General features: G+C 41.7%; 98 protein-coding genes. 50 read left to right on the top strand and 48 right to left on the bottom strand.

The annotated features are described in order from the left end of the window. Window positions 1–12: 12 nt before the first annotated feature. From WFY05_RS15865 to WFY05_RS15850, 4 genes are all read right to left on the bottom strand, one after another. A complete protein-coding gene (locus WFY05_RS15865) occupies window positions 13–3,228 on the bottom strand; it encodes a Kelch repeat-containing protein (protein WP_340113885.1) in 3,216 nt (1,071 codons plus the stop codon). A 208-nt stretch (window positions 3,229–3,436) separates the two neighbouring features. Further along, window positions 3,437–7,510: an ATP-binding protein gene (locus WFY05_RS15860; RefSeq protein ID WP_340113884.1), complete on the bottom strand. Its 4,074-nt coding sequence runs from the start codon at window positions 7,508–7,510 to the stop codon at window positions 3,437–3,439. A 214-nt stretch (window positions 7,511–7,724) separates the two neighbouring features. Next, entirely contained in the window at window positions 7,725–11,012 is a 3,288-nt protein-coding gene (locus WFY05_RS15855; protein WP_340113883.1) for a BspA family leucine-rich repeat surface protein, read from the bottom strand. A gap of 664 nt (window positions 11,013–11,676) precedes the next feature. Next, window positions 11,677–13,086, bottom strand: coding sequence for a Gfo/Idh/MocA family oxidoreductase (locus WFY05_RS15850; protein ID WP_340113882.1), 1,410 nt, complete (start codon window positions 13,084–13,086; stop codon window positions 11,677–11,679). A 289-nt stretch (window positions 13,087–13,375) separates the two neighbouring features. Between WFY05_RS15850 and WFY05_RS15845 the strand changes: the two genes are divergently transcribed. The 10 genes from WFY05_RS15845 to gnd all read left to right on the top strand — a co-directional run bounded on the left by WFY05_RS15845 (window position 13,376) and on the right by gnd (window position 23,076). Continuing rightward, window positions 13,376–14,458 (top strand): LacI family DNA-binding transcriptional regulator, encoded by a 1,083-nt coding sequence (locus WFY05_RS15845; protein WP_340114250.1) that lies wholly within the window; start codon window positions 13,376–13,378, stop codon window positions 14,456–14,458. A 14-nt stretch (window positions 14,459–14,472) separates the two neighbouring features. Further along, window positions 14,473–15,324, top strand: a complete 852-nt coding sequence (locus tag WFY05_RS15840) for an SDR family oxidoreductase (protein ID WP_340113881.1) — start codon at window positions 14,473–14,475, stop codon at window positions 15,322–15,324. A gap of 78 nt (window positions 15,325–15,402) precedes the next feature. Further along, on the top strand, window positions 15,403–16,482 hold the full coding sequence (locus WFY05_RS15835; RefSeq protein WP_340113880.1) for a sugar kinase: 1,080 nt from the start codon (window positions 15,403–15,405) through the stop codon (window positions 16,480–16,482). Between the two features lie 96 nt (window positions 16,483–16,578). Then, entirely contained in the window at window positions 16,579–16,944 is a 366-nt protein-coding gene (locus tag WFY05_RS15830; RefSeq protein ID WP_340113879.1) for a four helix bundle protein, read from the top strand. A 62-nt stretch (window positions 16,945–17,006) separates the two neighbouring features. Continuing rightward, complete coding sequence (locus WFY05_RS15825) at window positions 17,007–18,293, top strand: nickel-dependent putative hexonate epimerase (RefSeq protein WP_340113878.1); 1,287 nt, start codon at window positions 17,007–17,009, stop codon at window positions 18,291–18,293. Between the two features lie 110 nt (window positions 18,294–18,403). Continuing rightward, complete coding sequence (locus WFY05_RS15820) at window positions 18,404–19,411, top strand: Gfo/Idh/MocA family protein (RefSeq protein ID WP_340113877.1); 1,008 nt, start codon at window positions 18,404–18,406, stop codon at window positions 19,409–19,411. A 270-nt stretch (window positions 19,412–19,681) separates the two neighbouring features. After that, window positions 19,682–20,038 (top strand): four helix bundle protein, encoded by a 357-nt coding sequence (locus tag WFY05_RS15815; protein WP_340113876.1) that lies wholly within the window; start codon window positions 19,682–19,684, stop codon window positions 20,036–20,038. Between the two features lie 58 nt (window positions 20,039–20,096). Beyond that, window positions 20,097–21,224, top strand: a complete 1,128-nt coding sequence (gene pdxB / locus WFY05_RS15810) for a 4-phosphoerythronate dehydrogenase PdxB (protein WP_340113875.1) — start codon at window positions 20,097–20,099, stop codon at window positions 21,222–21,224. Between the two features lie 41 nt (window positions 21,225–21,265). Next, the gene (locus WFY05_RS22280; RefSeq protein WP_367575983.1) at window positions 21,266–21,448 is read left to right on the top strand and encodes a GIY-YIG nuclease family protein; all 183 of its coding nucleotides are present in this window, start codon (window positions 21,266–21,268) and stop codon (window positions 21,446–21,448) included. Window positions 21,449–21,621: 173 nt separating this feature from the next. Then, window positions 21,622–23,076: a decarboxylating NADP(+)-dependent phosphogluconate dehydrogenase gene (gene gnd, locus WFY05_RS15805; RefSeq protein WP_340113874.1), complete on the top strand. Its 1,455-nt coding sequence runs from the start codon at window positions 21,622–21,624 to the stop codon at window positions 23,074–23,076. A 71-nt stretch (window positions 23,077–23,147) separates the two neighbouring features. Here the strand turns inward: gnd and WFY05_RS15800 are convergent, their stop codons facing one another. From WFY05_RS15800 to WFY05_RS15775, 6 genes are all read right to left on the bottom strand, one after another. Further along, window positions 23,148–25,595, bottom strand: coding sequence for a DUF5686 and carboxypeptidase-like regulatory domain-containing protein (locus WFY05_RS15800; protein WP_340113873.1), 2,448 nt, complete (start codon window positions 25,593–25,595; stop codon window positions 23,148–23,150). 3 nt (window positions 25,596–25,598) lie between these two features. After that, window positions 25,599–26,204: a CDP-alcohol phosphatidyltransferase family protein gene (locus WFY05_RS15795; RefSeq protein ID WP_340113872.1), complete on the bottom strand. Its 606-nt coding sequence runs from the start codon at window positions 26,202–26,204 to the stop codon at window positions 25,599–25,601. A 47-nt stretch (window positions 26,205–26,251) separates the two neighbouring features. After that, entirely contained in the window at window positions 26,252–27,385 is a 1,134-nt protein-coding gene (locus WFY05_RS15790) for an SDR family oxidoreductase (protein ID WP_340113871.1), read from the bottom strand. An 83-nt stretch (window positions 27,386–27,468) separates the two neighbouring features. Next, window positions 27,469–28,143, bottom strand: coding sequence for a phosphatidate cytidylyltransferase (locus tag WFY05_RS15785; RefSeq protein ID WP_340113870.1), 675 nt, complete (start codon window positions 28,141–28,143; stop codon window positions 27,469–27,471). An 89-nt stretch (window positions 28,144–28,232) separates the two neighbouring features. Beyond that, window positions 28,233–28,955, bottom strand: coding sequence for a phosphatidate cytidylyltransferase (locus tag WFY05_RS15780; RefSeq protein WP_340113869.1), 723 nt, complete (start codon window positions 28,953–28,955; stop codon window positions 28,233–28,235). Window positions 28,956–28,973: 18 nt separating this feature from the next. Continuing rightward, window positions 28,974–29,771, bottom strand: a complete 798-nt coding sequence (locus WFY05_RS15775) for a sulfite exporter TauE/SafE family protein (protein ID WP_340113868.1) — start codon at window positions 29,769–29,771, stop codon at window positions 28,974–28,976. Window positions 29,772–30,079: 308 nt separating this feature from the next. On the opposite strand from WFY05_RS15775, the gene WFY05_RS15770 reads away from it, so the two are divergent. Both WFY05_RS15770 and WFY05_RS15765 read left to right on the top strand, forming a co-directional pair. Further along, entirely contained in the window at window positions 30,080–33,367 is a 3,288-nt protein-coding gene (locus tag WFY05_RS15770) for a S41 family peptidase (RefSeq protein ID WP_340113867.1), read from the top strand. A gap of 236 nt (window positions 33,368–33,603) precedes the next feature. Continuing rightward, complete coding sequence (locus WFY05_RS15765) at window positions 33,604–34,371, top strand: hypothetical protein (RefSeq protein WP_340113866.1); 768 nt, start codon at window positions 33,604–33,606, stop codon at window positions 34,369–34,371. 155 nt (window positions 34,372–34,526) lie between these two features. Here the strand turns inward: WFY05_RS15765 and WFY05_RS15760 are convergent, their stop codons facing one another. The 4 genes from WFY05_RS15760 to WFY05_RS15745 all read right to left on the bottom strand — a co-directional run bounded on the left by WFY05_RS15760 (window position 34,527) and on the right by WFY05_RS15745 (window position 40,221). Then, window positions 34,527–35,843 carry a M20 metallopeptidase family protein gene (locus WFY05_RS15760; RefSeq protein ID WP_340113865.1) on the bottom strand — a complete coding sequence of 439 codons (1,317 nt, stop codon included), beginning with the start codon at window positions 35,841–35,843 and terminating at the stop codon, window positions 34,527–34,529. Between the two features lie 94 nt (window positions 35,844–35,937). Beyond that, on the bottom strand, window positions 35,938–38,214 hold the full coding sequence (locus tag WFY05_RS15755; protein WP_340113864.1) for a TonB-dependent receptor domain-containing protein: 2,277 nt from the start codon (window positions 38,212–38,214) through the stop codon (window positions 35,938–35,940). Window positions 38,215–38,269: 55 nt separating this feature from the next. Beyond that, a complete protein-coding gene (locus WFY05_RS15750) occupies window positions 38,270–38,638 on the bottom strand; it encodes a hypothetical protein (protein WP_340113863.1) in 369 nt (122 codons plus the stop codon). Between the two features lie 38 nt (window positions 38,639–38,676). After that, entirely contained in the window at window positions 38,677–40,221 is a 1,545-nt protein-coding gene (locus tag WFY05_RS15745) for a sulfatase family protein (protein WP_340113862.1), read from the bottom strand. 267 nt (window positions 40,222–40,488) lie between these two features. Between WFY05_RS15745 and WFY05_RS15740 the strand changes: the two genes are divergently transcribed. Both WFY05_RS15740 and WFY05_RS15735 read left to right on the top strand, forming a co-directional pair. Then, the gene (locus WFY05_RS15740; RefSeq protein ID WP_340113861.1) at window positions 40,489–41,817 is read left to right on the top strand and encodes a UDP-glucose dehydrogenase family protein; all 1,329 of its coding nucleotides are present in this window, start codon (window positions 40,489–40,491) and stop codon (window positions 41,815–41,817) included. 53 nt (window positions 41,818–41,870) lie between these two features. Continuing rightward, on the top strand, window positions 41,871–42,821 hold the full coding sequence (locus WFY05_RS15735) for a UDP-glucuronic acid decarboxylase family protein (RefSeq protein ID WP_340113860.1): 951 nt from the start codon (window positions 41,871–41,873) through the stop codon (window positions 42,819–42,821). A 12-nt stretch (window positions 42,822–42,833) separates the two neighbouring features. Here the strand turns inward: WFY05_RS15735 and WFY05_RS15730 are convergent, their stop codons facing one another. Both WFY05_RS15730 and WFY05_RS15725 read right to left on the bottom strand, forming a co-directional pair. Beyond that, window positions 42,834–45,134, bottom strand: a complete 2,301-nt coding sequence (locus tag WFY05_RS15730) for a type IA DNA topoisomerase (protein ID WP_340113859.1) — start codon at window positions 45,132–45,134, stop codon at window positions 42,834–42,836. A gap of 185 nt (window positions 45,135–45,319) precedes the next feature. Beyond that, complete coding sequence (locus WFY05_RS15725; RefSeq protein WP_340113858.1) at window positions 45,320–45,943, bottom strand: thioredoxin family protein; 624 nt, start codon at window positions 45,941–45,943, stop codon at window positions 45,320–45,322. Between the two features lie 75 nt (window positions 45,944–46,018). On the opposite strand from WFY05_RS15725, the gene ligA reads away from it, so the two are divergent. The 5 genes from ligA to WFY05_RS15700 all read left to right on the top strand — a co-directional run bounded on the left by ligA (window position 46,019) and on the right by WFY05_RS15700 (window position 53,506). Beyond that, window positions 46,019–48,022, top strand: a complete 2,004-nt coding sequence (gene ligA, locus WFY05_RS15720) for an NAD-dependent DNA ligase LigA (protein ID WP_340113857.1) — start codon at window positions 46,019–46,021, stop codon at window positions 48,020–48,022. 32 nt (window positions 48,023–48,054) lie between these two features. Next, window positions 48,055–48,573: a DUF6913 domain-containing protein gene (locus tag WFY05_RS15715; RefSeq protein ID WP_340113856.1), complete on the top strand. Its 519-nt coding sequence runs from the start codon at window positions 48,055–48,057 to the stop codon at window positions 48,571–48,573. Beyond that, a complete protein-coding gene (gene dapA, locus WFY05_RS15710; RefSeq protein WP_340113855.1) occupies window positions 48,570–49,448 on the top strand; it encodes a 4-hydroxy-tetrahydrodipicolinate synthase in 879 nt (292 codons plus the stop codon). Before WFY05_RS15715 ends, dapA begins: the two co-directional genes overlap by 4 nt. Window positions 49,449–49,522: 74 nt before the next feature. Further along, complete coding sequence (locus tag WFY05_RS15705; protein ID WP_340113854.1) at window positions 49,523–50,068, top strand: hypothetical protein; 546 nt, start codon at window positions 49,523–49,525, stop codon at window positions 50,066–50,068. A 171-nt stretch (window positions 50,069–50,239) separates the two neighbouring features. After that, on the top strand, window positions 50,240–53,506 hold the full coding sequence (locus WFY05_RS15700) for a UvrD-helicase domain-containing protein (protein ID WP_340113853.1): 3,267 nt from the start codon (window positions 50,240–50,242) through the stop codon (window positions 53,504–53,506). Window positions 53,507–53,554: 48 nt separating this feature from the next. Here the strand turns inward: WFY05_RS15700 and WFY05_RS15695 are convergent, their stop codons facing one another. Both WFY05_RS15695 and WFY05_RS15690 read right to left on the bottom strand, forming a co-directional pair. Continuing rightward, the gene (locus WFY05_RS15695) at window positions 53,555–54,880 is read right to left on the bottom strand and encodes an alpha-L-fucosidase (protein WP_340113852.1); all 1,326 of its coding nucleotides are present in this window, start codon (window positions 54,878–54,880) and stop codon (window positions 53,555–53,557) included. A gap of 63 nt (window positions 54,881–54,943) precedes the next feature. Further along, window positions 54,944–55,210: a cupin domain-containing protein gene (locus WFY05_RS15690; protein ID WP_340113851.1), complete on the bottom strand. Its 267-nt coding sequence runs from the start codon at window positions 55,208–55,210 to the stop codon at window positions 54,944–54,946. Window positions 55,211–55,400: 190 nt separating this feature from the next. Here WFY05_RS15690 and WFY05_RS15685 point away from each other — a divergent pair, with 190 nt between their 5' ends. After that, window positions 55,401–56,315 carry a metallophosphoesterase family protein gene (locus WFY05_RS15685; protein ID WP_340113850.1) on the top strand — a complete coding sequence of 305 codons (915 nt, stop codon included), beginning with the start codon at window positions 55,401–55,403 and terminating at the stop codon, window positions 56,313–56,315. 17 nt (window positions 56,316–56,332) lie between these two features. On the opposite strand, the gene WFY05_RS15680 is transcribed toward WFY05_RS15685, so the two are convergent. Continuing rightward, window positions 56,333–56,743: a secondary thiamine-phosphate synthase enzyme YjbQ gene (locus WFY05_RS15680; RefSeq protein WP_340113849.1), complete on the bottom strand. Its 411-nt coding sequence runs from the start codon at window positions 56,741–56,743 to the stop codon at window positions 56,333–56,335. A 322-nt stretch (window positions 56,744–57,065) separates the two neighbouring features. Between WFY05_RS15680 and WFY05_RS15675 the strand changes: the two genes are divergently transcribed. Next, window positions 57,066–57,434 (top strand): YccF domain-containing protein, encoded by a 369-nt coding sequence (locus WFY05_RS15675; protein ID WP_340113848.1) that lies wholly within the window; start codon window positions 57,066–57,068, stop codon window positions 57,432–57,434. A gap of 179 nt (window positions 57,435–57,613) precedes the next feature. Here the strand turns inward: WFY05_RS15675 and WFY05_RS15670 are convergent, their stop codons facing one another. The 11 genes from WFY05_RS15670 to WFY05_RS15620 form a co-directional block, all read right to left on the bottom strand. Then, the gene (locus tag WFY05_RS15670) at window positions 57,614–58,018 is read right to left on the bottom strand and encodes a YciI family protein (protein ID WP_340113847.1); all 405 of its coding nucleotides are present in this window, start codon (window positions 58,016–58,018) and stop codon (window positions 57,614–57,616) included. 16 nt (window positions 58,019–58,034) lie between these two features. Further along, window positions 58,035–58,631, bottom strand: coding sequence for a peptide-methionine (S)-S-oxide reductase MsrA (gene msrA, locus WFY05_RS15665; RefSeq protein ID WP_340113846.1), 597 nt, complete (start codon window positions 58,629–58,631; stop codon window positions 58,035–58,037). After that, window positions 58,628–58,957 (bottom strand): DUF6787 family protein, encoded by a 330-nt coding sequence (locus WFY05_RS15660; protein ID WP_340113845.1) that lies wholly within the window; start codon window positions 58,955–58,957, stop codon window positions 58,628–58,630. The genes msrA and WFY05_RS15660 overlap by 4 nt, the downstream gene beginning before the upstream one ends. A gap of 56 nt (window positions 58,958–59,013) precedes the next feature. Beyond that, complete coding sequence (locus WFY05_RS15655; protein WP_340113844.1) at window positions 59,014–59,589, bottom strand: VTT domain-containing protein; 576 nt, start codon at window positions 59,587–59,589, stop codon at window positions 59,014–59,016. Between the two features lie 121 nt (window positions 59,590–59,710). After that, window positions 59,711–60,442, bottom strand: coding sequence for a 23S rRNA pseudouridine(2604) synthase RluF (gene rluF / locus WFY05_RS15650; protein ID WP_340113843.1), 732 nt, complete (start codon window positions 60,440–60,442; stop codon window positions 59,711–59,713). 70 nt (window positions 60,443–60,512) lie between these two features. Beyond that, window positions 60,513–61,949: a carbohydrate porin gene (locus WFY05_RS15645; RefSeq protein WP_340113842.1), complete on the bottom strand. Its 1,437-nt coding sequence runs from the start codon at window positions 61,947–61,949 to the stop codon at window positions 60,513–60,515. Between the two features lie 114 nt (window positions 61,950–62,063). Next, window positions 62,064–63,560, bottom strand: a complete 1,497-nt coding sequence (locus WFY05_RS15640) for a serine hydrolase (RefSeq protein ID WP_340113841.1) — start codon at window positions 63,558–63,560, stop codon at window positions 62,064–62,066. A 26-nt stretch (window positions 63,561–63,586) separates the two neighbouring features. Next, window positions 63,587–63,805 carry a PLDc N-terminal domain-containing protein gene (locus tag WFY05_RS15635; protein ID WP_340113840.1) on the bottom strand — a complete coding sequence of 73 codons (219 nt, stop codon included), beginning with the start codon at window positions 63,803–63,805 and terminating at the stop codon, window positions 63,587–63,589. Between the two features lie 124 nt (window positions 63,806–63,929). Then, window positions 63,930–65,231 (bottom strand): pyridoxal phosphate-dependent aminotransferase, encoded by a 1,302-nt coding sequence (locus WFY05_RS15630; RefSeq protein WP_340113839.1) that lies wholly within the window; start codon window positions 65,229–65,231, stop codon window positions 63,930–63,932. 234 nt (window positions 65,232–65,465) lie between these two features. Beyond that, entirely contained in the window at window positions 65,466–66,926 is a 1,461-nt protein-coding gene (locus WFY05_RS15625; protein WP_340113838.1) for a tryptophanase, read from the bottom strand. Window positions 66,927–67,124: 198 nt separating this feature from the next. Further along, a complete protein-coding gene (locus tag WFY05_RS15620) occupies window positions 67,125–67,586 on the bottom strand; it encodes a GAF domain-containing protein (RefSeq protein WP_340113837.1) in 462 nt (153 codons plus the stop codon). Window positions 67,587–67,765: 179 nt separating this feature from the next. On the opposite strand from WFY05_RS15620, the gene hisS reads away from it, so the two are divergent. Together hisS and hutH are read left to right on the top strand one after the other, a co-directional pair. Beyond that, a complete protein-coding gene (gene hisS / locus WFY05_RS15615; RefSeq protein WP_340113836.1) occupies window positions 67,766–69,127 on the top strand; it encodes a histidine--tRNA ligase in 1,362 nt (453 codons plus the stop codon). Between the two features lie 202 nt (window positions 69,128–69,329). Further along, window positions 69,330–70,838, top strand: a complete 1,509-nt coding sequence (hutH, locus tag WFY05_RS15610; protein WP_340113835.1) for a histidine ammonia-lyase — start codon at window positions 69,330–69,332, stop codon at window positions 70,836–70,838. A 78-nt stretch (window positions 70,839–70,916) separates the two neighbouring features. On the opposite strand, the gene WFY05_RS15605 is transcribed toward hutH, so the two are convergent. The 5 genes from WFY05_RS15605 to rfbA form a co-directional block, all read right to left on the bottom strand. Continuing rightward, a complete protein-coding gene (locus tag WFY05_RS15605) occupies window positions 70,917–71,669 on the bottom strand; it encodes a 3-keto-disaccharide hydrolase (RefSeq protein WP_340113834.1) in 753 nt (250 codons plus the stop codon). A 90-nt stretch (window positions 71,670–71,759) separates the two neighbouring features. Beyond that, on the bottom strand, window positions 71,760–73,502 hold the full coding sequence (locus tag WFY05_RS15600) for a phospho-sugar mutase (RefSeq protein WP_340113833.1): 1,743 nt from the start codon (window positions 73,500–73,502) through the stop codon (window positions 71,760–71,762). 2 nt (window positions 73,503–73,504) lie between these two features. Further along, the gene (gene rfbD, locus WFY05_RS15595) at window positions 73,505–74,377 is read right to left on the bottom strand and encodes a dTDP-4-dehydrorhamnose reductase (RefSeq protein WP_340113832.1); all 873 of its coding nucleotides are present in this window, start codon (window positions 74,375–74,377) and stop codon (window positions 73,505–73,507) included. Window position 74,378: 1 nt separating this feature from the next. Then, window positions 74,379–74,933, bottom strand: coding sequence for a dTDP-4-dehydrorhamnose 3,5-epimerase (gene rfbC / locus WFY05_RS15590; protein ID WP_340113831.1), 555 nt, complete (start codon window positions 74,931–74,933; stop codon window positions 74,379–74,381). Between the two features lie 4 nt (window positions 74,934–74,937). Continuing rightward, the gene (rfbA, locus tag WFY05_RS15585) at window positions 74,938–75,819 is read right to left on the bottom strand and encodes a glucose-1-phosphate thymidylyltransferase RfbA (RefSeq protein WP_340113830.1); all 882 of its coding nucleotides are present in this window, start codon (window positions 75,817–75,819) and stop codon (window positions 74,938–74,940) included. 283 nt (window positions 75,820–76,102) lie between these two features. Between rfbA and rpsA the strand changes: the two genes are divergently transcribed. The 3 genes from rpsA to WFY05_RS15570 are packed head-to-tail and all read left to right on the top strand — an operon-like array spanning window position 76,103 to window position 79,524. Next, window positions 76,103–78,211: a 30S ribosomal protein S1 gene (rpsA, locus tag WFY05_RS15580; RefSeq protein ID WP_340113829.1), complete on the top strand. Its 2,109-nt coding sequence runs from the start codon at window positions 76,103–76,105 to the stop codon at window positions 78,209–78,211. Between the two features lie 39 nt (window positions 78,212–78,250). Further along, a complete protein-coding gene (locus WFY05_RS15575; protein ID WP_340113828.1) occupies window positions 78,251–78,604 on the top strand; it encodes an STAS domain-containing protein in 354 nt (117 codons plus the stop codon). An 8-nt stretch (window positions 78,605–78,612) separates the two neighbouring features. Next, entirely contained in the window at window positions 78,613–79,524 is a 912-nt protein-coding gene (locus WFY05_RS15570) for a ribonuclease Z (protein ID WP_340113827.1), read from the top strand. Here the strand turns inward: WFY05_RS15570 and WFY05_RS15565 are convergent, their stop codons facing one another. Then, window positions 79,525–80,958, bottom strand: a complete 1,434-nt coding sequence (locus WFY05_RS15565) for an ATP-dependent DNA helicase (protein ID WP_340113826.1) — start codon at window positions 80,956–80,958, stop codon at window positions 79,525–79,527. 93 nt (window positions 80,959–81,051) lie between these two features. Here WFY05_RS15565 and WFY05_RS15560 point away from each other — a divergent pair, with 93 nt between their 5' ends. From WFY05_RS15560 to rsmD, 3 genes are read left to right on the top strand one after another with little or no spacing between them, the layout of a single operon-like run. Beyond that, window positions 81,052–81,684, top strand: a complete 633-nt coding sequence (locus WFY05_RS15560) for a hypothetical protein (protein ID WP_340113825.1) — start codon at window positions 81,052–81,054, stop codon at window positions 81,682–81,684. 5 nt (window positions 81,685–81,689) lie between these two features. Continuing rightward, window positions 81,690–82,493, top strand: coding sequence for a DUF3822 family protein (locus tag WFY05_RS15555; RefSeq protein ID WP_340113824.1), 804 nt, complete (start codon window positions 81,690–81,692; stop codon window positions 82,491–82,493). 7 nt (window positions 82,494–82,500) lie between these two features. Further along, window positions 82,501–83,037, top strand: coding sequence for a 16S rRNA (guanine(966)-N(2))-methyltransferase RsmD (gene rsmD / locus WFY05_RS15550; RefSeq protein WP_340113823.1), 537 nt, complete (start codon window positions 82,501–82,503; stop codon window positions 83,035–83,037). Between the two features lie 86 nt (window positions 83,038–83,123). On the opposite strand, the gene WFY05_RS15545 is transcribed toward rsmD, so the two are convergent. Then, entirely contained in the window at window positions 83,124–83,732 is a 609-nt protein-coding gene (locus WFY05_RS15545; protein ID WP_340113822.1) for a redoxin domain-containing protein, read from the bottom strand. Window positions 83,733–83,854: 122 nt separating this feature from the next. On the opposite strand from WFY05_RS15545, the gene pdxH reads away from it, so the two are divergent. Further along, window positions 83,855–84,490 carry a pyridoxamine 5'-phosphate oxidase gene (pdxH, locus tag WFY05_RS15540; RefSeq protein ID WP_340113821.1) on the top strand — a complete coding sequence of 212 codons (636 nt, stop codon included), beginning with the start codon at window positions 83,855–83,857 and terminating at the stop codon, window positions 84,488–84,490. On the opposite strand, the gene WFY05_RS15535 is transcribed toward pdxH, so the two are convergent. Continuing rightward, window positions 84,487–86,229, bottom strand: coding sequence for a DNA polymerase III subunit gamma/tau (locus WFY05_RS15535; protein WP_340113820.1), 1,743 nt, complete (start codon window positions 86,227–86,229; stop codon window positions 84,487–84,489). The two genes, pdxH and WFY05_RS15535, sit on opposite strands and share 4 nt — an antisense overlap. A gap of 108 nt (window positions 86,230–86,337) precedes the next feature. On the opposite strand from WFY05_RS15535, the gene WFY05_RS15530 reads away from it, so the two are divergent. Next, on the top strand, window positions 86,338–86,895 hold the full coding sequence (locus WFY05_RS15530; RefSeq protein WP_340113819.1) for a glutathione peroxidase: 558 nt from the start codon (window positions 86,338–86,340) through the stop codon (window positions 86,893–86,895). On the opposite strand, the gene WFY05_RS15525 is transcribed toward WFY05_RS15530, so the two are convergent. Continuing rightward, window positions 86,896–87,210: a hypothetical protein gene (locus tag WFY05_RS15525; protein ID WP_340113818.1), complete on the bottom strand. Its 315-nt coding sequence runs from the start codon at window positions 87,208–87,210 to the stop codon at window positions 86,896–86,898. It lies immediately after the preceding gene. A gap of 10 nt (window positions 87,211–87,220) precedes the next feature. Then, a complete protein-coding gene (locus WFY05_RS15520; RefSeq protein WP_340113817.1) occupies window positions 87,221–87,892 on the bottom strand; it encodes a GOLPH3/VPS74 family protein in 672 nt (223 codons plus the stop codon). Between the two features lie 62 nt (window positions 87,893–87,954). Here WFY05_RS15520 and WFY05_RS15515 point away from each other — a divergent pair, with 62 nt between their 5' ends. From WFY05_RS15515 to yajC, 5 genes are all read left to right on the top strand, one after another. Beyond that, window positions 87,955–88,980: a threonine aldolase family protein gene (locus tag WFY05_RS15515; protein ID WP_340113816.1), complete on the top strand. Its 1,026-nt coding sequence runs from the start codon at window positions 87,955–87,957 to the stop codon at window positions 88,978–88,980. A 68-nt stretch (window positions 88,981–89,048) separates the two neighbouring features. After that, on the top strand, window positions 89,049–89,816 hold the full coding sequence (locus WFY05_RS15510) for a rhomboid family intramembrane serine protease (protein WP_340113815.1): 768 nt from the start codon (window positions 89,049–89,051) through the stop codon (window positions 89,814–89,816). Window positions 89,817–89,937: 121 nt separating this feature from the next. Further along, window positions 89,938–90,885 (top strand): transcription antitermination factor NusB, encoded by a 948-nt coding sequence (nusB, locus tag WFY05_RS15505; RefSeq protein ID WP_340113814.1) that lies wholly within the window; start codon window positions 89,938–89,940, stop codon window positions 90,883–90,885. 35 nt (window positions 90,886–90,920) lie between these two features. Beyond that, a complete protein-coding gene (locus tag WFY05_RS15500) occupies window positions 90,921–91,316 on the top strand; it encodes a DUF1573 domain-containing protein (protein ID WP_340113813.1) in 396 nt (131 codons plus the stop codon). 11 nt (window positions 91,317–91,327) lie between these two features. Continuing rightward, window positions 91,328–91,651 carry a preprotein translocase subunit YajC gene (yajC, locus tag WFY05_RS15495; RefSeq protein WP_340113812.1) on the top strand — a complete coding sequence of 108 codons (324 nt, stop codon included), beginning with the start codon at window positions 91,328–91,330 and terminating at the stop codon, window positions 91,649–91,651. Window positions 91,652–91,726: 75 nt separating this feature from the next. On the opposite strand, the gene WFY05_RS15490 is transcribed toward yajC, so the two are convergent. The 3 genes from WFY05_RS15490 to ychF form a co-directional block, all read right to left on the bottom strand. Then, entirely contained in the window at window positions 91,727–93,364 is a 1,638-nt protein-coding gene (locus tag WFY05_RS15490) for a glycoside hydrolase family protein (protein ID WP_340113811.1), read from the bottom strand. Window positions 93,365–93,422: 58 nt separating this feature from the next. Beyond that, on the bottom strand, window positions 93,423–95,153 hold the full coding sequence (locus WFY05_RS15485) for a family 43 glycosylhydrolase (protein WP_340113810.1): 1,731 nt from the start codon (window positions 95,151–95,153) through the stop codon (window positions 93,423–93,425). Between the two features lie 170 nt (window positions 95,154–95,323). After that, window positions 95,324–96,424: a redox-regulated ATPase YchF gene (ychF, locus tag WFY05_RS15480; RefSeq protein ID WP_340113809.1), complete on the bottom strand. Its 1,101-nt coding sequence runs from the start codon at window positions 96,422–96,424 to the stop codon at window positions 95,324–95,326. A gap of 337 nt (window positions 96,425–96,761) precedes the next feature. Between ychF and WFY05_RS15475 the strand changes: the two genes are divergently transcribed. Genes WFY05_RS15475 through WFY05_RS15460 form a run of 4 tightly spaced genes read left to right on the top strand, consistent with a single transcriptional unit; the run spans window position 96,762 to window position 99,091 of the window. Then, window positions 96,762–97,508 carry an NUDIX hydrolase gene (locus WFY05_RS15475; RefSeq protein ID WP_340113808.1) on the top strand — a complete coding sequence of 249 codons (747 nt, stop codon included), beginning with the start codon at window positions 96,762–96,764 and terminating at the stop codon, window positions 97,506–97,508. 50 nt (window positions 97,509–97,558) lie between these two features. Further along, a complete protein-coding gene (locus tag WFY05_RS15470; protein ID WP_340113807.1) occupies window positions 97,559–98,107 on the top strand; it encodes an RNA polymerase sigma factor in 549 nt (182 codons plus the stop codon). A gap of 56 nt (window positions 98,108–98,163) precedes the next feature. Beyond that, entirely contained in the window at window positions 98,164–98,619 is a 456-nt protein-coding gene (locus WFY05_RS15465; RefSeq protein ID WP_340113806.1) for a hypothetical protein, read from the top strand. Between the two features lie 4 nt (window positions 98,620–98,623). Next, a complete protein-coding gene (locus WFY05_RS15460; protein ID WP_340113805.1) occupies window positions 98,624–99,091 on the top strand; it encodes a hypothetical protein in 468 nt (155 codons plus the stop codon). A gap of 85 nt (window positions 99,092–99,176) precedes the next feature. Here WFY05_RS15460 and WFY05_RS15455 read toward each other — a convergent pair whose 3' ends face one another. The 5 genes from WFY05_RS15455 to WFY05_RS15435 all read right to left on the bottom strand — a co-directional run bounded on the left by WFY05_RS15455 (window position 99,177) and on the right by WFY05_RS15435 (window position 105,527). Then, window positions 99,177–99,467, bottom strand: coding sequence for a hypothetical protein (locus tag WFY05_RS15455; protein ID WP_340113804.1), 291 nt, complete (start codon window positions 99,465–99,467; stop codon window positions 99,177–99,179). 120 nt (window positions 99,468–99,587) lie between these two features. Further along, the gene (locus WFY05_RS15450) at window positions 99,588–101,084 is read right to left on the bottom strand and encodes a sulfatase family protein (RefSeq protein WP_340113803.1); all 1,497 of its coding nucleotides are present in this window, start codon (window positions 101,082–101,084) and stop codon (window positions 99,588–99,590) included. 115 nt (window positions 101,085–101,199) lie between these two features. Next, window positions 101,200–102,621: a sulfatase family protein gene (locus WFY05_RS15445; protein ID WP_340113802.1), complete on the bottom strand. Its 1,422-nt coding sequence runs from the start codon at window positions 102,619–102,621 to the stop codon at window positions 101,200–101,202. A 10-nt stretch (window positions 102,622–102,631) separates the two neighbouring features. Next, window positions 102,632–104,182, bottom strand: coding sequence for an arylsulfatase (locus tag WFY05_RS15440; RefSeq protein WP_340113801.1), 1,551 nt, complete (start codon window positions 104,180–104,182; stop codon window positions 102,632–102,634). Window positions 104,183–104,300: 118 nt separating this feature from the next. Beyond that, entirely contained in the window at window positions 104,301–105,527 is a 1,227-nt protein-coding gene (locus WFY05_RS15435) for a bifunctional 3,4-dihydroxy-2-butanone-4-phosphate synthase/GTP cyclohydrolase II (protein WP_340113800.1), read from the bottom strand. 265 nt (window positions 105,528–105,792) lie between these two features. Between WFY05_RS15435 and WFY05_RS15430 the strand changes: the two genes are divergently transcribed. The 10 genes from WFY05_RS15430 (at window position 105,793) to WFY05_RS15385 (ending at window position 115,120) form a co-directional block, all read left to right on the top strand. Further along, window positions 105,793–106,389, top strand: coding sequence for an NAD(P)H-dependent oxidoreductase (locus tag WFY05_RS15430; protein WP_340113799.1), 597 nt, complete (start codon window positions 105,793–105,795; stop codon window positions 106,387–106,389). After that, window positions 106,382–108,298, top strand: a complete 1,917-nt coding sequence (locus WFY05_RS15425) for a monovalent cation:proton antiporter-2 (CPA2) family protein (protein WP_340113798.1) — start codon at window positions 106,382–106,384, stop codon at window positions 108,296–108,298. The genes WFY05_RS15430 and WFY05_RS15425 overlap by 8 nt, the downstream gene beginning before the upstream one ends. A 108-nt stretch (window positions 108,299–108,406) precedes the next feature. Continuing rightward, complete coding sequence (locus WFY05_RS15420) at window positions 108,407–108,823, top strand: SoxR reducing system RseC family protein (RefSeq protein WP_340113797.1); 417 nt, start codon at window positions 108,407–108,409, stop codon at window positions 108,821–108,823. 3 nt (window positions 108,824–108,826) lie between these two features. After that, window positions 108,827–109,690 carry a Fe-S cluster domain-containing protein gene (locus tag WFY05_RS15415; RefSeq protein ID WP_340113796.1) on the top strand — a complete coding sequence of 288 codons (864 nt, stop codon included), beginning with the start codon at window positions 108,827–108,829 and terminating at the stop codon, window positions 109,688–109,690. Between the two features lie 10 nt (window positions 109,691–109,700). Further along, the gene (rsxC, locus tag WFY05_RS15410; RefSeq protein WP_340113795.1) at window positions 109,701–111,032 is read left to right on the top strand and encodes an electron transport complex subunit RsxC; all 1,332 of its coding nucleotides are present in this window, start codon (window positions 109,701–109,703) and stop codon (window positions 111,030–111,032) included. 15 nt (window positions 111,033–111,047) lie between these two features. Next, window positions 111,048–112,025 (top strand): RnfABCDGE type electron transport complex subunit D, encoded by a 978-nt coding sequence (locus tag WFY05_RS15405; protein WP_340113794.1) that lies wholly within the window; start codon window positions 111,048–111,050, stop codon window positions 112,023–112,025. A gap of 1 nt (window position 112,026) precedes the next feature. Further along, entirely contained in the window at window positions 112,027–112,629 is a 603-nt protein-coding gene (locus tag WFY05_RS15400) for an RnfABCDGE type electron transport complex subunit G (RefSeq protein WP_340113793.1), read from the top strand. 9 nt (window positions 112,630–112,638) lie between these two features. Beyond that, window positions 112,639–113,223, top strand: a complete 585-nt coding sequence (gene rsxE, locus WFY05_RS15395) for an electron transport complex subunit RsxE (protein ID WP_340113792.1) — start codon at window positions 112,639–112,641, stop codon at window positions 113,221–113,223. An 11-nt stretch (window positions 113,224–113,234) separates the two neighbouring features. Then, the gene (gene rsxA, locus WFY05_RS15390; protein WP_340113791.1) at window positions 113,235–113,807 is read left to right on the top strand and encodes an electron transport complex subunit RsxA; all 573 of its coding nucleotides are present in this window, start codon (window positions 113,235–113,237) and stop codon (window positions 113,805–113,807) included. A 131-nt stretch (window positions 113,808–113,938) separates the two neighbouring features. Further along, window positions 113,939–115,120, top strand: coding sequence for an ATP-binding protein (locus tag WFY05_RS15385; RefSeq protein WP_340113790.1), 1,182 nt, complete (start codon window positions 113,939–113,941; stop codon window positions 115,118–115,120). The last annotated feature ends 223 nt before the right edge of the window (window positions 115,121–115,343 follow it).

The raw sequence follows: 115,343 nt of genomic DNA, 5'->3' as shown, positions 1-115,343 counted from the left end.
GAATATCAGCGATTAAAGCTTAATCACTTTCTTTGTCCGTACAGCCTTGTCAGACTTAATAGTGATCAAATAAATTCCTTTCCGGAACTCAGATACATCTATTTCCATCCTGTTTCCTTGTACCTCTTTACTAAGAAGAACCTGGCCGTTCATTGTTGTAATACTGATGTGGCAATTGTTCAAATCGCTTGTCTCAATGGTTAATACACCATTGGTTGGATTAGGATAGATTCTGAAATTCTCAGAAATTTGCCGATTGATCCCTGTACCCGTATCTTCTATTATTAATATTACCGGTTCTGAAATATTTTTGTAGGGATCCCTTGCATACAACCAGTAAGTTCCTACCTCAAGATCTGAAATATTAATTTCAATCGAACTATCCGCAAATGCCTGCATGGTACTTTTTACGCGATTACGTATTATTTCGGAAAGAGAATTTCCGGTACCCTCCGTAACCAGGTAAACAAAACAATCTTCATTACTCGACACTTTAACGATTGAATCCATAATCAGGTCAAATGTATCCTCTTCGAGCGTTAAAACCGGTGGCAGATTTTTATTAACAGTCAGACTTATCGCATCAGAATTGCTTCCGTATTTGAGCTGTGCCGTTATCATAGCCGTTCCATCGCCCACACATTTGATTATTCCGTTTATCGAATCAGTAACAGTAAGCACTGAGTCGTTATCCGATGTCCAAATCATAGCTTTGTTCGCAAAATCTGATGGTAAAATATCTGCATTTAGAGTATATTCATCTCCCACCTTCAGTGCCTTAGATGGTTCCTGGATATTCACTCCTTCACACCATTCTTCCAAATAATTCAGGTTAAAGCGCCTAACCTCATCTAATGGTTGATCCAAATCCCTTCCATTCGGATATCCTCCAATCAGGTATACATAATTATCCACTTTTTCAACTGTCATTGCAGAGCGTGTAAATGGCATAGGTCTCATTAATGTCCACGTATTCGTAGCCGGATCGTACTCTTGAATACAATTTGTACCTACACTACAACTCCAGTTGCAACCGGCATAGATACTTTTAGAACCTCCAAAAACAAGGATCTTATTATTATAAACAACAGTTCGGTGTTGCACCACCGGGACAGGCATCACAGCCAATTCTGTGTAATTGCCCTCATTAGGATCATAAACCTGAGACTTACCTGTTGGACCATAAAAACCTGACTCCAGTGATCCCCCGATGTAGTAGAATTTATTATCTATAAGTTCAACCGAATTTCCATATGCTTGATTATATAACATATTGGGCAGTGAAGTCCATGTTTCTGATGCGGGTTCATAAGTCCATGCTTTATTGGCATCTGAAGGCATATTATTACTTCCGCCGAATAAATAAATGGTACTATCCATGACTTTCGACGACCAGGCTCCTATCGTATATGGGCTATTGTTTTTTTGCACCCATTTATTTCCATCAGGATCATATTCATAAACCGTATTCATACCAATCCCATTTCCGCTTGTGTGAGTCAAACCACCGAGAACATAAATCTTGCTATTCACTTCTTCTACAGCCGGACTAACTACAGCCGTTGGAATGGCTTCCAGGTCCATCCACTGGTTTGTTTTAGTATTAAATACATCAGCAGAATCTAAATTTGTATAGACTGGAGTAGTTTCACCACCAAATATATAGATCAAACTATCGATGGTACAGGATGACAAGTATCCCCTGGCAATATCCATGGAGCTCAACTGTTGCCAGTCCGGTTTGCTGCAATTTACACCAATAGCATCCAGTAAAACATCTGGTTGATAGTAGTGTCCTTGTTTAAAGACCATCTGAACGGTATTTGAATTACGAATGTCTTCCAACGGATTCGCTGCCAATACTACCAAATCGGCAAGTTTTCCTTCTTCTATCGTACCGGTTTCTGATAATACGTCTAAGGCTTCCGCTGCATTTTTTGTTGCGATAAGTAGCACTTCATCGGCTGGTATTCCGGCTTCTACCAACAATTCTAACTCCCTATGCAGTCCATCACCTGGTGTAATCCAGGGCATTACAAAGTCTGATCCGGTAGTAAGTCTGACTCCACCCTCATAGAGCTTACGGGTAATTTCCTGGGTTAAAGGCCATATTTCTTTTCCTGTGGTATAGAAGGGATTACTGGTGATTTTTGGGTTTTTCGTTTGCCATCCTACACCCCATCTATCGGTGATTTCGGCCGGAGTACACTCGGGGTGAAGTTTTGCGAGAATTTCTGTATCATCTCCAAAAAAAAGTGATTGCATGGGTGCCATAGTTGGATCAACGGTCACATTTCCCTGGACTAAAGCATCGATGAGGCTGTCCATTCGATCTCCTTCCAGATTCACATTTTCTGCCCATAGATGGAAGTATTCCTCTGGTTTAATATCGGGATAATAAGGACGCGGTGGATCGTTACTTCTTAGGATATTCCGCACACTATCATTATCTACCAATTCCCAGATAGGACCATCGGAACCACAATGGGTAAGGAAGTCAATGCCAAGATTCGCAGCTTCTGTCCAACTTGTTTTTCTCAAATGACCAAGTACCTTCAATCCAAGAGCATGCGCTTCTTCAACAGCCACACCAAGAAGTTCCGGACTTACATCCCAGTAAAGTTTGATGTAATCCACCCCAATTGCAGCCTGTCTTTGGATCTCTGCCCGCATCTGATCTGCATTGCCTACTTTAACAGTATTATCCGTCCTGCCGGGTTCATCTATGAAATGACCGGCTACAAACAACCTTGGACCATCTAGCCGTCTCTCCTTCACGTCATTTTTTAACTTTACGATAGCTTCCGGATGTATTGTTCCGGCAATACGTATGGAAGTCACACCAGCGGCTAAGTATTTTGCCATGGTTATTCCGTTAGGACTGTAAGCTCCCATGTGAACATGAAAATCGACTAATCCGGGTATAATAAATCTTCCTGACACATCATAAACAGTGGCATCGTCAGGATATTCAAAATCACCTACGCTTCCAATTCGTAGTATCTCCGAATCCTTTATAACAATCTCCGCATTTGATTTGAATGCTTTTTCTTTGCTGTCAAAAACTGACGCTCCCTCAAGAACAACTAAATTTGGAATATCGATTAATTGAGCTTCAACATTGGAAGTGGTTAAGGTGATAAATATGCTGAATAGAAGAAAACTTAGATTTTTTAAATAAATCCTTCGGGGTTTGTTTGAAACAAAACTTGTAATTATACTTTTCATGACCTTATGAATTAATGATTGTTAATTCTATTCCTTTGCTTGAATAGTTTTCAGAAACAAGTTACAACACGCTATATATCAATATCAACTGGTATTGTGCTAAAATAGGTTGGTATTGTACCAAATTGAACCGAGTGTTACAAAACTGGATTTAGCAGAAGAATTTAAGGCTTGTAAATAGCATTGGGGGGCATAAATACAGATTTATTTACTTCAGGGAATTCCTGTATTCAGATGGATTCTGACCAAAGTATTTTTTAAAGGAGTTGGCAAAATGAGAAGTACTTTTGAAACCCACCTCGTACATCACACCAGTAATGTTCGAATTTCCTGCTTTTATAAGTTCTGCAGCTTTTTTCATCCGAAATACCCTGAACAACTCATTGGGAGATTCCCCGGTGAGTGCGTGTACTTTTCTGTAGAACTGTGTCCTGCTCATATGAAGTTCAGCGCTCATATCATCTACATTAAAGTTGAAATCCGAATAATTTTTTTCAAAAAGATCAAATACTTTTCTGATTAACCGATCATTCTGGGAAACGGTAATATCTGTTTTTTTCGGAAGTATAAAATCTTTCCTGAACTTTTGTCTGAGTTTTTTGCGCTGATCTATTAAGTTTTTTGCGCGCGTATGTAATTCTTCGGCATCAAAAGGTTTAATGATGTAATCGTCTGCGCCTGTATTCAGCCCTTCCATTTTACTACCCTTATCTGCTTTGGCTGTTAACATGATCACCGGGATATGGTTGGTGCGCTCATCTTCCTTAATCATCCTGCACAACTCCACTCCGTCCATTACAGGCATCATCAGGTCGCTGATCACAATATCCGGAATTTTTGCTACCGCCATATCATAACCAAGTTTTCCGTTTTCTGCCGTTTGAATCCTGTAATTATTTCCAAGGATACCGGAGATATATGTCCTCAGATCCGAATTGTCCTCTACAATTAAGGCTAAAGGTTTGTCTTTTGAAGTTTGTAGTTTTTTACCGATGAAGTTCTTTGTTTCTTCCTGTTCCTGAAAAGACTCTCTCTCCGATAATGAGTCTTTTTTAGTTACAGGATCAAGCTCATAATCCTGAAACCTAAGCTCGCTAACCGGGAGTTTGAGTTTAAACGTGCTACCTATTCCTTCCTTGCTCTCAGCACTGATTTCTCCACGATAAATCTTCACCAATTCGCGGGTCAGGGCAAGACCAATTCCTGTTCCTTCAGTGTCTCTTTTACTGGAATCGTTTACCTGGTAAAACCGATCAAATATTTTATCGAGCTTATCCTCAGCAATTCCTCTACCGGTATCTTCTACCGAAATGTTAATCAATTCAGGATCTTCAGCTCCTTTCCTGTATTCGTATTCACACCTAATATTAATCTTACCATTTTTAGGCGTGAATTTAAATGCATTAGAAATCAGGTTGATTACTATTTTTTCCAATTTGTCCTCGTCATAAAGAACAAGATGATTCTCCCCGGGAAACTCATAACTGTAATGAATATTTTTACTTTCGGCCAGCGACAGAAATGAAAGGATGATGCTTCGAAGGAATTTTTCAATATCTCCCTTGCGAACCTGCAGTTTCATTTGCCCAGTTTCCATTTTTGAGATATCAAGCAACTGGTTGATCAAGCGCTGGAGTCTCGCCGTATTCCTTTTCATAATCCCAATCAAGTCTTTTTTCACAGGAATATTTTCAGTTTGTTGCTTATCGAGTTCTTCTAAGGGTCCCCGGATAAGGGTAAGGGGGGTACGGAATTCATGAGAAATGTTGGCAAAAAATTTTGATTTCGCCTGATCAATTTCTTTGTATTTTTCTGTTTCCAATTGTTTAAGTTCCCATCGATGCCTAAGACTCTGTCGGTTTAATTCATAACGACGAATAAAATAAAGCGAAATTAAAACAAACAAAACATAGGAAACATAAGCGGTTGTTGTTTTCCACCAGGGAGCAGCAATAAAAATTTGAAGCGAGGCTCCTTCTTCATTCCAAATGCCTTCCTCATTGGCTGCTATAATCCTAAAAGTATAATCACCCGGATCAAGATTTGTAAAATCAACTTTAGTTCTGTTTCCTGCAAAAATCCATTCATCATGATATCCTTCAAGTTTGTATTTATATTGGTTGAGGTCCGGATTAATGTAATTTAGAAGAGCATAGGAAAATGAGAGGTTGTTTTGATTATAAGTAAGCTCGATGGAATCTGTGTATTCAATGGATTTTTCCAACACAGATCCGGGAGATGGTTTAATGGATTCGTTATTAATCTGCAAATCCGTGATTTTAACAGGAGCCGCAAAATCGTTTATGGGCAGGCTGTCTGGATGAAATATTACCAATCCAAAAGTGGCCATCACGACTTCTCCACTTTCCAGTGATGTTGCATCATTAAAAAAGCGGGTAGGCAAACCTTGCCTTTGATAATAATTGGTAAAATTTCCTGTTGCACGATTGAATTTTGATATTCCTGCAGCAGATGCCATCCAGATATTATTGTTGTGGTCCTGAACAAAGGAATGAACAGGTCCATTGATTAAGCCATCTCCAGGAAAGAAATTAATAACTTTTAATAATCGATCTTTTGTTTCTTCGTCTGGTATGATCCTGCTCACGAATTCTGCTCCCGGAAATCCCATCCAGATATCTCCGGAATTATCTAAAAAAGAAAATTCCCCATTCATTTCATGGATTTCTCCAAACTGATTCTTACCATTATACTTAATTATATTTCGGGGCATTACAGTTGAGTCACTTACTTGAATAAAAGGAGGTACAACTTTATAAAATCCGGCTTCCCCCATGACATAAAGATTACCGGAAGAAGATTCGATTATGGTTACTATATTTTTGGGCTCAAAATCATCATCCGCGACAGGATTGCTGGCCAAAAACATGACGCGATCTTTATCCCGGTCAAAGTAACAGGGGCGAGCCCATTCGGATAAGATCCAAACTCGATCCTGACTATCTTCGAAAATCTGTCTGGGCTGGAAGAATCTCCTTTTGTTAATGTCCTGATGCCAGACTGGTTTGAAATGTCTAATGAGCTGACCATCTTTATTCAAAGCAAAAAGGCCATTTGAATGGGTGCCTACCCAAAGTGTGTTGTCGCTATTCAGTAACATCGATCGTACCCAACCCAAATACCCAAAACCTGGAATAACCGAATAATTGGTATAATCTTTAGTCGTACGATCGAACTTAAAAACACCCATACTGTTACCCACCCAAATATGGTCTTTGTCAATGGGTGCCATACATGTGATCTCCCAACCTAAATTGAGGGGGTATTGATTAAAAATCTTCTTTTTGCGAACAATCTGATAGATGCCATCTTCACCAAAATACCATAATGAATGATTGGTATCTTCGTATACGTGGGTGGTATATTCACGCTCCATATAATCACCTTGCTGGAGTACGATGTTGGACTGAAAATTCGGAACATAAAAAATCAAATCCAGATTTTGATTGAAGCAATGAATTCCTTTCTCTGTCCGTATCCATATATTTTGGTCACTATCCGAATAGGAGCTCCATATATCCTTTCCTGACAACTGGTTCTTTCGCAGGCTCTCTTTTGCCGTGCTTAAGTCATCTTCAATAGATCGCCAATTATCCACTTTGTAAATACCCAATGTATCTTGATAAATAGGAAATCCACGAATGTCTCCTACTTTTACGAGAGAATCGTTCCGGGTGAAAATCTTAAATTTTTCTCCTCTGAGATCCTGGATCAATAAGTTACCTTCAGATGTTGATTTAATCTCCATTATCCCCTCTTCAAGTATTACATCTGGATCATCTTTGTGAAAATTTGTAATTTCTCGGGTCTCCTTATCATATTTAGTGATTCCATACACTGAACCCATCCAAATTATTCTCTTGTTGTATTCCTCAAGGCAGATAAAAGTATGAGACATCGAAGTGTTCGCGTTATTAGGAATACGTTGGAAAGAATCAGATTCTGTATAATATCTGCTTATTCCCCTATCTGTAGCCACCCAAATAATCCCTTCAGAATCTTCAAATATTGCATTAACAAAACTATTAGAAAGTGAAGTTGTATCCTGCAAGTCCAATCGGTACACCTTGAAATGAGCACCATCATATCGGTACAGTCCGTCCAAAGATCCAAACCACATAAAGCCTTTTGAATCCTGCAGCATAGCCGTACCCCGGAAGTTACTGAGTTCCCCCTTATGAGGTATTTTATTGAGTTCGTAGTAATATTCCTGTGAGTAACTGTAGAAACTAAAACACATCAAAAGGAATATCAACTTCATTCCTTTCAGAAAAGCTGAATGAAAAGACAATACTTTTCCAGGAGCCTTTAAATGTGTAGCTACATAAAGCATTTAAATGAGGCTTTATGTTTTCAACAAACTAATAAAAAGATAGTTTGGTTAGGGTATAGTTATGATTTAAAGATGCACGATTATTTTTGTATCAGCAAGCACAGGCATGTACCTGTGTTTTCCGATATTTTTGGTATAAGAATTACAATTTAATAAGTTTATCTGTCCTTACAGCACCTTCTGAACTGATTCTAACTATATAGATTCCACTCCCCAAGAAAGAAAGATCAATTTCATCCTTAATTCCTTCCATTTTTTTACTCAATAACAACTGACCATTTAAAGTAGTAATATTAATCAGACAATGTCCTGAAGAACCCGTTTCAATTGTTATTGAACCATTGGTTGGATTGGGATAAACCGATATTACTTCAGCATATTTAATATCTTCGGCACTCACTTTTGTTGAGCACATTCCCCAAACCGGGTAATACTCTACTTGCAACGGACAATCCGTAGCAAAATCCCCGGGTTCGAATGCTATGTTTTCTACACACCAATCCGAGAGATCATGATTGAAAGAATTAGCTGAAGCGAACATTGCATACATATCCATTACACTATCTACATTCCATGAACCTATATCCTGATTAAATTTAGTGGCGTAAGAAAACATCAAACTCATATCTTTTACCTTAATTAAATTCCACGAACCGACGTCCTGGTTAAATTCATACGCATTGTAGAACATTCGGCTCATATTGGTTACATTACTTACGTCCCATGAGCCGATATTTTGATTAAAGGTACTTGCAAAACTGAACATCCCTGACATATCCACTACATTACTGACATCCCAGGAACCAATATCCTGGTTAAATAAAGATGCTCCTTCAAACATGCCACTCATATTCGTCACATTGCCAACCTCCCAGGAACTCAAATCCTGGTTAAAAGAATTTGCAGAGGCAAACATTGCATTCATATCTGTTACGCTGTCTACATGCCATGAACTTATATCATGATTAAAATCATTAGCACTGTAAAACATAGCAGCCATATTTTTCACTTTTCTTACATCCCAATAGCTAATATTTTGATTAAATGAACTGGCTGAATTGAACACCGAAAACATATTCGTGACATTACTTACATCCCAAGTGCTGATATTTTGATTAAAGGTGGTTGCATAACTAAACATCCACGACATGTCCCTTAAATTGCTTACATCCCAGGAACTGATGTCCTGGTTAAAAGAAGTAGCGGAATAAAACATAGCTACCATATCTTCGACATTGCTCACATCCCAGGAACTGATATCCTGATTGAAAGCATATGCCAAACCAAACATTCCATACATATTGGTTACCTTACTAACATCCCAGGAACTTATATCCTGATTAAAAGATTCTGCACCTAAAAACATTAAACTCATATCCGTTATTAATGAAGTACAAACTTTACTTAAATCAACTCCTTCATTAATGCGTTTTCGCAGTAAAGTACTATCTACAGCTTCATAAACTATAGCATTTACAGTTCCGGTATCTCCAGGATGACAGTTCTGGCATATTATGGTTACGTCATTGGTGTCAAGGTAAAAATAAGGCATCTCATCAACCATTTCGATTTTAATCGTATAGGTCTCGGTGATTGTGCTGTCTTCGGCTGTAACAACAATAACTGCTGTTGTATCTCCAGCCATTAAGTCAAAGGCTCCATCACCCTCAACTCCTGCATTTAAACCAAAAGGGATTGCACTTATATTTCCGGTACCTGTACCCTCTAGTACATACCATACGTAAGATTTTGCGGCCGGTGTAAATACTGGGGCGAGCCATCCTGTATCAACTGTCAATTCTGACAGATAAGCATCATTGTACACAATTCCGGAGGGTCCGTTCTCGTATTGGTATGCAACCTGCCCGGCACTAAGAGCCACATTATAGATATTCATTTCTTCAACAGTACCATTCCAGGTTGGATCCCAGGCAAATACCGATTTTCCTATGTATGCTAATTCGTTGCTAACTGAAGAAAGAGCATTGCTACCGGTATAGGCAGTGAATCCGGAAAAATCACCATCAAGATACTGGTAAATACCTTCATTGGTCAGAATCGAAACAACATGGTGTTGCTCAGGATCATCTGTTTCATATGAAGTTACTGCGTTTCCAGTCGCCCATGGTTCAAAATAATCGCCTGTTGAAACACCGGTCAGTGAAGCATTGTCTTCCCTCGCTGGCTGAAAAATAAAGTAATCAACTCCCAAATCAACATAAGTATTCCCAAAAGCGAAAACACAATGGAATCCCGGATTTGTCCAGCCTTCAGGTGTGTACCAGGCTTCAACTGATACAGCATCATACGAAGGAATATCGATTTCTTTGCCCGGTAAAGAAACAAATTCTCCGTCATTCAGTATGAGTGAACCGCCTGATACATCAGAATCGTACATAAGAACACCATGAGCATCACCAATGTAGTCGTTTGCTGTGCCGTCTTCAAAACGGTAGGCATGGGTAAGCGTTTTGTTGCCCGGTGCCACTTTTGTACTGATTTCTATGGTATAAGTCTCTGCGGTTATCCCATCAGATGCAGTAACAGTGAGAACAGCATTGGCAGTTCCCTGTGTAAGTTTAATTGCTCCATCGCCTTTTACTGTTGCACCATCCATTACAGGTGTTGCTGTAATATTTATCGTTTCTGTTCCTTCTGGTACTACAGTAACATACCTTTTATACAAAGTATTGAATGAAGGTTCAAGAGTACCTACATCAAGAGAAATCCCGCTCAATTTCGTATTTGACGACCCCAGGAAAGCATTGGCCTTTGCTACAATTGTATCCGGATCCAGTATACCTTTGTAGATGTTGAATTCATCTAAAATACCGAGCCATGTGGGATCAGCGACATATCCACCGCGGGCTATCCATCCATAATCATTGGATAAGGCCGAAATACTATTGCCCATCGCCGCTAAATTATCTGTTCCGGCCAACTCGCCATCAATATAAAGACTTAACTTAAGGCTATCAATAGTAAGTACAACATGATGTAAACCTGATGCTGTTATTGGATAGGAAGTTACGGCAGTCTCCGTGAGCCATGGAGATGTATAATGACCGGTAGAAATGGCTCCGCGGGTAACAAGGCCATTCCAGTGTTTCGGAGTCACAAACATGCCGTCTGTTCCTAATCCTCCCGTAGAACCTCCTAAATAAAACAGCATTGAATTTGTCGGAGCATTCTCACTTGCTATAACACTGGCTTCCAGGCTTACCGCAGAATAGCTATTAATAGCAATTTCTGACGCAGGAAGCATAATGCAGTCACCATTATAATTAGCAGTATAAACACCATCAGCAATAGTACCACCCAAGACTGTACCATTAGCATCACCGACCATATCACTAGCAGAACCATCTTCAAAAGTGTAGGAATGCATCAAAGTTTGTCCTGTAATCGGAGCTGCAATAATGAAAATCAACAGCACAAGAATTGCAATTATACTGATGAATTTATTAAGTTTCTTAATTAAAATACAGCGGATATTACAGTAGCAAATTATGCCTGACAAGGAAAGGTAAAAAGGTTTCATGTTGATTGATTTTAAGATTAACAAATAACTTTGGGATCAGCTACATATGTGTGTTAATATTCAAGTTACGGCAAAAGGTGGAGTTATCAAACTAAAACATCTCAAAATCAGCTCAAACTGACACCCGTAGCTTATAGAAATAATAAACTTTTATGCCGTTGTTGCAATCCAGATCGTAAAAGATCTTCACTATGAAAGAATATAAAAGCGAAATTGTCTCAAGTTTTCGTATCATGTAATGCATGATAATGTCGCCGGATGCGACACAGGAAAAGAACATTCCAAAAGCAGTAAATCCACCTTTCGCTGAAATTATTTCAAACAACGAAGGCACAATTCACAAAATAATGTATGAAATTATGGTACTAGGCCTATGATGTTTAACTTTAAGTGCTTTCTTATAATGACAATATGGAGTATGCATTTTAAGTGGAAAGATAATTCAAAATACCGTCACCCTGAATTCTTTATAATCAAACAAGGCACACCTTTATAGTAATCGAAACCAAAAATTAGGGACCCGACTTCGAGTCAGATCCCCAATATATTAGATTTATGATTTCACAATTCGTTTTGCTCGCGGTTGTAGTGTAGTTAAGCTGGCTACACTTACCGGCTCACCACTTTCGATGCTGTTACGAGCCGCAGTTCCAATCAATATCGACATGGCGCCGTCGCGGGTACCGGCCATGTGCAGGTACTTATCCTGTTCCTGGTCATTTCGGAAGATCTGGTCGTGCAAACGCACATCGCCACCACCGTGTCCTCCGCGCTGGAAACCAACTTCAATGGTCTCGGGTTTGCTCCATAGTTTATGCAGAATCATTGGTTTATAACGAATATCGGCATTTCCCGATTGGTCCATTTCGGCCGCGTGCAATTCGTCCTGCGACAGTTTTACTTCTTCGAGATAAGGGACATCAAGGAAAGCCTCCAAGCGGCCTTCAGTTCCGTTAAAAGCAACACGCCAGCCTTCCCAGGGCGAATAGGTAGTCAACATGTAATTCAGAATTACATTGTTGGCGTATTTTACATTTACATTCATTTTGTCGTAAATGTTTATCTCGGGGCGGAACAAACAGTTGTCGCGGATATAGCCGTCGTATTGTTCGTTTTTTACATACAGGTTGTAAGCTGTTTTGTCTTTTGTAATGTCCCAGTAAAACGGGCAGGTTGCTTTTTCATCGCAGTTACGGCAGTTCACCCCGCTTTTCTCGGGTCGCCTTCCGTAAAATTCAAGGTCGCCGTAGGCAAACACTTCCGCAGGATCGGAATCGATCCACCAGTTCAGCAGGTCGAAATGGTGCGTAGCCTTATGTATAAGCAGAGTACCACTCCACTCGCGCTGTCCGTGCCACCGGCGGAAATACGATGCCCCGTGACTGGTGTTCAGCATCCAGGTAAAATCAACCGAAACGAGGTCGCCAATGGCTTTATTCATCAGCAGCTCCTTTATTTTTGTGCTGTACGGGCTCCAACGGTAGTTAAATCCAACTATTACTTTACGTTTGGAGAGGCGTTCGGCATCCAGTATTTGCTGGCATTTGTCTTCGTCGGTAGTCAGTGGTTTTTCGGTCAGCACATCAACACCATTTTTCAATCCCTTAATGATATACTCGTGATGAGTTGCATCGGGCGTTGTAACAATGATCAGATCAGGCGAATTCTCGCTGATCATTTCATCAAAATCGGTGTAGGTCTTGCAATCGGGGCCAACGCCAATGTAATCGGCAGCATATTTTACACGGCCCGGGTTAATATCAACCAGTGCAACAAACTCAAGGATATCGCTGTACACATCGACAAGTCGTTTGCCCCAGAAACTGTTTCCGCGGATACCGGTTCCAACCAGTACCACTTTCATTTTCGAATCGGCCAAAACGGAGGCTTTTAAAGGATCGGCAACTACGGCGCCGGCAGCAATGGTGCCAACGAGGGTCAAAAATTCTCTTCGGTTTTGCATGTTGTATTAGTTTAGATTTGAATATTGTTTTGATTTGTTACGATTCAACTTTTTAAACTTAAGAGGAAGTTTACTGATTACAAAATTTTTTTCCCTGAATCGAACATTTTCTGACAGCAAAAATCTGAATTTCCTTTAGCGATAAAAGCAACTAATTACTGCGACTTTACCGTTAATTTTATTGGTTCGTCCTCCATTTCCAAATTTAACTTAAATTTTCCGTGTACGAACACGAAAAACAAATTTTTTCTTTAGATTTGTAAGTATCAAAATTAAACTTATTAACTAAATAACTATAAAACAATCAGTTATCGAATCCAACAAACAAATACGAATAAAAGACATTGCGGTCAGGGCCAAGGTGTCGATCGGAACAGTTGACAGGGTACTACATAACCGTGGCGAGGTAGCTGAATCAACACGAAAAAAGATTCTCAGTATCATCGACGAGTTGAACTACCAACCGAATATTCTGGCCAGTACATTGGCTTCGAAAAAGTCGGCCCTGTTTGCTACACTTCTGCCCGAACCACCTTCGGAAGACGGATACTGGAACAAACCGCTGGTGGGTGTGGAAAAGCGGATTTCAGAACTTCCGCAATACGGACTGCAGATCCAGTCGTTCCAATTTAAACAAAACGACTCGAAAAGTTTTAGTGAAGAATGTGATAAGATTCTGGAATTACAACCCGACGGAGTGGTGCTTGCGCCCTTCTTTAAAAAAGAAGCCTTGCAGTTTATCGATGAGCTGAAAGCACTGAACATTCCTTTCGTTTTTATCGATTCGGAAATTAAAGATGCGGGACAATTGAGTTATATTGGTCAGGATTCGTACCAAAGCGGACTTGTATCGGGAAAACTGCTCGACATGATCCTTCCCGACGGAAATATCATGGTGGTGCATTTTGCCAAAGAAATGGACAACCAAAACCACTTGATCCAACGCGAAAAAGCCTTTTACGACTGGTTTCTTAAAAAAGAATTTACACCGCATCAGTTATTCACCACCGATGTGCCGGATACGGATGACCGGGAGTGGATGAAAAAAATTGAAGTAATCATCGATACAAAGAACATTAAAGGGATTTTTGTAACCAACTCAAAAGTGTTCCATATCGGTAACCTTTTGGAGCAAACGGGACGTAAAGGAATTATGGTGATCGGCCACGATCTTGTTAAAGAAAATGTGGATTTTCTGAAGAAGGACCTGGTCCAGTTTCTGATATGCCAGCGACCCGAAGAACAAGGCTATAATGCGGTCAATAAATTATTCAGGAGTGTGGTTCAGAAGCGTGAAATTGAAATAAAAAATTACACTTCCATCGATATTATAACCAAAGAAAACGTGGACTATTACAAAGAATTTAAATAAACCAATAAAAAATTATGAATCCATTATCATTTGACGATTTACGCGGAAAAGTTTGTGTAATAACCGGGGGCGCCGGTGTTTTGGGAAGTGCCATGGTAAAAGCCATTGCATCTGTAGGAACCAAAATCGCCATTGCCGACATCAACAAAGAAGTGGCCGATAAGGTGGCGGAGGAGATCGCTGCCGAATCGGGTGCTGAGGTAATTGGCGTGGCAGCCAATGTTCTTGATAAAGAATCGCTGGAAGCCGCAAAAGCCGTGATCAACGAAAGACTGGGAGAGATAAATATACTAATTAACGGTGCCGGAGGAAACAGTCCGCAGGCTACAACAAAAGTTGAACAAATACTGGACGAGAACCTCGATGCGCTGGAAGATACATTTTACGGTCTGGAAATGGAAGGTTTCGATAAAGTATTTGCCCTGAATTTTAAAGGAACTTTACTGCCAACTATGGTTTTCACCCGCGACATGCTGAAAAATAAGAAAGGTGTGGTTTTGAATATTTCATCGATGAACTCCTACAAGCCGCTTACCAAGATTCCCGCTTATTCAGCAGCCAAAGCATCCATCAATAATTTTACTGAATGGTTGTCGGTGCACCTGGCAAAAGTTGGAATTCGTGTGAATGCCATTGCTCCGGGATTTTTTATTACCCATCAAAACCGTTTCCTGGTTATGGATGAAAAAACCGGAAAGTATTCGCCGCGCGGTCAAAAAATTGTGGACAACACACCGATGGGAAAATTCGGAGAACCGGAAGATCTGCAGGGAGCAACACTTTTCCTTATTTCGGATGTTTCAAACTTTATTACCGGAATAGTTATTCCTGTTGATGGCGGATACAGTGCATTTGGAGGAGTTTAGCTTCTACCTGAAAAAGAAAATATTAACCTATGAGCCTTTTGAACGTAGTTTTGAAAAGGTGTTTAAAACGAATAGAAAATGAGTATCGAATTAAAGCAAAACTGCAAATATGCCATGTTGGTTCCTACCAGCATGGGAACACGAATAACACCCGATAACGGGCAACCGGTTCATTCCAGTGACAAGTTCACCATGCAAGCCACCAGCGCCGAAACCAATGTGGCCAGCATTCCTTCTTACCTTGGAATGCCGGTTAAAGTGCTGACAACCTTTGTAAAAGGAAGTCCGATTGCACAATTCATTAAAAGTAATCTGCGCGCCCGCCATATGGACTACGAAGGACCGGAAGTTGAACAGGGTAATCCATGGGGTTACCGTCACCAGATTAATATTGCTGATAGTGGCTACGGATTGCGCGGGCCGCGCGTTTTTAACGATCGTGCCGGCGAAGTTGGCCGAACTTTGAATGTGAAGGATTTCGATCTCGAACGAATTTTCGGAGAAGAAGGTGTGCAGATTGTTCACCTGTCCGGATTAATTGGCGCTTTATCGCCCGAAACCACCCAGTTTTGCCTGGAAGTTGCACGTGCAGCTAAAAAACACGGCACGCGTATTTCATTCGATCTGAATCACCGCGCATCATTCTGGAAAGGACGTGAAGAGCAACTCCGCAAAGACTTCACTGAAATTGCTTCTGTTTCTGATATTCTAATAGGAAATGAAGAAGACTTCCAGTTGTGTTTTGGTATTGAAGGACCACCGGCCGGCGGCGAAGGATTAAAAGCTAAAATTGATGGCTTCAAAGGTCTCATCACGAGAGTGAAAGAAACATTCCCGAATGCTTCGGTATTTGCCACAACTTTGCGTGAAGTAATCAGCGTAAACGAACACCTTTGGGGTGCAATTATGTTGGAAGGCGATAACTGGCATGTGGTTGAACCGCGAAAAATAACTGTACTCGACCGGATTGGTGGTGGCGACGGTTATGTAGGCGGCATGCTTTACGGAATACTAAAAGGCTGGGATCCTGAAAAATGGCCTCAGTTTGGCTGGGCAACCGGTGCTATGGCCACCACTTTCCTCACCGATTATGCACAACCTGCCGACGAAGAACAGGTTTGGAGCATCTGGGGCGGAAATGCACGTGTAAAACGTTAAGCAGAGAAGAAGGCTTAGGCACAGGCGAAGGCATAGGCATAGGCGAAGGCAAAGAAAGAAGAAAAAAGTCTGGAGAAAAGATCAGGAAAATTCGAGATGATTAAAAAGTACAATGATTTTAGGGATATGACGGTTTGGCAAAAGGCATTTGCTATTTTGCGAGACGTGTACAAAATCACCCGAACTTTTCCTCCTGAAGAAAAATATGCACTCACTGATGATTTGAGAAGAGCGGCAAATTCCTGTGTTCATAATATAGCCGAAGGATATGGTCGTTTTGAAGCCAGAGATAAAACCCGATTCTATAAAATATCAAGAGGTAGTGCCTACGAAGCCATCAGCCAGATTTTGGTTGCGGAAGCCGAAAACTATACATCGGCTGAAATTGTCGAGAATTTAATTGTACGTTACAAGGATGTAATTGAGGAATTAAATGCTTTAATACATTCACTGGAAAAATAATGCGGAAACCGGCATCGGCGTTTTCTTTGCCTTTGCCTCGGCCTCCGCCTAATTCAAATAACATGATTTTTTACGAAAACGGTTCCACCAAAACATCGCTAACACGAGAAGATCTTAGAAAAGGACTTTTTGAAGCGCTAGACAAAATGGGAGCAAGAAAAAAGGTACTCGCTGTACCACCCGATTATACCCGTCTGCCCTCAAAAGCAGGCGACCTTACCGAATTTGCCTGGGAATATTTTGGTGATAAACTTACCGATGTGTTACCGGCTTTGGGAACGCATACGCCCATGACTCCTGACCAGATCAGCCATATGTTTGGTAAAATGCCAGCCGGTCTCATTCGCGAACACGACTGGCGAAACGACGTGATTACGCTTGGAAATGTTCCTGCCGAATTTATCAAGGAAGTTTCGGGAGGCGCGGTTGATTATCCCTGGCCGGCACAAGTAAATAAATTGCTGGTGGAGGGTAATTTCGACCTTATCCTGTCTATTGGCCAGGTGGTGCCGCACGAAGTAGTGGGAATGGCTAATTACAACAAAAACATTTTTGTAGGTACAGGTGGTTCCGAAGGCATTAACAAAAGCCATTACATTGGTGCAGCCTATGGCATGGAAAAAATGATGGGTCGCGCTGATACTCCGGTGCGTAAAGTATTCAACTATGCATCGGAACATTTTGCGGCACATATGCCCATTGTTTATGTGCAAACCGTGGTTGGCCTGAACAAACAGGGCAAACTGCAGACTTTCGGCTTGTTTATCGGCGACGATTTTGATGTGTTTGATAAGGCAGCCAAATTATCGCTCGAAGTGAATTTCGAGATGCTGGATAAACCGATAAAAAAAGCGGTGGTTTGGCTCGATCCAACCGAATTTAAAAGTACCTGGCTGGGTAACAAAAGTATCTACCGCACCCGTATGGCACTGGCCGACGATGGTGAACTGATCGTTCTGGCTCCGGCACTAAAAGAATTTGGTGAAGATAAACAGATCGACAAGCTCATTCGTAAATATGGTTATTTCGGAACGCCTCACACCTTAAAACTGGTTGATGAGAACGAAGACCTCAGGAGTAACCTGGGAGCGGCAGCTCACCTCATCCATGGTTCATCAGAAGGTCGCTTTAGCATAACCTACTGCCCCGGGAAAGCCGAAGGCAATCTGACGCAGAAAGAAATTGAGAGCGTTGGTTTTATTTATGGTGATTTTGACGAGATGACTGCAAAATATGATCCCACAAAGTTGAAAGACGGCTACAATACCCTGCCTGATGGCGAAGAAGTGTTTTACATTTCCAATCCGGCAATTGGCTTGTGGGCTTTTAGAGATCGGTTTGAATACTAGTCAATTGTCATCGGTCATTTGTCATTAGGAAGAAACCCAGTGACCAATGACAATTGACTATCTTTTATACGGAGGAATAGAAACCATAATATTGGAAGAATAAATAGTTTGTGAAAAACAGTAATCAACATACCATCCGTTGGGGAATAATCGGAGTTGGAAATGTGACCGAAGTAAAAAGCGGGCCTGCATTTTACAAAGTTCCTAATTCAAAACTGGTTGCAGTTATGCGCCGTGATGCTAAAAAAGCTGCGGATTACGCAAAGCGTCATCATATTCCAAAATGGTATTCTGATGCAACAGAACTGATCAACGATCCGGAAGTAGATGCTATTTACATTGCTACCCCACCCGATTCGCATGCCCATTACGCCATTGAAGCCATGAGTGCCGGAAAACCTGTTTATGTTGAAAAGCCAATGGCTCGTCACTACAATGAATGTCAGGAAATGCTGGAAGCGGCAAAACAAACTCAGCAACCACTTTGGGTGGCTTATTATCGCAGAACTTTACCTGCTTTTTTAAAGGTCAAAGAACTGGTTGAAACCGGGATTATTGGAAAGCCGCTCATGGTAAACGTTAAACTATACAAAGAAGCTGCTGAGCGAAATCAAAAGCCGGAAGACATGCACTGGCATGTTTTCCCTGAAATTGCCGGAGCCGGTCATTTTTTCGATCTGGCATCACACCAACTGGATTATCTTGACTTTGTCTTTGGTAAAATCACAGAGGTAAAAGCGACAGCGTTAAATCGGGCCGGGCTCTACCCTGCCGAAGATACGGTAAACGGGACGTGGATACATAAATCGGGAGTTGTAGGAAACGGCAGCTGGTGTTTCGTAGTTGACAAAAATTCAACGGAAGATTACATCCAAATTATTGGTGAAGAGGGTGAAATAAGTTTGCCTTGTTTTTCACACGGAAAAATGGAGGTAAAAACAATAGAAGGGACTGAACAACTTGAGTTTGAGAATCCTGAACATATCTCCCAAAATCTGGTTGAACAGGTGGTAAATGAGCTACTGGGTAAAGGGAAATGTGTAAGCACCGGTGAATCGGCTGCACACACCAGCTGGGTTTTGGATGAAATGGTGAAGAGCTATTACAAGTCAAAGTGATTGATAGTGATTTATTGAGATTGATAGAAATTTATGGTGATTAATTGTGACTAAATGAGATTTGTGGTGACTGATGGTAATTTATAGCGACTGATTGTGATTTATGGAGATTTATTGAATGTGATAATAACAAAAAATGGTGTACACAAATGGTCTGTTAAACGTCCAACCACCAGAGATAACAATAGATTACAACGAATAACCAAATGTTACAATTATGAAATGCACTATGGATTAAAGTAAATTTGTAAAACTAAAATTGATACGACTATGAAACTTGAAGACCTTGAAATTTATCAACTCTCCATGGAAGTTGGCGATGAAGTTTGGGAAACTGTAAGAGAATGGGATAATCTGGCGAAGTACTCAATGGGAGTTCAGGTTATTAAAAGTGCTGACTCCATTGCTGCCAACATTTCAGAAGGTTATGGAAGGTTTCATTTTAAGGATCGAAAAAATTTTATGTTTTATGCCCGAGGCTCTCATTCCGAAACAAAAACCTGGTTAATCAAAGCACGTAACAGAAATATTATTTCAGAAGAATTTTTTAATGCGGAAATAGTGAAACTTGATAAACTGGGAGTTAAAATGAATAATTACATAAAAATACTTGACAAACAATCATGATAAACAACAACAAATCACAATAAATTTCTAAAAATTACAACTAATCACATTCTTTTGAATGAAAATCATAATCGACGATAAAATACCATATATAAAAGGAGCTTTGGAACCTTTTGCCGAAGTGCTTTATTTGCCCGGCAATAAAACCACGGCTGAGGTTGTCAAAGACGTGGATGCCCTGATCACACGCACCCGGACCATTTGTAACCGGCAATTACTTGAGGGCTCGAAAGTAAAATATATTGCCACGGCAACTATTGGCTTTGATCATATAGATACCGCTTATTGCAAGAAGGCCGGAATTGAATGGACAAATGCACCGGGATGTAATGCCGAAAGTGTGAACCAGTACATAGCTTCTGCTTTGTTTTCATGGTCGATGCGTCAGCGAAAAGACTTGGCCGGATTAACGATTGGTATTGTCGGTGTTGGCAACGTGGGATCGAAAATTGCGCGCACTTCTGAAATACTTGGCATGAAAGTTCTTTTGAATGACCCACCCAGGGAAAGACTTGAGGGACCTGAGAATTTTGTTTCACTGGAAACGATTCAACGCGAAGCAGATATTATCACCTTCCACGTTCCGCTAAATTTGGAAGGAGTTGATAAAACTTACTACATGGGCAATGAGTCATTTCTCCAGAATCTGGATAAACAACCGTTGATCATCAATACATGCCGGGGTGAAGTAATTGATACGGAAGCCATTTACGAGGCCATTGAGGCCAACGATGTGAATGCCTTTATTGCAGATTGTTGGGAGAATGAACCCAATATTGATTTGGAACTGCTGAATCAAACAGAATTTGGTACGCCCCACATTGCCGGCTATTCGAAGGATGGAAAAGCCAACGGTACAAAAATGAGCGTACAGGCCTTAAGCCGTTTTTTCAAGCTGGGAATAGATGACTGGGAGCCAACAAATGTTGAGCTTCCGGAGAAAACTACAATTAAAATCGACGGCGATCAACGTCGTGAGTATTCGATTCTGGCAGAAGCCGTATTGTCGACCTACGATATTGAAACAGATGATGATGCATTAAAAGAAAGTCCGAACCTTTTTGAAAAATTAAGAGGTGACTACCCGGTGCGCCGGGAGTTTGACAGCTTTACAATTAAGGTTAAGAATGTAAAAGATAAGACTGTTGAGAAATTAAAGTTACTGGGATTTAATATTTCGGAGTAGCTGTCATTCCCGCGAAAGCGGGAAACTTAAAATTGTAAGCAGTGAGAAGATTTGAATTTTACGTTTACATATTAGCTAGCAAGCGAAACAGCACTCTTTACATTGGAGTAACCAATAACTTGAAAAGAAAAATAGAAGAACACAGAATAAAGAAAAATAAAAGTTTTACAACAAAAGGTATAACATTGAAAAGTTGGTTTATTTTGAACATTACAATTACATAAACCAGGCAATAACAAGGGAAAAAAGACTCAAGAAATGGAAACGAGAATGGAAAAATGAATTAATAAATAAAGTGAATCCGGAATGGAGGGATCTGACAGAAGACCTTCAGCAGATTCCTGCTTTCGCAGGAATGACGATTCAGAATTCTAAAATAATTGTAAAACAAGACAATATGAAAAAGTTAGCAGACATTGGTTTAATCGGGTTGGCCGTAATGGGCGAAAACCTGGTTTTGAACATGGAAAGTCATGGTTACACCGTAGCGGTTTATAACCGTACGGTTGCAAAAGTAGACAAGTTTGTAGATGGCCGCGGTGCGGGTAAGAAATTTATTGGGGCACATTCAATCGAAGAATTGTGTGCTACATTGGAGCGCCCCAGAAAAGTGATGATGCTGGTAAAAGCCGGAGACCCGGTTGATCATTTTATCGATTTGGTACTTCCGCACCTCGAGCCCGGAGACATTATCATCGATGGTGGAAACTCACATTTCCCCGATACCATCCGCCGTACAAAATATGTTGAAAATAAAGGTATGCTCTACATCGGAACGGGTGTTTCGGGTGGCGAAGAAGGTGCACTGAAAGGGCCCTCAATTATGCCGGGTGGTTCGCCGGATGCATGGCCACATGTTAAAGAAATTTTCCAATCCATTGCTGCCAAAGTGGAAAGTGGAGAAGCCTGTTGCGATTGGGTTGGCGAAGGCGGTGCCGGGCACTTTGTAAAAATGGTACACAACGGAATTGAATACGGTGATATGCAGATCATTACTGAAGCTTACCAACTGATGAAAGAACTGCTGGGCATGAGCAACGATGACATGCACGAAGTTTTCAAAAAATGGAATACGGGATTTCTTGACAGCTACCTCATCGAGATCACACGCGATATTTTAGGCTACAAAGATGAAAATGGCGAAGAAACCGTTGATTTCATCCTCGATACTGCCGGACAAAAAGGAACCGGTAAATGGACCGGTATTTCAGCACTCGACCTTGGTATACCCTTAACATTGATCGGCGAATCGGTGTTTGCTCGCTGCCTGTCGGCACAAAAAGATTTAAGGGTAAAAGCGTCTAAAGTAATTTCAGGTCCTCAGGCTGAATTTAAAGGCGACAAACAACAGTTTATCGACGACCTTGAAAGTGCTTTATTAGGTGCAAAAATCATTTCGTACGCCCAGGGATATAACCTGATGATGGAAGCTGCCAGCGAACATGGCTGGAACCTGAATTACGGTGGAATTGCCCTGATGTGGCGTGGAGGCTGTATTATTCGTTCGGTATTCCTGGGCGACATTAAGAAAGCATTCGACAACAATCCGGAATTGCCTAACCTGCTGCTCGATCCATTCTTCAAAGAAAAAGTAGAACAGGCACAAGCCGGCTGGAGACGTGTATGTGCAACAGCTGTTGAAAACGGAATTCCGGTACCGGCAATGACATCGGCTCTGACTTATTTCGACGGATTCCGCAGCGAACGCTTACCGGCCAATTTGCTGCAGGCTCAACGCGATTACTTTGGTGCGCACACCTATGAACGCGTTGATAAGCCGCGCGGCGAATTCTTCCACACCAACTGGACCGGCCGTGGTGGCGATACAGCTTCATCGACTTATAATGCATAACAGATAAAAAAAACTCGGTTTAAACGCCTGGTGGTGAAAACTGCCGGGCGTTTTTTGTGACGCCCTTTAACCTAAAAACTGAACTCCCCTTTTATTCGGATTCCGTGCACATCGGTGAATCCACTATTCTTATATTTATTACCCAGCAAATGAACATATTCAACTCGTCCGACTTTAAAAATATTTGTTACTCCAATTCCAATTTCGGCATAAGGAAATTCTGAAACATTTGAATAATATCCGGGCAGATCGAAAACGCCGTTGTAGGCTTCGGTTAAAGTTCCCACATGCATTTTAAACGACAGTATTTCGCGCAGTTTCAATTTTTTAACTCCCGGAACCTTATTCAGAAATATTCCGCCGCCATTAAAATAAACATGAACGTTGGAATACAGGTTATGCGCAAATGAGGCATGATGAAGCAAGTTGAAACGATAGGCAGCATATCCGAGCGACATGGAACCAACGGGTTGATCAAGCAGGTCGTATGGCGCATCGCCAAAAAGGTAACCGGCATTCACCATGTAATCCATAAAAATGAGTCCTAAATTTTGCCGTCCCTGAATGGAACCATGAATGTGCGAATAATAGCCCGGATTGAAACTGGAATTTCCGGGCAACGACACTTTTCCTAAATCCCAACTTAAATTCACAACCGGCGTCGGTGTCATGTAGTATACCCGGTCAAAAAAGAACTTATCGTAGTGTTGCCCAAAACCGTATTTCATGTGCAAAAACAAGCCATAATTGCTGTATTTCGGATAATTGACTCCATCGCGGATAAATTGCACGTTGGGCGTACTTTTATTGCGCAGATAGTAAGGCACAAACTCGAAATGCATTTCACCCGGCGTGTTGTATTCGAGTTTCGCCTCATATAACTCTTCTTCCTTGAGGTAAGGATTTCGTTCGCGACTGGTAAAAATGGCTACAAAGTTTCCGTTACCGCGATTGTTGGGATTTTTCTTAACATAGCGCAAAAATTTATCCTGCGTAATCAGAATGTAATCGTTATAGTAATTAAAACGCAACAGCAGGACATCTCTTTCAAAAGGTTGAACGGCAAAATTGTATCCATATTTAAAATCCTTGTTTTTTGTGCCATATCCCAGGTAACCTCCAACCGAAAAACGTTGCGACAGTTTTTCACTGGTTCTTAAAGGCAACGAAAAACGGTTCCCTTCAATCAGGTTGGTATAATAAATGTCGAATATCGGTCCGAGGTCAAGCAGCCCAAAATTAAAGAAACTTGTTAAAGCGGCACCTCCTGCGGCATCAAAGGCCTTAATCATGTTTTGCTCCTTTAAACGATACACCATTTCATACACGTCATCGTCGATGGAATGGTGCACAAACTCAGGTTGCCGGCCCCAAATGTTCGGAGCCACCTGATCAAGTCGCGACGAAGTAGAATAGGTAATCGATTTGGTGATCAACCAGTTTCCCCCTTTAATATTATTGACGCGTTGAGAACTGTAACGGTTGGTGGAATCCTTATTGAGAATAAGCGACAAATTCAGTTTTATCCGCTGTTCCTCATAAAACCATTTTCCGTCGGCGTGCTTGGTATACGAAATATTGCTTTCGAAACCATTAACGAAGTTATAGTTGGCTTCCTGTGCGATGTAGGTATTTATCCGGGTAAGCGCGAAAGTACTGTCTTCAACCACAAAATGACCGGAAAATAAGGGATTGTATTTGTTTTTTGGAACAAACGAAAATCTGAAATATTTATTCCCGTCAACCATCATACTGTCGTTGAGGTAAATATGATAATAACTCCGTGCATTATCACTAATGGGTGAAATAAAACCACGTTCGAGAATATAAACCTGATCGCGGTAGAAATCCAGATCAACTTCCATATTGATCAGGATCAGGCTTTTTATGGCCTTGTTCAGGTTCGGAAAAATGCCCTCTTCTTTCGAAAAAAGGGTTGTGTCCTTTTCCAGAGAATATTCTGCGGCTTCCTCTTCGAGATACACCGGCGAAAAACGGAAATTATCATCATCGGTAGGAAAAGTGGTTTGGTCGGCGTCTTTGAATACCCCGCCAATAAGCGATGCTGTGTCGATGGCCAGGTAAGCCGTGGTATTGGTGTAAGTCTTAAAGTCAGAAACCTGTTGAATTTTCCGGTGGTTTTCTTTCTTGTGTTCCTGAATGAGATTCAGCAATTGTGTTGCCCTTGGAATTTGTGGTTTAACGATGACTTCACCGACAAGTTGTATTTTCTCTGAGAGTTCAACGATTAGCGGATCCTCGGTAATGCGGGACACTAAAATTTCTTTTGAATAATATCCAACAGATGAAAAGAAAAGCGTATCATTTTCATTTACAGTAATGCTGAAATGACCGTTTACATCGGCCATTCTGCCTTTGGTCGTGCCTTTGATTATAACATTTGTAAACGGTACGGGTTCGTTGCTTTTGGCATCTCTAACGTATCCTGTTATGTCTTTCGCACTTATATGAATTACTGCAATGACCACCAAAAGTGTCAGTGCGATTTTATATTTCATGCGTTAAAGCCTATTTTCCTTTTGTTTGTTTGTTTTCAGCAGCCAATATAAGCCTTTTACACCAATTCTAATGTCGTTGAGCTGTAGAAGGACCAAACATTTCTCAACATACGCAAGAATTCCCCACCCCACTGACAGGTAAAACAGCCAGGCGTAAAAATCGAAGGCGAACAGAACAAAGAGAAATATTCCCTGCAGGTAGCCCGCAATTACGGCACCGTAGAGATGTAATCCCGGAATTTTCTGAAAACGTATAAAAGCAATAAGATAACTGATAAGAAAAATACCGAGAAAAATGTACAAAAACCAGACATGAGGTTCAATTTCAGTCCATTTAAAAACAAACATCCCATACAATGCTACTGCAATGGTTAAAATATCGGCCAGGTTATCGAGTGCCGCCCCAAAGTTGGTTTGCAACTTAAATATGCGTGCAATGTTGCCATCGAGAATATCGCTGACCAGGCTGATGCAAATTAGAATGACAAACCAGTGTTCGCGATTGGTAATTACCATGAATAAGATTACGGGAAAAACCAACAGCCGGTAAAGGCTTAGTAGGTTAGGAACGTTTAGAATGTTTTCTCCTTTTACAAAAACTTTCAACATAATTTGTCTGGCTTTATTCATCAAATGTACATAATAACTGAGTATGATCAACCCGTTATTTTTGCATTCACGATTCTCCTGTGTTCTAAAAAGTAGTGTAGCATTTTGTGCACTTCATCCACCGTAACATCAGGTTGGGGGTGCTTTACGATCGCGTCCAGGTTTTTAGTTTCGAAATCCGGATTGATGTTAATGTAGGCCCCGGAAAATGACATACCAACCGCCATAATTTTTTCAATTTTATTCATCTCCTCGGGCTTTAATTTCATTTTGGGCACCAGTTTAATCGGAAGTATGTCTTCCAGAATATCAAGAATTGATTGATTCGGGAATGGTTTTTTCGATACAATATTTATGATCTCCGGTACTTCTTTGGCTGCTATAATATCCATAAAATAACTGACTACCGTATCGATGGCTAAAAGGTTTTGCGTGCAGGTTTCATCCACCTGAAGTCGCAATGTTGTATTGGGACTCATATTAGCGATACGTTGAATCCGCTTCGAAAAATCGAAAATGCCATAATCGGTTTTAGTCACACCGGTCGATCTGTTTCCTATAATCTGTGAAATGCGAAGTATAGAGCAGCTTAGTCCATCTTCTTCTATGTATTGTTTTAATCGGTTCTCAGCAAAACGTTTCGATTGTTCGTAATAATTCCGGAAGGCATCTATCTCTTCATTGCCGTAAAACCTTTCTTTAAAAATACCTTTCATTCGCCCGCACGAATAGGCAGTACTGATAAAATAGAACCTTGACCCGGGACCTGAAAACTTTAGAAATGTTTCCACCGAATTTGTTACGCCCTGCATATTGGTTCCAAATATTTCGTCTTTTGATTTAAAGTCGAATTTTAATGAAGCTGCAAAATGATAATAGTGAACTGTTCCTCCAAAAATTTCACTGAGTACGTCATCTGATAAATTGAAATTGGCTTGAAACAGGCTGTAATCATATACTTTAAGCCGCTTTAAATCTACCGAATCACAATCACTCATTTCGTTGAGTGTTTCCCTCATTCGGTCTGAAGCACTCTCATTTTCTTTATTCCTAACCAAAGCAACAACCTCGTATCTCCGTTTTAGCAATTCAACCACAAAATTCGAAGCCACATAACCATTGGCACCATTAATCACAACTTTACCTATTACGTGTTTTCTATTTGTTGTTAGTCCTGCCATATCCCCGATTTAAATGTATTCCTTTTAAAAGTTACGATAATTTTGGTAATTAGGATAATAATTGGAAATGTTAATAAAATAATCTATCGGAAAAGGAGTAAAACAAGAGCCAGAGAGAGAGGAATGCTCAGGTTATCTGAACCCCGCCAACTAACAAGTTCGGCCACTGTACCTACAATCGCAATCAACAAGGCCAACCAAAAAGTTCTGAAGTCGAAAACACTGCGATTAAAATACAGTGCTATCAGGCTAATGACCAAACTCGAAAAGAAAAAGGTTCCGGAGCCAAACAGCGATTTTTTGGTTTTAATGCCAAAGATTTGAATTTTATGATTGTTCTTGCTCAGGCTCATTCCAACAATGGCTGCCATCGGATCGGAGATTCCCAATATTAGCAAGGGCAGAATAAACAAAAATTTATCGTCTTTAAGGTCCGACATCAAAAAAGTGAGGTATATCGAAACCGGAAGCAGGTAACTTCCCATCGATTTCCTTTTAATGTCGTGGATCGACTTAAGCTGTGTTCCGGTTTGCGTGACCAGCAAGGCCATAAAAAATATAAATGCGAGTACCAGAACATACCAATGCGAATCGAAAATATAAGGGAACGGAACCACTGCTATTGTTGCGGTAAAATGGGCGAACTTTCGGGTTATTTCTCCCGACACATTTAATCTTCTGTAATTTAATTCGTTAAATGCCAGCAGAAGAATTATCGCGATTAAATAAACAATTGCAAGTGTTATTGTATTTCCCATATCTGTTTAATTTTTTCATTCTGAATCAGTTGGTAAAATCCAATCAGAATTGACCAGTCACTGTATCTTCTCTTCTTTTTGATTTCTTCCTATAAAAACATTAAAAACAGGGTAACGCCTGCACCTCCGGCTATTAAACTGTCAAAGCGATCTAAAAATCCGCCGTGTCCGGGAATGAGTGTACTGTAATCTTTCACCTCAAACTTTCTTTTGTAAAACGAAGCAGCAATATCGCCGGCAAAAGCAAAAACAATGATCAATGCAGTAAGTATAAAGGTTACTCCAAACTCGTAAATCAGAAGTCGTTGTAAAAAAAACGAACTGATTAAAGCAACACCACCACCACCCAATGTTCCCTCAATGGTTTTGTTCGGACTTATGCGAGGTGCCAGCTTCCGTTTGCCAAAAAGCTGACCACCGATCTGACTGAATGCATCGAAAATTGAAAGCACGATAAAGGTGTAAAGAATTAGATCTTTTCCGGCCCCCGAAAATTTCCAAAAGCCTGCTGCCAGAAGCGCATAAATGAGAATCGATATTCCAAAAAACAGCGTTGACTCGAATCCGCTCTTTTTATACAGCCTAAAAAGTTCTGCAACTCCAACCAGAACAATGCCAACACTCAAAATATGAAATACCACAGGATTAATTACAATACTAAAAAACAGCACATTGATAATGAAAAAGTAAATCCCGAATTTTGTCCAGCTTTTTCGTGCTATTGCCTTTTCTTTTTTCCGGTTGATAAAGTAAAAGCCAACAGCACCTAAAACGAAATAACAAAGAATAAATATGTAGATGATTCGGATCATAAACTTTGCGGCCAATTCTTATTTTAGAATCATTAAAATACCGATAACGATCATTACAAGCGCATAAACGTGCCGGATGTTATTTTCAGCTTTTGCAACCTTTATCCTCGACAACCACCTTGTACCGATTAAAGCTCCCACTACCGAACCTGAGGTTAAGAATCCAACCAGGGTAAGGTCGATGCGACCAACCAGAAAGTGCGCTCCAATGGCGAACATGGCGTTTATCAAAATGATAAGTAGTGATGTGCCTACAACCATCTTAAGCGACAAGCGCATGGAAAACAGGCCGGCCATTACCGGGGCGGTTCCGCTGGTGCCAAAAGTACCTGAAATGGCTCCGGCAAACAATCCAAAAAACGATCCGCGAAAGATTCGGCTAAGTGGACTTAATTCTTTCAGTTCTTCTCCATTCACTTCACACTTCTTTTTTTTCCAGGTTGAAAAACTCATGTTCAGCGCAATAAGAATCGAATACACTCCAAAAGCTATTTTCAGTTGTTTAGATGAGATGTAACCCGTAATTGCTGCCCCTGCAAGTGCCCCAACTATCCCTGCCAACACAAAAACTTTACCTGTTTTAAAGTCTACATTTCCTCTTCTGAAATGACCAATCGTCCCCACAAGGCCAATTGGCAATGTAGCTGTTAATGAAGTAGGTACAGCCACCTGCGCCGGAGCTCCGATAATAAGTGTAAGCACCGGTAAGAAGAAAAACCCGCCGCCGCCACCAAGCATCGTTCCGAACAAACCGAGTAAAAAGCCAATAAGAGGTAAAATGAGGTAAATGGATTGGTACTCCGAATAGAAAATCATAAGCCAGTTTTAGTATGACCAAATATAATCATTCTAAGGCTAAATAAAACAGCTGCAGTAATGCGCCAAAAACTTACTCTCAAAGAACTCTTTTTCAAAACAATACTAACAACTTGCATTTAGAATGACATACTATTCCGAACCATACCGCATGCAAAGTGTTTGTTCATTTTAAATTTTCTGTTCAAATACTGTTACATAATAAAACCGCATAATACTTATTGTTAAAACAATTCATTATATTCAAAACATAATCACGAACGCCGCTTTATTTTACCGCGGTGCCATCACAAGAAAAATTCTGTACTATGAAAAAACTCATTCTCATTTTACTGATTCTTGGCGTTTCAATAACATCCCGGAGTCAGGGGACAAAAATGTTACGTCAACCAACTTTAAGCGACACGCACATTGCATATTCTTATGGCGGTGATCTCTGGATTACAAGCCTTTCGCATATGCAGACCAAACGCCTTACAAGTACGGGCGCGGTGGAAAGCAATCCCCACTTCTCGCCTGATGGAAAAACGATTGCCTTTAGTTCAAACCGTTCGGGCAGCACTGCCGTTTTTACGGTTTCTGTTGAAGGAGGAACACCAACACGTTTAAGCTGGTACCCAAGTGGAGCCAACGTTTGTGGCTGGACACCCGACGGCGAAAATATTTTGTTCAGCTCTACCCGCGAAACTGCACCATCAGGTTACGAGCGATTGTGGCTGGTTTCGAAAGATGGTGGTCCGGAAAAATTATTAACGAAACAGTGGGGACACGATGGTTCGTATTCTCCCGACGGTAAAAAAATCGTTATCGACAGGATCTCGAGGTGGGATGTTGAATGGCGCAATTATCGGGGTGGACAAAATACTCCACTAGTTATCCTGGATTTAAAAAATTTCTCGGAAATTTTATTGCCCAATAACCACGAAACCGACATTCAGCCACTGTGGCTGGATGACAAAATCTATTTTCTGTCGGATCGCGATTTTGTGAGCAACATCTGGAGCTACGATGTAAAGTCTAAAGCGTTGGAACAGCTTACTTCGTTTGAAGGATCGGATGTAAAATGGCTCGCCGGTAAAGGTAACCAGCTTGTTTTTGAGCGGGAAGGTGCGCTTCATTTATATAATCTGAACACCAAAGAAATCACCACACTTTCCATGGAAATAATAGGCGACTTTCCCTGGGCCGAAGTTCAATGGGAAGATGTAAGCAGCCGCGCAAGTTCAGGCTCGCTCTCTCCTACCGGGAAACGTGCTATTTTTGAAGCTCGTGGCGATATTTTTACAGTACCTGAAGAACACGGAGATACGCGAAATATTACAAAGTCATCGGGAGCAGCAGACCGCACACCGATCTGGTCGCCAAATGGCGGACAGGTAGCCTGGTTTTCTGATCAAAGCGGCGAAGGTTATGCGTTGATGATTGCTGATCAGGATGGATTGTCGGAAGCAAAAAGCATTTCAATCGGTGAATCGAAACTCGGTTGGGAACCCACCTGGTCACCCGATGGAAAGTACATTGCGTTTACCGATAACGCTGCTCGGGTTCGCATGGTTGATGTTGAAGCAGAAAGCATAAAAACCATCGATAACGGGGGTAACAACCTCGAACGTGGAAGTATGGGGCTTACCTGGTCACCCGATTCAAAGTGGCTGGCTTATGCAAAAGCAGCTGCCAATAATTTTCGCCAGATTACGGTTTGGTCGGTAGAAGATAACAGCATTAAAAAAGTCACCAACACTTTTGCCGATGCATTCGCTCCCGGCTGGGATCGCGACAAAAAACATTTCTATTTCCTGGCATCTACTGATCTGGCTCTTGGATCGGGCTGGGCAAATACCAGTGCCATGACTGCTAACGCCAACTATAGCGTATATGTAGTCAACCTTCAAAAAGATGAATCATCGCCCTTTAAATTGCGCAGCGATGAAGAGGAAGTAAAAGAAGACAAGGAGAAGGAGGAATCCGGGGATACAGAAAAGGAAGAAGACAAAAAAGAAGAGGACAAGGATAAAAACGGAAAAGACGAGAAAGAGGACAAAGAAAAATCGGATTCAATTTCCATTGATTTTGAAGGAATCGACAGCCGGACTATTGCGCTTCCAATGCCAGCCAGAAAATACCGCCAGCTGGTAGCTGGTCCTGAAGGCACTGTTTTTATAGCTGAATCAGTGCCAAACGAATCGGGTTATACGGTTCAAAAATTTAGTCTAGAAGACCGTGAATCCAAAGAGTTTGTAAGCGGAGCCAGAAGTCTGTCGGTCTCCAACGACGGCAAAAAGATGCTGGCCATAGTGGGCTCGTCGTGGAAAATTATGGACACCGGCAAACCCTCAGGTAAAGATGGCAAAAACCTGAAAGTAAATCTAAAAATGAAACTCGACCGTTCGCAGGAATGGAAACAAATTTTTGAGGAAGCGTGGCGCTACGAAAAAGACTATTTCTATGCTCCAAATTTACACGGAAGAGACTGGGATGTGGTTTACGATCGCTATTCACCATTAATCCCATACGTAAAACACCGCGCTGATCTGACCTACATTTTAGATCAAATGAACGGCGAGCTTTCAGTCGGACACAGTTTTGTTGGTGGCGGCGACTATCCCTCTAACGAAAGCAATCGAGTTGGTCTGCTTGGTTCCGATCTGGTACCCGAAAAAGGTTACTGGAAAATTGAACGTATTTATACTACCGAAAGCTGGAATCCGGGACTGTCTAGCCCACTCGATGAGCCGGGATTAGAGGTAGAAGAAGGCAACTATCTGGTAGGAGTTAATGGCAAAGAATTAACAAGTGACGATAATCCTTACCAATTCCTTGACGGAACTTCGGGTGTTCAAACTGTGCTGCAAATCAGCGATGAAGCCGATTTCGAAAATGCCCGGGAGGTAATCGTTAAACCAATCAGCAGCGAATTTGCATTGCGCCAACGCGCCTGGGTGGAAGATAACCGCCGAAAAGTAGATGAACTGTCCGACGGGAAACTGGCTTATGTTTGGGTACCCAACACTGGAACACCCGGACTGGTTTCCTTTAACCGCTATTTCTTTGCCCAACAGGATAAACTTGGTGCTGTTATCGACGAACGTTTCAACGGCGGTGGTTTGCTCGACGATTATATGGTTGATTTAATGACCAGAAAATTGCGGGCTGCTGTTACCAACGAAGTAGCAAACGGGAAACCATTTCTTCTTCCGGCCGGAATTCTCGGACCGAAAGCACTTTTAATCAACGAAAAAGCAGGCTCGGGTGGCGATTTCTTCCCATGGGTTTTCCGCCAGCAAAAAGCAGGGCCACTTATCGGTGCTACAACCTGGGGCGGACTGGTATCATCGGCGGTTCATTACGCCATGGTTGACGGCGGATACCTGACAGCACCAACAAATGCGGTTTTCGATCCGATCAATAACAAATGGATTGCCGAGAATTACGGAGTTGCGCCGGATATTGCGGTCCGTCAGGATGCAAAAGCACTGGAACAAGGCAAAGATCCTCAACTGGAGCGTGCCGTCCAGGAGGTTTTGAAAATGGTGGAAAAAGAAAATCAATCAGAAATTAAGCATCCGCCTTATTCGACTCCTGCTATCAAAAAATAGAATATTCTAATATATTGTTAATCAAAAGGTCTTGCCATTTTAGGGTAAGACCTTTTCTTTTTGACGTCAATCCCTTTTCAGCATTGCATTCCAAATTTTACACCCCAACATAATCATACCAAAAAGTATTTTTATTTTCATAAAGCATTCATTTTTAATAACTTTTATTGTGGCTATTATTCAAAACCAAGCCACTGTTATTCATTTAATTAATTATTTATTTAAAACTAAGTGTGATGAAAAAATTATTTACCGCTGTTTTATTGTTTAGCTTCGTCTTTCTTTTAAAAACCACTTCAGCGCAAGATGATGCGCCAAAACCCAAATACATTGTTTGGGAAGCTCAAGTTGAAATTGCCCAGAAGGACAAATTATTGAGTGCACTGGATGCCGTCCATAGCTATATGAAAGAACTGGACTACCCTTATCCTGAACTCATTCAACATGCGGAAGGATATATTTGGGCATCGGCTCCAATTGGAAGCATGGCAGATATTGATAAAATGCGGGAAGCTGACGACAAATTTTGGGGAACCGACCCGAAAAAAAGTGAGGAACTCGGCAAAATGTTTGAAGATGCCTACTCTAAAGTGGGAGGAATGGTAATTGAATTGCAGCCTGAACTTTCGATTATGCCGGCTGAACAAAGTACACAGACCACCGGACAGCGCTTTCGTCTTTTTGAAAAGTTTCATGTGAAAAACGGGAAAGGCAGAGAATTCTCTGAATTGGTAAAGAAATACTGCGAACTGCGCAAAAAGCACGGATTTAACCAGCCTTTTTACACTTTCCATCCTATGCTTGCAGGCGATATGTCGGTGGTATATTTTATCTCTGAAATGGGAACCAGCCCGGCAGAAAACTTTACCATAAACGATGAATTCTGGGCAAAAGCAGGCGAAGATGGCATGGAACTATGGAACGACGTAAAGGAAACGGTTTCGACGATGGAACAATATTTTGGGGTAATCGATTTCGACAATTCCTATTTTCCTGAAGAATAACTGCAGAATTCAATAATTTTTGAGAGGCTTTTTCAATTGTCCTTGTTGCGTCATCCTGAACTTGATTCAGGATCTCAAAGTTGCAAAATATCAAAAGCTATAGATTCTGAAATGAATTCAGAATGACGTTGTTACTGGCTTTTGAAACAGTCTCTTTATTTTTTCATTAAACCGATCACATTAGCCGTCATCACTTCGATACCTGTTTTTATGGTGTTCCCGTAATCAGGTGCAAGTGTTGGGGAATGCAAAGGCGACGGACGCTTTCCTTCAGCTTTCAGTTTTTGCATCAGTTCGGGGCTGGTACTTCCGAGCCAGATCAAACAGGTTGGAACATCTTCGGGAGTGAGACCATATTTCCCAAAATCCTCTCCCACCATTTCGGGCTGCGTTTCAATAATATTTGCATCCCCAATTATATCACCGGCAAATCGGACTATCCTCGCGCTCAATTCGTTGTCGTTCAATACCGGCGGTGTTTCTGCCGGATCGACAAACACCATGGGCAATTTATCGTCGGGCATTCCGGCGGTTTTTGAAGCGGAAGCACTAATTCGCTCAATTGCAGCAATTACCTTTTTAATGGTTTCATCAGAAAAATAGCGAAGCGTCAGCTGCATTTTCACCTCATCAGGAATAATATTCGGGCGCGTTCCGCCATGAATGGATCCAACAGTTACTACCGCCGGTTCAGTTGGACTCAGTTCGCGGCTGACTATGGTTTGCAGATCGGTAACAATACGCGATGCAATAACAATTGGATCGATGCATTTTTGAGGGTAAGCACCGTGTCCGCCTACACCATAAACAGTTATTTCCACCGTTTTTACACCGGCAAAAACAGGTCCGCCACGTAACCCGATCTGACCGGTTTCCAGTTCAGGATTAATATGATACGCCAGCGCATAGTCAGGAACAGGAAATTTCGTGAATAATCCGGCTTCAATGGCTTCACCTGCTCCCCCACTGTATTCTTCGGCTTGTTGCGCGATTACCATCAAGGTTCCGCTCCATTCATCTGTTAATTCAACAAGTGTTCTGGTTGTTCCCGTCCACGTGCTCATATGAATATCGTGTCCGCAGGCATGCATCACCGCAACTTCATCACCATCAAGATCGGCCTTTTTTGTGCTGGCAAAATCCAAACCTGTTTTTTCTTCCACGGGCAGCGCATCCATATCAGTTCGAAGCATCACGGTTGGTCCATCGCCATTTCTGAAGATTCCCACCACACTGTTCCCTCCAAAATTACGGGTAACTTCAAAACCGAGTTGTTCCAATTCAGAAGCCATTCTTTTGGAGGTTTCAAATTCCTGAAACGATAATTCAGGATTCTGATGCAAGTGTTTGCACAACTCAAAAGCATACTTTGATTGTTTCGTTGCTTCAGCTTCTATTTTATCGACAGATTGTGCGAATGCACTGATTTGTATGGTCATAAGAAAAAGTGCTGCGTAAAATTTTAATTTCATTTTAATTCTCTAAATGATGAACAAGTCGAAAGTACTGAAAGTTTCAGCAAAAAAAGATTCCATCTCTTCCACAAGATGGAATCTTTACTACGAATTACAAAAAACTTAAAGTCAAGGTCAAATAAAAACTCCGACCGGGTGAATACATAGGCCGGGCATCCGCTCCTCTTACCGATCTCGCAAGATGTTCGTAATAAGCTGTATCAAACAGGTTCTGAATGCCGGCAGTGGTAGTCAGAAATGATTTTGTATGCCACGAAACTTTAGAATCGACCACCATAAAGTCGGGTGTTTTTGTTTCGCCGTACGATGTTGCAATTCGATCCTGTTTTGCGGAATAACGAAACAGAATTTCCGGCTGTAACTTGTCTTTCGCAAAAGTTGCCATTAAGCGATAACGAAAATCCAAAGGAGGAATTTCAGGCAAAGCCTCATCCAGAACCTGGTTCTCGCCATGCGTATAGCTTATGCTTAAATTATGACTTAAAAACGCAGTATACTGCTGAGTCCAGTTTATTTCGAAACCGGTCATCAGCGCTTTTTTAATGTTTACAAACTGACGAACTCCGGGCGATGTGGCCATAGCCGGATCAAGATCTTCCCGAATTTCGGAGGAGATAAAATCGCGCAAAACGGAGGTAAAAACATTGGCACTTATATTTGTATTCGCGGCCTGGTACTGAAAAACAATGTCGAGTTGGTTGTTGATCTCAGGATTCAGATCAGGATTGCCAAGCATCTCGTAAGGATCGAGTCCAACGGGAAACTGATTGATGTAACGTTCCGTAATTCCCGGACTTCTTGTTGCCATGCCCAAATACATTCCCAGCGATACTTTTTCGTTGAACAGCCGGGTTCCGCCAAAACTTACGGACGGATGCACAATCTTGGAGTCCAGATCGTTGTAAATTGCGCTAAAGTTCTCTGACGGATTGTTGGCTTTTGAGGAATTAAAATCGAGTCTCCCCGAAACCACAAACTGAAATCCGTGCTGATGAATGTGCCACTCTCCAAAAATTCCGGTTCGCTGAACCTGTGCATCCTGCCAAACATTGTCGGTTAGTATTTTTCCGGCCATTGGCCCCATCAGCATTTCCCGGGTACGAAAGCCGTCGGCCGTTTCGAAACGATAATCGAGCCCGCCATAAAGATGACTGCTCTCAAAATCGAATCGCAATTCGGAGCGCCCTCCGTAATTTCTGGTATCTGCATTTGTTTCGGCATCAACCATCCGCGGTTCAATCACCTTTTCGTAATTGTCCATTAAATGATCAACCATGGTCGCATAAACACTGGTTTCCCAATTCGAAAGTGCTTTCCCGTAAAATACCGCTGAATGACTGGCATTGATCAGCCAGGTATTGTCTTCGCGCAAGTCCATAGGTAAAGCCGGAAAGTCGACATCTTTCGCCACGTTATTCGACACCAAAATACCAAGCTTTTGCGAATTGCTCAGTTTCAATCCAAGTTTTCCTCCCCAGTTGAGGCGATTAAATTGTGCCGGAATATCCTTGCCATCTCCATCGGTATAGTCTTCGCCGGTAGAGTATGCACCAAACATTCTGAAATCAACCGTTTGGCCGGATACACCTGCTACCCCTTCTGTTCTATAAATATTGCCATTGCTCTCGTAACTGCTTCCGATCCGTCCGAGCGGAGTAGTTTTTGATTTAAACGCCGGGGCTGTACTTTTAAAATTTATGGTGCCGCCAAATACATTTCCATAACGCAAATTGTGGGGCCCTTTTAAAACTTCAGCCTGTACAATCATATTCACCGGAATCTGGCTGGCTGCAGGATCCATGCGGTTTGGACAGGCTGCTGAAGCAGTTTGCACACCATCCAAAACCAGGTTAACCTGATCGTACTTAAATCCCCTCAGCACCGGATCGAAACCGTAGGCTCCGCTTTTCCGGATGCTCGAAACGGAAGGCACCGATTCGAGCAAACTGCCCGCATCGTGTTCCAGTTTGTTTTGCACTGAAAGGTCCATCCTGCTTGGCAAGCCCCCGTCGGGTCGTACTTTTATCAAAGTTACCGGCATAAGGTAATTCTCTGATTCTGTTAACATAACAAATCCTTCTTCCAATGCTTTTTGAACCTGTTCGTCGGTAAACAAAACCTTACCAAAAGAAACGTGCGAAAGATTCAAACTTTCTCCTTGCCTGTAAACAAAACTTATTCTTCCCTGCGCGTCAGAGAATCCGGTGCTTTCGGCATATTTAAAATAAACATCATCAATCGGTTTGTTGTGTTTTTCATCGATTAGTTTTATCGTTTGTTCCTGCGCATACGAATATCCGGCGATCATAAATAAAGCCGCCACCACTATGAATACCCGCACTCCGGAACCCGAAGAATTTATCTTCATTCCAAAATGATTTAAAGGTTACTACTTATTCAGGTTTTGGGGATCAAAAAAAAGCTTATTCGATGCGTGGAGGATGAAAAATCCGGAAAAGAAAAGAGAAGGTATATTCTTCAACACCATAAATCGGAAGCAAGCTTTGCCCGGGGTAATAGTTAATGCGGGGATTTTGCTCGGGAGTATTAAAAGTAATATCTATTTTTCCGGTTTGTACGGGAGGCAGTGCCTCTTTTTGCTGCTCTTGTTCGTCGAGTTTCTTCTTTAGCTGACAACATCCTTTGCAGGTAGATCCTTCCACATTCTTTTCAGCGCAAAGATTCTTTGCAATATAATCCTGGTTAATTTTAAACGACAAGAAAATCAGCAGTTCAGAAAATTGAAAGCTTAGTATCGATAAAATCAATATATGTGCGACCAAATGTTTCAAGCCGACTATGGTTTTGCCAATACTACGCTTTAACCGGACTAATTGTTCATCCAATCCAATTGTCGCCAGGTTTCGGGTCCCGTATTTTTTTGAGGTGCACCACCCGTACTCCTGCCATTTCTGACTATCTCCGAGAGTTTATTTCTGAATTGTTCAACAATTTCAGGGTGTTCCTGCTGAATGTTGTTTTCTTCGGCAATATCAGTTAAAAGATCGTAAAGCTGAACCGGCGGCAGATTTTTCACTTCTTCCGAGTTTGGTCTTGGAAAACTCCAGCCTCCCGATCCGGGGCAAAAAATGGCTTTGTATTCTCCTTCGCGATAAGCAAACGAACCATTTATTGAATGATGCACAATTCCCGGGCGTGGCTCGAGATCGGAATCCAAACCCAAATCCGACATAAAACTGTAACTGTCTTCGGCAGCCTCATCAGGGAAGCCAGTTTTCAGAATATCGGCGAAAGTGGTGTACAGGTCAGTGGTACAGACCAACTGATCCGATTTACCCTTTTTAATCTTTTCAGGCCAGCTTACTACAAACGGCACACGATGGCCGCCCTCAAAAATATCTGCTTTATGTCCGCGAAAAACATAGTTCGGATTATGTCCCTTTGTCGCCAGTTGTTCAAAATCGGCTTGTGGCGAACAACCGTTATCGCTGGTAAAAATGATAATTGTATTTTCCGACACGCCATTTTTTTCCAGTGCTTTACGTACCTTACCTACCACATCGTCAACCATAATAACAAAATCGCCATATGGATTATCGAGGCCACTCTTTCCCTGAAATTCAGCTGTAGGCAAAATAGGTGTATGCGGCGCCGGCAAAGCCATATAAACAAAAAATGGTTGGTCACCGTCAGCACTTCGGTCAATAAATTCTATTGTTTTTGTTGTAACATCAGGCAGAACTCGCTCGTGAACAAAATCATCGCTGGTCAATCCTTTCCGCCACCAGGTTTGTTTCCCGGTATCAACGGTATACTGTGTTGGCACCATGGTCGGCATATCATTTTCAACCCATACATAGGGAGCCATATCCAGCGATCCTGAAAAACCAAAACTATAATTAAATCCTCTGGTATTGGGTCCATTCTGTACCGGTTTTGAGAAATCAACCTGCGGCCGTGCGTTCAGATTTCCGCGTCCCAAAGAATCTTCTTCCATAACCGCCCAATCCCATCCCAAATGCCATTTACCGACAAATGCTGTGTTGTAGCCCTGCTGCTGTAAGAAGGCGGGAAGCGTTAAGCGATCAGGTTCAATTAAGGCTTTGCTAAAACCACTTAAAACACCATTTTTAAGGGTTGACCGCCAGTTGTAGCGCCCCGTTAAAATACTGTACCGGGTAGGCGTACATACTGCCGAACTGGTGTGGGCATCGGTAAAACTTACACCGGCATCTACTAACTGATCGATATTTGGAGTAGTTATTTTCGAGTTCTCATTAAAACCGGATACATCGCCATAACCTAAGTCGTCGGCCAGGATGACAACAATATTCGGACGTTCATCTTCCTGCTTTTGTGTTGAACAACTTCCAAGAAAAATGGCTGCGAGTAAAACAATAAATAGTTGTTTCATGGTAAAGTATGTTGTTTAAATAGTTTTTAATTTTTTTAATAACTACAAAAATACATTTCCTCAAACAGTTCCGAAACATTCTTGCACTATTTTATGAAGAAAAGTTACGAACCTGAAAATTTGCAGGTATTGTTTATATGCAAAGCCTTATATTTACGGCTGAAAAATTTTAAATGCAGTTTTTCATGCGGAATAAAACCAGATTTTAAAATTGGAAACGGGATTTAAATCCTGATTCGCACCAAAATACACAAATAAGTATAAAGTATGAAAATTTCAGTTGTAGGAACAGGATATGTCGGTTTGGTTTCAGGTACTTGTTTTGCCGAAACCGGTATCAATGTCACATGCGTGGATGTTGATGACAAAAAAATTGAAAAATTGAACAACGGCATCATTCCGATTTATGAACCCGGTTTAGAAGATATCTACAAAAAGAACGTAGAAAAAGGACGCCTGGTTTTTACGACCAACCTGGCCGAAAGTCTTGAAAATGCTGATGCACTTTTTATTGCAGTGGGTACTCCTCCCGACGAGGACGGCAGCGCCGATCTTAAATATGTTCTGGGAGTGGCACGCGAAATTGGAAAAAACATCGACCATTACATGGTAATTGCCACCAAAAGTACCGTTCCGGTTGGTACATCAAAAAAAGTTAAGGAAGCTATTCAGGATGAATTGGATAAAAGAGGTGTAAAAGTAGCCTTTGATGTGGCCTCCAATCCTGAGTTTTTAAAAGAAGGTAACGCCGTGCAGGACTTCCTGAAACCCGACCGGATTGTGATCGGGACCGAGTCGAAAAGAGCGCAAAAAGTAATGAAGCGCCTTTACAAACCTTTCCTGCTAAACGGACATCCGATTGTTTTTATGGACATCACTTCATCTGAAATGACAAAATATGCCGCCAACTCGATGCTGGCTACCAAGATCAGTTTTATCAACGAAATTGCCAATCTGTGTGAAATTGTGGGAGCTGATGTAGAGTCGGTTAGAAAAGGAATTGGGTCTGATCCTAGAATTGGAAACAAATTTATTTATGCCGGTACGGGTTATGGTGGCTCCTGTTTCCCAAAGGATGTTCAGGCGCTCATTCGCACCGCCGATGAGCACAAATATTCGCTTGAAATACTGAAAGCCGTTGAGCGCGTGAATAACCGACAGAAATCGGTGTTATTTGATAAAGTTCTCAACTATTTCGATGGTGATTTAAAAGGAAAGAAGTTTGCCATGTGGGGACTATCGTTCAAACCAAAAACCGATGATATGCGTGAAGCTCCCGCTCTGGTAATTATTGAAAAGTTATTGGCTGCCGGGGCCAAAGTTTGTGGCTACGATCCGGTTGCTATGGAAGAAGGCAAGCGTATTCTGGGTGATAAAATCGAGTTTGCCAAAGACGAATACGATGCCACCATCGACGCCGATGCTTTATTGTTAGTTACCGAGTGGCCCGAATTCCGTATCCCGAATTTCAGGGTACTGGAAAAACTTCTGAAAAACAAGGTTATTTTCGACGGAAGAAACATTTACGATCCAGAAGAACTGGCAGAATTGAGCTTTGATTATTTCGCCATCGGACGTAAACCGGTAAAACATTAATGTGAAAACAGTTCTGATTTGTTGGGACGAACTTCATACGCTATATTAACTGCATGAAACGAATTTTAGTAACCGGAGGAGCAGGATTTATTGGTTCACACTTGTGCGAAAAGCTGTTGAATGACGGGCACGAAGTAGCATGTCTCGACAACTTTTTTACCGGGAAAAAACAAAAAATTGTTCATCTGCTCGATAATCCATATTTCGAATTGATCCGTCACGATGTAACCCACCCGTACTATATCGAAGTCGATGAAATTTATAATCTGGCCTGCCCCGCCTCACCGGTTAGCTATCAATATAATCCAATAAAAACAATAAAAACCTCGGTAATGGGAGCTATTAATATGTTGGGCTTAGCCAAACGTGTTAAAGCAAAGATATTACAGGCTTCTACCAGTGAGGTCTACGGCGACCCCATGATAAATCCCCAACACGAAGATTATTGGGGAAATGTAAATCCTATCGGAATCCGTTCCTGTTACGATGAAGGCAAACGCTGTGCTGAATCGTTGTTCGTAAATTACCGCCTTCAAAACGAAGTAAGAATAAAGATCATTCGTATTTTCAATACCTACGGCCCAAACATGGAGCCGGATGACGGCCGTGTTGTTTCTAATTTCGTTATGCAGGCTTTAAAAGGTGAAGATATTACAGTGTACGGTGATGGTACACAAACCAGAAGTTTTCAGTATGTAAGCGATTTGCTGGAAGGGATGGTTCGCATGATGAACACCGGCGATGACTGTGTTGGGCCAATAAACATTGGTAACCCAGGCGAATTTACCATGCTCGAACTGGCCAATGAAATTCTGGATATTACGGGCTCCAAATCAAAAATCATTCATCTGCCACTTCCCGAAGACGACCCGATACAACGCCAACCGGATATTTCGCTTGCGCGTGAGAAACTAAACAACTGGGAACCTAAAGTTCCCTTAAGAGAGGGACTGGAAAAGACGGTAGCTTACTTCGAACAACTTTTAAAAGAAGGGAAAGGTTAAGGCACCTCTGAATTACACAGCTCCGTTCAAAATACTCAAAACCAATTCTTTTGTCAATTTTCGCCCGGCTGCTTTTTCGCGAATGGCATCGAATGAGAATTTAAAGTCACATCCTGTTTTCCAGTTGCTGCAACCGTAAGCTGTTTTTCCTTTAATAATCTTTCCTCCACATTTTGGGCATTTAGGAGCAGTGTCCTCTGCCTTCTTATCAGCCTGTGTTTTATCCACAAACTCCACATTAAAATCAGTAGTTAGCTGCAATATTCCTTCCACCTTTTTTTCTCCCTGTTTGAATCCCTTGATTTTTGTGGTGGCTCCTTTTTTCAGCAATCGCTCAACTTGCTTTTCCGTAAGCTTTTTCCCCATAAAAACAAAAGGCAGCCTGAAATCACAACCTTCTTTCCAACGGTTGCAGCCATAGGCGCTTTTCCCTTTCAGGATGTTTCCATTTTCACATTTTGGACACTTTAGCTCATCGGTTGACGTACTTTGTTTCTTTTTCTTTTTGGTACTACTTTTCCTTTTGCCAGAATCGGGAGCAGCGAGTCGTACCGAAGAACGATCTTTTAACACCTCAACTACCAGGTCGTAAACCATCCGCTTCATTTCGTGAATAAATTTAGCGGCACTGTAATCTCCCTGTTCAATATCGCGCAGACGCTTTTCCCATTGCCCGGTTAATTCGGCCGATTTCAGCAATTCGTTCTGAATAGTGTCGATTAGCTGAACACCCATTGGGGTGGGATGGATCTGCTTTTTCTGCCGTTCAATGTATTTTCGCCGGAACAGGGTTTCGATAATGGCAGCCCGTGTTGAAGGACGCCCAATCCCATTGGCTTTCATCAGGTCGCGGAGTTCTTCATCATCCACATTTTTTCCGGCCGTTTCCATGGCTCTTAACAACGATGCCTCGGTATAATAACGTGGTGGTTTGGTTTCTTTTTCGGTAAACGAAGGTTCGTGCGGACCATGTTCTCCCTTTTCGAAAACCGGCAATATACTTTCGCCGTCTCCACTTTTTACATTTTCATCCTGAAAAACAACACGCCACCCTGCCTGCAAAATTTGTTTTCCGGTGGCTACAAACTGCACGGTTTCAACTTCAGCTTTCACTTGTGTTTTAGCCACTTTACAATCGGGATAAAAAGTGGCTAAAAAACGTCGTGTTATGGCATCATACACTTTTTTTTCGTGGCCCCCCAGCAATTTTTCTTCGCCCGTAGGAATTATAGCATGGTGATCAGTAACCTTTTTATCGTTGAATACTTTTGTCGATTTCCTGATTTTCTTTTCCAAAAGCGGTTCGGCTAGTTGGGTATAAGCTTTTAATCCTTTTAAAATACCCGGGATTTTTGGATACAAATCATTGGGCAGAAAAGTAGTATCGACACGCGGATACGTTACGGCTTTCATCTCGTACAAGCGCTGTACTGTTTTTAAGGTTTCGTCGGCAGTTAGTCCGAAACGGGTATTGCAATGTACCTGTAAACTGGTCAGGTCGAAGAGTTTGGGCGCATACTCCTTGCCGTCTTTTTTTTCAACCTCTGTAATGTACAGATCCTTACCAACAATTTGGTTTAACAGTTTTTCGCCGTCTTCTTTTTTGAAAAACTTCCCTTCCGTATTGCTAAAAACCGTTTCGCGATACGTTGTTTGCAGTTCCCAATAGGGCTGTGGCTTAAAATTTTCAATTTCGTAATGCCTGTTCACCATCATGGCCAGTGTTGGGGTTTGCACCCGCCCGATGGACAGCACCTGTTTGTAGCCACCATATTTCAGCGTAAACAAACGCGTGGCATTCATTCCCAATAGCCAGTCGCCGATAGCCCGCGAACTTCCGGCATAATAAAGCTGATCGAACTCGGAAGCTGGCTTCAGTTTTTTAAAACCCTCTTTAATCGCTTCATTGGTCAGTGACGAAATCCACAAACGTTTAACTTCGCCATTATAACCCGCTTCCTTCATTACCCAGCGCTGAATAAGTTCACCTTCCTGGCCGGCATCGCCGCAGTTAATCACCAGGTCGGCTTTATCGAGAAGACTTTTAATGGTTTTGAATTGTTTGGTAACTCCGCCATCTCCCTTCATTACTTTGGTTTCGAAGTGTTTGGGCAACATAGGCAGTGTTTGCAGGTCCCAGCGTTTCCAATTATCGTTGTAATCTTCGGGCGACCACAAAGTACAGAAATGGCCGAAAGTCCAGGTTACCTGGTAGCCATTTCCCTCGAAATAACCATCATTTCGCGAACGCGCCCCGATTACCTGTGCAATTTCTTTGGCAACACTTGGTTTCTCTGCAATGCAAACAATCATAATTCCTGCAAATATAAAAGTAAAGCTGTGGCTTCAGGAACTGAGTTATTAACAGGCAGAGGAAGATTGAAGGAAATTGTTAAACTGAGAAATTGTACAGTTAAGAAAAATTGAAAACAGGTTGTTGTAATTTGCCAACTGTTAATTGTCTGTTGCCAACTGCAACAGATCACTAAACACTAAACTCACCATACCAGATCACAGGCATCAGCGGGCATCCAGTGTTTGTGTTTACCTTCCCATTTCACATTGCAGCCGATCGGATTAGTCACCGGAACCGAAATGGATTTTCCACCGGTCAGTTCCTCGAGTGCACGGGCCAGGTCGTTAACCGTTATTTTTGAGGGATCGCGCGGACTATCCACTCCCCTTCCGGTGTACACCAACTTTCTGTTCTCATCAAAAACATAAAAATGTGGTGTTCGTAGTGCTCCGTAGGCAAGCGCAATTTCCTGCGATTCGTCGTACAAATATTTCCAAGGGAAATTGTGTTCTTTCATGCGATCAACCATGTGGTCAAAATCATCGTCCTCGTAAGTGTTTTTGCTGTTCGAGTTAATCCCCACAAACTCAACACCAAGCGGTTGAAATCGCTCAGCAGTCTTCCTTGTAACTTCATCGCTGTTAATCACATAAGGACAGTGATTGCAGGTAAAAAACACCACTAGGTATTTCGAATCCTTAAAACTTTGGAGTGAGTATTTTTTCCAGTCGGTAGCCGGAAGATTAAAATCAATTGCCTTTTTTCCTATTTCGAGTGTAAATGCCATAATGTATTGTCGCTTGTTTAAAACTAAAAGGAATTTCACGGGACAATTGTTTAAGTGAAACAAAAATCTTTGTCTATTTTTAGGCACACTGAAGTTTATAAGAACAGTACTACAATGAAGCGAGAAGAAGCACTGGAAAAAATTAAAGCACTGCAAACCGAGCTGGAAGAACACAACTACAAATACTATGTGTTGGCGCAACCCGAGATCAGTGATTTTGATTTCGATATGAAACTGAAAGAACTGGAAAAACTGGAAAAAGAGTTCGGCATTGATGATCCAAACTCGCCAACGCACCGGGTTGGAAGCGATATCAGCAGCGACTTTGAACAGGTAGAGCACAAATACATGATGCTCTCGCTTTCGAATGCTTATTCCGAAGAAGAGATAAAGGATTTTGATACCCGGGTTAAAAAGATCATTGGTACGGAATGCGAATATGTTTGCGAACTGAAATACGATGGTTCGTCGATCAGCCTTACCTACGAAAATGGAGTTTTGACACGTGCCGTTACACGCGGTGATGGTGTTAAGGGCGACGACGTTACCAACAACGTGCGCACCATTCGTTCCATTCCGTTGAAACTGCGTGGAAATGATTATCCTGATAATTTTGAGATCCGTGGCGAGATTTTAATGCCTTTCGAGGTGTTCAACAATTTAAATGCAGAACTGGAAGAAAAAGGTGAGCCTTTGTTGGCCAATCCTCGAAATACTGCCGCCGGAACATTGAAAATGAAAAATTCGTCGATTGTGGCCGCGCGCAAACTGGATGCCTATTTGTACTATATTCTGGGTGAAAATTTACCCGAAGACGGTCATTACCAAATGTTGCAAAAAGCCCGCGAATGGGGTTTTAAAATTTCGGAAGATACAGGCTTGTGCAAAAACGTTGACGAAGTTTTTGAATTTATCCGCAAATGGGATACCGAGCGTTTTAACCTTCCGGTAGCTACCGATGGCGTGGTAATTAAAGTAAATTCGAGGAATCTGCAGGAAAACCTGGGATTCACCGCCAAGTCGCCACGCTGGGCCATTGCTTACAAATTTAAGGCCGAAAGCGCTTCAACAGTGCTAAAATCGGTTTCCTACCAGGTGGGAAGAACAGGTGCTGTTACGCCGGTTGCCAATCTTGAGCCGGTGCCGATTGCAGGAACGATCGTAAAACGCGCTTCACTGCACAATGCCGACATCATCAGCAAGCTCGACCTGCATGTTGGCGATACCGTTTTTGTGGAAAAAGGTGGCGAGATCATTCCAAAAATTACCGGGGTTGATGCTTCAAAGCGACATCCGATGTTTGAAGCCGTCAGCTTCATTGAAAATTGTCCGGAGTGTAGAACTGAACTGATACGAAAAGAAGGCGAAGTTGCACACTATTGTCCCAATGAAGACGGTTGCCCGCCGCAGATTAAAGGCAAAATGGAACACTTCGTCAGCCGAAAAGCCATGGACATTGATGGTATCGGACAGGAAACCGTTGAACTGTTATACAATCAAAATCTGGCAAAAAATATTTCCGAGCTCTATGATTTAAAAAAAGAACAACTGGAAGCCCTGGAGCGCATGGCTGATAAGTCGGCACAACGAATTATCGATGGTTTGGAAGAATCGAAAAAGGTACCTTTCGAACGGGTTTTATTCGCGCTGGGCATTCGTTATGTTGGGGAAACTGTAGCAAAAACACTGGTTAAAAAACTGCATACTATCGAAAATATCCAAAACCAAACCGTTGAACAACTTACTGTAATTGATGAGGTCGGAACACGTATTGCCGAAAGTGTGGTCGATTGGTTCTCGAAACCGGAACACCTTGAATTGATAGAAAAACTAAAAGCCGAAGGACTGCAATTCAAAATAAGTGAAGATCAGCTGGAAGGACAATCCGACCAACTTGCCGGATTGAATATCATCATTTCAGGAACTTTTGAAAAACATTCGCGTGATCAACTCAAAAAAATGATTGAGAAAAATGGCGGTAAAAACGTGAGCTCAATCTCTAAAAAAACCAGTTACTTGCTGGCCGGAGACAATATCGGGCCAAGCAAACTGGGAAAAGTAAAAAAACTCGGAATCCCGATGATCAGTGAAGATGAATTTCTAAAAATGATCGAATAAAAAAGCCTGATTTATTGTTTACTTTGCATTTCATGAACATCAAAGAAAAATACCGCAATTGGAAATTGAAACAGGAACTCGCCAAAATTAGCCGTACTCCGTTTGTTCGAAATATTGAAGAACTCAAAAAAATAGGCGTGATCTGGCAACCTCATCAAAAAGAGGCGATGAATTATTTGCGGAATTATTTCAATAAAAACCACGTTGTATTTCGCACCTATTGTGTGTTTGATGAGTTAAGCAACCCGTCTGCGGCCAACAATACCCTAACCACCAACGACCTGAATTGGTGGGGAATTCCCAAACCCGAAAAGACCCAGGATTTTATGCAGGCTCATTTTGATGTGCTTCTGAACATAGCCATGAAACAAGATTTTGTGCTCGATTACATTACTGCACTCACTCATGCCGATTTTAAAATTGGATGGTCGCCAAACGAACAAAATTACTTCGATTTGAATATTAACATTGGAGAAAATCAGGACGTGATGTTTCTTGTCGAGCAACAAATTTTCTATCTTGCGCAGCTAAATAAAAAGAATAGCAGATGAGCCAGCAATTTACGGGTGCCGGAGTAGCCTTGATTACACCGTTTACCCAGGAAAAACGCGTTGATTACAAAGCACTCGAAACCGTTGTAGAAAATCAAGTAAAGGGAGGTATGGATTACCTGGTTGCTTTGGGCACCACCGCCGAAACAGCCACGTTAACCGCCGAAGAGAAAGCCAACATCGTTGAGCTGGTAAAAGAAAAATCGCAGGGACTACCGGTGATTGCCGGAATGGGAGGCAACGATACCCGCACGATCCTGAAACATATCAATAAGTTCAATTTTAACGGAATCGACGGAATTCTGGTCGTTACTCCGTATTACAATAAACCGTCGCAGGAAGGCATGTACCACCATTACCTGGAAGTGGCCAAAGCGAGCCCTGTACCGATAATCCTGTACAATGTGCCATCGAGAACAGGTGTTAATCTTGAAGCCGAAACCGTTGCACGACTGGCTGCTGCATCACATAATATAGTAGCCGTTAAAGAAGCTTCAGGCGAACATTCGCAAATGACCAAAATACTGAAATATACTCCTGAAGATTTTACACTCATCTCCGGTGACGACCTTTTGGCCTTAACGATTTCGTCGGTAGGCGGTAAAGGTTTGATTTCAGTAATTGGGAATGCATTGCCGGAAAAAGTCAGCAAACTGATGCACCTCACCCTGGAAAACAATTTCGATGATGCCAGAAAAATTCATTTTGAACTCATCGAACTGTTCCAACTCATGTTTAAAGAAGGAAATCCGGGTGGAATAAAAGCTCTGATGAACATTCAGGGAACCATTGAAAACGTATTACGATCGCCACTGTATAAAGTGAGCGACGAACTTTACGAACAAATAAAAGCCACGTACAGCAAAATTTCATAGTTAACGCTTTTTAACCTCAAACCACATCGCCACTGGCTAAACATTCGTACATTTGCAACGTTTTAAACAGTACGATGAAGGCTATTATTACGGCAATATTGGTGATATTTTGTGTCGGAGCAATTGCGCAGCAGGGACCGCAACTCATGATTCCTGATGCGGATTCGCCGGATGTAAAAACGGTTCAACCTTCGCCTTCTTTGTTATTGGATGACAGTGCCATTTCAAATCCTGATTTTTTAATGTACAAACTACAGCCGGTGCCTTTGAACCTTGAGCAAAGTTACCAGACCAGGTACGCAGTAAATGCAAGTGTATTTGAAATGCCCGAAATGAATTTTATTCCACCAGCATCGCTGAATATTGTGTCACCGTTTTATACCAACGCTCAGATTTTTGGTGGCTCGTCAACAAAATTAAACGACAAATTTACGATTGGCGGATTCAGCTACGGTGCCAATTCCATCTTCTCTGCTCCAATGCCCAATCAGCATAACAGTTATTTCGACACCTACGGATCAACCATGTTTATGCAATACAAAGTTTCGAAAAACTTAAAAATCGAAACACGCGTCAGTGTTGGTCAGCAACAAGGCCCTCCCCCGCCTCCGGGATATTGAAGGATAAAAGGATGGAGGTATTGATTGGAGATTCAGTGAAAGTCATGAAAATACTTATTAGCTGAAATGATTTTCTGAATACCGAGACTAATCACTGAATACAGAACACTTCACTACTGACTCCAAATAATCATTATCTTTAAACCTGAACTTTAAACTCGAAACTCATTCATGCTGACTGTTTATAAAGCTTCTGCTGGTTCGGGAAAAACCTTTCGCCTGGTTGTTGAATACCTCAAGCTCATCCTCGATGATCCATACAACTACAAACACATTCTGGCAGTTACATTTACCAATAAGGCCACCAACGAAATGAAGAGCCGTATTCTCGAGCAACTTAATTTAATTGCCAACGGGAAAGATTCGGCAACCATTCAACAACTTCAGGAAGAAACAGAATATACCGAGCAGTTTATACGTTCGAGGGCACAACAGGTCCTTAAAAACATTCTCCACGACTATAACCGCTATTCCATCAATACCATTGATTCGTTCACGCAAAAAGTGATAAAATCGTTTAACCGGGAATTGGGTATTTCTCCAAATTTTACGGTTGAACTGGATACCGAAATGATCCTGGAAGAAGCTGTGCAAAGTATGCTTGCAAGAATTGGCGACGACAAAAACCTGCTCGACTGGCTGCGCGAATACAGCCGCGAACGGATCGAAGAAAATTTTAGCCAGCGCCTGGATGCCGATATAAAAAGACTGGGAACAGAGATTTTCAAAGAACGGTTCCAGGAGTTTTTCCCTGAAGACGGCGAAACCGTTTACACCCGCGAGAACCTGAATACCTTTGTAAAAGATGTACGTAAAGTGAAAGCTAATTTCGAAGCTATACTAAAAAACAAGGGAAATCAGGCGGTTTCGGAAATGGAAAAAGCAGAACTCACACCATCCGATTTTTCGGGTGGAGCTTCGCGGAGCATTGGAAAATACCTGCTAAAAATGGCGGAAGGTGATCAGTTGGAGTTGAATACTACCATGCGAAACTGCAGCGACGATGCTGAAAAATGGGTGGCGCAATCCAAACGGAACCGTGAGGAAATTGTAATGATCGTTGAACAACATTTGCAACCGGTTTTACAGGATATCATTTTTTATTTCGACCAGAATTTCGCCCACTACAATACCGCGCTGGCGGTGCTTAAACAAATCAGAACACTCGGGATTCTTATCGACCTGAAAGAAGAAATAAAGGAATTACTGCACGAAAAAGGAATTCTCCCCCTTTCCGATTCGAACTTATTGTTGAAGAAGATCATCGGTCAAAGCGATTCGCCTTTTGTGTATGAAAAGATCGGAAATTATTTCAGGCATTTTATGCTCGACGAATTTCAGGACACCTCGGGTTTGCAGTGGCAGAATTTTAAGCCACTCGTAATCAACTCGCTGGCCGAAGGACACGACAACCTGATTGTTGGCGATGTAAAGCAATCGATCTACCGCTGGAGAAACAGCGACTGGAACATCCTGGCCGAAAAACTGTATTCCGAATTCACTCAGGGGCAGCTCATTAACGAAACACTACAGTATAATTTCAGAAGTGACAGAAACATAATTGAATTCAACAACGCCATTATTGAGTTTCTTGTGGCTGAGTTTGAGAACCGTCTCTTTAGCGACATCGAAAATAACGACGCGCATCTTCAGCGATTTAAAAATATTTACGATTCATACACACAGCAGCCGGGCAAAAAAGATGCGCCCGAAACCGGATTTATTCAGGCCAATTTTCTCGAGAACGAAGATTTTTCGACAACATCAATCGCGAAACTCATTGAGCAGGTAAAAACCCTGCAGGACCAGGGAATTAGTGCTGAAGAAACTGCGATTCTGATCCGTAAAAACAGCGAAGGAACAAAAATTATAGAAGCTTTTTTGAACGCCGCCAAACAACCCGAAAACAAAGACTATAATTTGTCGGTGCTCTCCAACGAATCATTGTTTCTGAATGCTTCGAAGGGTGTACTTTTTATTGTTCATGTGCTCGAACTCCTAATCGACCCGGAGGATAAGATTGCCAAAGCCACATTACTCTTTATGTGGCAAAGTTGGTTAAAGCCGCAACTTTGTAAAAAGGGAATAGTACTGAATGGACAAGATGAGCAGCAACCTTCACTTTTTGATGTTCCCGAGGAATGGAAGCTAAAGCGGGATTTTGAAGATGAGTTTGAGCTGGAACTCAGGGAAATGATGGAAAAGATCCGCTCGAAAGTATTACTGGCCTCTCTGGACGAGGCGGTGACACAAATTGCTTCACTTTCGGGTATCTTTAAGCTGGAAACAGAATTACCTTTTGTTCAGACCCTGATGGATAAAGCAGGCGAATTAAAATCGTCGCTGTCGAACGACCTCTCCAACCTGCTGCTTTGGTGGAATGAAAAAGGCTATAAAACTTCGGTGAACGTAAACGAAGAACTTAGCTCAATTCGTTTGCTGACGGTACACAAATCGAAAGGACTGGAGTTTAAAGCCGTGTTGTTACCCTTTTTTAACTGGAACACCGAGCCGGGCAGCAATCAGCTTCCTATTCTTTGGTGCGAACCGCAAAGTGCACCATTTAACCGTTTTCCGCTGCTACCGGTTCAGGCCGGAAATACCATGAGAGATTCGGAATTTGCACCCGATTATTACGAAGAAAAAGTAAACAACTACATTGACACTTTGAACCTGGTTTATGTTGCTTTTACGCGTGCAAAATCGGTACTTATCGTAAATAGCCCCGAACCCAGACTGAAAAAAGACGGCTCTGAAGCCGCATCAACCAGTATGGATTACCTGCTTTTTAAGTCCCTGCAAAATCCGGGAATTCAGCAGAAATACAATACCGGACTGGACGAGGAACACAAGGTTTTTGAATACGGTTCGGTGCTTGCCAATAGCGAATCGAAAAACGAGAACAATACGACGGTCATCGATAAATTTTACTTTAATGATTTTTCTGAACGGCTAAAGCTCCGTTTTAGCGGCGAAGATTTTCTGCTTGAAAGTGAGAGTCAGCATTCGGAGAAAAACATGGGAAAACTGGTACACGAAATTCTATCTGAAATTGAAACAAGCAATGATGTTTCGGCTGCCTGCATAAAAGCTCTAAAGGCCGGAAAGATCAACGAGAATGAACTATTGAAAATTGAGCAGACCATCAACGAAAATTTAGGACTCGATGAAGTTAAGAGCTGGTTCGATGGCAGTTTTGAGATTTTGAACGAACACGACCTGCTTGAAAAAAACATGTTACTTCGCCCCGACCGCATTATGATTTCGGGGAAAACGGCGCTTGTGGTTGACTATAAAACCGGTGAAAAAATACCTTTGAAATACAACCGTCAGATCGAGCGTTATGCAAAAACGCTAAAGGCTACCGGTTTTGAAAAAGTAGATGGCTATTTATGGTATTTAAGTTCAAACGAAGTTGAAAAAGTGTGTGAGCTATAGATGAAAAAGGATTCCATCTATTTTAAAAGATGGAATCCTTTTTCGTTATTAGTTGCTTTCTATCACCTGTCCATGTTCGCGGTACAGATCGACTTTTCCATCGAGTAAAACGGCAATTACCGTTACCTGCGGATCGAGCACTTTCTCCGGAACATCGATGTACACAATTCCCGGAACCGAACTCCAGTATTGTTTCATTTTCACATCCCAGCTCAGTTTGGTGCCGTTTCCAACCACCCACATCCGGTTGATCTTATTTTTAATTCCCTTCAACATCAGTGGTCCGTTGGGTTTATGCGGAACATACAAATACAGAATATCGCCTTTCTGATTTAAAGCTGTCGGACCATAAAAATGTTCGTAAGGAATTCCGGCCTCTGTGCCGTAGATGGCTTCAGAATGTTTATTGGTCCAGCGACCCAGTTCCTCCAGAATATTGACTTGTTCATCAGGAATAGTACCATCGGGTTTCGGACCTATATCGAGCAAGAGGTTTCCTCCTTTATTGATTGTTTCCACCAAAATCCGGATGATCTGGTTGGGTGTTTTGTAGTTATGATCGTTGTGCTGATAGCCCCAGCTGTCATTCATGGTCATACACAGCTCCCAATAGCGACTTGCAGGACGGGTAACCGGCAATCCCTGTTCAGGCGTGGCGTAATCGCCATAGCCCTGGATCCGGCTGTTCAGGATCACATTTTTATTCCATTTTCGCAGGTCTTCACTCAGTTCTTTTGCCTTCCATTTTTCAGCCGATTGTTCCCAGTCGCCATCAAACCAATACAAATCGGGTTTAAACTGTTTCGATAATTCTTCAAGCTGACAGAAATTAAAATCCACAAACCGATTCCATTTTACCGAATCTTCTGTGTAGCGTTTAATTTCCCGGGTTTTATTCGGATAATCAGGGTGCGACCAATCTAAAAGCGAGTAATACAAGCCAACTTTAACATCGTTTTTACGAAGTTCTTTTACAAAAGGAGCCACCAGATCTTTGCCGGCGGGCGTTTTTTTGACCACGCTTAGATCGCCACAATGCGTATCCCACAAGGCCACGCCATCGTGGTGTTTGGTAGTAAGTACCGAATATTTTGCCCCGCTTTGTGCAATGAGGCGCGCCCATTCGGCGGGATCGTATTTACTGGCGGTAAAACCATCTAACTGTTTCATGTAGTCGTCGTACGAAATGTAATCGTTAAAAAACGACCAGCTTTCGTCGATGCCGTTTACCGAATAAATTCCCCAGTGGATAAAAATACCGAGTTTGGCATCTTCGAACCACTGCATACGTTTTTCTTTTTCGGCTTCAGTTTCCTGTGCGAAAACAAAGTTTGAAACCAATATTGCGGCGAGTAGAATAATTATCTTTTGCATAGGATTTAAAATAAGTTTTATTTTCCATGCAAACTTTATAAAATATTTTAAAACTGCAAATATTTATTCGAAGGAATAATGTTTTTTTATGGCCGATTGAATGTCCCAAACACATTCAAGACCTTTTGGGAAGGTCACAAAATCGCCTGCTTTGATGCTTACCGATTCAAACTCGGTAGTTATTGTTACTTCTCCTTCAAGAATATAGCACAGTTCGGTTTGATCGTAAAACCAATCAAATTTCTCCTCATCACGCTCCCAAATTGGCCAGTCGAATACACCTTCTTCTTCCAATTCTTCCTGAGTATAATGTTCAACATCGATTTTCATTGCCAAGCTGTTTTTTGTTCTTAACTAAATAAAAATGATCTTAACATCTGAATCAAATTCACTAAATTCAAACCGTTTTGATTCGTTGTCTTAAAAACAAATTTACAATTAATTATAATTTAATTGTTAGGTACAATTTAAATAATCTCTATGATGTATTTTCATCCGAAATCAAAAAAAAACAGAACTAATGAAGCAATATAAAATGCTTATTTTCTGCCTGGTAGCAACATTCCTGATTGCATTTCAGCCGGCAAAGAAATCATCAGCACAGGTAACAAACAACGATGAATTCTCATTTGTTTTTATGACTGATATTCACATTACTGAAGAAAGAAACGCCGTTGAAGGATTTTCGCAGGCCATCGACAGTATCAACAAACTGGCCCCCGACTTTGTGTTAACCGGCGGCGATAATATTATGGACGCACTTGGGCAAACTTATGGCAGAAGCGACAGTCTTTATCAGCTGTTCGATGACATAATCCAAAAATTGAATATGCCGGTGTATTCAACGCTTGGAAACCACGAAGTATTTGGACTATACGAGGAAAGTGGTGTCGATCAGGGACATCCGAAATATGGTAAAAAACTGTACGAAGAGCGGATTACCAAAAGGTACTATTCTTTCGACCATAAAAACTGGCATTTTGTTGTACTCGACGGCATTGGTTTTACCGATGACCGACATTATTACGGTCATGTTGATGAAGAACAACTCGACTGGCTGAAAAACGACCTGGAACAAAACGGCAAAGAAAAACCGATAATTGCATCCATTCATATTCCTTTGCTAAGTGTAGGTGCGCAGATTATGGAAGAACCGACCAGTGGATTCAGAAAGAGTTCGATTGTTACCAATGCCCACGATGTAATTAAGATTCTTGAACAGTACAACACAAAATTAGTTTTGCAAGGGCACCTTCATTTTCTTGAAGACATCGAATACCATGGCATTCATTACATTACCGGAGGTGCAGTTTCTGCAGAATGGTGGGAAGGAACGCGATTTGGCATGGAAGAAGGATTTTTAGAGGTAGATGTTTCGGGCAAAGATTTTACCTGGAAATATATCGATTTTGGCTGGGAAGTTACTCCTAAATAAATAGCCGGCAGTACCTTTTAACTGTAAACCGTAAGCACCATCCGGCGATTACCTCCATGGTTTCTGAATTCGCAGAAATAAATCCCCTGCCAGGTACCCAGGTTTAAACGGCCGCGGGTGATAGGGATAGTAACTTCGGCACCAATAACAGAAGACTTGAGATGGGCTGGCATATCGTCGCTACCTTCGTAGGTGTGAATATAAACCGGATCGTCTTCGGGTATCATTTTGTTAATGAAGTTCTCAAAATCAGTTCGCACAGTAGGATCGGCATTTTCGTTGATGGTTATACCGGCCGAAGTATGTTTTACCATAATGTGCAAGAGGCCCTTTTCGGGAAGTTCGGGCAATTCGTCTTCAATCATGTGAGTTATTAAATGGTATCCTCTTTTGAACCTTGGCAGCGTTATTTCTTTCTGTTGGATCATCGACTAAACTTTTGCCTAAAAATACGAACATTTACAGAAGCTCGGAAATTTCACCACCGTCAAATGACTTTGCACCCGGCTTTCCTCCGTTCACCTAAAAATTTGTTTCATTCGTCTTAAAAAGTTGAAAATTGAGCAGAATAAAGGGTAAATTTAAACTGTATTAAAGCCATAAAAACAAGACACGATGTTAATTTTAATTATTTCAATTGTAGCCGCAGCACTTGCGCGTTTGATTTTATACAAAAAAGCAGAAAACCGTTTACACGTTAAGAACCTGAACATAGAATCGCAGAAGTAATTCTATACAAAAATCAATTCAATGAAATTTCTCGGTAATATTATCTGGCTGGTATTTGGTGGTTTTGCTATTTTCCTCGAATATATTGTGGCCGGACTGGCACTTTGCGTTACAATTGTTGGAATCCCGTTTGGAATTCAATCTTTTAAACTCGGCGTGCTGGCATTATGGCCGTTCGGGCAAAAAATCGAATACATGGATTATGCACCGGGCTGTCTGTCAACCATCATGAACTTCATCTGGTTACTTATCGGCGGAATCTGGATTATGCTCACCCACGTATTATTTGGTTTATTGCTTGGAATAACGATCATTGGAATTCCGTGGGCCAAACAACATTTTAAAATGGCTTCGCTGGCACTTACTCCTTTTGGAAGAAGAATCGTTTGAAGTTGGAAAGGCTAAGGGATTGAAGGATTGAGTAGAATGCGCAAATGCGCGAATTCATAAATGCATCAATTGTTCAAACAAAACAACTTTTACTTCAACCCAGGTCAACAAAACACAAAAGTTGCCAATTGTATTTTGCCAACTGCCTATACGTCTACTTTGAACTTTAAACTCCTAACTCATTTTAACTCCGTTCCTTTGGCGCCCCACCAATAAAACGCTTCCATGCGCAGGCGGTCGGTTTTTACCATAGGATCTTCACCTTCCAGTTTCAAAGCTTCTTCAACGGTTTCCACATCAAAAATAAGCAGGCCACGGTGTTCACCGCCACCATCAAACGGACCGGCAACCATCAGTTTTCCTTCTTCCGCCAGTTTCGATAAATGCGCCAGGTGCATTTCCTGGTATTTCGCGGCTTCTTCCTGCGTTTTACTTTTCGTTTCACCACTATTCAGCAACATAAAAACATAACGTTTCATGGTGTACGTCGTGTCGCCTTCGGTGTACGAAAATTCACGTTGATCCTGAGCATGCAGCGCACCTGCAAAAAAGATCATCGCGAAGGCAATCAGCAATTTTTTCATTATTAATGTTTTAAGTTTAGTCTTTTGATTTTAACTGGTCTTTAAAGATCTTTCTGAATTTCTCAAGCTTCGGAGTTATGATGTACTGACAATATCCCTGCGACTTATTCCGGTTGTAATAATTCAGGTGATAATCTTCGGCCACATAAAACTTATCAAACGGAGCCACCTCGGTCACAATTGGTTTATCGTAAACTTCTTCCTGTTTAAACAGCTGAATGACTTTTTCAGCAGTTTCTTTCTGCTTTTCGTTGTGGTAGAAAATTACAGAACGGTATTGAGTACCTACATCATTTCCCTGACGATTCAGGGTGGTTGGATCGTGAGTCATAAAAAACACCTCAAGAATTTCGCTGAAACTGATAACATCAGCATCGAAAGTAATTTGCACCACTTCAGCGTGACCGGTTGTTCCGGTACAAACTTCTTTGTAACTCGGGTTCTTCACATCGCCACCACTGTAACCGGGCTTAACGTCGGTTACGCCTTTTAATTCGAGGTAAACTGCTTCGGTGCACCAAAAACATCCACCTCCGAGTGTTGCTTTCTCCAGATTTTTTGCCATGCCTGTTATCGAAATTGTTGTTAATATGATCAGTAATAAAGTTTTCATGCTTTTGTTTTTAAATCAACAAGTGAACTTCTTTTACGCTTCGGTGCGAAACGCGAGAAGAATTTCTTTTCGAAGGCCCAGAAAAACCGGAACTGACCAAATACAAAACCGATAATCAGCAACAAAATATTGTAAATGATCAAAACAGAAGCTATGTACACTGGGATTCTTACGACCAGATCCGTTTCCGCAGTGATACCGATCAAGGTGAAAAACATATTTTTCAGATAAACCGTTGCACTGCCGGTAATGGCAAAAACCACAAGAATAATCGCTACCTGTGTATTACTGGCGATATTCCATCGTTTCTTCAGGCGCTCGAACATCATCTCACTTTTAAGAGATTAACAACACACATTAAAGTATGTTTTATGGAAGCAGTTTAAATCTGATGTGTTTGGTATATAATGTAGCCATAAACGGCAAAGCGCAGAAAACGAAATAAGGCGTATTTGAGGTAGCGTTTTGAAGGATAACCTGCCGAACCGACCAAAAGACTGACGGCCGACCAGGGAAGCGGTGTAAGTGCCGCAACAATAATGAGGAAGAGGCCATATTTTTTTACCTTTTCTGCCGAATCTTTCAGTATCTTCCTTTTCAAGTATTTAAACGTTTCATTTTTGTAGAAAAACTGACCAATCAAAAAGTTAATGTAGCCCATAAGATAAGAAACCGAAGCAAAGAATGCCAGGTTAAACAAATAGTGAAGGGCATCGGCTTTATTGATGGCCCAGATCATAAACAATTCGGGTGGAATTATTCCGAAAAAGAACTCTGAGCCAGAATAAATCAGGTAAATAATTAATGGCTGTGCATAAAATTTAGCGATCAATTCGTCGGAAGCATGAGACAGCACCACCTGTTTAAACAGAAAATACAGCACCAAAATGGCTGCCAGCCAAGCCAGGCCCTTTAATCCGTTTTTTAGAAGAAATTGTATCCGAGGACTGATTTTCATGCTTTGTTTTCTGATTTTAGCAAACGAAAATACAACAAATTTAAGGAACAGCGATTTTGCAGAACTTTATTATAAAAAGAATACGCAAAAAAAGAATTTTGTCTTCTATCTAAAGCTAAAATTAATCGAATGAAGCATCCATTGTTTTTCCTGAATTGGCTACCAAACGATTGATCTCTTCCGTTTCAGAAGGAGTAAAATAGCGGTACTCGCCCACCTTTAAATCATCAAGATTTATATTCATAATTCGCACACGTTGTAAGCGGGTAACTTCGTAGCCCATGTAGGAACACATTCTGCGGATTTGCCGGTTAAGGCCCTGAGTGAGGATTATTTTGAAGGTGTGGTCAGCAATACGTTCTACTTCGCATTTTTTGGTAACGGTTCCTAAAACAGGAACTCCGCTGGACATTTCGCGAATAAAAGTTTTGGTGATCTTTCGGTCAACACTTACAATATATTCCTTTTCGTGGTTGTTTCCGGAGCGAAGTACTTTGTTCACAATATCGCCATCGTTGGTCAAAAAAATCAAACCATCGCTGGGTTTATCAAGCCTGCCAATCGGGAAAATACGCTCTGGATGTCCGATGTAATCGATAATGTTATTCTTTATCGAAGTATCAGTTGTGCAAATAATTCCGACGGGTTTGTTAAAAGCAATGTATATATTCTCCACTTCTTTTGAAATGAGTTTCCCCTCCAATTCAATTTTGTCGTCGGGGGAAACCTGAACTCCCAGACCAACTACTGTCCCGTTTACCTTTACTTTTCCTGCTTCAATCAAACGGTCGGCTTCGCGTCGCGAACAGTATCCAGTTTCTGAAATGGCCTTATTTAAGCGTTTTGTTTCCATGATTATGCAAAGCTAATAAAACAGGAAATAAAGTGCTTTAAACTGAAGTTTTAAAAGCGGAAATTAGTTTTTAAATCCACCATTCCATTTTAACTCCAAAATAGTAGCCCCAGTTTTTCTTTCCTACAAACTGAAGATAGGGAGAATACAGATTCTCTTTTGCAGCGTCGTTATAGTGCGCCAGTGAATAAACAAAGCGGAAATGAGGACGTGCTCCGGTGCTTTTTACACCGGTTGGAACAAAAGTTGGCGCCAAGCTTATCTTTTGCATCGAATAGGTATCATCTTCGCCGTCTTTTCGCATGCTGTAATGAAATTCGCTCAGCATATGAAACTTAGGATGGATAAAGCAAGTTTCCCGAAATCCAACGGTAAAATCCTTTTTCCGGTTGTAAATTTCGCGCCCAAGGTAGGTTAGAGCTTTCCCGTTACTATTGGCGGCTCCCTTACTTTGTGTATAAATCATATACGCATTCAGGTTGTTGTTTTCATTTATATCGAATTTGATCTCATCAACAACCGATAAGGAATAAGCACCCGCAAAATTCAGTTTCTCCAAATCCGGAGCACCATAAGTCATCCAGGTTTTTGAATGACCGCCGTCGCCACCGTTGGCCAAACGTGTACCGTATCGAATACTAAAATGATTAAAGGCGTAAGGATCGTCTTTACTTATGGATGCATTAAGTTTTAATCCAAAAACAAGCCCGTAATCCGAAGGATAATTCAAAATAATACCCGGTTCATCATCATAAGGAGTTGGTACGCCATTATTCTGCACATCTCCCATTCTGTGGTATTCGAACATCCCGGTCAGAATGCTGCTTTCAGAAATATTAAAATCCTGCTCCAGGATAATTACCACCCGCTGACGAAGTGCCAGGTTGGCCACTCCGTTTCCAATGTTCAAATAGAAATACGGAGGGACATCCGATGTAGTATCGGTAGAAGAAACAAAAACTGCATTAAAACGTGTGTTCCTGTAGCCAATTCCAAATCCCTGTCCCGAATGGTCATCAAAATAAAAATGGTCGGCTATCTGGACTTCACCTTTTCGGTTAAAACGCGACCCGATCCAAATGCTCAGGTCTTTTCCGTTGATATTACTTGCTTCGGCATAAATCTCGGGCAGCGCCAGAGTCAATCCCCCAAGGCTGCTGGTAGTGGAATTGCCGAAAAGCGAAAGGCTTTTTGAATAAACCGATAATCGTGTCTGAACCTTAATCTGAGTGGGATCATCGTTTTTAAACGGTTTAAAAAGAAATATGGGAGCAATTTCCAGGTAATCCTGTTCTTCCATTCGCCCGCCAATACTGCCCATGTTGTTCAGATTTAACCTTCGTCCAATCGAACCGCCGTTCTCAAAGCTCCAGTCGACTCCTACCCTTCCGTAAGATGCGATTGAAAATCCATCATTGTTTTTTGGTTGATAAGTTATCTGGCCTTGAGAATGCTTAAGAGAAAACAGAAGCAAGACCACAAGAATGCACAGGTATCGAGGTTTCACGGTTTAATGAATTTTATTGTTTTACTAAACAATATACAGCGAATTCTGCAAAAATCACGAATCATTGGTGAGTTAAAATCCGCCTCGAAGCTGTTTCAACATAAATTACAGGGATTATTCCGATCGTTTTGGTTTTAATTCATCAAAAAAGATATCGTCGTTAGGGACATCAAACTCCAGTCCGGTTATTTTCAGGTTATTATCCATATTAAATTTTACCGTTCCGAAATTAAACCAGGCGTGTGTGTTGTCCCAATCGATTTTCCACACATCGTAATGCCAGTGTTGTAATGTCGCCGACAGTTCGGGAGAATGTTCGAAATACATGCGCAACACTCCGTCTTCTAACTTCACGCTAATGTTGCCGTAAATATCGGCCACATACATTCCTGCATATTTTTCAAGCTCCAGCGAAGGAGCAGTTCCTTCAACACGACTTTCAACCCGGTCGTTAACACGGGTATCTTTTGTTTTCCGTTCCTGCTTTTTCTTCAGCAGTTCCTGCGACCAGTCATTTTCTTCTTCGCCCAAAAATGCATTTAGGGCATAATAAGTAACTGCCATTGTGGGCGGATTCATACCGTTTGAAAGCACCACAACGCCCAGTTTTTCGTCAGGGATCATGGTAACTGCCGAGATCATTCCATCGTAACCTCCGGTGTGGCTGACACGCAAACGCCCGTAATAATCCGACAGGCCCCAACCGAGTCCGTAACCGCTAAAATGCATATTAAAGTCGTTACTGTCGTTGCGATTAACCGTGTAACTGTTCTGCATTTTCCACAACTGATTTTTGGCAATGCTTTCCGAACTCATCATAAAACTCATCCATTTGGCCATATCGTTTACCGAGGAGATCAGTCCACCAAGGGCACCAACTTCTTCCCAATCGGTGTATGTGATAGGAATATTTTCACCATCTTCAAAAGCATGTGGCGTGGCAAAATTTCCAACTGCATCGAGCTTCGATAACGAGAAAACCGTTCGGTCCATTTCTACCGGATCAAGAATACGTTCCTGAACGTTTTGCCCCCAGGTTTTTCCCGTAACTGTTTTGATCAACTCGCCGGCAGTAATAAACATGACGTTTGAATAGCCAAAACCATCACGAAAATCGTAAGCCGGTTCAAGGTATTTTAATCGTCTGATTATTTCTTCTGAGGTAAGATCAGATTTATACCAGATCACATCGCCGCTAAACGTACCCAGACCAACACGATGGCACAACAAATCCTTTACAGTAACTTCGTTACTCACCCATGGATCGTACAGTTCGAAATACGGCAGGTATTTTTTTACTTTGTCATCCCAATTGAGCTTGCCTTCATTGATCAACTGGGCGATTATATAGCTGGTAAATGCTTTTGAATTGGAAGCAATGGCATAAAGCGTGTTTCCATTGGGTTGCGTTTCCAGTCCTACTTCCATCAATCCATATCCTTTGCTGAATACCGTTTCGCCATCTTTTACAATGGCCACGCTCATTCCGGGTGTTCCCCAATCAGCAAGTGCTTTTTCAAAATAATTATCCAGTTTTTTAAGATCGACATTCTGCGCCTGTACCAAAGTTGCCAGAAACAAAAACAGCAGGAGTAAAAAGTTCTTCATCATGTTTGCCAGTAAAAAGGTTAATGAATTCAGTTTTGTATTTTCTGATTTTTACCCATCAGAAAGTACAGAATGGAGCCAATAACATTAAAAAAAATGACAATAAGTACCCAAATAATTTTGTTGTTGCCTGTAAATTCGCTTCTGATAATGTCGACTAAAGCGATAATGGGCAGAATAAACAGAAATAAGGATACGAACAGTAAAATGATAATTTCCTGCGGGCCAATAAATCCAAGTAAAGTCATAACGGGTTGTTTAAAAGTTAGAATAGATATTATGAATTACATTTTTGTTTTCCGATAAATATAATCATAATAAAACTAACTCAAATCACCTTTAATCAGATTGACTTTGCCTATCGGTTTACATTTACAAATCCAGCAACCATTCCTCAAGTTTGTCCATGGCATATAACATTTTGCTGCAGTGCTTTCTCAGGAAATCAGTGTTAAGCGGCCGGTCTTTATATTCGTTCATGGCTTTGAACAACACTTCCTCGCCATTAAAATCGACATAAGCAATCCTGCAGGTCAGTTCCTCGGGTTGGCGGCCAAACTCCATCCCGGGAAGCATGGCAATTCCCGTTTCACGCAAAATGGTTTCGCAAAGTTCAAACGATGTCAGAATTCCTCGTCCAGCAAGTTTTTCACGATAAATATTAAAATTTGGGAACAAGTAAAATCCACCTTTTGGTGTTGGCACAGTAATATAGTTTTCACGTAAACGAGCTGCAAAATAATTTCCCAGACTCTTTAATATTCTTCGTGAATGGAAAAGATATTCATCAATTTCAGGATGATCTTCAAAAGCCGTTACGGCCGCATACTGAATTGGTGCGCTGGTTGATGTAAAAGTTTCGCTGGCCACCGTGGCCATGGCATTTTGCAGCCATTTCAGGTTTTCGGGGAAAGTAAAAGTGCCCAATCTCCAGCCACCTGCTCCGGCCCATTTGCTCAATCCGCTGCTGATTATCGTTCCTTCAGGATAATATTGTGCTATGGAAACATGATTACCTTCATGATCGAGTAAACTGTAAATTTCGTCTGAGATCAGGATCAGCTTGTATTTTCGGGCAACACCCGCCAGCTTTTTTAACCAGCTTCGCGAATAGGTTGCTCCGGTTGGATTTGACGGATAGTTGAGAATAACCACCCGCGGACGTTCAGGATCGGAACGGCAAATCAGGTCGAGTTTCTCCGGACTTAGTTTCCATTCGCTTTCTTCCGAGGTAGGGACCCAGCTTACATGCCGACCAGCAATCCTGGCTTGCGGCGAATACGACACCCAGCTTGGCGTAGGAATAATAAGCTCGCCATAATATACCAGCTGCAAAATAAAAATCAGTTCCTTCGAGCCGGGTCCGATCATGATATCATCGGCAGATCCTTCAATTCCCTGATGGCGGTAATTAAACTCAGCAATGGCTTCACGCAACTTCAATAATCCTTTAACCGGCAAATAATCTTTTTGATGGGTGTTTCTGCGCAGTGCTTCCTGCACAATCTCAGGAACCGGAAAAGGTGATTGCCCCAATCCGAGTTTATATACCGTTGTTCCCTGTTTAATAAGTTGATTACTCCGCTCGTTAATTTGTAGCGTTGCCGATTGGTTTAAGCCGCGGACATTCAGGTTCAGGTTTACATACGGACTCGTTTTTAGTGTCTTTGCCATAATTCTGAGTTTTTCATGAACAATCAAGATATTTGATACAAATATTGATCTTTCTTGAAACAATTACTCAAAAACCAATACATAAATAACCTTTTAGGCGTTTAATTTAATATTTGCTTGACATTTATCTTTTAATACATCTACTTTTAAAGATAAATGACAATTAACCATTCATTTTTACCAAAAAAAAGGGGAACCAAACCGTTTCCCCATCTATCATTTTTCAGCAAATATCTAAAGTGAATCACCAAAATCGGCTCTGAATTTGGCTACCAGTTTTTCGGTCCAGTCGCCAATAGGCTCCAGGCGTCCCATAAAGAAACGTAGGAGTGGCGGTTCTTCGGTCCATTGCAAACCGCCAACCAATTCGCGATTGTCGAACAACCATTTTACGCGATCAACAACATACATGGTTTGCGACAAGGTGAACACGCGACGGGGAAATGCCAAACGCAACAATTCTACATCGGCCAGAATGTCTTTTCCGTTCTCATCGCGAACACTGGAGATTGTTCCGCGTTCCATACCGCGAATACCCGAAATAATATAAAGTGCCGATGCCAGCGCTCCTGCCGGATATTGCTCCTGAGGAACATGGCTTAGAAATCCCATGGCATCGATGTGACAACCTAAAGCTCCCGCCGGCGTAATGACCGGTACTCCGGCTGCATCCAAATTATCAACCGCATATTTTATAAACGACGGCGACTGACTGATGACGGTATCATCGCAGGTCTCGCGCAAACCAACTGCCATAGCTTCAATCTCGCGTACCGACATTCCGCCGTAGGTAAGAAATCCTTCGTACAGCACGAGCAAGTCACGCATTTTCAGGTAGTATTCTTTTTTGTTGGTAAGAATCCCACCACCTCGTGTTGAACTCACTTTCCGACTGGAGAAATAGATAAGATCGGCATAACTGCACATCTCCAGTAAAATATCTTTTATCTCGGCATTTTTAAATTCGTCTTCGCGTTGTTTAATAAAATAAGCGTTCTCCCCGATTAAACTGGCGTCGAGAACCATCATCGTATCATTCTTGTCGCACACCGCACGAACATCGCGCATGTTTTGCATTGAAAATGGCTGACCTCCAATCAGGTTAGTCGATGCTTCCATACGAACAAAGGCGACCTTTTCTTTGCCATATTTTTCAAAAACGGCATTCAGTTTATCAATATCAATGTTCCCTTTAAACAGTTTGGAACTTTTTATATCAAGTCCGTCATCGGCATAAATTTCCAGTACTTTACCCCCGTTAAGTTCCATGTGCTCTTTGGTGGTAGTAAAGTGATAATTCATCGGTATAACTTCACCTTTTTTGATGAAAGCCTGCGATACGATGTTTTCGGCAGCACGTCCCTGGTGAACCGGTAAAACGTAATGCTTACCGAATACTTCTCTGGCAGCTTCTTCCATTCGGTAAAAACTTTGCGATCCGGCATACGCATCATCGGCCTGTAACATCGATGAAACCTGGTTGTCGCTCATTGCGTTTGTTCCCGAGTCGGTAAGCATATCAAGAAATACATCTTTGGTATTCAAGAGGAAAGTATTGAAACCTGCACCTTCAATTGCAGTTTTTCTTTCTTCAATTGGTCTTAAAAATAATTTTTGTACGATTCGTACTTTGTGTTGTTCCACTGGAATCTGTTCGCCACTGTAAAATTTAATGGCGTTGCTCTGGTTCGTCATTTTTTATTGGTTTTTAGTTTCGAAATAACAATTTTCTAAAGATAAAATCTTCGAATTGATATCAATCGAAATGCTTAGATTTTGACCGAAATTTATAATCGTTCAAAACAACTCAGTGTAAGTTAACCACCAAAGCAGGATTGCTGTGGGAATTGAGGGTAAAAACCCAGTGGTTAAATAGCAGGGATATTCTGAAAATCAGCTCCAGACCAAATCAAGGATTTTTTCCAGCCACCGGGCATCCACTTCCGAAAAAGAGGCTTTTTCTTTGCTATCGATATCGAGCACACCGATAATTTCGCCTGCATTGTTTTTGAATGGAACCACAATTTCCGAATTCGAACGCGAATCGCAGGCAATGTGTCCCGGGAAAGCATGCACATCATCAACCACCAGTGTTTTATTCTGATTGTAAGCTGCCCAACAAACACCTACGTCTTTTTCAAGAATTTGACAGGCCACAGATCCCTGGTACATATTCACGGTCATTTTGCCGTCATCGAGCAGGTAGAAACCTGTCCAGTAGAAATAATCCATTTTATGGTGGAGCACAGCAATAATTGTAGCCATGCGGGCCGAAGCGTTGTTGCTTTTCTTTACCAGTTCGCTCAGCTGTTTATAGATCCGTCCGTAACGTCCGTCTTTTTTAGTATCCTCCATAATTCTGTTTTATTTCAGCTGCGAAATAACAAAATTTCATGGAGTTAAATAAGTGTTACTCCTATTTTTTAAGCGACAGAATTCATTCAAAACTATGTATTAAGACTAGCGACTCAGTTGCTCGAACGCTTACTTCTTTCGTTCTTTTTCTTTACTTTTGCGGCCAAATTAGAATGAACATGGCACAAAAACCTTCGATACCAAAAGGTACCCGCGATTTTTCACCGGTTGAAATGGTGAGACGCAATTACATTTTCGATACCATTAAAGACGTTTTTCGTTTGTATGGATTTCAGCCCATTGAAACGCCGGCAATGGAAAACCTGTCGACACTGATGGGAAAATATGGCGAAGAAGGCGATAAACTGCTGTTCAAAATTTTGAATTCAGGTGATTTTATTTCGAAAGTTCCGCAAGATATGCTCGACGAAAAAAACTCGAATAAACTCACCACAAAACTTTCGGAAAAGGGATTGCGCTACGACCTGACCGTGCCATTTGCGCGTTATGTAGTTCAATATCGAAATGACATAGTTTTCCCTTTCAAACGTTACCAGATTCAACCGGTTTGGCGCGCCGACCGTCCACAAAAGGGACGTTACCGCGAATTTTACCAGTGCGACGTTGATGTGATTGGGAGTAACAGTTTGTTGAATGAAGCAGAGCTTGTACAAATCATTGACAATGTTTTTGAGCGCCTGCAGATCAACACCGTTGTTAAAATCAACAACCGGAAAATACTCGCCGGAATTGCAGAAGCTATCGGTGAAGCCGATCGAATGGTGGACATTACGGTGGCCATCGACAAACTGGATAAAATCGGGTTGGATAAAGTAAATGCCGAAATGTTTGAAAAAGGGATTTCGCAGGATGCAGTGGATAAACTGCAACCCATTTTAAAACTCGAAGGCAGTACCTCTGAAAAACTGGAGCAGATTGAGACTGTAATCGGAGCAACCGAGATCGGGGCGAAAGGAATTGCGGAAATGCAGACTTTGTTTGCCTACCTCGAAAACTTTGATTTGAAAACCGAAGTAGAGCTCGACCTGACTCTGGCTCGCGGATTAAACTACTACACCGGCGCCATTTTCGAAGTAAAATCGAAAGATGTTCAGATTGGCAGTATTTGTGGCGGTGGCCGCTACGACGATTTGACGGGCATATTTGGTATGCCGGATGTATCAGGCGTGGGCGTTTCGTTTGGTGCCGAGCGTATTTACGACGTGCTCACCCAACTCGATCTTTTCCCTGAAGAATCGCTGGAAACGACAAAAGCACTTTTTGTCAACTTTGGCGAGAAAGAAGAAGCTTATTGTTTGCCTTTGCTGGCCGAGTTGCGTAAAGCCGGTATTAATGCAGAAATTTTCCCGGAAAGTGCCAAAATGAAAAAGCAAATGAATTATGCTAACCGAAAAGATATTCCGTTTGTAATTCTGGCCGGCGACAATGAAATAGAAGCAAAAAAATTCACCCTGAAAAATATGGAAACCGGAGAACAACAGCTGATAAATTCTGAAGAACTGATAAATATCCTTTCTTAAAAAGCTGTTGAACACGACCTTGCCACAAAATGACAGAATGAAAAACTCAATTTTAAATCGGGCTGTAAAAGTATTAGGCGGCGATGTTCGCTTCCCCTGAGCTTTATTCTTCCTTGCATCCGGATTTTCTGTATCTTCCCGGATGCACCGTTTTTTATTTGAGTAATTTTTAATTTCACATTCATCATTTAGCCTTTAAATCATGGCAAAACGCATTTTCGAAATCACTCCCAACAACCTCACCTATCCCATCATTCAGGACCTATTGGAAAACGATGTAAAACTGGTTCTTTCCGATATTTCCGTTGAATTGATTCAGCGAAGTAAAAAATACCTCGATCACAAACTTGAAAAATCGGAGAAACCGTTATATGGCATAAACACCGGTTTTGGCGCACTTTGCGACATCGAAATCTCGAAAGAAGACCTGAGTAAACTTCAGGAAAACCTGGTCGTTTCGCACGCCTGTAATGTTGGCCCTGAAGTTCCGGCTGATGTGGTAAAACTGATGCTTTTACTAAAAGCCCATGCTCTTTCCAAAGGAAATTCGGCTGTTCAACTAATCACCGTTCAGCGTATATTAGATCTGTTCAACAATAACGTACTACCGATCGTACGCGAACAGGGATCGCTCGGTGCAAGCGGCGACCTGGCACCACTGGCCATGTTGTTCCTGCCCTTGTTAGGCTTGGGAGAAGTAAATTTTCAGGGACAAAAAGTTCAAACCGAAAAAGTAGTAGAGAAATTCGGTTGGGAACCTGTCAAATTGGGCGCCAAAGAAGGACTGGCCCTGCTGAACGGTACGCAGTTTATGAGCGCTCATGCAGTGTACACGCTGTTGAAAACCTTCCGCATCATTGATCAGGGAGATATAATCGGTGCACTCTCGCTCGATGCTTTTGATGGCTTGATCGAACCTTTTTCAGAAAATATTCAACGCATCCGACCACACAAGGGACAAACGGAAACCGCCAAAAATTTCAGGCATGTACTGACCGGGAGTGAAATGCAAGCAAAACACAAGGAACACATCCAGGATCCTTATTCTTTTCGTTGCGTTCCGCAAGTACACGGCGCCGTAAAAGATGCAGCAAAATACGTTTCAAAAGTTATTGAAACCGAAATCAATTCGGTGACTGATAATCCCACTGTTTTCCCTGATGAAGACCTGATCATTTCAGGAGGTAATTTTCATGGCGAACCGTTGGCACTTTCGCTCGATTTTCTGGCCATGGCTCTTAGCGAACTGGGAAGTATTTCGGAAAGAAGAACATATCGTTTGATTGCCGGAGAACGCGGACTGCCCGAATTCTTGGTAGCCAATCCGGGATTGAATTCAGGATTCATGATCCCGCAATATGCGGCAGCGTCAATTGTCAGTCAAAACAAGCAGTTGTGTACACCGGCATCAGTGGATTCAATCCCGTCGTCGAACGAACAGGAAGACCACGTAAGTATGGGTGGAAATGCGGCAACAAAAGCCTTAAAAGTGGCACTAAATACCGAGAAAATTCTGGCTATTGAATTGTACAACGCAGCACAGGCCATGGATTTCAGAAGACCGGTTAAAACATCGCCATTCCTTGAAAACTTTCTAAGAGACTACCGTAAAACCGTAAGTTTTGTGGAAGAAGATACGCTGATGTATGAAGGGATTAACAAAACGGTTGATTTCCTGAATCATACTAAAACCAAACGTTTGGCGCGTTAAGAAGTCCAAAAAAAATCACCGGATGACTTACTGAAGCATGTCGAAGTCATCCGGTGAAATATATATATTTTAGATCGATTACAATTCCCTGATCCAGATGTTTCGGTAACTCACCGGGTTTCCATGATCTTGCAACTCCAGACTTTTTGCACCGTGCGGTTTTATCATATATTCCGGAATTCCAATGTATTCTGTGGGGCCACGGAGTTTCACATTATTTTGTACCAAGACACCGTTATGAAGAACGGTAACTGTTGGCGGCGTAAAAAAGGTACCGTCGACATTAAAACGAGGTGCCGTGTAAATAATGTCGTAGACCTGCCAAACACCCGGAGCTTTACAAGCATTAACGAGCGGTGCATACTGTTTGTATAAACTTCCGGCCTGGCCGTTTCGATATGTGCGGTTGTTGTAATTATCTAAAACCTGCACTTCGTAAAGTCCCTGCAAAAAGACACCACTATTTCCTCTACCCTGACTTTCACCTTTTACTTCAGAGGGAGTTCGCCATTCAATATGCAGCTGAAAATCTTCAAAAACTCGTTTGGTTTTAATAATTCCGGCTCCGGCCTTAACCGTTGCACATCCGTCTTCTACAATCCAGCCTGGTTCGTTTCCATCAGCATTGGTCCACTCGCGTCCCAGATCAGTACCATCGAATAGAACAATGGCATCCGACGGCGCATCGGAAGGAGTTTCACCCGGGGTAACAACCGAAACTTCCGGATCCCAGATCTCGGTCATTTCAGGTTTCATTTCCATAGATTCTTCCTGTGCAGTTGCAAAACCGGCAATAAAAAATAAAGTAAAGGCTAAAAACAGATTTTTCATGATTTAGTTGTTTTTGGTTCTAAAAAGGGGTGACCGGAAAAATCCGGCCACCTATGAAAATAAAAAATTACATTTCGGTTTATATCGCAATTACAATCCAAGTTCATCCATGATCGCGTCGATCTTTTCGTCGGCCTTTTGCTCGACAGTATCAAAATCGCTGCGTGATTTTACTTCACCCGCAACTTCAAAATAAAACTTGATCTTTGGTTCGGTACCCGATGGGCGCACTGAAATTTTTGTTCCGTCTTTTGTGAAAAACTGAAGCACATTTGATGTTATTTTCTGATCAACTTTTTTCTCTTCACCTGTAATCAGGTTTTTCGCCACCAAAGTAGAATAATCTTTTACCCATTCCATTGGTGAACCTCCGAGTTCTTTCGGCGGATCGTTCCTAAATTTGGTCATGATCTGCTGGATTTCTTCAGCGCCTGATTTTCCTTTACGTACCACATATTTCATTTTTTCACGCGAGAATCCGTATTCCAGGTAAATATCCTGCAGCAATTCGTAGAGGGTTTTTCCCTGATCGATGGCCCATGCAGTAATTTCAGCCATTAATGCACATGAAGAAACGGCGTCTTTATCGCGGACAAAATCAGATGGCATAAAACCAAAGCTTTCCTCGCCTCCTCCAATGTATTTTTTTTTGCTTTCGTTATCACGAATGACTTCGGCAATGAATTTAAAACCTGTGTAAACATCGTAATACTCGATGTTGTTGCGGCGGGCAACCTCTGCGATCATCTCAGTTGAAACGATTGTTTTTACTACAAACTCGTTGCCTTTCAATTTCCCGGCTTCCTTCATTTTCACAATAATATAATAGAAGAAAAGCAGGGCGGTTTGGTTACCATTGATAATAACGTATTCGCCTTTATCATTTTTAACCGCCACCCCAATCCGGTCAGAATCCGGATCGGATGCCATCACAACATCGGCATCAATTTCTGCAGCTTTTTTAGTAGCCATTTCCATGGCAGCTGGTTCTTCCGGGTTAGGCGAAATTACTGTTGGGAAATCTCCACTCACCACATCCTGTTCCGGAATGTTGATGATGTTAGTGAAACCAAATTCACGCAATGCAGCCGGAATCAGTTTAACACCGGTACCGTGGATCGGCGTATAAATGATTTTTATGTCTTTGTGGCGTTCTACTATATCAGGCGAAATAGACACTTTCTTAACTTCAGCAAGAAATTTATTGTCCATCTCCTCTCCCATGATCTCGATCAGTTCATCGGGTCCGTCGAATTTAATGTCTTCGGGTTTGATCTTGGCCACTTCATTCACAATGTTTACATCGTGGGGGCCAACAATCTGCGAACCATCGTCCCAATATGCTTTATAACCGTTATATTCTTTCGGATTGTGCGATGCAGTAAGAATAATACCGCTCTGGCAGCCGAGTTCGCGAATAGCATAAGACAGCTCAGGAGTAGGACGAAGATCGTCGAACAGGTAAGCTTTTATTCCGTTGGCAGCAAAAATTTTTGCACTGGTTTCCGAGAATAACCGACTGTTATTCCTGCAATCGTGACCAATTGCTACTTTAATTTCATCGAGATCAGCAAAATTCTTCTTTAAGTAATTACTGAGCCCCTGAGTAGCCGCGCCAACGGTATATATATTCATGCGATTGGTTCCTACTCCCATGATTCCGCGCAGGCCACCGGTACCAAATTCTAAACTTCTGTAAAAAGAATCAATTAGTTCGGTCGGATCGTCGGCATCGAGCAAAGCCTGAACCTTCTCCCGCGTTTCTGCATCGTATGTATCCGAAAGCCACTCCTGTGCTTTCGCTCTTACTTCCTGTAATTCTTGATTATCCATTTTTATGCTTTTTCAATTCTATTTAAACAAACCTGTAAACTGTCCTTCCAATACGGAATCTTTAATTCAAATTTATCTCTAATTTTCGATTTATTCAAAACGCTGTAATGCGGGCGCTTGGCCGGTGTCGGAAACTGGTCGCTCAACACCGGATTAACCTTTATTTTAATTCCCGAAAGTTCGAAGATGGCTTTTGCAAAGTCGAACCAGCTTATCGCTCCTTCATTTGAATAATGATAAATGCCGGGAATAAAATTGTTTTGATCGACCGTGGTTCTATTAACAACTTGCAAAATTGCTTCTGCCAAATCGGCTGCATAGGTTGGCGATCCCACCTGGTCGAACACCACTCCAAGTTCATCCTTCTCTTTTCCCAAACGAAGCATAGTTTTAACAAAGTTATTCCCAAACGAAGAATACAACCAAGCAGTTCTGATAATTATCGAATCCGGATTTTCGCTTAATATAAATCGCTCGCCATCTAATTTGGTAGTACCATAAACTCCCTGCGGATTGGTTTTATCCGACTCAGTATACGGAGTACATGCATCGCCGGCAAAAACATAATCGGTTGAAACATGGATCAGTTTTGCCCCGATCAGCTTGCATTGCTTCGCTAATATTTTTGGAGCCACTGCATTTACTAAATCTGCTGTTTTCTGCTCCGTTTCTGCTTTGTCCACGGCAGTGTATGCAGCACAATTTACCACGAAGTCGATTTTGTGCGAGTCAAAATATTCCTGGACAGCATCGTCGCTTGTAATGTCCAGCGAATCAACATCAGTAAATAAAAAGCTCCAATCCCCAAACATTTCTTTAAGTTCGTTGATCTCGCTTCCCAACTGTCCGTATGCACCGGTAATTAGTATTTGCATTTTAAAACTTGAAATTCATTTCTGCTTCGTCGAACAATGGTGCAACTAAGTCCTTTTCAGAAACTATTGCACGTTTTTTTCCAACCTTCCAGTCAATTGCGAGTTTCACATCAAAAGGATTGATCGAACGTTCTGCACTTTTATCGTATACGTTATCGCACTTATAGGTAAAAATAGCTGTTTCGCTCAACACCGAAAACCCATGTGCAAAGCCACGCGGAATAAATAACTGTTTCTTATTATTTTCGTTTATTTCCACTCCATACCACTTTCCAAAAGTTGGCGATCCTTTTCTTAGATCTACAGCCACATCGTAAACGCTTCCCTGAACAACACGCACCAATTTTGCCTGGGCCAAATCTCCCAGTTGGTAATGCAGCCCTCGCACAACACCTTTTACCGATTTCGATTCATTATCCTGAATAAAAGGTTGCTTCATGCCTTTTTCAGCATACCTTCCCAAGTGATACGACTCAAAAAAATAGCCCCTGTCATCTTCAAAAACCCGCGGTTCAATCACCAGTAATCCCGGGAGGCCTGTTTCAATAATTTTCATGTAATTAAAAAGAAAATATTTGTCTATCGGCCAGGTTCAGAAGATACTGACCGTATTGATTTTTACTTAAAGGTTGTGCCAGTTCGATCAACTGTTCCTTTGAAATAAATCCCTTTTTAAAGGCGATTTCTTCAATACAGGAAACTTTTAAGCCCTGACGTTGCTCGATGGTTGAAATAAAATTCGAAGCCTGCAACAAACTTTCATGGGTTCCTGTATCGAGCCAGGCAAAACCACGCCCCAAAAGTTTTACGTTCAGCCTGTCTTCTTCCAGGTACAAACGGTTTAAATCGGTAATTTCCAACTCGCCTCGTTTCGATGGCTTTAATCCTTTAGCTTTCTGCACCACATCGTTTGAATAAAAATACAAACCGGTAACGGCATAATTCGATTTTGGGTGCTCCGGTTTTTCTTCAATGCTGATCACTTTTCCACTCTCATCAAATTCAACCACTCCGTAGCGGTGCGGATCGTTCACATAATAACCGAAAACAGTTGCGCCATCTTCCAGTTTGGCTGCATCTTCCAATATTCCCCTGAAATTATAGCCATAAAAAATATTATCGCCGAGAATCATGCAAACACTGTCGTCGCCAATAAATTCATCACCCAAAATAAATGCCTGTGCCAAACCATCGGGCGAAGGCTGAACGACGTACGAAAGTTTTAATCCAAGCTGTGATCCGTCTCCCAGCAAATTTTCGTACAAGCTAATGTCGGTCGGCGTAGAAATGATCAGAATCTCGCGTATGCCGGCCAGCATTAAAACCGAGAGCGGATAATAGATCATCGGTTTGTCGTAAACCGGAATAATTTGTTTCGAAATCGATCGGGTAATCGGATAAAGACGCGTGCCTGAACCTCCTGCTAGAATTATACCTTTCATTCTAATTTATTTGTTATTTTATTATATGCTTGATTTGGCAAAAGTTATCTGTTCAACTCAATACCTTTCAGGTCTGACAAATGTACTATTTTTGATTGATCCGACAGAGCATTAATCTACATTCCTAAAAACAGGATTTGGATTTAACGACCGATTTAGGTAACATTTTGGCTCAGAATCAATAAAATAGGTAAAATACTTTGCTAAAACTGAATTAAGTTATATTTTTGCGCGCGATTTAAATACAATATATTGTCTAACTCATTAATTTATTAAGAATTACATGACTGAAAAGAAAAACGAAAATCTTGAAAAGGAAGTAAAAGAAACTCCGGTTCAGGAAGAAAAAAAAGCTGCAAAAGCAGTGAAAGAAGAAAAACCGGCTGCTGAAGAAGTAGCAAAAGAAGAGCCGGTAGCCGAGGCTGCCGAAGCAGAAACAGAAACAGAAGCTAAAGCTGAAGAAACAGCAGAAGTAAAAGCTGAAGAAGCAACAGAGGCGAAAACTGAAGAAGCTGAAGAAGTTGAAGAAGCGAAAGCCGAAGAAACAGCAGAGGTAAAAGCTGAAGAAACAAAAGAAGCTCCCAAAGCTAAAAAAGAAGAAAAACCCGCAACAAAAGCGGAAACCGAAGAATTTGACTGGGATAGCCTTGAAACAGGTAAAGATACCTACTCAGCAAAAGAGAGAGGCGACCTGGAAAGTTTGTACAACAACACCTTGAACACCGTTTCAGAAAAAGAAGTGCTGGAAGGCAAAGTAATTTCGCTGAATAAACGCGAAGTTGTTGTTGACATAGGTTATAAGTCTGACGGTATCGTTAGTTTAAACGAATTCCGTTATAATCCTGATCTGAAAGTAGGCGACACAGTAGATGTTTACATCGAAAGTCTCGAAGATAAAAAAGGTCAGATGATCCTGTCGCACAAAAAAGCGCGTGCAACCCGTTCTTGGGAGCGTGTTAACGAATCGCTTGAAAACGACGAAATCATCAAGGGATACATTAAGTGTCGTACCAAAGGTGGTATGATCGTTGACGTATTTGGCATCGAAGCATTCTTGCCAGGTTCGCAAATTGATGTTAAACCTATTCGCGATTACGATATTTACGTGGGTAAAACCATGGAATTCAAAGTGGTTAAAATCAATCACGAATACCGTAACGTTGTTGTTTCACATAAAGCACTTATTGAGGCTGAACTGGAGCAACAGAAGAAAGAAATTATCAGCAAACTTGAAAAAGGACAGGTACTTGAAGGAACCGTTAAAAACGTTACATCGTACGGTGTGTTTATGGACCTTGGTGGTGTTGACGGTTTAATTCACATTACCGACCTTTCATGGGGACGCATTTCTCACCCAAGTGAAATCGTTGAACTGGATCAGAAACTGAACGTGGTGATCCTTGATTTCGATGACGACAAAAAACGTATTGCACTTGGCTTGAAACAGCTGACTCCTCACCCATGGGATAACCTGGATGAGAAACTGAAAGTTGGCGATAAAGTAAAAGGAAAAGTAGTTGTTATGGCCGACTACGGCGCGTTTGTTGAAATCGCTCCGGGAGTTGAAGGTCTGATCCACGTTTCAGAAATGAGCTGGAGCCAGCACCTGCGCAGTGCACAAGATTTCTTAAGCGTTGGCGACGAAGTAGAAGCTTCAATTCTTACACTTGACCGCGAAGAACGCAAAATGTCACTGGGTATCAAACAACTTAAAGAAGATCCATGGTCGAAAATCGATACTGAATACGGTGTTGGTTCAAAACACACTGCTAAAGTTCGCAACTTCACCAACTTCGGTGTATTTGTAGAAATTACTGAAGGTGTTGACGGCCTGATCCACATTTCAGATCTGAGTTGGACGAAAAAGATCAAACACCCATCAGAATTTACTGCAATTGGTGAAGATATCGAAGTAGTAGTTCTTGACATTGATAAAGAAAACCGTCGTTTGAGCCTAGGTCACAAACAACTGGAAGAAAATCCATGGGATGTATTCGAAACTATTTTCACTACCGATTCAATCCACGAAGGAACTGTGGTTGAGTTGATGGACAAAGGTGCTGTAATTGCACTACCATACGGTGTTGAAGGTTTTGCAACTCCACGTCACCTGGTAAAAGAAGACGGATCTTCTGTAAAACAAGACGAGAAACTCGATTTCAAAGTTATCGAATTTAACAAATCAGCTAAACGAATTATCGTTTCGCACTCCAGGATTTACGAAGATGTTAAACGTGCTGCAGCCGGCGAACAGCGTAAGACTCAAAAGAGTACTTCAAAACGCGCCATGAAATCTGTCAGCGAAAACATCGAGAAAACCACCCTTGGAGATATCAGCGAATTGGCTGCTTTGAAAAAGGAGATGGAAAAAACCGAGAAAAAAGACAAATAAGCAGTTGGTGTATTTGAACTGATTTTCGTAAATTGAAGCATGGCATTCGAAATTCGAAAAAACGGCAAGCATACTTTAGTAAAAGTAAACGCCGATAGATTAGATACAAACAACGCACCCGACCTTAAGTCAGAATTGCTTATTGTAAACAGCGATGGCGAAAAAAACATCGTTCTCGATCTCAGCGAAGTTACGTATTGTGACTCTTCAGGATTGAGAGCAGTGTTGGTCGCTAATCGTCTTTGCGAGGACGCAATCGGAACTTTTATCCTTTGCGGACTACAGCCCGATGTGGAAAACCTGATTAAAATTTCGATGCTTCATACGGTTCTGTTGATAACCGATACCGTTGAAGAAGCAAAGGAATTACTGGAAAAGAAAGAAAATCTGTAAGCACAGATATGTCTTTTGAATTGACCATATTGGGAAGCAACTCAGCATTACCAACTTCAAACAGATATCCAACCGCCCAGGTACTTGAAGTACCTGGGCGTTGTTTTTTAATCGACTGTGGTGAAGGAACTCAAATTCAGCTTCGCCGCAACAAGATCAATTTCAGCAAAATACAGCACATTTTTATTTCCCACCTGCACGGCGACCATTATTATGGCTTGATCGGTTTGATATCGACCATGAACCTGATGGGTATAAAAAGCGATCTTCATATTTATTCCCACTCCGAGTTAAAAAATCTCATCCAGCCACAACTCAATTTCATCCGGGGTGAAATGACTGTGAATCCGATCTTTCATCCGCTCAATTTAAAGAAGCCACAAACCATTCTCGAAACCAAAAAAGTGGAGGTGATTTCATTTCCGGTAAAACACAGCATGCCCACTTGCGGCTTTTTATTTCGCGAAAAACCCAAACAGGCCAACATCCGAAAAGAACTGATAAAAGTTTATGACATCCCCGTTGCCGATATCAAACAAATAAAAAAAGGCGCTGATTTTGTTACAGCCGACGGACAGACTATTCCGAATGAACACTTGACCATTCAACCACCAAAGCCAAAATCGTACGCATTCTGCACCGACACGGCATTTCATCCACCTTTAGCAGAGATTATCAGAGATGTTGATTTGCTTTACCATGAAGCCACCTTTATGGAAAAACTACGAGACCTGGCCGAAAAAACATTGCATTCTACTACCAAACAGGCTGCCGAAATGGCCAAATTATCCAACGCCGGCAAATTGCTGATCGGTCATTTCTCGGCACGATTTAAAAACACAAAACTGTTTGAAGAAGAAGCCCGTGAAGTATTTGAAAATACCGAAGCTGTAGTTGAAGGGAACAAATACATTATTTAATCACAACTCATCTCCATCAAAAAAACCTTTATCGAAATTCACCAGATATAGTTTTTCGGTTGGTCGTGTAAAAGCGGTGTACAACCACCGATAATATTCTGTATCGAGCATATCTTCCACGAGGTAACCGTGATCGACAAAAACCGCTTTCCACTGTCCGCCCTGTGCTTTATGACAGGTAAGAGCGTACGCATATTTTACCTGCAGAGCATTGAAATACGGATTTTCTTTGATCTTTTTCCAGCGTTCGCGCTTGTTCCTTACCTCGAGGTAATCTTCTGAAACAGCGTCGAAAAGCTGTCGGTTCTGATCGCGACTAAAAGAAGCACTTTCCAGGCTCAGGGTTTCCAAAAATATTTTACAATCGAGCTCCACATTTTCATAATCGAGAAAGCGAAGACTTACATTCGCAAAACGAAAACCGTACAATTCTTCGTAACCGTTAATAGTAATTATTTCCGCGATATCGCCATTGGCAATAAAATCGATCTCAGTATCGGCTTCCGCCCAGAAATAATTGTTCTTTACCACCATCAACAAGTCACCTCGTTCAATCTCATTCTCCTTGTATAAAATAGAGCCCCGAATTCCTTTGTTAAAAATATTGGCCCGTTTATTTGAACGGGTAACCACCGTGGTCTCAAACAAACCATATTTATCGTAACACGATGAAATAGTTTCTATCAGATCGGCTCCCGATATTCGGATAATGTCTTCAAACGGATCTAAATCAATGGGAAAAAATCCTGATTCTCCTTCTCCTGCGCCTATACGGTTTCGTATTTCCGTAGCATTGGTAAGGATTCCCGATCCTTCAACCTGACGCACCACATCGGTCAGTTCGGTCTCCACTACGCTAAAGCCATAGTTTTCAAGCGTAAAAGCTTCAAGTGCAGGACTGATGTCGAGACCAACCGGAGGAAGTTGCGCCGTATCTCCCACCAGAATTAACCGGCAGTTTTCGCCCGAATATACATATTCCAGTAAATCGTCGAGCACACGGCCGCTTCCAAAAACCGAACCTTCGTATGATTCATTTGAAATCATTGAAGCTTCATCGACAATAAAATAAGTATTCTTATATAAGTTTTTGTTCAGAACAAACCGCCCCATTCCATCGCTCGAAGATTGTTGCCGGTAAATGCTTTTATGAATGGTAAACGCGGGCTTAACCGAATAATCGGCCATAACTTTTGCTGCTCTACCGGTAGGAGCCATCAGAATCGAGCGTATTTTTAAAAGATCGAGCACCTGTGTCAAGCTGTAAATCATTGTCGTTTTACCGGTTCCTGCGTAACCTTTTATCAACATAATCTGATCCGGTTCATCGGAACTAATGTAGCCGGCTATTAAGTCGATTAAAACTTGTTGGCTATCCGTTGGCGAAAAAGCCAGTTTCTCAGTCAATAATCTTATCAGGTGATTTTTAATCATACGGTCTAAAATAACGAGAGTGTAAAGGAAGCTAATTTATTTTTTTTTATAAATTTGCAGGCAAACGAAAAATGAACCTATAAAAAATTTACAATGAGAACCGTAATTCAGATCTTACTAGTCGTTGCAGCAGTTGTGCTCGTATTTTTCATTTACAAGAGCATTCAGCGCCCGATTGAATTCGATAAGGCCAAAGATGCACGATATGAAGCGACTGTTGAAAAACTAAAAGAGATTCGTTCGGCCCAACTAGCATACAAAGATGTGTACGGACGTTTTGCCGGAACTTTTGATACACTGGTTAGTTTTGTTATCCACGATTCTGTACGTAACGTTAAAGCGATTGGTGAATTGACTGACAGTATGATCGAAGCAAAAATCTCCGAGAAGAAAGCGATTGAAATGGGACTGATCATTCGTGATACCATTAAAGTTTCGGTTCTTGAGTCGCTCTTTGGTAAAGATTTCGATGCAAATAGTTTACGCTATGTACCTGTACCGGGTGAAAAAACAGAATTTCATATGGCGGAAACCGTTATTACTACAGGTTCTGGCATTCAAGTTCCTGTTTTTGAAGCAAAAGCTCACAACAACGTTATTTTAAGGGGTCTCGATCGACAACTTGTCATCAACCTGAATGCCCAGCGCAGAACCAATGAAAGATACCCCGGATTGAAAGTCGGTTCATTAACTGAGGCTAATAACAACGCAGGTAACTGGGAATAATCCACATGTATGATTTTGTAGACGATTCGTTTAATAACGAAAATTCTCATGAAAATATATTATCCATTCAGGTTAGCCTGAATGGATTTTCTTTTTGTATTCAGGATACCAACAACCAAAGAATATTATTCTTTAAACACATTGACCTGAAGATCAGTAGCCCACAACTGATTTTACGAAGATTCACCGAATGGATAAATGACGAAGAAGCTTTACGGTGGTCTTATCGGCAAAAAAAGCTCATATACATTGGACCGCAGTTTACGCTCTTGCCACAACAGTTTGAAAGCGAACCTGTAAAGCACGATTTAAAAAAGTTACTTTTTACGGGTAATGAAGAAGAGTTTGCCGAAAACTGGATCGAAGAAATTCATTCTAAATTGTTTTTCTCGCTTCCCACGGGTCTTAACAGCACCATTCAGGAACAATTGGGACACGTTCGTATAGCTCATCCAATTACGCCAATAATCAGAGCACACTTTCGGCATCCTGCAGAAACCAGCCTCGTTTTGTTCTTCGATAATACTAACATGTATCTTACCTTAAAACAGAAAGGGCAACTGGTTATTGCCAATAAATTCAACGTCAATCACACCAACGATGCGGTTTATTATGCCTTATCGGTGGCCAAACAATTAAAAACCGATGCAAAAAGCTGTGCCGTATTATTGGTGGGAAGATCGGCATATCTAAAGGGATTAAACGAACATTTGCAGCAACATTTTGCTGAGTTGGGTTGGCTGCCTTCAGAGAAGTCGATGGCAAACGTGGAAGATAGAGAACTAAGTGAATTTATTTGTTTATACTGATCGAAAGATGCGAATAATCGGCGGAAAATATAAAGGTAGAATATATCATCCGGGAAAAAAATTTAAAGCCCGGCCCACTACTGATATTGCCAAAGAAGGCCTCTTCAACATTCTCGAAAATCGCTACGAATTTTCCACAAAAAGAGTGCTCGATCTGTTTTCGGGAACCGGAAGCATGGCTTACGAGTTTATCAGCAGAGGCAGCCAGCATGTAACCATGGTCGAGAACAACTTTTCTCACTATAAATTTATCCTTGAGGTTATCGATAAACTAAAGATTGAGAATGCTAAAGTTTTTAAAGCCGATGTGTTCAAGTTTCTGAAGAAATCGCCCGAAACATTCAATATCATTTTTGCCGATCCGCCTTTCGATTTACCAAATTTCGAAGCAGTGCCCGATGCCGTTCTTGAAACCGATTTACTGGAAACAGAAGGCGTTTTTATACTCGAACATCCAAAAGAATATGATCTCTCGAAACATCAATATTTTAAAGAACTAAGGAAATACGGCAAAGTTAACTTCAGTTTTTTCGAGAAGGAATAGATTATTCTCTTTACATCCGCAAACAAAAAAGCTTCCAACAAAAGGTGGAAGCTTCATCACTCAATTAAAATAAGCGTTTTAAAAAATTAATCTAACTTACGTTTTATACTGCAACCAACAGGTTTTGTTTCTGTTACAGCCAAATCTTTTCCGCTACCTAAACTTTTAAGCGCATCTTGTAAATATTCTTTTGAAACATTGTCGAGGCTGCCATTACTATCATCGATTGCACCTTTGTAGGCCAGTTGATAATCGCCATTAAATAGAAAGGCATGTGGTGTTGTTTGTCCGCCAAACGAATTGGCAATTTTACTTTCCTTATCCACCACATAATAGAAGTTGTAGCCCTGATCTTTTGCTTTGGTCTGCATCGCTTCCATCGAATCGTCGCCCGATCGTTTCTGATAATTCGAATTCAAAACAATCATACCCACCTTGTTGTTGTCTGCCCATTTTTTGATCTCGTTATAACGATCTTCCCATCTTACTACAAACGGACAGGTGTTACACGAGAACAGGACTAAAACACCATTCTCCTTTTTCACATCATCTATTGAAACACTTTTCCCTGAAACATCAGTCATTTTAACATCGGTTAAAACGGCCTTGTCGCCAATTTCCAGTTTCGATGTATTGTCTCCCGCCAAAGCAGGCATTGCAAATAAAACAAGTAGAAATAGAATTAAATTTTTCATGGTCATAAACATTAATAGTAAAACACTAAATTGTCTGTAATAAAAACACGGGCCTTAAAATAAAGTTCAGCGATTAAACAAAAATGCATTTGCACGGTTAGGTTGGTGAAAACTTTGATTGAATGAAACTTGAATCGATAAGACGGGAATACAAGCTAGCAGAACTCAGCAAAAAAAATGTAGATAAAGTCCCTATTAAACTGTTTCAACAGTGGATGGAGGAAGCACTAAACCTGGAAATGCCGGATGCTACATCGGTAGCTTTGATCACTAACGGTACTGACGGTTTCCCGCAATCGAGAATCGTTTTGCTAAAAAGCTACAGCGGAAATGGATTTGTTTTTTTCTCGAATTACAACAGCCAGAAAGGTAAAGCGATAGCTGCGGATCCGAAGGTGGGGCTGCATTTTTTCTGGCCGGAACTCGAACGCCAGGTACGCATTTCGGGATATGCCGAAAAAATATCTTACAGCGAATCAGAGCATTATTTTCATTCGCGCCCTTTTAACAGCCAGGTAGCTGCTGCCATTTCCGATCAAAGTTATGAAGTGCCTTCACGAAAATTTCTCGAGGATAAATTTGAGACCTTAAAAAATGAGCTGAACGAATCGAATCCCGAATGTCCGAAACATTGGGGAGGGTATTTGATACGCCCTGTAAAATTTGAATTCTGGCAGGGACGTGAGAATCGTCTCCACGACCGGATTGTTTATGAGAAAGAAAACGAAAACTGGAACATAAAGCGACTGGCTCCTTAAAAATCGAGATTAAGGCTTTTCTTTAAGTATGCCAGGTTTGGATTTTTCCCGGCCATAGCCTGGTAGCGTTCAATATCGGAATAAATCACTTTTTCGCGCTTAACATCGGTTATTACTGTTTTTAGATTGATGCTTGAATTGCGCAGTTCTTTTCGCAAAAACGACACCAGTTCGGGACGAATTTTTCCGATGAGTTCATCCTGAATTCGGTTATCAATTTCCAGTATCAGCGAGTAATCATCTTCCAATTTGGGAACATTGGCTAGGGTGGATTTCATGTTCGGACGATCATCCAGTGTGCCCAGAAAAACCTTCCACTTTTCTTCAATTTCCTCTGCGGAAAAAGGTTCAACCTCTCCCTCCTTCGAAAACATCTGGTGCTGTTGTATTGATGAGAGCTGCTTTTTATCTTCGAATTCGCCACGCAATGCTTTCTTAATCGAAGGTGTACTCATGCGTCCCGACGAGCTACGTTTTACCACTTTACGTTGTGGTTTTGGCTCTTCAACAATAGTCCTGGACTCAACGGTTTTTGGCTTTGTGGTTGGCACTACAACCGGTTTTTCAACTACTTGTTCTTCCGGAATGTCCAAGCCCGAGAAAATGGGCTCGAGAATGTCGTCCTCAGCGTCAGCTATTTTTTTTTTTTGGGTTAGCTGTGCTATCCGAATCAAGGCCAGTTCAATTAATAATCGTTTGTTCTGACTTGATTTATAATTTAGATCACATTCGTTGATAATTTGTAATGCATCGAGCAGAAAGTCGCTGTTGCATGCTTCGGCCTGTGTTTTATAACGCTCCTTGATATCGCCACCAACTTCAAGTAGTTGAACAGTAACTGGATCCTTGCATACAAGTATATCGCGAATATGGTTACTCAGTCCGCTGATAAAATGATGTCCGTCGAAACCGTGGTTCAGAATTTCGTTAAAGATCACCAAAACCTCAGTGACATTATTTTTTAGAAACTCGTCAACGAGGCGAAAATAATAATCGTAATCCAACACATTCAGGTTGGAAATCACGTCCTGATAAGTGATTTTCTTTCCCGAGAAACTCACTATCTGATCAAAGATCGAAAGCGCATCTCGCATGGCACCATCCGCTTTCTGCGCTATAACATTTAAGCCTTCCGCCTCCGCATCAACACCTTCGCTTTTCGCAACATAAGTCAAATGATTTGAAATATCACTTACGCCAATACGGTTAAAGTCAAAGATCTGACAGCGCGATAATATTGTCGGGATGATTTTGTGCTTTTCGGTAGTTGCCAGAATAAAAATGGCATGTTTTGGTGGCTCTTCCAACGTTTTCAGGAAAGCGTTAAAAGCCTGAGAAGATAACATGTGAACCTCATCGATAATGTACACACTGTACTTTCCCATTTGCGGCGGAACACGAACCTGGTCGGTCAGGTTTCGAATATCGTCGACCGAGTTGTTTGAAGCCGCATCCAGCTCGTGAATATTAAACGACCTGCTGCTGTTGAACGACTTACACGAATCGCATTCGTTACAGGCTTCGGTTTCTGAAGTGAGATTGGTACAGTTTATCGTTTTAGCAAAAATACGTGCACAGGTGGTCTTCCCCACTCCACGCGGCCCACAAAACAAATAGGCATGTGCCAACTGATTGTTCTTAATGGCATTTTTTAAAGTTCCTGTAATCGATGCCTGTGCAACAACCGTTTCGAAAGAGTCGGGCCTGTATTTTCGCGCTGATACAATAAAGTTCTCCATAAAATCTCTCCTGCCTTTGCGGATGATCAAAGATAATTAAAACTGGCGCTTTGGCAGCGTTTTTTTATTAACACAATATTGGTAACTTTAAAATAAACTGATTGCGAAATGATTAGACTTTTAAAAAGATATAGATTGTGGACCAAAATCCTTACGATTGCTCTTTTATCGCTTGCTTCAAAAGTTCAGGAGAAAACATTCTACGATTTCTCGGCCCGGACAATCGATGGAGAACTGCTGAACTTTGACGTTTTCAGAGGTAAAAAAGTGCTGGTTGTAAATACCGCTTCCGAATGCATGTTAACTCCCCAGTACAAGAAACTTCAGGAACTGTACGAAGAATACGGCGGCGATGGTTTTGAAATTGTGGCTTTTCCGTGCAACGATTACGGGAACCAGGAACCCGGCACAAACGCTGATATCAGGGAATTTTGCAAACAATATGAAGTGACCTTCATGCTTATGGAAAAAATATCGATCAAAGGCGAAGATCCATTTCCACTGTATGAATGGCTGACTGACAGCAAAGAAAACGGGACACTTGATGCTAAAGTACGCTGGAATTTTCAGAAATTTATGATCGACACTACCGGGCATGTCATCGACTTTGTCGGACCTGCAAACAGCCCTTACAACCATCGAATTATAGAATGGTTAAATGAATGATCAGTCGTTATAAAGTTTTCCGGGCTTTTTTGTCGAAAGCGGAACTTTGCCGTGAATGTTTCCGCCACGCCATTCTGTTCGTCCTCCTTTTCGTTTAAAGTGCATCTTTTTCTTTTCATCGGTTTTAAATTCCTGCCTGAAATATTCGATGGCATACATGGGTATAAAAACGACGAAAAAAACAAGCAACCCGCCAATAAGCCAAGGCTTTGCGTTGGTTGATGTAAAAAGGTGCACAAAGAGAGCCACGGCTTCCACCAGCAATACACCCGGTCCTGCAATTAGTAAAATGGTTTTCTTTAGTTTGGTGTTCATAATATATGGTTTAGGTAGCTGCTGAAGAAGTTGCAGCCGTAACGGCTACAGAAGCAGCAACCGCCCGTGCAGCTGTAATAGCATCGGCAACAGCTCCCGACACACGATTTTCAACCATCATTTCTTTTAACCTTGCCCTGGCGAGCTTTCGCTTCTTTCCGTCGCGGTACAAGCGATTTAAAAAGCCACCCGGTTTTAAGAACGAAAGAAAGATCAATTCTTCTTCTACCGACGTTCCATTAAAAATCTGCTTATCAATGTCGTCGATCAAGCTATACATCAACTGTTTGTTGGTAATAAATGGTTTCTTCCAACTAAAGAATAGAAAACGTTTCGGCTCTAGCCGGATCAGTCGTTTTTTAACCAGTTCATTTTGTACTTCACTCCGGATATATTTTTGCGAATAATTGAGTTTGTTGATCCACCTGCCAATTTTCCGTGGAGTATTCGATTCACTCAGCTTTTCCAAAATAAAACGATGAAGCTGATTATCCGATTTTGAGGAAAGCACTACAATGCGTTTTTCATCGAATTTGATCTTTTTATCGAGGTACAACTCCATGAGTAACGTTCCATTCAGCACATAATTAATGCCTGTTTGAGAGGTCGATCGAATCCCTCCTTTTTCGGGATGTATACCAAGAAAATAAATTTTTTGAGCCAAAGGAATTGATTGTTCCATCTGATTATTGATTTTTTCTTGCTTAATTAGTACGATAATTTTGATAAAGTTACAATAATTGTATGATGAATAAAGGATTTGCAAGCGATAACAATTCAGGAGTACATCCGTCGATTTTTAAAGCCATGGAAGCCGCCAACACGGATCATGTGGTTGGCTATGGCGACGATCCATACACCCAAAAAGCGATCGATATTTTTAAAGAGAAATTTGGACAGGAAACGGAAGTGTTTTTTGTATTTAACGGCACTGGTGCCAATGTACTGAGCCTGTCGACACTTACACAAAGTTTTCATTCGGTGATTTGTGCAGAAACCGCACACATTCAGGAAGACGAGTGTGGCGCCCCCGAAAAATTCACTGGCTGTAAACTCATCCCCGTTGAACCGGTAAATGGTAAGATTACTCCAAAGGCTGTGCTTCCTCACCTTAAAGGTTTTGATTTTGAACACCATTCACAACCGCGTGTCATTTCCATTTCACAGGTTACCGAAATGGGAACAGTTTATCAGCCCAAAGAAATTATTGCGCTGGCCGATCTGGCACACAAACACAACATGTTTTTGCACATGGACGGTGCACGAATTGCCAATGCAGCCGTTTCGCTCGACATGGATTTTAAATCATTTACCCGTGATTGCGGTGTTGATGTTCTTTCTTTCGGTGGTACAAAAAACGGAATGATGATGGGTGAGGCGGTGTTGTTTTTTAATCCGAAATTGACAGATTTTACGAAATACCTCCGCAAACAAAGCATGCAACTTTACTCGAAAATGCGATTTGTCGGGGCCCAGTTTCAGGCTTATTTCGAAAACGATTTATGGAAAACATCAGCAAGTCATTCAAACAAAATGGCCAAACTGCTTGAAAAAGAAGTGAAACAGATTCCGCAAATAAAAATTACCCAACCGGTTGACGCCAACGGTATTTTTGCTATCGTTCCACCAAAAATTATTGAACCGCTTCGGGCACAGTTTTTCTTTTATATGTGGGATGAAATAAAGTCGGAAGTGCGATGGATGACCTCGTTTGACACCACTAAAGACGAAATATTCGATTTTGTTAGTTTGATCAAAAAACTACTGTAGTGAATTAACCTCCATTTCAAAGGAGAAACGACAGGGAAAACTTTAACTTTATGCCACAAAGCAAATAAATGCCCATATTCCGTTACTATCCCAGCAATCCGAAAAACCTGGATCCCGAGGTTGAAAAGAAAATATTTATTCACAGCCTTTTGTTCCCGGCGGCTTTTGTAATGTTAATGTGGATCGTGAAAATACTGGAAGTGACTTCCGGGCGCAGTTTGGTTCGCTTCGGCATTTTCCCTTTACACCTCGATGGATTGCAGGGCGTCGTCTTTTCGCCATTTGTTCATGCCGACTTCAGCCACCTCATCTCCAATTCGCTGCCTTTCTTTATTCTGGGTTTTATGCTTATTTATTTTTACCGCCGAATATCGTATCGCATCTTTTTCCTGCTGTATTTTTTGTCGGGAATAAGCACATGGTTAATGGGGCGCGAAGCCTGGCACATTGGAGCCAGCGGTGTGGTTTATGCACTGGCTGCTTTTCATTTTGTTAGCGGAATAATCCGCTCCGACGTGCGACTGCTTACACTTTCGGTAGTAGTGGTGTTTTTGTATGGCGGACTGGTTTGGGGATTATTGCCGATCAAGCCCGAAGTATCGTGGGAAGGACATTTGTCGGGAGCAATTTCCGGCGTGGTTCTGGCCTTTTACTACCGAAAATACATCATTCGCCGCGAAAAGTTCGACTGGGAATATGAAGAAGATGAAGGGGATGAGGAAGAGGCTCAGGCGGAGGAACAGGTTAAGGAAGAAGTCAACAATCATCAATCACAGATGAAAGAGGAAAGGAAAAACAGTTCACCTGGAAACGTGAGCCATACTGGGCAGTTTTGACACAACAGAGAACTTGGTTTTTATATAGAATTAAGGTTGTGTTCATTTCTGAAACCACAATTCTAAAGATTCAAAAAAAGGTGTAATTTTGCCGCATGTTTTATAACGAAGTTCATTAAAAATGATTAGCAGAAGGATTATCCGTACCAAGGTGTTACAAGTGTTGTACGCCTATTATTCATCAGAAGAAAAATCGATTAACAACACTGAGAAAGAACTCTTTTTCTGCATTCAAAAAGCTTACGAGCTTTATCACTACTTGTTCGACCTGGTTATTGAAATGGCAGATTATGCCGAAAACCGGATCGAAATCAAAAAGAATAAACACCAACCATCGTACGACGATCTTCATCCCAATACAAAATTCATCAGTAACCAGGTAATTGCTCAACTGCGCCAGAATAAACAACTGATGACTTACCTCAATCAGAAAAAACTTTCGTGGAAAGATAACCCGGAGCTGATCAAGGAATTGTACCTGATGATGACCGAGTCGGAAATGTACGAGAAATACATGAACGACGGCAACCGCTCGTACCTCGACGATAGGAAATTCATTGAACGACTTTTCAATAAAATCATCCTGCTTTCGGAAGATCTGTACCAGGTACTCGAAGAAAAGAGCATATACTGGAACGACGATGTTGATTTTGTTGTGTCAATGATCGTTAAAACCTTAAAGCGTTTCAACGAGCTGACAAACGCTGAGCATCGTTTGATGCCTATGTACAAGGATCAGGAAGATCGTGACTTCACAAAGGACCTGCTTCGTAAAGCCATCATTAACCACGATGAACTGCGCGAATTGATCAAGGAACATTCGAAAAACTGGGACGTTGAACGCATTGCATTTATGGACATCCTCATCATGCAACTGGCCATTACCGAGTTCCTCTACTTCCCCACTATTCCAACAAAAGTTTCGCTGAACGAATACATCGAACTCAGCAAATTTTACAGCACTGAGAAAAGCCGGAACTTTATTAACGGTATCCTCGACAAAACCCTGAAGGACCTGAAACGGTCGGAAAAAATCAACAAGGCTGGAAGAGGATTGATCGGAGAATAATGCACCGGGTTTACATATCGATTTTAATTTTGCTGTTGGCAGCCTGTTCTGGACTGCCTTCAAAACAACAGAGCACAGAAGAAAACGCAAACGACAATGCAAAAACAAGCATTGAATTTACCGAAGTGTCTCATGGTTTTGGTGAATTGAAAGCAGGAGAAATTGTGGTTTATACCTTCGAATTCAAAAATACGGGAAGCCACAATTACGTCATTAAGGATGTTGAAAGCGACTGTGGTTGTGTTCGTACAAACTTTATTCGGGAAGCCATAAAACCCGGCAAAAAAGGCTGGATTGAAGTTGAACTCGATAGCTCCGGATTGGTAGGAAGAGAGTACAAGACAATTGAAATACACGGAAATAGCAATGAATTAAAACATTTAGCTATTTTTGCCACAGTAAAAAACGAATTATTGGATATTAAATATTAAAAATTACAGACATGTTGAATAGTATTTTGTTAATGATGCAACCCGCCGAAGGAACTGAAGCGAACCCATTGATGAGCTTTTTGCCATTGCTGCTGATCATTGTGGTGTTCTACTTTTTTATGATCCGTCCGCAAATGCGACGTCAAAAAGAAACCCGCAAGTTTCGTGAAGGACTCTCGAAAGGTGATAAAGTAGTAACCACCGGTGGAATTTACGGTAAAATTGCTGAAGTAAAAGAAACGCACATCATACTTGAAATAGCAAAAGATGTGCAGATTAAAGTGGATAAAAACGGTATTGTGAAAGACATGAGCGATGCTCAGCCACAACGCTAAACCGTTTTCACAACTAAGAAAAAGGGTTGGTCATTTCAGTTTAATCAACCCTTTTTTTCATAAGGTGAATATTCGTCAGTTTACATGAAATAATACTTCATCCGGTTCTCCCGGATTAATAACCACCAATAATTTTAGATCTACTTTTGCTGATAATTGACGGGTAGCATGCAGATTTAGCGTAATACTTTCATATGGATTCAAAGCAGGCACCGAGGTTTCCCCTATTTCAGTTCGCTGTTCACCTTCAATTTGATAAATATGAATGTCAGATTTCTCCGACTTCACCAGGCCAAAATTTTCAACTATTATACTGATGTTTTTTCGATCAGCATCAAAAACAGGTTTTCGGGCCGAAAGAACAGCTTCAGTGTATTTAACTCCGGGTAACCTGGAATAGCCAAACAATAAATTTCCGTCTTTATCTTTTCCCAATAATTTAGCCGCAAAGTTATCTTCATTAATCCCGTTACCAGCGCCCAAAAAAGTAAGAATAGCATTATCACCTTCGCGGTTTATATTTTTCAATTTAGATCCTCTGCCAAAATTTACTTCCTCCGATGCACCAAATCGCAACGACTCCAAATTCATATCTGTATTCGGATCGAAACCCTCTTCAGCCTCCACCAACACTTTTATTTCTTTTGTCTCTTCCGTGATCGGATCCTCGTTAAGAACAGTAAGTAACTTACCTACGGTTAAAGGAATTGCAATATTTTTTGAGCTGTGATTGTCGTTTGCATGATCTTCCCATTTTATGGTGTCTATCACTGCAAAGTTAGACTGCACTGCCCTGCCATACTCATCCTGAAGGACTTTGATACGTTCGTATTTAAACCAGTCTTCTACCGTCCCGTCTTCATGCCGGGCAATTCCTGGCATATACGCTTCACCCTGATCAACTTTCCAGTGAATCCCATCTTTCGAGCGCAGGTACCAGGCAATTCGGCCCAGCCAGTCGTTTACTATTAAATGATACTGTACGTTGGTTTTCCAAATCAGAGGGTCCTCGAAACGCCCGTCAACCGGAGGATAAACTCGTGAATCGGTAATTTGGTTCCAGCCCGAAAGTCCGTCTTTGCTGATCCAGACTCCCCCGCCACGACAGATCATTACAAAAGAACCATCCTCGCGCTTTGCAAACGTTAAGTTCGAAAGCCCTTCGATAATTTCCCGGTCACGCGGATCGAAATCAAATTTCTTGTAATCCCAGGGGCCATCGATATTATCGGATAGGTAATAACCATCGATCACATAAATCACAAATTGTCCGTTTTTGGTGATGTACCACTCGGGATTGTGTCCTTTGCCAATTTCTGAAATTACTTTGTAAGGCCCAGCGGGATCATCAGAGACAGTGTGTACCACGTTCGAATTCCCCCATTCCATATGACCTTTTGGAGAATTTTCTGCCCATCGACACACAAAAAGATGGTACTTTCCATCGTCCATCAAACGAATGTTTCCTCCCCAGTACGACCAAAGCGGATCTTCGATGCCATTGTTTACGTCGCGGGGGATGACGTCTGCCGCACCCCACGTTTCCGAAGTCATTCCGCCACGATCAGGCATGGGTAAAAAGCGATCCATATAGCGGCCGCCAAAAACAAGGTTCTCCCATTCAGTTGGTCGCTCACGTTCGGTGATCTGGGCTGAACCACCCAGATTGTGAAGAAAGAAAATGCATATTGTGATAAAAAAAATTCGGTTCATAGGAAGATCAATATAGAAATTACGTGCCTACACGAAATTATAACATAATGCAAAACACTCAGTCCAGACTGACAAAAATATTACTGTCGGTCACTCCGTTCTCATTAAACGATGAAATTGTATACGTATAATCAATGGCCGAATTCAAACTATTTATTTTTACCGAGGTGTCGTTGTAAACGGAATAATGCTGATAGCACTTGTCTTCTGCTATTCCATAACTGATGATGTAACCATCGGCCCCTGAAGCTTCATTCCAAGTTAATTTGACGCTTCTCTTATTATCATTGTTCCTTACGGCAAAGAGGCGGGTTACCTTTGCAGGCGCATCTCCCATTCCTTTCCCAAACACTCGAAATCCGCTGAGTGCAAAATTTCCATCCGGAACCTCAATATTGGTAATCTTCAGATACCTGCAGGCAATTTTTTCGGGCAATTGAAAATAAAGATGAACATTGTCATTGGTATTTTGCGATTGATCCCACACAACTTCCCAATTCTGCTTATCGTTTGAGCACTCAACAATAAAGCGATGAAAACGATCTTCGTTATACCCGAATAAATTCGTGTTATGTTCTTCAAAATTGATCTGCAATGCGTACACATCGCAGGATTTTTGAAGGTCGATCATGGCATACTCACCTTTATTTCCGGATTTGGCAGCCCAGTAGCTACGAATATCTTCATCGTTTATGTTTGTTGCAGGTAAAGAATCGATAGACGAGGATACTTCAACGGGTTTGTTAAACGAAAGCAACATCCAACCGGGAAAAATGTCCTCGAAAGCTGAAATCTTTTTATTGGGAATCTGCATCGGATAATCTCCAAATTTTGTGTTGGCATATAACGTACCGTCTTGATCAACAAAAGTGGGGAATAAACTTAACCGACGCTCGAACATGTGCTTTTGCGAAATAGAAACCGTTCCAATGTGCCAGAAATTTCCATATTTATCGGTAAACGTGCTTCCATGACCAGCGCCATTGGCAAACCCTTCGGGTTTATAGGCGAACGGATTATGCAACTGTGGTTCGAATGGTCCCAGAGGTTGGTCAGAAACATAAACACCGTCGCTGTAACTTTTAAATTCAGTACCTGGCCCTGAATATTGCAGGTAGTATTTCCCGTTTATTTTATTCATCCAGGCTCCTTCAATCCACGGACTTTGCTTAAGTATGGTATTGTAATCGCCGGGAACTTCCCAACCAAATTCTTCAGGATTGGGATATTTTATTTCCTTCGGCTGACCAATAAATGCGAAATTATTGCGGTAATCTACTTCAACACCATAAAGCGGATTGGAATCAGAGCAGCCCCAATACAAATATAAACGTCCGTCATCATCGAGAAAAAATGCCGGATCCCAGGCGGGCATATCAATCTGCTCCACTGCCAGACTCCATTTTCCCGATGCCGGATCAGCGGTTTTATAAATCGAATTTCGTTCCTGCAACGAGGCCATAAAATATAAAGTGTCGTTCAGAACAATGGCCGTAGGTGCATAATCCTCGACAGGTATTTCGTTTGTTGCAACAAAGTTCCAATCCTTCAAATCATCCGAATACCAGTATCCTCCCGACTTTGAGGCAAAAAGCCAATACTTGTCCTTGTAAAATACCACGGTTGGATCGGCCGCTTCGCGCCGGGAAGGCTCATCGAGCGCAAAACGATAGTTGATATCAATGGGATTGCAATATGTGACAATATTTTCAGATAGTTCCTGTTCTTTTGGCTGACTGCACGCGAAGAAAAGCAGCACAAGAACACCAATTAGCGATAAGACCTTCATTTAATTTTGGTTTTATTGGTTAGTAAATACAATTTATTCCGGATAAATTGTATGGATCACATCCATAACAGCAACCGGACATAAACTGAACTTCAGGCCTTAAATATAAACATAATCAATTTGGAGGAAGAATTCCGGGAAGTGCTTTTAACTTTAAATTTGCATTATTCCTAAACATTGAATCGGAAGTGCATAATATCACCATCCTGAACCAGGTAATCCTTGCCTTCGATGGCCATTTTACCGGCTTCCTTGCAAGCCTGCTCCGATCCTAACGTTACAAAATCGTTGTATTTAATGACTTCAGCACGTATAAATCCTTTTTCAAAATCGGAATGGATAACACCGGCAGCTTGCGGAGCTTTAAATCCCTTCGGATAAGTCCAGGCACGTACTTCTTTCTCGCCGGCCGTAAAATAGGTTTCCAAGTTAAGCAGTTTGTAAGCTGTTTTTATCAGTTTATTTACGCCCGATTCTCGCAGGCCCAAATCTTCCAAAAACATTTGGCGTTCTTCGTAATCGTCGAGTTCGGCAATATCGGCTTCTGTGGCTGCCGCAATCATGAGCATCTCCGAATTTTCGTCTTTTATGGCTTCTTTAACCGCTTCAACATATGCATTTCCTTTCAACACGGCAGGTTCATCCACATTACAAACGTACAATATTGGCTTATTGGTCAGCAACTGCAATCCTTCTACAGTTTTCTTATCAGCCGGATCGACCTCGACTGTTCGCGCTGATTTTCCTTCCAATAAAACCTCTCTGTATTTCGAAAGAATACGAAACATACGTTTGGCTTCCGGGTCGCCACCTGTACGCGCTTGTTTTTCAACCTTAGTCAGCCGATTTTCAACTGTTTCCAGATCTTTTAGCTGGAGCTCAATATCAATGGTTTCTTTGTCGCGCACCGGATTAATGGTTTCATCAACGTGGGTAATGTTCTCGTTTTCGAAACAACGTAATACATGAATTATAGCATCAGTTTCGCGGATGTTTCCCAGAAATTTATTGCCCAACCCTTCGCCTTTGCTCGCTCCTTTAACAAGTCCGGCAATGTCGACTATTTCAACGGTTGTTGGCATTACACGCTGTGGTTTTACAAGCGCTTCCAACATGGTAAGTCGCTCATCGGGAACGGTAATAACACCAATATTGGGTTCTATTGTACAAAAAGGGAAATTAGCCGATTGTGCTTTTGCACTCGACAAACAATTAAAAAGCGTTGATTTACCGACATTTGGCAAGCCAACAATACCACATTTCAAAGCCATTTTACACGATTAAATTTGCGCTGCAAAGGTAATTTTTTTTTGAAATTTAGCAGCAGACCATTCCTTTATCGTAACAAGATTCTCATTATTAAAACCCTCCGGCGTTTAAAAATGCTGAAGCCTTATGCAACTGGTAAAACATTAGGATTGAAATAAACATGAAAAGCTTACAAGAAAATTTCGGATTTACGGCATCTTGCTGAGTGAGAATTGATCAGTAACACGTATATTTACAATGTTTATGCGCCAATTACAAGCTTATTGTGAAAGCCACAAATTGTGAAAAAAGCATGGTAATAATCGCTGCAATCACTACATTTGTGAAAACTTACAACTTATGATACTAAAGAATCTGTCGATCGACTGTGTAATTTTCGGTTTTAAAGACAACAAACTCAATGTTTTGTTGTGGCAGGCAGAACCCGCCTTACTCGAAAAATTTTTGGCAACCGAAGAGGAATATCAACAAACCAAAGAAATATTTGAAAAGAACCCGGCCCTGAAATCCGATGAATATTGGGGCCTGATCGGGACACACTTGCCCGTTGAAGAAGACCTGGACGGTTATGCGAAAAAGATCCTGGGAGTTGCCACGGGATTAAAAGACATTTATTTGAAGCAATTCAAAACATTTGGTAATTCCAACCGAATTCCACACATGCGCGTGCTAACCGTAGCTTACTACGCACTCATCAATCCTGAATATCATAACCTGGAACTTTCACCGATCGCCAAATCGGTTAAATGGTTTGAAATTGATAAACTGCCAAGTGTTATTTTCGATGTGGAAGAAATAGTCTACAAGGCCTTAAGAACCTTGCGCGAGCAGGTAAAATATCATCCAGTCGGATTTCACCTTCTGCCTGATAAGTTTACTTTAACCGAATTGCAAACCATGTACGAAGTTATTCTGGACAAAGAACTCGATACCCGTAACTTCAGGAAAAAAATACAGAAAATGGGATTGCTTGTCGATACCGGTGAAAAACAAACCAATGTAGCGCACCGGGCCGCAAAATTGTATGCATTCGATATGGAAATATACAATCGACTTACCGAAGAAGGATTAAATTTCAGTATCTAAAGAATCATTAAACCTTTACCGGCAAATGTGGTCTTATCTAAAACAATTTTATGCCGGATCCTGATCAGAATATAATCGCCGATCTTCGGGATGAAAATAAGAGAGATCTTGCTTTCCATGTTCTTGTGAAGACATACCAGGAACGATTGTACTGGCATATCCGTAAAATTGTGATGAATCACGACGATACAGACGACATTCTCCAGAATACTTTTATGAAAGTCTGGCGAAATATCGATAAATTCAGGGAAGAATCGAGCCTGTATACTTGGCTGTATCGCATTGCCACCAATGAATCCATCAGTTTTCTGAATTCAAAGAAAAAAAAGCATATGATGGCTTTGAGCGAGGACAGCGATTACCTGGTTGAGAATCTGCGGTCGGACCCGTATTACAGTGGCGACGACATTCAGATGAAACTGCAGGAAGCCATTCTGAGATTGCCCGAAAAACAGCGGCTGGTGTTCAATATGAAATATTTTGATGAACTGAAATACGACGACATGTCGCAAATATTGGATACTTCGGTTGGTGCGCTAAAAGCCTCGTACCATCATGCCACGAAAAAGATTGAAGAATATTTAAAAAATACAGACTAAAACGGTTTAAACCTTTTAGAAAATTTACAGTCAATACTAATATTAAAGTGGGAAAAATGGATAAATTAAAAAATGATGCACCAGAATTGTCGAAAATAAAGAAGGAGAATCCGTTCAGAACTCCTGATAATTATTTTGACGATTTTTCAGCGCGTCTGCAAATGCAGATCGATGCCGAAAAACGTGCTAAAGTTCCCGGAAAAATCAGGTTTATTCAATTACTTAAACCCGCACTGGGGCTGGCAGCCAGTTTTGCACTTATTATTATGCTGGTATATGTGCCCTTAAAAACATTTATGCCGCACCATGCAGTAACCCTGGCCGAAAATACAGAAGAATACGATACCGAAACAGGCATTTTAAATTACATCGAAAACATCGACGAGTCGTCTTTTATTTCGCTTTTGAATGAAACTGACGATGATGATAATTTCACGGATGATGACCTGGCATTGTATGTAAGCGCCAATTTTAACGACTATGAACTATACGAAAACCTGCAAAATCAGTAAGATCATGAAAAAGATTTTTGCATTCATCATATTTAACCTTTTTCTCGTCAGCCAGAACAATACGTGGGCTCAAGATAATAAAGAGCACGAGGACCGATGGGAAAAATACCGCTCCGAAAAGGTCGCCTTTTTAACCAATAAACTGGATCTCACACCGCATGAGGCCGAAATATTCTGGCCGGTGTATAACGAATTAGACAAAGCACGTTCCGAAGTTCAGCGAGACCGGCGCGGACTTGAAAGACAGGTACGTGACGCTACCGAACAGCTTTCGAATAAAGAAGCTACAAAACTTACGCGTGAATATGCCAGCAATCTTGAAAAAGAAGCTGCACTAAATACAAAGTACAACGAAAAATTTCTGGAAATTCTGCCACCACAGAAAGTACTGTTACTATACAAGGCTGAAGGAGAATTCAGAATGTACATGTTCCGAAAATTCAGGGAACACCGTGACCAAAATGATAATTAATAGAGAAATTGCGAACTGTAATATAAACGCTCGAAATGAAAAAGACAGGTACTTAGCCTGTCTTTTTTTTTGTATTACTTTATTGTTATAAACCTTTAAACCAGTCTTGAAAATACTGACCAACCCAGGGAATTTCTTTCATCTCGCCGTTTATTGCTCCAATTAAACTGATGATCCAGAACACAAGGGTAATAATCCAACCAATGACGTTTACAATGGGAATAACTGCTATTACCAGCGAAAATAACCAAAGCCCCAGCATTTGCCGGATGTAAAAGCTGGCTATTTCGTCTTTCTCGTTCGAATTAATAATCAGAGCAATTACCCAACCAATCCAGGTAATATGTGCAACTATTGCTTTTGTTTTTCCATCCATATTGATTTGAGTTTTAATTTTTTCTAAAAGTAAGGATTTCTGATCTTATCCTTCCATCAAAAAATAAAAAATCCCCATTTATGTTTACTAATTATTGAAATGGAGGTGAGTTTTCTGCTGTTAATCCTGCCAGTTATTTTCGATGATCTCCTGCATTACCGGGTATTTATCATCCGTATCACCGCACTCGTTGCGCAATTTTATAAGCTCCTCTTTCATTTGGGCAATGATAGCATCATATTCAGCTTCACCATATGCATTGTGCAGTTCTTTCGGATCTTTCTGAAGATCGAAGAATTCCCATGCAGGAGCGGTAGTTTCCTGCTGCGTACCTTTCATGCTCAGTGGTTGCCCATAAAAGAAAGCCAGTTTGTACCGTTGATTTCGAATTCCGAAATGCGCAGGACGATCGACTGAATGTAACCAGTAACGATAATACATCGACTGACGCCAGTCGTTTGGTGTAGTTCCTTTCAGATTTTCTCTGAAGCTACTACCCTGCACAAAGCCCGGCTTTTCAATATTTGCATAATCAGCCAGCAAAGCAGCAAAATCAATATTCAGGATGATATCATCAATCCGTTGTCCGCCGTTAAATTCTTTTGGATAACGGATTACAAAAGGCATCCGCAACGATTCTTCGTAAATCAAGCGTTTATCAAAGAATCCATGTTCACCCAAAAAATAGCCCTGGTCGGCGGTGTAAATCACCACGGTATTGTCGGCAATTCCTTCGGCTTCAAGGAAATCGAGTAGTTTTCCAATATTATCGTCGATGGCAGCGCCACTTCTGATAAAATCTTTCACCAATTTATGATAGGTCTTCCGTCTTTGTTCTTTGGCACTTAAACCATCCACAGAAAATGGTAATTCGGGATACTGCGCCCAGTAATCCGGATTTCGGGTATTTTCGAGGTAACGATCGCGCAGGTTTTCAAGTACCTGACCTTTAAAAGTGCGGCCGGTAGTTTCAGGGCCGGCATCAAAAAGGCTGGCCGGTTCCGGAATCTCAACGCTATCCAACAGATGTTTAAATCGATCGGGGAAATCAAAAGGTTCGTGTGTCGCCTTAAAATGGCACATCATCATAAAAGGTTTTGTCTTGTCGCGGTTTTTCATCCAGTCGATGCTTAAATCGGCAATTACATCGGTGGAAAAACCTTTGTATTCTTTACCACCGCCATAACCGTCTTCCCAGTTCTCCTTATTTTTAAGAATTGGATTCCAGTAACGACCTTGCCCGGGCAATACGTTAAAATAATCGAAACCCGCCGGTTGTTTTTTCAGGTGCCACTTCCCTACCAGTGCAGTTTGGTATCCGTTTTCGTGAAGCACCTTTGCAATGTTCATGCTGTCGGGCGACAAGGCATCGGCCAGGGTGTAAACACCATTGTGCTGACTGTACTGACCGGTTAAAATAGTTGCCCGGCTTGGTGTGCAAATCGAATTGGTGCAAAAACAGTTATCCAGTACAATTCCTTCATCGGCCAGGCGGCTTATGTTTGGTGTGTGCACCACATCTTTTAATATTCCACCATAAATGCCCCAGGCTTGCGAGGTGTGATCATCGCTTAGAATAAAGAGGATATTAGGTCTCTGGATTTCCGTTTTTTTCACTGAACAAGCAGATAAACTTCCAATTATAAGCAGGAATAAACTCCATCGGATTAATGTTTTAATATTCATTTTATTCGATTTGTTAGTTTAAATTTTTCTCTTTTAAATATAAAATTTAATAATCAACTTCTTCATTTGACCGTTTGCATGATTCGATCCAATTAAGCAGATCATTTTTCATTTGATTGGCCATTTCCGAATTATTCTGAATGATATTCTGGATTTCTGATTTGTCTTCCAGAATGTTATACAACTCGAAGGTATTACCATTGTCTACACTTAGTAACTTATACTCATCTGTTACCCACGACATCTTTTCGTAATAATGAAAACCCATTGGTTTTTGCCTTTCTTCCGTACTTCCATTCAGTACCTTAACTAAACTAATTCCATCCAACGGACGATCGTCAGGGTAGCTAAGGTTTAAAAAATCGACAATAGTTGGCAGGTAATCACTGGTATAACACGGGAAATCACTTACCTGACCGGGATTGATCTTTGACGGCCAGACACAAAATGCTGGAACCCTAACTCCTCCCTCATAAAGTGATCTTTTTCTTTCACGAAACGGACCCGCACTTCCCGGCGTGTCTCTCTCAGGGCCATTATCGCTACAAAACCATATCATCGTATTTTCGGCCTCTCCAAGTTCTTCCAGTTTTTTCCATAAACGACCAATTTGCTCGTCCATAGCCGTGATACAGGCATAATAAATCTGTTCGCGATATGAATATTCCGAATATGTATTCATCATGATTGTTGTGGCAACAACGGGTAAATGCGGAGTATGTAACCAGATCGTAGAAAAAAATACTTGCCCATTATCAACTGATTTTTCGATAAAGGGAAGTACGCGATCCATGATTATCTTTGAGTCGTCACCTTCCAGGTTTTCAGTCTCGCTTATTTCTTCTCCTTTCCAATACCGGGTTCCGTAGTTCTCAGCACTGGCTTTGTCCTCAATGGCTTTCCAGCCATATCTCAGACTTTCACCTTTTTCAGTGTCGAAAAATGTCGGTTTATGCATGGGATCATAAGTAGGAACTTTAGATTCAGTGACGAACCATGTATCAAAACCATGCATTGACGGAATACTGTAATTCGAAAAATCACCGGGTCGACCTCGGTTGGCATCCCTTGCTTTTGTAGTAAGAGTACCTAAATGCCATTTCCCAAAATGACCGGTACTATAACCTCTTTCTTTTAACAGCTCCGGCAATGTAATTTCTTCCTGTCTTAAATGCCCGGTGTTGGCTCCCGGTATTCCTAAACGGTATGGATTTCGTCCTGTCAGACAACTGCCGCGTGTAGGAGAACATACCGCCGACGCCGAATAAAAACGATTAAACACAATTCCTTTGTTGGCCAGCATATCCAAATTAGGAGTATTTATAACCGTATTACCATTAAATCCTGTATCGCCCCACCCCAGGTCGTCACTCATTATTAGAATGATATTCGGATCCGATCTCTGAGTTGTTATCAATTCACATGACAGGCAAAAAAATAATAATAACGAGACAGATAATCTTATCATATCAAAGGATTTAGTATTCTAAATCACCTTTGTATATTTCACGCCAGTGTTTCAGTCTTTCGCTATCGCTGCGCTCATCTTTCGGATAATTGGGACTGTACACCATGTTCTCTGTTCGCGTTACCAGTTTTCCGTCCTTTACAAAACCTTCTCCTCGTTCACTCAGGTGATCCACCATATGCTGTCGCCATTTTTCCAGTTCTTTTTTATTCGTTTCGGAGAGGTCGGTTATTTCACCCGGATCTTTATTCAGGTTAAACAACTGTTCTTTCCCGGTTCTGAAAAACCAGATGTATTTCCAGGTACCGTCGGTTAAAGCTGACCAGTAATTATCCTGACTGTAAGTAGTTGCATGTTCCAGATCGATGTACGGTCTCCATTCTGCATTCGGATTGCGAACTAGTTCCAGCATCGACATTCCATCCATTTCCAGGGGTATATCAGCACCTGCGGCATCGAGGAACGTTGGCAAAAAGTCTCGCAATTCGGTAGTTTGTTCAAGAACACTACCACGCGGCAGGGCACCGTCGCAGGTTTCGGGCCATTTTAGCACAAAGGGTATATTCGACGAACCTTCGTAAGCATACGTTTTTCGCCAGTGGTAATGGTCACCCATCATATCGCCATGATCAGAGGTAAAACAGATCAGTGCATTCTCATACATACCATTATCTATTAAGGCCTGAACGATCTCTCCAACCATTTCATCGATAAACGTAATATTGGCATAGTAATGCCTGCGTGTTTCAACGGCGTAATCGATTCCAAAATCGCCAAAAGCGGCATCCTTCCCTCCTTCAAGTCCTTCACATTCAGTATCCCATTCACCAAGATAAGGTTCAGGAATTTTCACATCTTTATACATATCCAGAAAGCGCTGTGGCGGATCATAAGGACTGTGTGGCCGTGCAAAAGATATTTTCAGAAACAGCGGATTTTCTCGGTTGTAGTTTTTTATCATTTCAATGGCCGTTTGTCCGGTCCAATACGTTGGATGTAATTTCTCATCGAGTTGATATACTCCCGAGGTATGATCGTTCCAGCCAATTCCTGTTTTGTCGGGATCTTCACCCGGAGCCTGCAATTTGAACCAATCGCGGTAATCGCTAATAAAACCGTCTTGCTCAATCCGTCCGCTTTCGTCAACCAGTGTTCCGTGAAAACCGTGCAAAGCTTTTTGCGGAAACCAGTGCATTTTACCAATTCCGAATGTGTAATAACCGGCTTCGCGCAGCATGCGGGGCATTTCATATTTATATTCGCGGGCCACTCTTCCGTAACCCAACATTCCGTGGTGCCATGGCGAAAGTCCTGTTAACAGCCCTGCACGTGCAGGTGTGCAGCTTGGCGTTGCTGCATAACCATTTTCGAACATCACACCCTCCTCGGCCAATTTGTCGATGTTGGGTGAAATAACAGCATCATTTCCCATACATCCGAGCGCGTCGGCCCGTTGCTGATCGGTAATAATAAAAATAATGTGCGGAGCCTTCGGCTGAGCCTGTGCAAAAAGTTGGTGGCTTGTAAAAACTAAGAGAGCTATAAAAAAGAACTGTTTCATTGTCTGTTTTTATTTAGATCTACAAATTTATGCATTATCTAAAAAAATAAGACAAATGTGTTTCTTTTTTTAAAATTTTTAAAAAGATTATTTTATCAGGAAGGTGTGAACTTATATCCTAGATATCGTAATTAAATCCTTTCAGGTGATGCCCCATCCTGTCGCGCTTGGTCTTCATGTAGCGTTGGTTGTGCTCGTTTGGTGCTATTTCTACCGAAATGATTTCGGTAACCTCAAGGCCGTAACCTTCCAACCCAACACGTTTTACCGGGTTATTCGTCATCAGGCGCATTTTTGTAACCCCCAGGTTACGAAGTATCTGCGCACCAACCCCATAGTCGCGTTCATCGGCTTTAAAACCCAGATGGATGTTGGCTTCTACAGTATCCAGTCCCTGGTCCTGTAATTTATAAGCCGCAATTTTATTCAGCAGACCAATACCACGTCCTTCCTGCATCATGTAAACAATTACGCCCTTGCCTTCTTCCTCGATCATTTCCATGGCTTTATGCAACTGATCGCCACATTCGCAACGCATCGATCCAAAAATATCGCCGGTCATGCACGACGAATGCACACGGGTGAGGATCGGTTCGTTAGGTTCCCATTCGCCTTTTATTAAAGCAACGTGTTCAGCTCCGTTTGATTTCTGACGAAAAGGAACAATACGAAAATCTCCGTATTGAGTAGGCAAATTCACTTCTTCTCCACGGTCGATCAAACTATCGCTTTGAAAAAGAAAGGAGATCAGGTCTTTTATGGAAACCAATTTCAGGTTAAATTTTTGGGCAAATTCGAAAAGTTGCGGTAAACGGGCCATCGTACCGTCTTCATTCATAATTTCAACCAAAACCCCTGAAGGTTTCAAGCCTGCCAGCCGGGTAAGATCGACCGCTGCTTCAGTATGACCACTTCGGCGAAGTACTCCTCTGTTTTTAGCTTTCAGTGGAAAAATATGACCCGGGCGTCCCAATTGTTCAGGCCGGGTATTTTTGTCCACCAGCATTTTTATGGTAATCGCACGGTCGGAGGCAGAAATTCCGGTACTCACTTCAGGATGAATCGCATCAACAGAAACCGTAAAATTGGTTTCGTTCGACGATGTATTTTTCCCAACCATCAAGTCCAGCTGCAATTCATCGCACCTTTTTTCGGTGAGTGCAACACAAATTAATCCCCGGGCATGCAAAGCCATAAAATTCACAATGTCGGGTGTAATTAATTCCGAAGCCACAATCAGGTCACCTTCGTTCTCTCTATCCTCATCATCCACCACAATAACCATCTCGCCTTTCTGAATGGCGGCAATGGCTTCAGGAATAGTATTTAGCTTAATTTCTGTCATAACTGCCCATTAAAGTCAGCGCAAAATTACAAACTTTTAATAAACTGAACATGACTTTTAGCTTTACCATTATCCAAAAGCAGAAATTCGGGACTGAATTCTAGCCAATATGTGTATGCTTTCTATACAGATTGTATTATTTTAGAACCTTAACGAAAATCAGGCAACTGTGTAAACGTGCAAGTAAAACGGCTACAACCAAAAGGATCGTTAAATGATGTGCACGTTCCGTAGAACACCGCTGAAAACAAACAAATTGGATAGTATGAAAAAAATACTAATAATTTTTGCCCATCCGGCTATTCAGAAATCCATTATCAATAAAACCCTCATCGATGCGGTAAAGGATCTTAAAGGAGTTACCGTGAACGATCTGTACGAGAATTACCCTGATTTTTTTATTGATGTGGAAAAAGAACAGCGATTACTGCTTGAACACGATGTGATCATCTGGCACCACCCGTTTTACTGGTACAATGCACCTGCTCTTTTTAAGGAGTGGATGGATCTGGTACTTCAGCATGGTTTTGCCTATGGCAGAACAGGCCGGGCACTTGAAGGAAAATGGGTGATGTCGGCCATTTCAACCGGAGGCCAGCAAGAGGTTTATTCAAAAACAGGGAGCAACCGGTTCACGGTAAACGAGTTTCTGGCTCCTTTCGATCGTTCGGTAACGCTGTGTCGCATGATCTATCTCCCACCATTTGTTACGTACGGATCGCACACAATTACTAAGGAAAAATTAAAACAACAGGCCAAAGACTACGCAGAAGTGATTACCAGCTTACGCGACGGCAAATTTAACGCGCAGGATTTTTTGAAGGCAGACAATATGAACCACTTAATCGCCAACTATGCATAATCAGGATTTCTTTTTACAGGCTTTAATTTATTTGGGAGCAGCAGTGGTAAGTGTACCACTGGCAAAAAAACTCGGACTTGGTTCGGTCCTGGGCTATCTGTTGGCCGGAATAATTATTGGCCCGTTTGTTTTGGGTTTGGTAGGGCAAACTGATGAGGTGATGCATTTTGCTGAATTTGGCGTTGTGCTGATGCTTTTCATTATCGGGCTCGAACTCGAACCCTCGTTATTGTGGCGAATGCGGCGCTCCATTTTTGGTCTGGGAGGATTGCAGGTACTGATTACTGCACTGGTCATGACTTTTATTGCACTGGCTATGAATTTTCAGGTAAACCGGGCACTGGCGATCGGTTTAATTCTGGCATTGTCGTCGACGGCAATTGTTTTGCAAACACTCAGCGAAAAGGGACTGATGCGAAATACTGCCGGACGATCTGCTTTTTCAGTGTTGTTGTTCCAGGATATGGCCGTAATTCCGATTTTGGCTTTGCTTCCGTTGATTGCCAAACTGGGGCAACCCGCAATCTTATCCGATTCTGCACTAGAAAAAGTGGGTAATGTAGCCAGTATGCCGGGATGGTTGCAGCTTATTATTATTATCGGAGCCATTGCTGCCATCGTATTTATAGGGCGTTTTGCAGCACGGCATATATTCAGGTTGATCGCCGAAACAGGTCTGCACGAAGTTTTTGTAGCGCTGGCACTACTCCTTGTTATTGGAATTGCACTGGCTATGGATCAGATCGGTCTGTCGCCTGCGTTGGGTACATTTATTGCCGGCGTAGTACTTGCCGACAACGAATACCGCCACGAACTGGAAACCACGATCGATCCGTTTAAAGGGCTGCTGCTTGGTTTGTTCTTTATTTCGGTGGGCGCCAGTATTAATTTTAATTTATTTATAGAAAATCCGTTGCTGATCATCGCTTTGGTAGGATTGTTAATTGCGGTAAAATTTATTATCCTGCTGGTACTCGGGAGAGTGTTCAGGCTGAAAAAAGGCTACGAGTTTCTGTTTGCTTTTCTTTTAGCGCAATCCAGCGAATTCAGTTTTGTACTTATCTCGTTCTCGAAACAAAACCAGTTGTTCGATGAAAAAACGGCTGCGATGCTTTTGTTAGTTGTTACCTTGTCGATGGCAATTTCTCCATTGTTGTTGATTTTTAACGACAAGGCAGTTAGTCCAATCCTCGCGCGCTGGCAAAACAAACTGGAATACGACGAGGTGGAAGAACAGGAAAGTCCGGTAATACTTGCGGGATTTGGCCGTTTCGGGCTGGTTGTCGGTCGTATTTTGCTAGCCAACAACATTAAAGTTACCATCCTCGACAACAATCCCTCGAACGTGGAAATTCTCCGTAAATACGGATTCAAATTGTATTTTGGTGATGTCACCCGGCCTCAGTTGCTCGAAAATGCGGGCGTAAAAAATGCCCGAATGCTAATACTTAGTATGGCCGAACACGACGAAGCATTGAAGGTAGCCGAATATGTACGTGAGAAATACCCGCATGTAAAAATCCTTGCACGTGCCAGAGACATCTTCCATGTTTTTGAATATTTCAAGCTGGATGTACGCACTGTGCAACGCGAAATGTTTGAATCGGCCAGCGAACTGGGAGCAAAAGCGCTAAACGAACTGGGTTTTACAAAATACGAAGCCTACCGCGCCACCCGCACTTTTAAGCACCACGAAGACAAGGTGACCGACGAATTGTACAAACACTGGTTGGAAGATCATAATGAATTTATCCGCGAAACCAGGCGTTTTGCCGAACAGGTTTCCGAGACACTGCAAACCGAAAAAGATTTCTCAATCCATGATTCGGATTGTGCCTGGGATGTGGATACACTGAAAGATGAGGCGCAATCAAATTCGAACACAAAAGCCACAGATTCGAAGAACTAAATTAGACTGACTTTAAATTAACCGGATTTCAGTATTTTTAGTTTTCTGTCATTTCCAGATTCAATTTAATATCTAAATTTGCCATCTCTAAGTAGCAAAAATTTAGGTTTGGAGTCAGAAATCAGACATAAGGGATTTGTAAAAACAGTTAGCACCGGGAAATTGATTGTCACAATCATCAATCAATCAGCCTGTTCTACTTGTCACGCGCAGGGCGCCTGCTCCGTTTCCGATTTTCAGGACAAGGAAATCGAGATCAATGAGTTTAAGGGAAGCTACCAACCTGGACAGGAAGTAACAATAATCTTTCGTGAGTCGAAAGGATTTACAGCCTTATTCTGGGGCTATATTCTGCCCTTCCTTGTTGTACTGATCACGCTTATCGTTACGCTCGAAATCACCGGAAACGAGTTAAAAGCCGGATTGATTTCGCTGGGTGTTTTAATACCATACTATACAACATTATATTTTTTACGGCATCATTTAAAAAAAATATTCAAATTCGAAGTTGAAGAAACTATTTAACCAATGAGTATTACCGTTATATATACCATTGTCACATTAGCTGTAATAGGAGCAGCGGCAGCTGTTATCCTTTACTTTGTGGCACAGAAATTCAAAGTATATGAGGATCCGCGCATCGACGAGGTGGAAGAAGCACTTCCGGGTGCCAACTGCGGCGGTTGCGGTTTTGCAGGCTGCCGGGCATTTGCCGAAGCCTGTGTGGCGGCCACCGAAATGGGCGATCTGAACTGTCCGGTGGGCGGAAATGATTGCATGAGCGATGTAGCTTCGATACTTGGACTGGAAGCCGTGAAGCAAGATCCGCGTATAGCTTTTATCCGCTGCAACGGAACCTGCGATCACCGGCCAAAAACCAGCTCTTTCGACGGAGCGAGTACTTGTGCTATTGCATCATCAGTATACAGTGGCGAGTCGGATTGCCAATACGGCTGTCTGGGTTACGGCGATTGTTACGATGCCTGCGACTTTGATGCCATTGTAATGCATCCCGAAACCGGAATTCCGGAAATTATCGATGACAAATGTGTGGCATGCGGCGCCTGTGTTGATGCTTGTCCGAAAGACCTGATCGAATTACGTAAAAAAATGCCAAAGAACCGCAAAGTGGTGGTGGCTTGCCGTAACCAGGACAAAGGCGGTGTTGCACGCAAAGCATGCGATGTGGCTTGTATCGGTTGCAGCAAATGTTTCAAAGAGTGTCCGTTTGATGCCATTACCATGGAAAACAACCTGGCATTTATTGATTCTGACAAATGCAAACTGTGCCGTAAATGCGTGCCCGTTTGCCCCACCAATTCCATACTGGAACTAAACTTTCCACCGCGGAAAGTGAAGCCGGCAGAAAAAGAAGAATGTACCACAACTTAAATAAATAAGGATGTTGAAGACGTTTAAAATAGGCGGAGTACATCCTCCCGAAAATAAACTCTCGAAAGACAAAGCCATCGAAGTGCTTCCTTTGCCAAAAACGGTGTTTATACCGGTGGCACAGCACATTGGTGCACCGGCCACTCCCGTTGTAAAACGTGGCGACGCAGTAAAAGTAGGCCAGGTGATCGCTAAAAGCAGCAGCTTTGTTTCTACCAATATTCACTCTTCTGTTTCAGGAAAAGTGAAAAAAGTAGACTTTTCGGCCGACAGCTCCGGATATCCCAAGCAGGGTATTTTTATCGATGTTGAAGGCGACGAGTGGGTGGAAGAAATCGACCGTTCGGAAGACCTTGTTAAAGACATTTCGATCGACGGTCAGGCGATCATTCAGAAAATACAGGATGCCGGAATCGTTGGTTTGGGTGGTGCTACCTTCCCTACCCACGTAAAACTGGTTCCGCCCAAAGGCATGAAAGCCGAGGTGTTGCTGATCAACGGAGTGGAATGTGAACCTTACCTGACATCAGACCACCGTTTGATGCTGGAAAAAACCGACGAGATTCTGGTAGGTACTCAATTACTGATGAAAGCCATGAATGTTGAAAAGGCTGTAATCGGGATTGAGAACAACAAACCTGATGCAATAAAGCTCCTTTCAGAAAAGTGCAAAGATTACCCGGGCCTTAGCGTTGTGGCTTTAAAAGTTCAATATCCGCAAGGTGGTGAAAAACAGCTCATCAATGCCGTAACAGGAAAAGAAGTACCTTCCGGAGCACTTCCAATTGCAGTGGGTGCCGTGGTTAGCAATGTGGGGACAGCATTCGCTGTATACGAAGCTATTCAGAAAAACAAACCGCTGTTTGAACGCGTGGTTACCGTTACCGGAAAAGGTGTTTCAAAACCATCGAATTTTAAAGTCAGAGTTGGAACCGCTACCAGCGAACTGGTTGAAGCTGCCGGCGGTTTACCCGAAGATACAGGAAAGATCATTAGTGGTGGCCCGATGATGGGACGTGCCATGAGTTCGCTCGATATTCCCGTTACAAAAGGTACTTCCGGAATCCTGCTTATGCAGGAAAAGGAATCGGCTCGCGAGGAGGTACTCAGTTGCATCCGCTGCTCGCGTTGTACAAACGTGTGTCCGATGGGACTGGAGCCTTATCTTTTAATGACTTTGGGAGAAAAACAAATTTTTGACCGCGCCGAAAAAGAACGGGTAATGGATTGTATCGAATGTGGTTCCTGCAGCTACACTTGTCCGTCAAGCCGTCCGTTGCTCGACTACATCCGCTTCGGAAAAGGAAAAGTGGGTCAAATCATTCGTTCACGAAAAAAATAAATCAAAAACTGCATAATGAGTAAGTTGTTAACAGTTTCGCCTTCGCCACACGTTCATTCGAGCGATTCGACCCAAAAGATCATGTATCGGGTTGTATACGCCATGATCCCGGCGTTGATTTGGTCGGTATTCGTATTTGGCATCGATGCGCTTCGCGTGACTTTAATTGCCGTGGTAGCCTGTCTGGCATTTGAATACCTGATTCAAAAATATTTAATGAAAGTGAAGCCATCCGTTACCGATGGATCGGCCTTGATTACCGGAATTCTTCTGGCTTTTAACGTGCCGGCCAACCTGCCCTGGTGGATCATTATAATTGGTGCACTGGCAGCCATGGGAATTGGTAAACTTTCGTTTGGTGGTTTAGGAAATAACATTTTTAACCCGGCACTGGTTGGTCGTGTTTTCCTGCTCATCTCGTTCCCGGTGCAAATGACATCGTGGCCGGTAAACAAGCAGGCAGGCATCGATGCAGTTACTGCTGCTACTCCGCTGGGACTGTTAAAGGAAGGTATTACGAACGGAACTCCGATTTCGGAAATTGCCGGCCTGCCCCAATTAAACGATATGTTGCTGGGTAACATCGGCGGTTCGCTGGGTGAAATTTCTGCCATTCTTCTTGTGCTAGGCGGAATATACATGCTTTGGAAAAAAGTGATCACCTGGCACATCCCGGTTTCAATCCTGCTAACAGTAGCTGTTGTTTCAGGCGTTTTCTGGATGATCGATCCAAGCGTGTATGTAAATCCGGGCTACCACATTTTAACCGGTGGTTTAATGCTTGGAGCGATCTTTATGGCCACCGACATGGTCACATCGCCTATGACCGTGAAAGGACAGATCATATATGGAGTGGGAATTGGAGTGATCACCATCAGTATTCGTATGTTTGGTGCTTATCCCGAAGGTATTTCATTCGCCATTCTGATCATGAACGCGGTTACACCACTTTTGAACTACTACATTAAACCTAAACGATTCGGAGGACAATAAGATGGCAAAAAGAGAATCGACATTTATAAATATGGTAGTAACGCTGGTTCTGGTTACCGGAATTGCAGCGGCCGCTTTAGGCTTTGTTTACGACTTTACCAAAGCACCTATTGAAGCAGCCAAACTAAAAGCACAAACCGAAGCCATCACACAGGTTCTGCCAGAATTTGATACACTGGGAATCAGTTTTAAGGTACCTGCAGAAGCAGGCGGCGATAGTCTTGAACTGTTCCCTGCATACAGAGGAGGAGAACTTGTTGGTACGGCTATTAAAACATACACAAAAGAAGGCTTTAGCGGATTAATTTCTGTAATGGCCGGTATTGATAAAGACGGTAACTTTTCAGGCTATTCAATTCTGGAACATGCCGAAACACCGGGACTGGGATCAAAGATGGATCCGTGGTTTAAAACCGACAAAGGAAATCAAAATGTGATCGGTAAAAATCCGGAAACTACTGATTTTCATGTAACCAAAGACGGAGGACAAATTGATGCCATTACGGCCTCAACGATTTCATCGAGGGCTTTCCTCGATGCCATGCGAAGAGCTTACGAAGCTTATAAGAAAGAAGATATAACTACCGGTGACACCGGTCTATAAAGATATGTTATGAATCAGTGGAAAAATTTTTCAAAAGGATTTATAAAGGAAAACCCGGTTTTTGTTTTGCTGCTGGGAATGTGCCCCACATTGGGTGTAACCTCATCGGCCATTAACGGATTGGGAATGGGACTGGCCACCACTTTTGTGTTGGTGATGTCGAACATTGTAGTGTCGCTGGTAAAAAAAGGAATCCCTGACAAAGTGCGCATTCCTGCTTTCATCGTGATTATTGCAACGTTTGTTACCATTGTTCAGTTGACCATGCAGGCTTTTGTTCCGGCACTGTTCAAAAGCCTCGGTTTGTTCATCCCGCTTATTGTAGTGAACTGTATTGTACTTGGTCGTGCAGAAGCTTTTGCCTCGAAAAACAATGTAGGATCATCTGTTGTCGACGGCTTTGGAATCGGGCTCGGATTTACGTTCGCACTGGTGCTGCTCGGTGGTATCAGGGAGGTACTCGGAAGCGGAAAGCTATTCAACATTACGCTTTATTCGGAAAATTACGTGACCCTTTTGTTTGTACTGGCACCCGGAGCCTTCATTGTACTGGGCTATCTGATTGCCATTATTAACCGCATCAAAAAGAATTAGGAGGATAGAAAATGAGTTATTTTGTAATCGTATTAGGCGCTATACTCGTTAACAACATTGTTTTAATGCAGTTTTTGGGAATCTGCCCGTTTTTGGGAGTTTCCAAACGCCTCTCAACCGCTATCGGAATGACCGGTGCCGTAGCATTTGTAATGGTACTGGCAACCATAGTTACCTACCTTATTCAGGTTTATGTTCTCGAAAAATTCGGACTGGCTTTTCTGCAAACCATTGCCTTTATCCTGGTGATCGCTTCGCTGGTACAGCTGGTTGAAATTATCCTGAAAAAAGTAAGTCCTCCGTTGTACCAGGCATTGGGTATTTTCCTGCCTTTGATCACCACCAACTGTGCGATTTTAGGTGTAGCTATTCTTACGGTTCAGAAAGAATTTAACCTGCTTGAAGGAGTGGTTTATGCAATCTCGAATGCTATTGGGTTTGGTCTCGCGCTGGTCCTGTTTGCCGGTATCCGCGAACACCTCGACCTTCAGGATGTACCAAAAGGGCTAAAAGGAACACCTATCGCGTTGATTACCGCGGGAATACTGGCGATGGCCTTTATGGGGTTCTCCGGATTGGTGTAAGGTTAAGCCTACATTAATGAATAGTCAAATACCAATATTGCTGCAAAAATACTGGTTCTGAAATAGCAAAAATTCGTAAATTTGATAAGTGCAGTTAGCAATCTGCATTTAGCACCTTTAAATTATAGACCTTGGAATTTTTTCAACAAGTACATAAATCACTTCTGGAAAGCCCAAAAGATACCATCAAACGTGAGTTAATGGACAGTATCGATTGGGACGAAAGACTCATTTGCATCAAAGGATTCAGGGGGGTTGGAAAAACTACCTTTTTACTCGATTACATCAAGCAAAATCATCGCAACAGCAACGAGGTGTTGTACATTAACCTGAATAATTTCTATTTTACCAAAAGAAAGATCAGCTCGTTTGCCGATGAGTTTGCCAAGCGTGGAGGAAAAATCCTGATCCTGGACCAGATACAGAAGTATCCGGAATGGTCGGAAGATCTGCGAAAATGTGTTGACGAAATTCCTGAACTTCAAATCATATTTACTTCGTCGCCTGTATTGCGCATTACTGAAGATAATCCTGATCTGGCTGGTATTGCAAAAATTTATCACCTCGAAGGATTGTCTTTCCGGGAATACCTGAACCACCAGGCAGGAACAGCGTTCAAGACTTACTCGTTGAATGAAATTCTGAAAGATCATATTAAAATAGCGCAACAGGTAGTTAACGAGGTTCGTCCTTTGGCTTATTTCGATGATTACCTCGACCACGGGTATTTCCCCTATTATATGGATGCCCCGAATTTTTACACCAACAAACTGCTGAAAAATGTAAATCTGGCCTTGGAAATTGATGTTCCGTACATTAACCAGATTGAATTTAAATATTTGACAAAGCTCAGAAAACTGTTGCACATTATTGCTTCTGAAACACCGTTTACGCCCAATGTAAGTAAACTGGCAGCTTCGGTTGAAACATCGCGTGCCACAGTGATGAACTACCTGCGTTACCTGAAAAATGCACGACTGATCAATTTGCTGTATTCCAACGGAAATGGTGATGATGATCAGATGAAGAAGCCGGATCAGGTGTACATGCACGATACAAATTTATTGCACGCCATTGCGCCCAATAACAACGATAACCTCACCATGAGAAGAACATTTTTTTACAACCAGGTGGGTTACAAACATCAGTTGGCATCGTCGACCACAGCCGATTTTTGTATCGACGGAAAATATAAGTTTAATGTTGGAGGACGCAAACTTACAGCTGAAGGTGACGTTTATGCAGCTTCCGATGTAATTGAGATCGGTGAAGGAAACAAGATTCCGCTCTGGTTATTCGGCTTTTTATATTAAAAAAAGGTTTAAGAAAATTGAATATATTTTGGAAAAATGAACAGATTCTTTCGCTCCATGAAATTCCGCTCAGAATGACAAGACTAAAGATAGGTTAGGCTTTTGGGAGGTGGGGGGGGGGGGGGGGGGGGGGGCCGCCGCCCCCCCCCCCCCAAACCAACACACAAACAAAAAAACGAACGGGCGAACCCAGTGCAAGAACAACAAAAACAACAACAATAAT

The sequence above is a fragment of the Maribellus mangrovi genome, assembly GCF_037646455.1.
In the GTDB taxonomy this organism is placed as follows: Bacteria; Bacteroidota; Bacteroidia; order Bacteroidales; family Prolixibacteraceae; genus Draconibacterium; species Draconibacterium mangrovi_A.
The sequence above is the reverse complement of the archived record's forward strand: the minus strand, read 5'-3'. Positions and strand labels throughout refer to the sequence as shown.

What these genes read in the sequence shown, in the direction of transcription:
- WFY05_RS15865 (WP_340113885.1), bottom strand. Translation starts at nt 3,228, where the DNA reads ATGAAAAGTATAATTACAAGTTTTGTTTCAAACAAACCCCGAAGGATT.
- WFY05_RS15860 (WP_340113884.1), bottom strand. Translation starts at nt 7,510, where the DNA reads ATGAAGTTGATATTCCTTTTGATGTGTTTTAGTTTCTACAGTTACTCA.
- WFY05_RS15850 (WP_340113882.1), bottom strand. Translation starts at nt 13,086, where the DNA reads ATGCAAAACCGAAGAGAATTTTTGACCCTCGTTGGCACCATTGCTGCC.
- WFY05_RS15840 (WP_340113881.1), top strand. Translation starts at nt 14,473, where the DNA reads ATGAATCCATTATCATTTGACGATTTACGCGGAAAAGTTTGTGTAATA.
- WFY05_RS15835 (WP_340113880.1), top strand. Translation starts at nt 15,403, where the DNA reads ATGAGTATCGAATTAAAGCAAAACTGCAAATATGCCATGTTGGTTCCT.
- WFY05_RS15830 (WP_340113879.1), top strand. Translation starts at nt 16,579, where the DNA reads ATGATTAAAAAGTACAATGATTTTAGGGATATGACGGTTTGGCAAAAG.
- WFY05_RS15825 (WP_340113878.1), top strand. Translation starts at nt 17,007, where the DNA reads ATGATTTTTTACGAAAACGGTTCCACCAAAACATCGCTAACACGAGAA.
- WFY05_RS15815 (WP_340113876.1), top strand. Translation starts at nt 19,682, where the DNA reads ATGAAACTTGAAGACCTTGAAATTTATCAACTCTCCATGGAAGTTGGC.
- pdxB (WP_340113875.1), top strand. Translation starts at nt 20,097, where the DNA reads ATGAAAATCATAATCGACGATAAAATACCATATATAAAAGGAGCTTTG.
- gnd (WP_340113874.1), top strand. Translation starts at nt 21,622, where the DNA reads ATGAAAAAGTTAGCAGACATTGGTTTAATCGGGTTGGCCGTAATGGGC.
- WFY05_RS15800 (WP_340113873.1), bottom strand. Translation starts at nt 25,595, where the DNA reads ATGAAATATAAAATCGCACTGACACTTTTGGTGGTCATTGCAGTAATT.
- WFY05_RS15795 (WP_340113872.1), bottom strand. Translation starts at nt 26,204, where the DNA reads ATGTTGAAAGTTTTTGTAAAAGGAGAAAACATTCTAAACGTTCCTAAC.
- WFY05_RS15790 (WP_340113871.1), bottom strand. Translation starts at nt 27,385, where the DNA reads ATGGCAGGACTAACAACAAATAGAAAACACGTAATAGGTAAAGTTGTG.
- WFY05_RS15785 (WP_340113870.1), bottom strand. Translation starts at nt 28,143, where the DNA reads ATGGGAAATACAATAACACTTGCAATTGTTTATTTAATCGCGATAATT.
- WFY05_RS15780 (WP_340113869.1), bottom strand. Translation starts at nt 28,955, where the DNA reads ATGATCCGAATCATCTACATATTTATTCTTTGTTATTTCGTTTTAGGT.
- WFY05_RS15775 (WP_340113868.1), bottom strand. Translation starts at nt 29,771, where the DNA reads ATGATTTTCTATTCGGAGTACCAATCCATTTACCTCATTTTACCTCTT.
- WFY05_RS15770 (WP_340113867.1), top strand. Translation starts at nt 30,080, where the DNA reads ATGAAAAAACTCATTCTCATTTTACTGATTCTTGGCGTTTCAATAACA.
- WFY05_RS15765 (WP_340113866.1), top strand. Translation starts at nt 33,604, where the DNA reads ATGAAAAAATTATTTACCGCTGTTTTATTGTTTAGCTTCGTCTTTCTT.
- WFY05_RS15760 (WP_340113865.1), bottom strand. Translation starts at nt 35,843, where the DNA reads ATGAAATTAAAATTTTACGCAGCACTTTTTCTTATGACCATACAAATC.
- WFY05_RS15755 (WP_340113864.1), bottom strand. Translation starts at nt 38,214, where the DNA reads ATGAAGATAAATTCTTCGGGTTCCGGAGTGCGGGTATTCATAGTGGTG.
- WFY05_RS15745 (WP_340113862.1), bottom strand. Translation starts at nt 40,221, where the DNA reads ATGAAACAACTATTTATTGTTTTACTCGCAGCCATTTTTCTTGGAAGT.
- WFY05_RS15740 (WP_340113861.1), top strand. Translation starts at nt 40,489, where the DNA reads ATGAAAATTTCAGTTGTAGGAACAGGATATGTCGGTTTGGTTTCAGGT.
- WFY05_RS15735 (WP_340113860.1), top strand. Translation starts at nt 41,871, where the DNA reads ATGAAACGAATTTTAGTAACCGGAGGAGCAGGATTTATTGGTTCACAC.
- WFY05_RS15730 (WP_340113859.1), bottom strand. Translation starts at nt 45,134, where the DNA reads ATGATTGTTTGCATTGCAGAGAAACCAAGTGTTGCCAAAGAAATTGCA.
- ligA (WP_340113857.1), top strand. Translation starts at nt 46,019, where the DNA reads ATGAAGCGAGAAGAAGCACTGGAAAAAATTAAAGCACTGCAAACCGAG.
- WFY05_RS15715 (WP_340113856.1), top strand. Translation starts at nt 48,055, where the DNA reads ATGAACATCAAAGAAAAATACCGCAATTGGAAATTGAAACAGGAACTC.
- dapA (WP_340113855.1), top strand. Translation starts at nt 48,570, where the DNA reads ATGAGCCAGCAATTTACGGGTGCCGGAGTAGCCTTGATTACACCGTTT.
- WFY05_RS15705 (WP_340113854.1), top strand. Translation starts at nt 49,523, where the DNA reads ATGAAGGCTATTATTACGGCAATATTGGTGATATTTTGTGTCGGAGCA.
- WFY05_RS15700 (WP_340113853.1), top strand. Translation starts at nt 50,240, where the DNA reads ATGCTGACTGTTTATAAAGCTTCTGCTGGTTCGGGAAAAACCTTTCGC.
- WFY05_RS15695 (WP_340113852.1), bottom strand. Translation starts at nt 54,880, where the DNA reads ATGCAAAAGATAATTATTCTACTCGCCGCAATATTGGTTTCAAACTTT.
- WFY05_RS15690 (WP_340113851.1), bottom strand. Translation starts at nt 55,210, where the DNA reads ATGAAAATCGATGTTGAACATTATACTCAGGAAGAATTGGAAGAAGAA.
- WFY05_RS15685 (WP_340113850.1), top strand. Translation starts at nt 55,401, where the DNA reads ATGAAGCAATATAAAATGCTTATTTTCTGCCTGGTAGCAACATTCCTG.
- WFY05_RS15680 (WP_340113849.1), bottom strand. Translation starts at nt 56,743, where the DNA reads ATGATCCAACAGAAAGAAATAACGCTGCCAAGGTTCAAAAGAGGATAC.
- WFY05_RS15675 (WP_340113848.1), top strand. Translation starts at nt 57,066, where the DNA reads ATGAAATTTCTCGGTAATATTATCTGGCTGGTATTTGGTGGTTTTGCT.
- WFY05_RS15670 (WP_340113847.1), bottom strand. Translation starts at nt 58,018, where the DNA reads ATGAAAAAATTGCTGATTGCCTTCGCGATGATCTTTTTTGCAGGTGCG.
- msrA (WP_340113846.1), bottom strand. Translation starts at nt 58,631, where the DNA reads ATGAAAACTTTATTACTGATCATATTAACAACAATTTCGATAACAGGC.
- WFY05_RS15660 (WP_340113845.1), bottom strand. Translation starts at nt 58,957, where the DNA reads ATGTTCGAGCGCCTGAAGAAACGATGGAATATCGCCAGTAATACACAG.
- WFY05_RS15655 (WP_340113844.1), bottom strand. Translation starts at nt 59,589, where the DNA reads ATGAAAATCAGTCCTCGGATACAATTTCTTCTAAAAAACGGATTAAAG.
- rluF (WP_340113843.1), bottom strand. Translation starts at nt 60,442, where the DNA reads ATGGAAACAAAACGCTTAAATAAGGCCATTTCAGAAACTGGATACTGT.
- WFY05_RS15640 (WP_340113841.1), bottom strand. Translation starts at nt 63,560, where the DNA reads ATGATGAAGAACTTTTTACTCCTGCTGTTTTTGTTTCTGGCAACTTTG.
- WFY05_RS15635 (WP_340113840.1), bottom strand. Translation starts at nt 63,805, where the DNA reads ATGACTTTACTTGGATTTATTGGCCCGCAGGAAATTATCATTTTACTG.
- WFY05_RS15630 (WP_340113839.1), bottom strand. Translation starts at nt 65,231, where the DNA reads ATGGCAAAGACACTAAAAACGAGTCCGTATGTAAACCTGAACCTGAAT.
- WFY05_RS15625 (WP_340113838.1), bottom strand. Translation starts at nt 66,926, where the DNA reads ATGACGAACCAGAGCAACGCCATTAAATTTTACAGTGGCGAACAGATT.
- WFY05_RS15620 (WP_340113837.1), bottom strand. Translation starts at nt 67,586, where the DNA reads ATGGAGGATACTAAAAAAGACGGACGTTACGGACGGATCTATAAACAG.
- hisS (WP_340113836.1), top strand. Translation starts at nt 67,766, where the DNA reads ATGGCACAAAAACCTTCGATACCAAAAGGTACCCGCGATTTTTCACCG.
- hutH (WP_340113835.1), top strand. Translation starts at nt 69,330, where the DNA reads ATGGCAAAACGCATTTTCGAAATCACTCCCAACAACCTCACCTATCCC.
- WFY05_RS15605 (WP_340113834.1), bottom strand. Translation starts at nt 71,669, where the DNA reads ATGAAAAATCTGTTTTTAGCCTTTACTTTATTTTTTATTGCCGGTTTT.
- WFY05_RS15600 (WP_340113833.1), bottom strand. Translation starts at nt 73,502, where the DNA reads ATGGATAATCAAGAATTACAGGAAGTAAGAGCGAAAGCACAGGAGTGG.
- rfbD (WP_340113832.1), bottom strand. Translation starts at nt 74,377, where the DNA reads ATGCAAATACTAATTACCGGTGCATACGGACAGTTGGGAAGCGAGATC.
- rfbC (WP_340113831.1), bottom strand. Translation starts at nt 74,933, where the DNA reads ATGAAAATTATTGAAACAGGCCTCCCGGGATTACTGGTGATTGAACCG.
- rfbA (WP_340113830.1), bottom strand. Translation starts at nt 75,819, where the DNA reads ATGAAAGGTATAATTCTAGCAGGAGGTTCAGGCACGCGTCTTTATCCG.
- rpsA (WP_340113829.1), top strand. Translation starts at nt 76,103, where the DNA reads ATGACTGAAAAGAAAAACGAAAATCTTGAAAAGGAAGTAAAAGAAACT.
- WFY05_RS15575 (WP_340113828.1), top strand. Translation starts at nt 78,251, where the DNA reads ATGGCATTCGAAATTCGAAAAAACGGCAAGCATACTTTAGTAAAAGTA.
- WFY05_RS15570 (WP_340113827.1), top strand. Translation starts at nt 78,613, where the DNA reads ATGTCTTTTGAATTGACCATATTGGGAAGCAACTCAGCATTACCAACT.
- WFY05_RS15565 (WP_340113826.1), bottom strand. Translation starts at nt 80,958, where the DNA reads ATGATTAAAAATCACCTGATAAGATTATTGACTGAGAAACTGGCTTTT.
- WFY05_RS15560 (WP_340113825.1), top strand. Translation starts at nt 81,052, where the DNA reads ATGAGAACCGTAATTCAGATCTTACTAGTCGTTGCAGCAGTTGTGCTC.
- WFY05_RS15555 (WP_340113824.1), top strand. Translation starts at nt 81,690, where the DNA reads ATGTATGATTTTGTAGACGATTCGTTTAATAACGAAAATTCTCATGAA.
- rsmD (WP_340113823.1), top strand. Translation starts at nt 82,501, where the DNA reads ATGCGAATAATCGGCGGAAAATATAAAGGTAGAATATATCATCCGGGA.
- WFY05_RS15545 (WP_340113822.1), bottom strand. Translation starts at nt 83,732, where the DNA reads ATGAAAAATTTAATTCTATTTCTACTTGTTTTATTTGCAATGCCTGCT.
- pdxH (WP_340113821.1), top strand. Translation starts at nt 83,855, where the DNA reads ATGAAACTTGAATCGATAAGACGGGAATACAAGCTAGCAGAACTCAGC.
- WFY05_RS15535 (WP_340113820.1), bottom strand. Translation starts at nt 86,229, where the DNA reads ATGGAGAACTTTATTGTATCAGCGCGAAAATACAGGCCCGACTCTTTC.
- WFY05_RS15530 (WP_340113819.1), top strand. Translation starts at nt 86,338, where the DNA reads ATGATTAGACTTTTAAAAAGATATAGATTGTGGACCAAAATCCTTACG.
- WFY05_RS15525 (WP_340113818.1), bottom strand. Translation starts at nt 87,210, where the DNA reads ATGAACACCAAACTAAAGAAAACCATTTTACTAATTGCAGGACCGGGT.
- WFY05_RS15520 (WP_340113817.1), bottom strand. Translation starts at nt 87,892, where the DNA reads ATGGAACAATCAATTCCTTTGGCTCAAAAAATTTATTTTCTTGGTATA.
- WFY05_RS15515 (WP_340113816.1), top strand. Translation starts at nt 87,955, where the DNA reads ATGATGAATAAAGGATTTGCAAGCGATAACAATTCAGGAGTACATCCG.
- WFY05_RS15510 (WP_340113815.1), top strand. Translation starts at nt 89,049, where the DNA reads ATGCCCATATTCCGTTACTATCCCAGCAATCCGAAAAACCTGGATCCC.
- nusB (WP_340113814.1), top strand. Translation starts at nt 89,938, where the DNA reads ATGATTAGCAGAAGGATTATCCGTACCAAGGTGTTACAAGTGTTGTAC.
- yajC (WP_340113812.1), top strand. Translation starts at nt 91,328, where the DNA reads ATGTTGAATAGTATTTTGTTAATGATGCAACCCGCCGAAGGAACTGAA.
- WFY05_RS15490 (WP_340113811.1), bottom strand. Translation starts at nt 93,364, where the DNA reads ATGAACCGAATTTTTTTTATCACAATATGCATTTTCTTTCTTCACAAT.
- WFY05_RS15485 (WP_340113810.1), bottom strand. Translation starts at nt 95,153, where the DNA reads ATGAAGGTCTTATCGCTAATTGGTGTTCTTGTGCTGCTTTTCTTCGCG.
- ychF (WP_340113809.1), bottom strand. Translation starts at nt 96,424, where the DNA reads ATGGCTTTGAAATGTGGTATTGTTGGCTTGCCAAATGTCGGTAAATCA.
- WFY05_RS15475 (WP_340113808.1), top strand. Translation starts at nt 96,762, where the DNA reads ATGATACTAAAGAATCTGTCGATCGACTGTGTAATTTTCGGTTTTAAA.
- WFY05_RS15470 (WP_340113807.1), top strand. Translation starts at nt 97,559, where the DNA reads ATGCCGGATCCTGATCAGAATATAATCGCCGATCTTCGGGATGAAAAT.
- WFY05_RS15465 (WP_340113806.1), top strand. Translation starts at nt 98,164, where the DNA reads ATGGATAAATTAAAAAATGATGCACCAGAATTGTCGAAAATAAAGAAG.
- WFY05_RS15460 (WP_340113805.1), top strand. Translation starts at nt 98,624, where the DNA reads ATGAAAAAGATTTTTGCATTCATCATATTTAACCTTTTTCTCGTCAGC.
- WFY05_RS15455 (WP_340113804.1), bottom strand. Translation starts at nt 99,467, where the DNA reads ATGGATGGAAAAACAAAAGCAATAGTTGCACATATTACCTGGATTGGT.
- WFY05_RS15445 (WP_340113802.1), bottom strand. Translation starts at nt 102,621, where the DNA reads ATGATAAGATTATCTGTCTCGTTATTATTATTTTTTTGCCTGTCATGT.
- WFY05_RS15440 (WP_340113801.1), bottom strand. Translation starts at nt 104,182, where the DNA reads ATGAAACAGTTCTTTTTTATAGCTCTCTTAGTTTTTACAAGCCACCAA.
- WFY05_RS15435 (WP_340113800.1), bottom strand. Translation starts at nt 105,527, where the DNA reads ATGACAGAAATTAAGCTAAATACTATTCCTGAAGCCATTGCCGCCATT.
- WFY05_RS15430 (WP_340113799.1), top strand. Translation starts at nt 105,793, where the DNA reads ATGAAAAAAATACTAATAATTTTTGCCCATCCGGCTATTCAGAAATCC.
- WFY05_RS15425 (WP_340113798.1), top strand. Translation starts at nt 106,382, where the DNA reads ATGCATAATCAGGATTTCTTTTTACAGGCTTTAATTTATTTGGGAGCA.
- WFY05_RS15415 (WP_340113796.1), top strand. Translation starts at nt 108,827, where the DNA reads ATGAGTATTACCGTTATATATACCATTGTCACATTAGCTGTAATAGGA.
- rsxC (WP_340113795.1), top strand. Translation starts at nt 109,701, where the DNA reads ATGTTGAAGACGTTTAAAATAGGCGGAGTACATCCTCCCGAAAATAAA.
- WFY05_RS15405 (WP_340113794.1), top strand. Translation starts at nt 111,048, where the DNA reads ATGAGTAAGTTGTTAACAGTTTCGCCTTCGCCACACGTTCATTCGAGC.
- WFY05_RS15400 (WP_340113793.1), top strand. Translation starts at nt 112,027, where the DNA reads ATGGCAAAAAGAGAATCGACATTTATAAATATGGTAGTAACGCTGGTT.
- rsxE (WP_340113792.1), top strand. Translation starts at nt 112,639, where the DNA reads ATGAATCAGTGGAAAAATTTTTCAAAAGGATTTATAAAGGAAAACCCG.
- rsxA (WP_340113791.1), top strand. Translation starts at nt 113,235, where the DNA reads ATGAGTTATTTTGTAATCGTATTAGGCGCTATACTCGTTAACAACATT.